Consider the following 115,343-nt stretch of genomic DNA (forward strand, 5'->3'; position numbering starts at 1 on the left):
GGTGAACGCTGCCTCCAACAAAATAAACTCCCGGCAAATCTTTTCGAACATTCGGATGACGGCGAAATGCAGCAAACAGGCTGTTCGAACTCGCACCGTAAATCGCTCCGCCAACCGACGAGGTCAGGCTCTCAATCTGCAGCGGATCGAGAACGTGCTCCGCTACAATCTGCTCGTTGACCGATGCCTTCAACATCCGCTCCAGCTTCAGGACAATTTGCTTTCTGGTTTTCGAGATCAGGTTCTGCCAGTTTTGTCCGGAATTAACCGGTGCATTCACCATCACAAACCAATTCTCCATCTCTGGCGGCGCATCATCCGGATTTTGCTTGCTGCTCACATAAACGTAAACCGTCGGGTCATCGCAAATGGTTTTGCGCCTGAACAGACATTCGAATTCGTTCGCGTAATTTTCGCTGAAAAAAATATTGTGCAGGTCAAGCTCCTGGTATTGTCGTTTCATACCCCAATAAAAAATCATAGCCGAACTGGATGGCTCCTGTTTTTTCAATTCGCGGAACCGCCCGACATCCATCAGCAGCTTGTCGTAAAAATAGCGCACATCAACGTCGCTTACTACCAAATCGAAATCATGCTGTTGACCACCAATCAACAGGGCTTTCGGCCCTTCCCCGCCCGCAAGTACTTTTTGCACCGGTGTCGTAAAATGAAATTCAACTCCTGACCGCTCTGCCTGTTTTTGAAGAGCGGTGGCAATCGCATACATGCCCCGATCCGGGAAATAGGCACCCAGATTGTGCTCCAAATGAGCAATCACCTGAAGTGTCGCCGGAGCCTCGTAGGGATTTGAGCCATTGTAAGTCGCAAACCGATCGAACAATTGCACGAGACGCGGATCGCTGAACGATGCTTTGTTCTTACGATGAAGTTTAGCGAGCGCCTGGATGCGTGGCAGCTGCAACGCTCGCCAAAGATTCGGCAGGGTGATGAGTTTACTCAGCCGGTGAAATGAACTGAAGATGAAAATCGTCGCTGTTACCCGATAAATAAAACTTGCCTTTTTCAGATATTTCAGAACCGACTCACTACTGTCTGAAGTTTTCTCGCTGACCTCTTTCGCAAATCGATGCGGATCGGCATACGCATTAATCACGCTTCCATCTTCGTAAAAATAGCGCGTAACAACATCCAGCTTTCGGTACGGTATCCGCAAATCGTCGTCGAGCAGTTCGTCGAGTAAATGCGGCAAGGTAAACAACGATGGTCCTTTGTCGAACCGAAAACCACCGGCTTGCAGCTCGTTTAATTTTCCGCCAGCCTTTTCGGCTTTTTCGTACACAACGACCTTCCACCCCATGCGGGCCAGCCGAATGGCAACTGCCAATCCGCCTATTCCGGCGCCAATAACTCCTGCATTCTTCATGCTTATTCCTTTCGGTTTTAGCTATCTAAACAGTTGTACAAAAAAAATTCTTCATCAGAATAAAACTTTTTGGATCTAATTTGTTTAACTATTTTGAATATTTCTTAAACACTATGGCAAAAAAAGCACTCATCGTCGGAACCGGATTGGCCGGACTATCAACCGCACTTCGGCTTACAAGCAAAGGCTACGAAGTTGAAATGGTTGAAAAATATCACCAGCCGGGAGGCCGACTGAACCTGCTCGAAAAGGACGGTTTCAAGTTCGACATGGCTCCGACTTTCTTCAGTATGAGCTACGAATTCAAAGAGCTGGCCGACTACTGCAACATTCCGATGCCTTTTGAATTTGTAGAGCTGGATCCGCTTTATGCCGTTCATTTTGAAGGAGACAAACGCTCCTATTTGATCTACAAGGATCTGAAAAAACTAGCAGAAGAATTCGCCGATTTGGAAGTTGACTTGGAAGAAAAGCTTCGCCGTTTCCTGAAATCTGCCGGAGAAATATTTCACGATACCGAAAATATTGTGATCAAGCAAAATTTTGACAGCCTTATTGGCTACCTGCTGAAGTTGACCCGGGTTCCGGTTAAACACGCGCCCAAAATGTTTTATTCGATGTGGAAGGAGATGGAGAAGAATTTCGATTCATTTGAGGTGAAGGTGATTTTCTCGCTGGTCGGTTTCTTTCTCGGCTCCACCCCATTTGACACACCTGCCGTGTATTCCATGTTGAATTACACCGAGCTGGTTCACGATGGCTACCACAACGTGAAAGGTGGCATGTACAAAATTGTCGAAGGTGTTGTAAAAGAACTTGAGAAGAGAAATGTTCGCATGCATTTCAATGTTGAAATTGATCAGTTTGAACAGCGAAACGGAACCCTTTCGGCCTTCACCGACAAAAGCGGAAAGCGCTGGGAAGCCGACGTCTTTGTGGTTAATGCCGACGCTGCCTCTTTTCGCGGACAAGTCCTCCAACGCCCCAAATTCAACACCGAGAAACTGGACGCTAAAAAGTGGACCTTGGCGCCACTGACCATTTACCTGGGTCTCGACACCAAGGTGAAAGGCATGTATCACCACAATTATTTCCTGAGAAGAAATTTCGAAGAATACGCCCATAAAATTTTCAAAAACAGCATCAAATTAGACAAACCGTACTATTACGTTAACATCCAGTCGATGCACAACCCGGACTACGCGCCGCCCGGAAAGGAAAGCGTGTTTATTCTATGTCCGGTACCCGACCTGCGCTACAAACCCAACTGGGACGATGCTGAATCCATCGCCGATGCAATTATACAGGACATGAGCAAGCGCACCGGGTTCGACTTTGTGGCGCACACCGAAACCCGCGTGGTTTACCACCCGCAACAGTGGGAAGGCATGTTCAACCTCTACCGTGGAAGCGGCTTGGGGCTGGCACACGACCTAAACCAGGTTGGTGGATTTCGCCCGTCGAACAAGGACGAACAGCTGGATAATCTCTATTACACCGGAGCGTCAACAGTCCCCGGAACGGGGCTGCCTATGACGGTTATTTCATCGCGCTTAGTAACTGAAAGAATTTTGAAAGACCATGGAACTTTATCGTAAAAACAACCTGGACTGCAGTCGCATAACGACTCGTAACTACAGCACGTCATTTTCGTTGGGTGTGCGCATGCTCAACCCCACTTACCGGCGAGGCATTTACAGCATTTACGGTTTTGTGAGGTATGCCGACGAAATTGTGGACACCTTTTTCGAGCAAGACCAGCAGACGATCTTCAACGAGTTTAAAGCGGAAACATGGAAAGCGCTGGAACGTCGGTTCAGCATCAACCCGATCATTGATAGCTTCCAGCAAGCCGTGCATGATTATAGCATCGACCGCCATCTGATTGAGGCTTTTCTGCACAGCATGGAAATGGACTTGTACAAAAGCGAGTACGACGAGAGCCTGTTGGAAACTTACATTTACGGATCGGCAGAAGTTGTGGGACTAATGTGCCTGCGCGTTTTTTACTTCGACGAACCCGAAAAATATGATGAGCTGGTTGAGCCAGCCCGCAAGCTGGGTGCCGCTTTCCAAAAAGTGAACTTCCTGCGTGATGCCCAGGATGATTTTGAAAACAAAGGACGCATTTACTTTAAAAATATCGACTTCAGAAATTTTGATACTGCCTCAAAAGAAGCCATTGAACAGGAAATAGAACAGGATTTCAAAGATGCATACGCCGGAATTAGAGCCTTGAAAAAGGAAGTTCGTTTCGGCGTATACCTTGCGTACATTTATTACCTTCGTCTCTTCAGAAAAATACAACATGCTCGGCCGATTGATATTTTGCGAACCCGTTTCCGGGTTTCCAACCGCAAGAAAATCTATTTGTTGGCCAACGCATACTTGAAGAACGCTTTTAATATTTTGTAAATGCAAGCAGCTCAATTTACTTATGCCGGGCTTTTACTGGCGACAATCGCCGTTCCGCTGGCACTAAGTTTCGACAAAAAAGTTCGTTTTTACACCAACTGGAAATACCTCTTCCCGGCAATTATCATCACCGCAGCTGTGTTCATTGTCTGGGATGTTCGCTTTACTGAAGTCGGGATTTGGAGCTTCAACCCGGATTATCTACTGGGATACACCTACATGGGACTCCCCCATGAGGAATGGGCCTTTTTCATCATCATCCCCTACGCGAGCCTGTTTGTTTACGAGGTACTGAAAAGCTATTTGCCCACATTCGAAAAAGCGAACCTGTTCGTCATTGTCAGCCTCTTGCTCATTGTACTTTTCGGAGCACTGGCTTATTACCAACGCAACCATTTGTACACCTTCTTCAACTTCCTTTTTCTGGCCGTTTATTTTGGCTATACTATTTTCCGAAACCGATTCAAACAACACCTCACCAAGTTTTTCCTGGCCTATCTGATTGGACTTGTTCCGTTTCTGATTGTCAACGGGATATTGACTGGTCTACCTGTTGTGGAATACAATCCCGACCAGATCATGGGATTGCGGATCATTACGATTCCGGTAGAAGATTTTGGCTACTTTTTCCTGCTGTTATTGATGAACGCAACGATTTACGAGACGCTAAAAGAAGGAAACTATTACTAACCGGAAATCAAAAAAGGTGAAACAAATCCGTTGAAGATCTGCTTCACCTCTATGATTAAAAAAAACGTCGTTATCAGACAGTAGCAATCTTAACTACCAGCTTCTTCACCGGGCTAGATTCGTCAACTTTAATGCACGGACGGTGCAGGTCGCCTGTGAAAAACAGGAAATAGGTTTCGGGAGTCGCCAGGTGCAACGGGCCGTCATTTTCGCCATAAAAAATAACATCTTTCTCAGCGTTGTATTCACCCGCATTTGCAGCGTCAGCGATTGGCATAACACCCATCTTTTCTTCACCTGAGATCACATACTGCAAATCGATAAATTTGCGGTGAGCTTCCCATTTCGCGTTTTCCGGCTCCTTAGTATTGTATTCCGAAACAATTGCAGTTACCTCGCCCTCAACCAAAGGGTATTTACCAATTTCCAAAGCGCCGAGGTCCTGTTTCATAAATTCGAAAACAGCTTTCCACAACTCCGGCTTGGCCTGGTATTGCTTGTAAAATTCGTTGACGTCTACCGAGTCATGAAGTTCAAGGCTAACTCCCTGAGCCCACTCTTTCCCGGCAAACCATTCTTTTGTCGTACTCATTTTTGGCATATTTAATTTTCCCCAAAATTAGGGATGTTCTTCCAATCCAATTGCAAGTATCCAATCTAATTTCAACTGAGTCGTAAAAATTGGTTAACAAATTCTAAAATCGAGCTCGGGCTCAATTACTTGTCGAAACTTTTTCTGACATTTGATGTTGTTGCAAAAGGATAGGAGAACAGAAGGGTATGAACGTAGCAGCCATCTTGAAAATACTTCATGTTTACTTATTGGCCACCGTCAAATATTTTTTGACTTTCCCGTATGCCATGCTGATTGGCCTGGATTTTTTGGAAACATTAATCGCCGTTACGATCGGCGGGCTGACCGGATTTTACTTTTTCTATTACACCAGCGGATACCTGATTCGCTTCTATCATCAACACCACGAAACTGTGCTGCACGCCTTGAAAAACTACGTGAAGATTGATTTGTTACACCTTATCGAGAAGAAAGTGGAGAAACCAACTATCAAAATCAATCGCCGGATGCGGACGATTGTCAAGTTGAGAAGTAAATACGGTTTCTGGGGCATCATCATCATGACACCGGCACTGCTAAGTTTGCCAATCGGTGCTTTTTTACTGAAAAAATATTACTCGCGCCAAAAGTACGCGGTAACCTACATGATGCTTTCCATTTTAGGTTGGGCGCTGATTTTCTCTTCCATTGTCATCATTTTCCCCAAAGCAATTTAAAATTGATTTTTCGTTCAATCGCAGGAGTTCCAAATCGGCTTCCTGCCAATGGGGTTTAAACAGCTCTTCCGCTTTTAACCAGCGGGCATTCTGGTGTTCCTGCAAATTCAATTCATCCGAATCAATTTCTGCAACAAACGGAAACAACTGAATTTGTTTGATGCCGTAATCGTGCTGAACAGGAAACAAGAATCCGTGCGGTACGATTTCCAAGTCCAGCTCTTCTTCAATTTCACGCCGGATGCAGGCGAGGGCCGTTTCACCCGGCTCAATCTTACCACCAGGCAATTCCCACTGATCCGGATGATCCGAATGCTTCCCACGCTGAACTGCGAGCAAACAACCGTCCCGAAAAATTAAAGCACAACAAACGTCAATCATAATCGGCTACTTTACGTCAAAAGCTTAAATTTAGACTTTCATCGATAAACTGAAACATGACGACCGAAGAAATCAAACAATTGATTACCGATTGGCCAAACCGCGAACTGATTTTTGAGCATTTCCTGAGAAATGAAGATGATTTTCCGTCGCTGCTGGAAGTTGCCTTCGACGACAGTAAAGCAATCAACTGGCGCGCAGCCTGGATTGTTGACCACCTGAACGAACAAAACAAGCCATTTGTAGCCACTTTCCTGCCCCAAATTATTGCAACAGCTTTGAAAAGCGAAAACAGCTCAAAACTGCGCCATTTCCTGAAAATTATCAGCCTGCATCCGATCCCTCCGGTTTCCGTTGGCTTACTCTTCGATCGTGCGTTCACCATTTTTACAGCGCCCCGCTACCCGGTTGCTGTTCGGGTGCACGCCCTGCAAATTCTCTACAAAATTGCCCGAACCGAAAAAGAGCTGATTCCCGAATTGGTGCAAACCATCGAAAACGAATTGGATCTCCACCCGTCTGCCGGATTGAAATCAAGAGGAAAACGAATTCTCAAAGCCTTGCGCTCCCAAACAGGCTGCTGACCGTCTTACTCGACGATTTTTTTTTCATTTTGTATTCGGCTCATTTTCAATATTCGGCTTAAAAAAACATGTTCTCCAACCTAAAATTTTTCAAAAACCATTTTGAAGATTAAATATTTTCTCTACTTTTGCATCCGTCTTTAAAGAAAAGACACACAATGATTGACCCGTGGTGTAATTGGCAACACGTCTGATTTTGGTTCAGAAGAGTCCAGGTTCGAGCCCTGGCGGGTCAACAGAAAAAGCTTGCAGTGTTCTGCAAGCTTTTGTTTTTTAAGGCAATTCCATTTTGCCATTCTGCAAACAAAAAAGGATCAATCGGAAAATCTCCCAGATTTTCCGATTGATCCTTTTTCTTACTGATATTATTGAATTCGTCTTAATGAACGTCGTTAATTTTACAAAGCAGAGATGCGATACAATCCGGCACCGTGATAGTTGATCGTAGGTGCAAACGCGGAGCCGGAGAAGGTTCCCAAATCGTTGTGTTTCCACAGGTCACGAATAACACATTCTCCCGGAAAACCTAAGGCTTTTAAATCAACAGGTATTGAAACTGCACTGTCATCGTAAGAGGTTGGATCAGTCACCGACACCATAAACTCAACGGTAGCTCCTCCAACTTGGCTGGTTCCTCCAATATCGAGTCCGGCAAATGCTTTAAACCGAATACTATTCGCTGGGATATCATATTGAATAATCGACTGAGAGTGAGTTCCAATTCCATTCTCGTAAACTGTACCTTTTACATTTAAGCTTCCTCCGGAAACACTTTTATTGACAGCAACATTTCCCCAACCGGCAAACGCGCTCTTCCAAGTCAAATCCGTTAGTTTAATCGAATCACCGTTATCCAGATAGATTGTTGGATTGATCCAGTCGGCATGGTCACAGGAATAGTCATCACCACCATCATTCACAATCAGGTATAGCTGAGTACTTCCTTCGGGTAAATCAATATCGATCTGTTCTCCATATCCATCGGTCAGGCGCGATACAGTACCGCTGCGGTAAAGCAGGTTCCTGGTATTTACAAAACCATCGCCTCCGCCGTTAAACAACGCCACAAACTTATCGCCGGTATCCGGATCGTCTGCTGTCCAGCTAATCAAGCCATTCTCGTTAAGCCATTGTTTATTATTTACTGAATGGGCGTGTACATTCAGCACTTCACTGTTGGTTAACAGTGAATTTGTAAAACTATCGTTATCCGGCAGGTTACCGCCAAACATCAACGGCGACTTAAACATCGTCCAAAGTGTCATCAACGTATATTGTTCGTCTGCAGTGAACTTGGTATACCGGTTAGTAGCTCGTTCGCCACGAATAAATTTTCCCATGGGAAGCATATCCGCATCAGGCCAGGCACCGGGTTGAATGTAGGGCGCCCATTCGGCACATTTTTCAAATGAATAGTTCAGCTGCGCCCAGTTATCCCAAAAATCATCGATGGTGCGCCACATATTGGCATTCGCTGCAGCATGTTCATGCTCTTCAACGGGAGTTGCCCCCGGCGACATACTGAATACAATCGGACGTCCAGTTTGATCAATGGCTTTGCGAATCATCTCAATTTCATCCGCATGATAAGGGCGCGACAAATCATCTACTTTGACAAAATCGAGGCCCCACGAAGCATACAAGTCGAAAATCGAGTTGTAATATTCCTGGGCACCTTCCTTGCCGGCAACAACAGTATAGTTATCCTGCAGCCAGGTACACTCCGAAACTGTAGAGTAAATATCGGCTGCTGTTTTCTCAGTTCCTTTTATTGGCATTTTATTGAAGACCGCTTCTTTCGGTACGCCTCGCATGATGTGAATCCCAAACTTTAAGCCTAAACTGTGAATATAGTCAGCCAGCGGCTTGAATCCGGCACCATTGGCAGCTGAAGGGAAACGCGTTGGCGACGGCATATACCGTCCGTATTCATCCAGAATAAAGGTTGAATTGTCGTAGGCGTTGTAATGCCCTGTCGTCTGGTTATCAACATACCAGCGGATATCCACAACAACATATTCCCAACCATAGTCTTTCAGGTTGGCAGCCATGTAATCCGCATTCGCTTTTACCTCATCTTCAACTACCGAAGGACCAAAGCAATCCCAGCTGTTCCAACCCATTGGCGGCGTTATTGCCCAATCATGGAATGAAGTTGGACTTACGTTCTCTTCCTCGGGGAGTATCTCTTCTTCTTGATTGTTTGATGGGGAATAATCAAATCCATCCTGACTTTTACATGCTTCAAAACTGAAGAAAACCAAGACTATAGCAATAATATTTTTAAATAAATACCTATTCATTTTAATTTCGTTTTTTTCAGTTTAAGTAGTTGTTCTGCATTTGATCCGCTAAACTTGCGTTCAACTGACCATTAAAACACCGCTACTACCTAACCTAATGCTTAATAATAATTTTTTTCGTTATTGTTCCTTCAATTGCTGTCAGTCGGAGCAAATAAATTCCGTTGACTAAACTCGATACATCCAGATCGGTATTAGCGCTCGACTGAATGTCGATATTCATAACCACGGCACCACTCATACTCAGCAATTGCAGATTAGAATAATCACGCTTGCTAAATTCCATAAAATTAATGTGCAGAATATCATTCGCAGGATTGGGCCATACCGAAAGATCGGAGTCTTCGAGCACCATATCATACACATCGGTTGTCAGGTCATTGTACAATTCTGTAACCTGCGTACCAGACAACTGGTAATTGTAGATTCTGAAATCATCAATTGCACCACCGAAAAACTTTTTGTTGGACGGATTAACCCCAATATAATTCATCATCGGACCGATATCTGATGGCCTAATAGTTATATCAGCTGATTGCGCCGTCAATTGGCCGTCAACATAAATTGAAGCGCCGGCATCGCCCAAGGCAACAACCACATATGCCCATTCAAGACCTAATTGTGGAGCAGTTAAAGTTTGCTCTATTCCATTATGCTTGATGGCAAATTTCATTTGACCGCTGACCGAAGGTGACAAATACATATACTCATCCTCGCCCAGATTGAAATTGAAGATGTGACGACTAACCGTGTAACTGGCCCTTTGTATCCAGGCGGCAACCGATATTTCTGAATAATTCGCTACATCTTCGGGAAGTTGAATATAATCAGCTGAACCATCAAGAGATATTGCTTGGGTACCTTGCTTGCCGGTCACAAAAGAACCTCCATTTGCAGCAGCATGGTTCAGATTAATCGAGTTATCTTTTGCATCACCGTCGAATTTGAGGTATTCAACCAAATCATTTTCACCGGTTGCAGTCGCAGAAACCTCGTCAGAATAATCCGATCGGTTTAGCGATTGGTCAACTGCACGTATTTTATAAAAGTACGGAACACCAGCCACTGTCGTATTATCAACACAGGATGTCGCATCAACATTCCGGGCGATAGTATTGTATTCCCCTCCTGATGAATTGGCGCGTAAAACATCATAACCGGTCACATCTCCATCCGAACTGGCAGTCCATTCCAATTTAACAGAGGTTGCATTTGCAGTAGCGTTCAAATTCGTCGGAGCTGCAGGTGCCGTAAAATCAACTGTAGCATCAACCTGCAAGAATCGCCATTGCTGGTTAGCACCGCCGTTTTTTTCGTTTTGCTGAATATTCGCACCGGCTGCAGTGCCGTTATCAGCAACTTCTAAACATTTTGCGCTAAACTGGTTACGAATATAAAACCAGCCATCTTCTGCATATTCGAGGTACCATACCTGGTTCAATGATTGTCTTCCATCCCACCAGGCACCCTTTTCCCACAAATGTGCGTTGGCTTCATTATCCAGCGAAGTATTGGAAATATCCAATTGTTTTCCACTTTGAACCCCTTTAATGTTGAAGTAACTGAAATCGCCGCCATTGCGCTTATTGATTGGATTTACGTACCATTGTTGGTAAGTAGCACCATTGCTCTCGTTTTGTTGAACATTTGTGCCATTAGTAGAAGCGCCATCGGCAGCTTCCATCACTTTCCCGCTATTACGGTTTACTAAAATGTATTTGCCATCTATTGCGGGTTGAATATCTTCACCCCAGGTAATATTGATAACACATTCGGCATTGGTATGCAGGTCTGTTTGGTACGTGCCAGGCAATCCAGCGGGCAGTTCAATTGCATAAGCACGCTGAGGTCCGTAACCATCGTAAAATACAGCCTTATCTTTTGAAACAAAACTGAATGTTGTTGTGACCCCCTGACGCTCAGAGACCCCACCGAAAGCTTGTATTTTCCCGTCGGGAGCACGATAAACAGATGCCGCAGTCCAGTTCGGACGATGTTCAGCATAACCGAGTCTGGTACCACCAGGTCTGCTGGCTTTGCAAAATTCTCCGCGGGTATACTCCGCTGTACCCCACCAAATACCAGTTTGCATACCATATTCAACGCCAACCATCGCTTCCATTACATTATGCAACTCGTCATTTGTAGCGTGGTCACCGTTGGCTCTTACGGCGGTATAGAAATCTGCATAATGATCAAAATCTCCTGCCAGCTGATGTGTATTTCCTTCTTCTAAACCAGCAGGGTCTATATAGTTATACCATTCCAATGCATTATCGTCATTCAACGTATTACCTCCGGAAATACGAATATTGTCAAAATTGGAATTATTACTCAGCGAATCAACTATCTCTTTAAAATCATCAATAGTCCCTTGAAGAGTTTCCTTCCAGGCCCCGTTATCATCTGGTTCATTAAAGGGAGAAACGGTAATTACAGTCCGCCCGGCTGCTACGTGCATCGCCCTGGTCACATCAAGGAGCTCTGTCCAATTTTTTGCTTGGTCCGGATTAGAAGGATCAAACATTGGATCCAATTTAGGCCAATCAGAATTCAACACAACTTGAGTCTCCGGATTAAGATATGTGTTAATAATATTTATTCGCAAGTTGGTATTGGTGAGCGCATCTCCTGTCAGTTCACCATTGACAATAGGGTCTGTTGGCATAAATGACGAGCGTATAACATCAACAACATCTTTTCCCATAAACCGGGTTCCCCGAATAATATTAACCGAATCGAGCCAAGCCAGATCCAGCCCCCAGATAATTGGTTTCTCAACTCCTACTTCCGCCAAATTATAATTAACCATACGGTCAGGGATGGGTTGCGTAACCAGAATGTCGCTTGTGCTTGCCGTCTGTGCCTCGACTGAAAAAATTCCCAATCCAAGCAAAAACAGAATTAATGATAGAAGTATAGTTTTCCTCATAAGTTTACGGTTTGTCTTTTGTTTCTATTTCTGAATTACGATGCGTAAAGTATCTTGTTTCCAAACTTGGCTTATTTGGTACGAAACCGTTTGGCACCTTGTTCTGACAAAAAAGGACCATTCAATTTCAGCAAAACAGAGTGCTGTTAAATTTTATTCGATTCGTTATCTGTTTCTACACTCCGAAGTATCCATTCAAGAGCCAAGTCTCTTCTTTGCAATCTAAAAACTTTCAGATGCTTTAACAGGTGGCTCAGTATTTCTCTAACTTTCTGTAAATATCGGCTCATCATTTTCGTGACAATTGAAATAAAAGTACTCGAGGGTAATTTGCATGTTCATCCCTCCAATTGATACCTTTTCTATCTTTAATTTAAATGCACGGGCTACAAAGAGCCCATGCATTTTTCAATTTATAAAAAGCTATTTGCGTATAGTTTTATGCTTTTATTCAAGAATCTATGGATTCATAAGACCGTAGAACTCTAGTTCTGCGACATTACAGTAGCCATCAGGAGCTGTGTAATAGTATATAAACCTATAAGCACTTGTTGTTGAAACCTCTGCAGATGTTAATACTCCCACTACCGGAGTTTCGGTAATGGTATACAACGTCTCGTAAGTTGCACTGGCCGGATCTGTTAAGATAGTTTCGTCATTCGATCCACGTATCTCAGCACCAACAACACGACCTTTCCATTGCTCGTCACGAGGGGCATATTTGAAGGACGTAAGCTGTACCTGGTTACCTGATCCAAAATCGTAACCAACAAACCCGGTAGATTTGTAGGCATCCGGTGCATCAACAAAGGTTGACAGGTTACCATCGAATGCGTCTGCAATTAATCCATTTACATTATCCCACGACCCTGGGTGACCGATGATATCACCTTCCACCAGCACTCCTGTTGAAGGTGTGGTTTCTCCGGTAATCATTTCTCCCCAGAATTCCAGTTCTGCGACATTACAGTATCCGTTTGCTGTGTAAAGGTAAATGTACCGATAGTTAGTAGCCGGTGCTACCTCAGCTTCTGTAAATTCGAGTTTTGACGGTCTTTCAGGAATGGTATAAATTACATCGTAGGTATTCAGGTAGTCCGGATCGTTTGACCCTCTGATTTCGGCTCCTACCAGGCGATCAACTCCCCAGCTTTCCTCGGTATCTCTACGCGCGAATTTCACCAGTCCGAGTTTCGCTTTATTTCCATCACCAAAATCGTAGCCTACCCATCCTTCAGGACCTGGTGCATCGACAAAAGTGTTAAAGTCACCATCAAATGCAGCATCAATCAAACCATTCACATTATCCCACGATCCGGAATGACCAATGATCGTTCCTTCAAGCAAAACAAGTTGAACAGGATCCGCCAGATTAACAGTCTTTGTTGCCACTGCTTCAGTTGTTCCTTCTTCTCCGGTAGCCGTTAATGTAACCGTATAAGTACCGGTTGCAGCGTATGTGTGCGTTGGATTTTCGTCTGTTGACGTTTCACCATCTCCAAAATCCCAAACAACTGCTGTCGTATAAGTTGTTGTACCGGCAAATGTTACAGTCTGTCCATCGACCACAAATGTGATTTTCGCAGTAGGATTAGGTGACTGTACATGAACTGATTTTTGAATGACTGCTGCTTGTGATCCACTTTCACCAGTGATTGTCAGCGTAACTAAATAATCTCCACCTGCGGCGAAAATGTGTTTTGGAGTAACCAAAGTCGATGTTTCTCCATCCCCAAAATCCCAGGCTGCAGATACCCCATTGGTTCCTGCTGGCATGAAGGACAACTCCAGTGGATTGGATGAACTTGCTTCGTAAGAAAAGTCTCCGGTTGGGTCAAGCAGATCATCTTGACAAGCGACATGAAACAATGCGAGGAACATTGCAATCGCCACTAATTTTATATTGTTATTTATAAAGTATTTCATTGCAAATGAGTTTTTGAATCGTTAGTAACCAGGATTTTGTTCCAGATTTGCGTTTTTGTCGATTTCCCATTTCGGTATTGGCATCCAATACATTGCGGGCGCATTAAATAAGCGTTGTTCAACAAGAACACCGGGTTCGTATGTCTTCGTTCCGTTAGGATGCAAAACAATTTCAACCCCAGTTGCATTTCTATTCAGTACATCTTCGGCAATTAACCAACGACGGACATCATAGTAGCGGTGTTCTTCAAAACACAGTTCTACACGGCGTTCATTAACAATGGCATCCCACAGATCATCCCCAGTAGCTGTAACATCAGGCATCTTTGCACGCGCGCGAATTACATTTAAAGCAGTCCGGGCTTCATCTTCCAATCCCTGGTTATAAAGAGCCTCAGCATAATTCAAGTATTGTTCTCCCAAACGGAACCAAATCCAGTTCTTGGGATTCGTAAAGTTCCAACTGTTGGGCACATAGGTTTCATCCATGTACTTACGCACGTTGTAGGATGATTTACTTGTATTCCAGCTATCCTGGCCGTACTTGGTATCCTTTCCACCTCCGGTTATATCACCTGCAGCATTGGCAATCAGGTAAGTCTGAACGTTTCTCTCTCTCCAGGGGTCTCCGTCAGCCAGAACTGTGGCATACAAACGAGCATCGCGATTGGCATACGGATTAGCCTTGTGAACCGGATTATCCCAATCGAACTTAGTTCCGTCAGCCATCTCAAAATCGTCCACAAATTCGGAGATTGGTGTATTTCCACCCCACAGTCCGTAACCATTCGGTCCATTGGTTTGATCCAATCCAGTCAGGTTGTCACCATCGGCACTCAAACCACCTTCACGATCGAAAAGTACTTCGCTGTTACCACCATCAAGGAACAACTGTGTGTAATTTTCTTTCACATCGTCGTATTTTTGATACAGCGCGTAACCGTTGTCCAAAGCAGCGTCAATACACGCTTTGGCAGCATCTGCTGCATTTTTCCAACGATCTGCATCCGGAGCTGAGTAGCCCACCAAAGGATTGACACCTGATTTGTTCATTAGCGGACTCGCGGCATAAAGCAACATTCTGCTTTTTAGGGCCAAGGCTGCTACGCTGGTAGCACGACCTTTGTCGGAACCATCATAACTAGCAGGCAATAGATCAGCAGCTTTATCGCATTCCGAAACAATAAAATCAACGTTGTCTTTATACGAATCACGCGCTACACTTAAATATTCTTCGCGATCGTTTAACGTATATGATTTGGTAATAAGTGGCATTCCACCCCAACGGGCAACCAGGTCAAAATACATTAGTGCACGGATAAATGTCACCTCTCCAACCAAGCGGTCCTTATAGGTTTCATCAGCAAATTCTACTTCATCAATACGTTCGAAGAAAAGATTACAGTTGGCGATATTTCCCCAAACAGTTGCCCATGATCGGTTATCCCATCCCCACCATCCGCCGTTCATACGACCTAAATCAGATGGGTTTACATAACCCTGTGTATATGGTTCACAACCACGAGACCAAGTCAAATAGGTTTCATCAACGACAGAACTTTGCCACGACTCAGTCCATCCATGCCCAACTTGATTGTAACGGGCATTTACAAATGCTTCAACCAATCCGGGATCGCTCCAAACATCCGTTTCTGAGATCTCGGTAAGCGGACTCTTATCTAATATATCTTCCTCTTGACACCCAAAGAAAAAGAGCATTAGTCCTAATAAGAAAGTGTATTTATATATCGTTTTCATTTCAATGACGGATTAAAAGGTTAAGTTCAAACCAAAGTTAAATACTCTCGACTGTGGCGTACTCCAGGCTGCAAATCCCTGACCTCCTTCAGTCGTTTCAGGATCGACGTCCTTTAGACCTGTAAAAGTCAACAAGTTCGAAGCACTCGTGTAAACACGCAAGTCTTTAAAGGGTAAGCGTTGCAACAACCGATCAGGCAACGTATACGAAAGTTCAATATTCTTTAAGCGCAGGTAAGTCGCATCTTTCAGGAAGAAGGTGTTTTTCTGTGCGGTAGAAGTCACCTCCCGATCATAAATACGTGGGTATTTTGCATTGATATTGAGGTGAGTCCAACGATTGTCGAAATAATCTTGTGTAAAGTTTCCGATACTTCCCGATTCGAAGAACAGGTATTGCCAAACATTTGTCGCACCTTGCCACAACATACTTAGCCCAAAATTTTTATAGTTGAAGCCCAGATTTAAACCGTAAACGATTTCCGGAGTTGTTGTTTTGTCTGGTCTGATTTTATCGTTACCGTCAATTACACCATCCTCGTTCACATCGCGGAAAATAAGATCTCCCAGTTTAGCATTACTCAGGTGCGGATTGTTATCCAAGTCGTCCTGAGTTCTGAAAATACCGATTGCATCGTAAAGCACCCAACCTGCACCAATCGATTTTCCAGTTTGCTTTTGCCACTCCAAAGTAGTCGCCGGTTCGTCAAAATACAGGATTTCACTTTTTGCATACGAAAAGTTTGCACTAGCATTGAAGCCTAATTTTCCAAATCGCTTATTGTATCCAAGTACAGTTTCTAAACCTTTAGTTTCACATTCACCGATATTTTCCGCAGGCAATGAAAGTCCGGTATACTGAGGGACATACGACGCTCCACTTGCCAGGATGTCTGTTCTTTTTGTCTTAAACAAATCCAAATCCAAGCTAAAATGTCTCAAAAATTTACTTTCAAAACCGATGTTGCTTGTGGTTGAAACCTCCCACCTCACGTTCGGGTTTGCCGTTCTCACTTGTCTGATACCCGCTTGTGAAACGGGGGTATCTCCGCCCAACAAAGCATTCCAATCGTAAGTATAAGTGGTCAAAAACTGGTATTTACCAATTCTATCATTACCCATCTGCCCCCAAGAAGCTTTCAACTTGAAGTAGTCGATGAAGCTCAAATTTTCCTTCCAGAAATCTTCTTCCGAAGCTCTCCATCCGATAGAAGCACCTGGGAAAAAACCAAAGCGGTGTCCCTTCGGGAAGTTTTCAGATCCATCGTAGCGGAAGTTGAACTGAGCGAGATATTTCTCTTTGTAGCTGTAGTCAACGCGACCAAAATAGTTCATACGCCCTGTTTCACTCGCACTACCGTCATTCTGTGCAGTTTCTTTGTCCCCTGCAAATAATTGTTCGATTGTAGTCGACACAAAATCCTGGCGTCTTCCATATAAATAGTCATACTTACTTTCATACTGTTCATAAGCAACAAAGGCAGACAGGTTGTGAGCATCATTAAATGTTCGGCTGTAGGATAACTTCGCGTTAAGAGTGATACCCAAATTTTGGCTCATACTTTCGTTCAATGCCGCATTGCTGGGACCATATTGTCTGGCAAAGTATTCATCTGAATTCACGTCGTAACCGTACAAGAAAAATGCTTTTTGAAAGTGTTTGTAAAAGTTGTCAGAGCGGTCAATATACATTCCACCATCAAACGCAAGACCTTCTGTTATAGAAGATAAATCCAAGCTGAAGCCCATATCCGCATTCACATATGAAGCGTTATTTTTTTGGTATCCCATTGTTCCATCAGCACAGGTCACCGGGTTAAAATCGTCCTGTGGAGCCAATACCGGCAGTCCGTTCTCCGGCCAACGAATGTTTACACGAGGGTCACCTTTTACCAGGTAGCGCCAGATTGCTTCGGATCCGTAGTGCGGAGAATTACGATCTTCCTGACGAAGAGAGATATTAACAAAAAGCTTGAGGTAATCGGTAGCCTGAACATCGATGTTTGATCTCAAGTTATATTGTTTGTAGTTACTGGCACTGTTGTGATAATAGTTATCCTGAAACTGATAACCGGCCGAGATAAAATATTTCACTTTCTCTGCACCACCGCTAATTGATAGATTGTGTTGTGTTTGAGGCGCAACATTACGAAGTGTTTCATCCATCCAGTTTATATTCGGATAGTTTGTTGGATCGGAACCATCACGAAACTTTTGAATTTGCTCGTCGTTGTAAAGCGGATTACGGCCGTAAATATCGGTTTCAATTTCATTCAAAGCGACCGCATAATCTGCTGAGTTCAACATATCAGGAAGAACGGTCGGTTGTCTCAAACCATAATTCGAACTTAATCGCACAATCGGTTTTCCGGCTTTACCGCGTTTTGTGGTAACCAGAATGACACCGTTTGCTGCCCGCGATCCGTAAATGGCTGCAGACGCATCCTTCAATACAGTGATGCTCTCGATATCGTTCGCATCAATGTTGTTAAAACCACCTGCGCGATCAGCCACCCCGTCAACAACAATCAAAGGACTGTTATCGCCTAAGGTACTTCTACCACGGATCAAAATCTCGGTGCTTTCGTATCCTGGTTCACCAGTGCGGTTATTGGTAATCAACCCCGGAAGTCGGCCAATTAGGGAGTTTGCCACGTTTGGCTCAGGTGTTTTCAATAATTCGTCACCAGCTGTAGAAACAACAGAACCGGTAACAGTAGCTCTTTTTTGGGTACCGTAACCAATCGCAACAACCTCATCAATACCTACCAATCCTTCCTGCATGGTCACGTTGATTATCGATTGGTTGCCGACCAAAACCTCTTGTGACTCCAAGCCGATGAAAGAGAATTGTAATGCTGCACTTCCCGGAACATCTGTAATGTTATAATTACCATTCATATCTGTAATTGCTCCCTGTGCTGTGCCTTTCACCACTACAGTCACCCCGGGTAAAGGTTCTCCCGACGAATCGGTTACTTTACCTGTCACTTTTCTTTTCTCTTCCTGCTGTGAATTATTCGATCCTTCTGTTGTGAGTACTATTTGCCTATCCGAAATAACGAAACTTACATTTGTTCCTTCAAACAAATCTTTCAATACAGACTCAAGTTCTTCCTGATTTGCGGAAACGGACACAATCCGGTTGACGTCTATCAGGTCTTTATTAAATAGAAAATAGTATTTCGTTGAATTTTCAATCTCATTAAGAACATTAAGTACCTTAACATTATTGAGTTGGAGAGTCAGCTGAGTTCGCTGCGAATAGGACTTACCTGCAAAGCCTTGCAGGGCAAAAACCAGTACAAGAAACACACTGAGTTTCATAATCTTCAATACTTTTAACAAGCCTCGGGTATTACCCCTAGCCATTCGATTTTTTTTCATAAATTTGAACGATTAAGTAGTTAAATTTTTTGCTGTTTTGACTGCTTTACAAATGGGAAGGTGTTGGTAGCACCTCCCATTTTTTAGTTAAAAATCACCTATCCTTCTTTCATCTGTCATTAGAATAATTTTACGGTTTGAAAATGTGCCATCGGGTTGTTTCACTCGTTCAACCTCCTGGTATTTTATTGGTGCTGTTAGTTTTATCAGACGCAGAACTTCGTCCAACGATTCGTTTTCGAAAGTGCCGTAATACCTGTAGTCTTTCAATTTTTGCCCAACGACTTCGATCTCTACATGATACCAACGACTAATTTGACTTGCGATATCTTCGAAACGCTCGTTACGGAACACCAGTTTCCCATTAATCCACGACACCAGGGCGCTGGCATCAACCTCCTTCTTAACATACCGGCTGTTCGCTATATCGAAAACTAGTTGCTGGTCGGGAGATAAAAGTGTCAAAGGCTTGAGGTTTGTATCCAACACTTTCACCTGTCCGGTTTTCAATACCACTTCCTCACTCTGCTCATCAGGATACGCAAGTACACTAAAAGTGGTTCCTAACACCTCTACATTCAGCTGACTTGTAGTAACATTAAAGGGATGCTTTTTGTCTTTTACAACCTCGAAATAGGCCTGTCCTACTAATTCCACTTTCCGGTTCGAGCTAAAATTGACAGCATATTTCAGTTTTGAATCACTGTTTAGAACACCAGATGATCCATCCGGCAAATGAAACTGGGCACGCACCCCGGGAGGGCAGATTATCTCAGCCCAGCTTTCCTCTGCCGACTGGCCAATATTCGAAGAAATATAATATAACAGGAAGCTTATTGCCAAGGGGATGAAAAGAATTGCGGCAGCGCGCTGTAACCAGACCAAATAATTCAGCTGGCGCCGTTTGCTTGCAGGGCTAAGTTCAAGACGGTAGACAAGACTGTTCCAGCTTTTCAGAAGGGGGAAGTCTTTGTCATCATCATCAATTGTTTGCCATTGCTGTTCCAACGCAGACAAGAAATTTTCGTCAGCCTTTTCTTTCTCAAATTCACGTTGAATTGAAAAATATTCTTTTCGAGTGTATTTCCCGTTAAAAAAGTTGTCCAGTATTTTCTTCAGGTCTTCCATATTGCTCAGGCTAAAAGTTAAAGGCCTACAATAAGTAATATGGACGGGAAAGAAAAACTACGTAGTCAGAAGTAATTTTTTTTACTTTTTTTTCGGATCAAGAAATAAATGATAGAATAACAGGCCAGCAACGTGGTCTTCACTTAAATCTTTCTTCAATTGTTTTAGCGCTTCGGACAGGTGTTTTTCTACAGTTCTGGGAGATATTTCCAATAGTTCAGCAATCTCTTTGGTTGGTATTCCTTGTTTTTTACTTAACAAGATTACCTCGCGTTGCCGTGGTGGTAACAGTGCAATCTTTTCTTCTACTAAATCCAACAGTGACTTGTAGTCAATGCGTTCTTCTGTTCGATTGTCGAATTCGATGGCATAATCAAGAATCTCGTGTTTATAACGATTTTCACGACTTTGTTTATTAAAATATTCACGAATACAGTTGTAGGTAATTTTGAATAGATAAGACTTAAAAGACAGCTCTGTATTAATTGATTCCCTTGCATTCCAAACCTTAACGAACACATCCTGCACAATTTCTTCGGCCTCGCTTTTGGACTTTAAATACCCTCTAGCAAATGCAAAAATTCGCTTCGAATACAGTTCAAACAAAAGCTGAAATGCCTTCTTGTCGCCCTGCTTTAATCCATCAACTAGTTCTTTTTCTTTTATTTCTCCCCGCATCTTAATCCGATTAAACAATACTGCGGATAACAGACAGTACACCGGTAAATACCGATTAGTTTGTTAAGTAAACATCAAAGTAAATAAAAAAGAATAAGCCTCCAAGCACCAAGGTCAAGCTTTCTATTTCGTTAAGTAATGAAACCCAATCATTACGACAACTATTCAAGAGTATCTAAAAAGGTCTATACTTAACCTGACAACTGAATTTTGCCTTCACCGCGAATACCAAATTTCCATTTAAGCTAAATCTGCCAAGTCAGTCCTTACCGAAAAATCTTCCAACTATCGATCAACAAATGCATTCGTCCCTTCAGCCTATTCAGCCCATTTATCGGCACTGCCAGCATCCGGGCACAAAAATATTTTTTCTCAAGCCAAGATCGTTAATGTGGTCTTTATTTAGGTTACCCAAGACACCTGTTGTCAACCGGATATAATCCGGTTCTTTAATAGCCGTTATTAGAGTCGTCCTTTGGCTTTGAACAATACATAATTCTTTTTCTAACTTACTGCAAGACGCTCACCCAAAAGATTTCTTATTGGCTAAAAATCTGGGATTTCCTCATGCCCCAAGCAATGTGGCTGTATGTTTCCTTTATTCGTTTTCCGGGCTGCAGATCATAAGCCATAATCTTTCCGTTTCTATATAGCGACCGTACCTATCTATTTGATAGAATACAATGGAATTGGGGCACTATTCGAAGAAAATAAATTTATCAGAAAGCGAAGGGTCAAGCTTGAAAACTCTAAATTTGGCGACAGTTTTAATACAAACTAAGACTTATAAAATTGACCTGTGGTGTAACTGGCAACACGTCAGATTCTGGTCCTGAAGAGTCCTGGTTCGAGCCCAGGCAGGTCAACAAAAAAAGCAGCTCAAACGGGCTGCTTTTTCGCTTCTCATGGTTTCGTGATTTCTGCTATTTTCAGACTGCTCTCAGGCCGACTCCAACTCCTTGCAGTTTTTGCAGGTTCCCTGAATCAGGACCTCAATTTCATCAGCTTCGTAACCTTCGGGAACCAACTGACTGGCTGCCAGAACAGCATCCAAACAGGTAACTCCATTACATTTCTTGCAATAAAAATGAAGGTGATTCTGGTGATGGCAATGGTGTTCATCACAATGATTCAACGCATATCTCACCTGCGTATTGTCAATAATTATCCGGTGTAGAATACCAGCTTCCAACATGGTCTGAACATTCCGGTAAAAGGTGATCCGATCGTACAATTTTCCCATTCCCTGCTTAATATCCGCCTCCGACAGCGGCGCCGTACTTTCCTGTAAAACCTCAATAATGGCCATTCGTGGCAATGTCTTCCGAATATGATGTAGTTCCAGGATATCTGAAGGTGTCATTTGGTATCATTTTCAATTTCAGAATAAAAATACGTTAAATAAATGAAACAATGTTGCATTTTATGAAATGATTTCATTTTATTTGCAACATTGTTTCATTTATTATTTCTGAAATGCCGCGAAAACGAATACCGGTAACCATCATAACAGGATTTCTTGGAGCAGGGAAAACAAGCCTGTTGAATGCACTAATCAAGCAGCATTCCGATCTTCGTTTTGCGATTATCGAAAACGAATTTGGCGAAATTGGGATAGATGGTGCCCTCATTGTCAATGCCAGCGAGAATCTCTTCGAGCTGTCAAACGGCTGCATTTGCTGCTCGCTGCAAGACGGATTCTATGCAACAATTTCAACCCTTTTATCTGCCCAAAGCCAATTTGACCATCTGCTGATTGAGACTACCGGCATTGCCGACCCCGACTCGGTCATTCAGCCCTTTCTGAACTCGACCGCCATTCAGCAAAGTTTTGAGCTGAACAGTGTCGTATGCGTAGCGGACGCACAAAACCTCGAAGACCTGATTGATGAGTATCCCGAAATCCGGAAACAACTGGCCACTGCCGATGTGGTACTCCTGAACAAATCCGACGAAGTAAATCCCGACTATGCAAATGCTGTATTTCGAAGTATCGCACTGATTAACCCGACCGCGACAACCAGGACCGTACAACATGCAAACATTCAGAATCTGGAGCTTCTGAACTCATTTTCCTATCGGTCAAAAAACGTGGAAGACAGCGTAATGAATTTCAGGGAAGTGTCGTTTTTGCGCAATACCCAACTACAAAAAACATCGGTTCTGCAAAAAAACGGCGACACAAAATCCAGACACAACATCCACTCAGAGGGCTTTATTATTCCCGGCAGTTTCAAGCAGGAAACCTTCCTTTTCTGGATAAAGAATTTCCTGTTTTTCAACCGCAACACCATCTTCCGAATCAAAGGACTCATCAGTTTCGATGGGACTAACGAGATGATGGTTTTCCAGGCGGTGCGCGACAATTTCGTGCTCGAGCCAATGACCAACCGGGAAGACGAAACACATTTTTGCAAGCTGGTATTTATCGGTAAAAACATCGATCGGGATAAACTGGAAGACAATTTATACAAACTAGTAGTAACAGAAAACACACAAACAACATGTTAAACGAATCGAAAATACCGGTGACCGTACTCAGCGGTTTTCTGGGAGCCGGAAAAACCACTGTCCTTAACCATGTTCTTAACAACCGCGAAAATTTGAAAGTAGCCGTGATTGTAAACGATATGAGTGAAGTTAATATCGACAGTCAGTTGGTTGAGAAAGAAACTGTTCTTTCGCGCACCGAGGAAAAGCTCGTTGAATTGAGCAATGGCTGCATTTGCTGCACGCTCCGCGACGACCTGGTGCAGGAAGTACACAAACTCGCACAAAACGGGAGGTTCGACTACCTGCTCATTGAGAGTACCGGAATATCGGAACCACTCCCAGTAGCACAAACCTTCAGCTATGCATTTGATGAACTGGGAATGGACCTGACGAAACTGACTCGCCTGGACACCATGGTTACCGTAGTTGATTCCGTGAATTTTGCGAAGGATTTCCTGTCACTCGATTCGATCGCCGATCGTGAAATGGAAGCCGACGGAACCAATGATGAACGAACGATTGTTGACCTATTGGTAGATCAGATTGAATTCGCGAATGTCATTTTGCTGAACAAGTCTGACCTTGTTGCTGACAAGCAAATGAACGAATTGAAAGAGATTATCCAAAAATTCAACCCTGAAGCCAAAATCATTCCAACCTACCACGGGCAAATTCCAACCAGTGAAATCCTCAACACCGGTATGTTTGACTTTGAACGAGCATCGCAAGGGGCAGGCTGGATTAAAGAATTGCAAGGAGAACACACCCCCGAGACGGAAGAATATGGTGTAAGTTCCTTTGTTTTCCGACGTCCGGAACCTTTCCATCCGGAACGTTTCTGGAAATACATCAACAATCGCTGGTCGAACACCATCCTACGCAGCAAAGGCTTCTTTTGGATCGCTTCACGCCCTGACCATGCTTTTTCATGGAGCCAGGCCGGTCTGTTGTCGACTTCCCAAAATGCGGGCGTTTGGTGGGCCTCACTACCCCTTAAAGACCGGAATATGAACCCGGCGTTTCAAGCCAACGAAGAATTCATCATGAGCCGGTGGAGCAAACGCTTCGGCGACCGGCAAAACGAGCTGGTATTGATTGGCCAGGATATGGACAAAAGCGAAATCATTGCCGAACTGGAAGAATGTTTGTGTACCGAAGCGGAAATCGCACAAATGGAGCAAAATCCGAAGCTTTTTAAAGATGAGTGGCCCCAATAACGAAACTAAAATTGAAGGTCGACGCATAGGCGAACGAATTTAAATACTAAATATCCCAACTTTTAGGGATTGTTGCGGGCCAATATTTACAATAACATTGTTAACGATAAACATGGCAATTCACAGACATAGCACCCCATTTGTAAAATATTCTGTATTACTGTTATTTCTATGGTATTACAGTGGGATAACTATGTTCTATCATGCCCACCGGATCGACGGAACAATCATCAGCCACTCGCATCCCTACTGGCCCGAGTCGTCCGCCAACGACGAACCATTCAAAAAACATAGCCACTCCAAGGGAGAACTAACCTTTGTAAAATACCTGAATCACCTGATATGGGAAAGCGGAACGTACGAGTTGTTTGTATCCGCACCTTCGGTTCAAAGTATTGAGTGCACGTCCTCAACATTCGTCGTGCATTGGGGAACCACGCCGCTGTCGCTCCCGCCGCTGCGCGCTCCTCCCGTTTAAAATCGATCTGTAAATCAGGCATTCTGCTTGCCACTTTGGCAACCAAAGCAACGATCACGTTTATTCAAACTGATCGAAAAAACGTCAATGTGATGAGATATTCCAAACGGAAATCTGCGTACTTTTTGTTGGGCATCGTGTATTCTTTGTGCACCAGTACCAGAGTTCTGTAAACTCAGAAACCATTGCAACTAGTTGAAAAAACCAAAATCACTACACCTCATGAAAAAGAAAATTCTAACCATATTTATCTTGCTGGCATTATTCTGCACCAGCAAGGCCCAAACAGGCATCAACGGCCTGTATCTCAACATCGCTGATTTCAAGGCCGGAAAAATAACCGAGCCGGTCGATTGCGCATCCGGGAAAAGCGCGATCCGGGTCAGCAACTTCTTTCTAAGTCCTTATGTTTTCATTCGGCAACAAAACGAAAAGATCAGGATTCCGATCAACCAGGTTTATGCCTTTGAAAACTGCGATGATCAAATCTATCGCATTTGGAACGAAAAAGCTTACCTGCTCCGCGACAGTTCCTACTTTAACATCTATGAATACACGAGCTGGCAAACGGTTAAAGTCTGGACATCGAGAATGACTCGCGTTCGGCAAAAACAGATGACGAATTACTTCATCAGTATCAACGACAGCTCGCCAATCATTCCGTTGTCTTTAACCAATCTGCTAAACACCGTGGGTGAAAATTCCAATGCCGGTCGACTGATTGCCGATCAATTCGCCGATGACAAATCGCTGCTTCAACGAGAGGGTGACACTTTTCACTTAAACCAAATATTGATCGAAAAATCGACGGACTAGAAAGTAAAAATCAGATTTAAAGATAAAAGATTCAGAACGCCTCAAAAACGATTTCCAGGCGCTTGGATTCTCTTTCGTTCGAACCTTTTTGGTTCCGAAACAGGGGATCTTTTGCCGAAAAAAGAAATGGCATCACACAAAAAAATCAACACAAAAACACGCTTAAAAATGAAAAAACTAATATTCTTATTTTGCATCTTCATTACAACCACCACAAGCCTTTGGGCTCAGAAAGCTAAATCGGACTCCAACATCGTCGGGCACGTCGTTTCCGACGGAGAACACTTGCCTTTTGTAACCGTTTCAATTAGCGGAACAACCATTGGTACCTCCACCGATGAAACCGGACACTACCGACTGATCAACCTGCCTGAAGGGAAGCTTATTTTGAAAGTACGCTCTGTTGGGTACCAACCGCAGGAAAAAGAAATCACGGTCACCGCAGGGCAAACCCAGGAAGTTAACTTCGATTTGCAAAAAGATATTCTGGGTATCGACGAGGTTGTTGTTACAGGAGACCGCAATGAAAAGAATCGACGCGAATCGTCAGTTATTGTGAACACGATAACGCCGAAATTATTTACCACAACAAACGCGGTCACGCTTAGCGAGGGCTTAAATTTCAGTCCCGGTCTGCGTATGGAAAACGACTGTCAAAACTGCGGTTTCAACCAGGTTCGGATGAACGGAATGGAAGGGCCGTATTCGCAAATCCTGATTAATGGCCGCGCAATTTTCAGCGGGTTGGCCGGTGTTTACGGACTGGAACTCATCCCTTCAAATATGCTGGAACGGATTGAAGTTGTCCGCGGTGGAGGTTCTGCACTATACGGCAGTAACGCCATTGCCGGCACGATCAACCTGATTCTGAAAGACCCGATTCGCAATACCTACGAGTTTGGGATCAACGGAGGAGCTTCCGGAGTTGGACTGAAAGGATCGGGCGACCCCGTGCAGGACTACACGGTGAATGCCAATGCGTCGGTCGTTTCCGACGACAACAAGTCGGGTATGGCCATTTATGGTTTTTACAGGGATCGGCAACCCTTCGACGCGAATGGCGACGGCTACTCCGAGCTGGCGAAAATGAAAAATACGACTTTCGGAACCCGCCTCTACCACCGATTTGGGATCTATAGTAAACTCTCGGCCGACTTCTTCAACATTAAAGAAAACCGCAGGGGTGGCGACCGTTTTGATTATCCCAAGCACGAAGCTAATATCGCAGAAGCCGTTGACCACGATATCACTACCGGAGCGCTCACCTGGGAACAATTTGTTCGCGGGACCGATCTGTGGTCGGTGTACTTTTCGGGTCAGCGCGTGCTGAGAGACTCGTACTACGGGGCAAACCAATCGCTGGCAGATTACGGAAACACCAAAGGTTTTACTTACAACCTCGGAACTCAATACAACGCAAGTTTTGGACGGTCGACGCTGATCGGAGGTATTGAAAACCGCGAAGAATGGCTGAAAGACAAAAAACTGGGCTACCTGGACATCGACAATGCAGAGATCGTGGACGGCGAAATTGTGTCTATTCCGCATACTGAAAACACCATTGTTGCCGATCAGAGGAGTAACATTCTCGGCATCTTTGCCCAATACGGAATTACCTGGGCCAAATTGAATGTTTCGCTGGGTGCCCGTTTCGATCATTATAAAATTGAAGATCTCGCAACTGACGGGAGTGCGAAATCGGGCAACGTGCTTAGTCCCCGTTTGACCGCGAAATATGATTTCAAACCGTTTCTTCAGGGACGTTTAAGCTACTCGCAAGGGTACCGTGCTCCCCAGGTCTTCGACGAGGATTTGCATATCGAGACATCCGGTTCACGCCAGGTGATCCACGAAAATGATCCTGATCTAAAGCAGGAAACCAGTTACAGCTACATGGCCTCACTGGATTTCAACAAGCGCTTGGGAAAAGTAGAATTTGGACTGTTGGCCGAATCATTTTATACCAAACTAAATGATGCCTTTGTCAACGAGTACGGGACACCGGACGAAGACGGAGTTGTTGTTTACACCCGTACCAACGCTGAAGGCGGCGCAACAGTTAAAGGCATCAACTTCGAACTAAACCTCGTACCGTCAGAAGTAATCACCTTTAAGTCGGGTTTTACCATTCAAAAAAGTGAATACGAGGAAGCTCAGGAGTTCGACCAGACCAAGTTCTTCCGGACACCAAACAATTATGGCTATTTCTCGCTCGATGTAAAATTACTGCATGACCTCGGACTTTCTTCATCTGCAAACTATACCGGAAAGATGCTCGTCCCTTACTTCGGAAACCAAATTGCCGATCCGGAAGCGGGCGAGCTACGCGAATCGGATGCGTTTTTTGATTTTGGGATGAAAGTTCGCTACCACATCCACTTAAACGGAAGCAAACTACAAGTATTCGGAGGAATGAAAAACATTTTCAACTCCTACCAAAAAGACTTTGACACCGGGGTTGACCGCGATCCCGGCTACATCTATGGACCCTCATTGCCACGAACAATTTACTTCGGAATAAAAATCGGAAATATACTCGATTAGTCTTCCCTCCATGATTCCCGTGCTGCCGGTTGCTCAAACTCTTGATGCGACCGGCAGCTTTTTTTTAAAAGCTCACCAACTTCACTCAAAATGATCTCTTCCGAAAATTGATTATCTTACACGAACCTTAACCATCTTAATCCACCTCTATGACTAAAAATATCACTTCTCTACTTTCGCTGATGTTAGCTGTAATATTGGTTTCTTCCTGTTCTGCTCCAAAGAAGGCAGAAAACAAGCAGCCGAATATCATCTACATCATGAGCGACGACCATGCCTACCAGGCTATAAGTTCATACGGTTACGGATTGAACGAAACACCAAACATTGACCGTCTGGCGGATGAGGGAGCTTTATTTACCCGGGCCTGTGTAACGAACTCACTTTGCGCACCGAGCAGGGCTGTCCTTTTAACCGGCAAACACAGCTTCATTAACGGCAAAGTCGACAACGTGCATGCCTTCAACTGGGATCAGGACAACTTCCCGAAATTACTTCAAGCCAATGGCTACCAAACGGCCATGATTGGTAAAATACACATGGACGGCATTCCGCAGGGATTCGATTTCTCAATGGTTCTTCCGGGACAAGGCAGCTACTACAACCCCGTTTTTCTGGTTGAAGGTGAGCGGGTGCGAAAAGAAGGATATGTGACCGACATTATCACCGAAACAGCCCTCGACTGGCTGGAAACGAAACGCGATCCGGAGAAGCCCTTTTGCTTGCTCGTCCACCAGAAAGCACCGCACCGCAATTGGTTGCCGGCACCGGAATATGTGAATTTGTACGATGACAAAACTTTCGACCTCCCCGAAACCTTTTTTGATGATTACTCGGACCGGGGATCTGCGGCCAAAGAGCAGGAGATGGAAATTAACCGCGACATGATGTGGGGACACGACTTCAAATTCATTGTCGATCCCAATGGCGACAGTACGAATTTTGTCCCTTTCCTGAAACGCATGAACCCCGAACAGCGAGCCAACTGGATGGCTGCCTACGAAAGCGAGAACCAGGAATTTCTGAACAACATGCCCGAAGGTGTGGAGCTGGCCAAATGGAAATTCAACCGTTACATCAAAGACTACCTGCGCTGCATCAAATCGGTGGACGACGGCGTTGGCGAAATTCTGGATTACGTCAAAAAATCAGGACTCGAGGACAATACCATCATCGTCTACACTTCCGACCAGGGATTTTACCTTGGTGAACACGGTTGGTTCGACAAACGATTTATGTACGAAGAATCGCTGCGAACACCTTTAATCATTCGCTATCCAAAGGAAATTAAAGCCGGTACGACAATCAAACATCTGGTTCAAAACCTCGACTTTGCACCAACCTTCCTCGATTATGCGGGCGTTGAAGTTCCGGCAGACATGCAAGGTGAGTCGTTCCGAAAATTAGTCAGTGGCGAAACAACCGAATTCAGAGATGCGATTTACTACACCTACTATGAATACCCGGCCGAACACATGGTGAAGCGACATTACGGTGTGGCAACCGACCGCTACAAACTCATGCATTTCTACTACGATGTGGACGAGTGGGAACTGTACGATTTGGAAAACGATCCGCAGGAAATGCACAACGTGTATGGCAAGCCCGAATATGCCGACATTCAGCAAATGATGCACAATCGACTAGCCGAATTACGCACCAAATACGGCGACTCGGACGAACTGGATCAGCAATATCTTAACGATTACCTGGAAACGCGTGCAAAAAGGAAGAAACAAAAGTAAAATTCAAAAAATAGAGAACAGCTCAAAACGGGATGCTTCATTTGCATTTAGCACCTGGCAAGGCACTTCAAGAAATCGTAAAATATGAGGATTCATCGGTGAATCAGGCTAAGCGTTTTTGAAAGAAATAGTATTCTTACGATCTCTCAAACTGACGCGGGAGCCTACAGCTTTTACTTCTGAAGAATTCGCAACCTATTCCACAAAAAAGAATCTGAGAAACACAATTTGATTTCATGAAGAAAAATTTTCCAATCTACCTCTTCGGATGCCTCATCATCATGGCATTGAGTTCTTGTAGTCCGAAACCATCGGCAAAAGGTGTAAAACCGGAAGTCGTCACTACCGAATTCCTGTACGATACAGCGGCATTTCCGCAATGTCACGCCTCAACTATTATTGAAACAAAAGATGGCCTGCTGGCTTCATTCTTCGGTGGCACCCACGAGCGGGCCACCGATGTTTGCATTTACACCACCCGAAAAGTTGACGGCGGACAATGGTCGGCACCCGAAAAAGTGGCTGACGGCTTTGTGAACGACACCCTGACCTACCCAACCTGGAACCCGGTTTTGTTCGAAGTTGGCGACCGTTTGTACCTGTACTACAAAATTGGCCCCAGCCCAACCGAATGGTGGGGAATGTCGACTTATTCGACTGACGAAGGAAAAACCTGGTCGCAACCGGAAAAACTTCCGGAGAACATTCTCGGACCAATTCGCAACAAACCAATCACCTTGAAGTCGGGCGTTATCCTGAGTCCTTCAAGTATTGAATACACACCGGAACTTTGGAAAGCCCACATCGAGCGTTCAACCGACAATGGACAGACCTGGACAAAAATTGATATTCCCGCGAATGATAGTATAAAAGTCATTCAACCAACACTACTGGTTCACCCCGACGGAAAAATTCAGGCTTTACTACGGAGCAACCAAAATGTGATTATGCAAAGCTGGTCGGACGATGATGGCCTCAGCTGGTCGGAAGTTAGCCCAACCAAAATCGTTCACCCGAACTCGGGCATCGATGCCGTTTCAACTACTTCGGGATGGTACTTCCTGGTGAATAACCCGATGAAAAGTGGCGAGTCGTGGGAAATGGGCCGGAACAAGCTCTACCTGTACGCCTCGAAAGACGGCATAAATTGGGAGAAAATCTACGATCTGGAAGACCAGCTCAAAGGAGAGTTCAGCTACCCGGCAATCATCCAGGCGAAGGATGGCAGCCTGCACATCACTTACACCTACAACCGGTCAAAAATCAAACACGTCCAATTACGTTTTAACGAAGAATAATTTATTGCCCGATACATAAAAGAAGAGGCTGTCCCAAAAGTCGACAAGGAGAAATTTAGACTTACAATTTGTAAGCTCTTGCTAATTCTACCCCTCCAAACCTCCCCTAAAGGGGCGGCTTTAAGTCCCCTTCAGGGGATTTAGAGGTCAGTAACTTAAATGGACTTACAATTTGATAGTTTAGGAAGAACTCTTCCGACTTTTTAGACAGCCTCTTTTTTATTCTTTAGTCAACGATTTTAAAGCATTCTTCAGTGCCGGATTCCGGTTATTTTCCTTCCAAACAGCATACAAACCGGTTCGCTGACGAAGTTTATCCAGCGGAATTTGTTTAATTTTCAAATTATAGCCTTCCTGCAACGAACTTGGCACAATCGCAACGCCAATCCCCTCTTCCACCAACTTGAAAATCGTCAAAGCATTCACCGACTTGTGCGGCACCTTGGGTTGAAAGCCGTGATCCTCAAAAATGCTCATGATCAAATCGTAGTAGTATGAACTGTATTCACTCGAAAACAGGATAAACTGCTCATCCTTCAATTGGGTCAGGCTTTCAAAATTATCGCTATTCAGCGGATGATTCTCCGGCAAAACCACGGCAAAAGATTCTTCAGAAACCTGCCGTTTTTTGATTCCTGCCGGCACATTCGGCATACGTACAAAACCCAGATCGAGCTTGTGCTTCAGCAACATTTCCAATTGCAGACTATTCGACATTTCTTCCAATACCGCCTGAATATCCGGAAACTGCTGCTTCAAATTGAGCAATAAATCCGGAATCACCTTTTGCGCCGCCGATCCGATGAAGCCAATCCGAAGCTCAGCTTCCTTCCCCATCCCGATACTCTCCAAATGGTGCTGCACCATATTCAGGTGGTTAAAAATGAAATCAACCTCCTCCTTCAAAAACCGCCCTGCAGGTGTCAGTTCTACGTTACGTTTCGTGCGCTCAAACAATTGAACACCGTACAACTCCTCCATTTGCTTTATTTGCCGTGTTAGCCCGGGCTGCGAAATATACAGGCGCTCGGCAGCTTTCCGAAAGCGCAGCTCTTCAGCCAAAACCTGGAAATAACGCAAATGCCTTAATTCAATTTGATAACTCACAGTTATTATTTATTGACAAATTTGGTATTTATAATTATCAAATATAAGCCGTAATTTTGAATTACCAACACGCTACCAACCTGTGCAAAACTAATCCCCTAACGTATAAACAATTGAAGTTGAACTAAAAGAAAAACATTACATATGTCGACAGAGGTATTTCATTACGGCGAAGATTTCATGACCGCTTCCAAAGCGCTGGCACTCAGCAGCGGCGAGCTGAAGGGAATTTTAAGTCCGGAAACAAGAGAGCGAGTCCGGAAATCACAACAGATTGTTGAAGACATCATCCAGTCGGATCAGGCAGTTTACGGCATCAATACCGGATTTGGTCCGCTTTGTACAACGCGGGTTTCTGCGGCCGACACCAAGAAGTTACAGGAAAATATTTTGAAAAGCCATGCTGTTGGAACCGGTGATCCCATTCCGACTTCCATCGCAGCCATTATGCTGGTTTTGAAAGTCCATGCGCTGGCCAAAGGATTTTCAGGCATCCAGGAGGCGACACTCGACCGCATCATCTGGCACATCGACCGCGGTGTCACTCCGGTCGTTCCCAAACAGGGATCCGTTGGCGCATCCGGCGATTTGGCTCCACTGTCTCATCTATTCCTTCCACTGATTGGACTGGGAAAAGTTGACTACAAAGGCCAACGGCGAGAAACTTCCGAGGTTTTAAAAGAACTCGGTCGGGAACCACACAAATTGAATGGCAAAGAAGGTCTGGCACTGATCAACGGTACGCAGTTCATGGCCGCACACGCGGTTGTTGCCGTCATCAAAATGCAAAACCTGATCGCCTCAGCCGACCTGATCGGCGCCATGATGATTGAAGGCTTGACCGGATCGGCTCGACCATTCCTGCCACAACTGCACGAAATTCGTCCGTTCAAAGGAAACCGACACACAGCAGAAACGGTCACCAACCTGTTGACAAATTCCGATATCGTCCATTCGCATGCCGGTTGTACCCGTGTTCAGGATCCTTATTCTTTGCGCTGTATTCCACAAGTTCACGGGGCATCGTGGAACGCCTGGCTACATTTGAAAGAAACCATCGAAGTTGAAATCAACTCGGTCACCGACAACCCGATTGTTTTTGAAGATGGCTCTACCATCAGTGGCGGGAACTTCCACGGGCAGCCCATTGCCATGCCCATGGACTACGCCTGCCTGGCCGCTTCTGAAATCGGAAACATTTCCGACCGACGCATCTATTTGTCGCTCATGGGCAACTACCCCGGAGTCCCCAAACTTCTGCTGAAAGAAACCGGGCTCAACTCAGGCTTCATGATCGTTCAATACACATCGGCTGCACTGGCCAGCGAGAACAAAAGTTTGTGCTACCCGGCCAGCGCCGACAGCATCCCGACCTCTATGGGCCAGGAAGATCATGTGAGCATGGGCTCCATCAGCGGGCGCAAACTGCTGCAGGTGATCGACAACGTGGAACGCATCCTTGGGCTGGAGCTTTTCTGCGCCGCCCAAGCGCTCGACTTCCACGCACCACTCCGCCCGACACCGATTTTGGACGGATTGCAAAAAGAGGTTCGGAAGCAGGTTCCCCACATCACCGAAGATGAATTGATCAACGATTACATGCATCACACCATCGGCATGGTTAAAAATGCCAGCCTGGTTGCCACGGCTAAGGAAATTTCCGAAGAAACGTCGGCTCCTTATCAAACATCGCTGAGCAACTTATTTGATGAATTTTAAGCCGAAAGTTGAGATGAACTATCTAATCGGACCAATACGAGAATTGCTGACCATGGATGGTCTGCCCGAACAAGGCCCCATCGCCGATGAATTACTTCAACCTGTTCCAAACGCAGGAATTCTGTTTGATGAGAACGGAATTGTGGAAACAGGAGACTTTGAATCACTCAAAGCAAAATCGACCGAGCAACCGATCAAGATCATCGAGCTGAAAGACGACTTTGTTTGTCTGCCGGGATTTGTCGACAGTCACACCCACATCTGCTTTGGGGGTTCGCGTGCCCGCGATTATGCGATGCGCACAGCCGGAAAAAGCTATCTGGAAATAGCAGCCGAAGGTGGCGGCATCTTGGATACAGTTCGCCAAACGCGCAAGGCCACACAGGAAGAACTGACTGCCGGTATTTTAAAACGAATTGTCCGTCATTTGAGCGAAGGTGTCACCACCTGCGAGGTTAAAAGCGGATACGGGCTTTCGGTAAACGAAGAACTAAAGATGTTGCGTGCCATTCAACAAGCAAACTCGAAAACTCCGGCTGACCTGATCGCTACCTGTCTCGCGGCACACAAACATCCTTTCGATTTTGAAGGAGCGAAACAGGAATATTTAGCAGAAGTAATTGAAAAACTATTCCCCGTTTTAAAAGATGAAAATCTTTGCTCGCGAATCGATGCCTTTGTGGAACAGGAAGCTTTTCAGGCTGAAGATGTGTACAACTACTTTAAAGCTGCGAAAGAACTGGACTTCGACATCACCGTTCACGCTGACCAGTTTACAGCAACCGGGAGCGCGGTCGCAGCCGAACATGGCGCGGTGAGCGCTGACCACCTGGAAACCAGCACCAACAAAGAAATTCAGTTGCTCGCAGAATCCGGCGTTGTACCAGTCGTATTACCAGGCGCATCACTCGGACTGGGCTGCAACTATGCACCCGCCCGCAAACTTCTCGATGCCGGATTGCCATTGGTCATTGCCAGCGACTGGAACCCAGGATCTGCTCCGATGGGCGATTTGCTCTGCCAGGCTGCTATTTTGGGCGCCGCCGAAAAACTGAGCGCCGCCGAAATTTTCGCAGCGATCACCTATCGCGCTGCCGCTGCCCTCAAATTAACCGATCGTGGCAAACTCGTAAAAGGACAAAAAGCGGATTTCATTCTCTTCCCGACTTCCGATTACCGGGAGATTTTATACAACCAGGGCAAATTGAAGCCTGAACAAGTTTATAAAAACGGACAAAAAATCAACTAGCACCATGACTTTCAAAGAACAAATATTACAGGGAATCCCCTGCCAATTGCCGGCTCCCAAGGCCTATGACCCAACAATCAGCCACGCGCCAAAACGGAAAGACATTCTTTCGGCAGAAGAAAAGAAGCTCGCCATCACCAATGCGCTACGCTACTTCCCGGCGGCATGGCATGCCGAGTTGGCACCCGAATTCATGCAGGAACTGCAAGATTACGGGCGCATTTACATGTACCGTTTTCGTCCGGATTACGAGATGTACGCCCGACCGATTGGTGAATACCCGGCACAATCGCATCACGCTGCAGCAATGATGCTGATGATTCAGAACAACCTGGATCCGGCAGTTGCACAGCACCCGCACGAGCTGATCACTTATGGCGGCAATGGTGCCGTATTTCAAAACTGGGCACAGTACCTGCTCACCATGAAATACCTGGCCGAAATGACTGACGAGCAAACACTACACATGTACAGCGGCCATCCCATGGGGCTGTTTCCGTCCTTCAAATCGTCGCCTCGTGTCATCATCAGCAACGGCATGATGATTCCGAATTACTCGAAACCCGACGACTGGGAGAAATACAATGCGCTGGGCGTTACGCAATACGGACAAATGACAGCCGGTTCGTGGATGTACATCGGCCCACAGGGAATCATTCACGGGACAACCATCACTGTAATGAATGCTTTCCGCAAAAAATTAGCGATGAATGAAAGTCCGAAAGGTAAAATCTTCCTGACCGCGGGACTGGGTGGCATGAGTGGCGCCCAACCGAAAGCCGGGAATATTGTCGGTTGTATTTCGGTGTGTGCCGAAGTGAATATACAAGCGATCAAGAAGCGCCATTCTCAAGGTTGGGTTGATGAAATTATCGATAATCTCGACGAATTGGTAACGCGCGTTTCCCTGGCCAAAGAGAAAAAAGAAACCGTATCGATTGCCTATTGGGGCAACATTGTTGATGTATGGGAATATTTCGACAAAGTGGGTTTGCATGTTGAAATTGGTTCCGACCAGACTTCGCTGCACAACCCTTATTCCGGCGGATATTATCCGGTCAGTTTGAGTTTTGAAGAAGCACAAAAAATGATTTCTGAAAACCCCGAACAGTTTAAAGTAGAAGTACAGGCCTCGTTGCGCCGACATGCGGCAGCCGTGAATCGCCATGCTGCAAAAGGAACTTACTTCTTCGATTACGGCAACGCGTTCCTGCTTGAGTGCAGCAAAGCGAATGCCGATGTGATGACTGAAGATGGCAGCAAATTCCGTTATCCATCGTACGTCCAGGATATTTTAGGCCCCATGTATTTCGACTATGGCTTTGGTCCCTTCCGCTGGGTTTGCAGTTCCGGAGATCCAAAAGACCTGGAATATTCCGACCAAATTGCACTTGACGTGTTACGCGAAATGCATAAAAAAGCACCAGCAGAAACGAAAATGCAACTTGCCGACAACATTCACTGGATGGAAGAGGCCGGTAACAATAACATGGTGGTTGGCTCGCAAGCCCGAATTCTTTACGCGAACTCGAACGCCCGCATTGAAATCGCTTTTCGCTTCAACGAAGCCATTCGGAGTAAGGAAATTTCGGCGCCAATTGTACTTGGCCGGGACCATCACGACGTGAGTGGAACGGATTCACCTTTTCGCGAAACCAGCAATATCTACGATGGCAGTAGCTTTACGGCCGATATGGCCGTGCAAAACGTCATTGGTGACGCCAGTCGCGGTGCGACCTGGGTATCGCTGCACAATGGAGGTGGTGTTGGCTGGGGCGAAGTGACCAACGGTGGATTTGGCATGGTACTCGACGGCTCTCAGGAAGCCGATGAAAAGCTGAAAATGATGCTTCTCTACGACGTGAACAACGGCATTGCCCGCCGCTCGTGGGCACGGAACAAAGAGGCCATGTTTGCCATTGCCGAAGAAATGAAGCACACACCGGGACTGAAAGTGACCTTACCCAACCTGGTGGATAGAGAGATCTTAAATAATCTATAGTCACAAGTAAAAAGCTACAAGCTTCAAGCAAAATCCCGTCTTGAGGCCTGTAGCTTGAAGCTTAATGCACGATTTAATGAACAACAACGATAACCTTTTTACCATCACACGACCAGCGGAAATCCTCTCGCCGATCGTGTTGAGCATACCTCATAGCGGAACCGATATCCCAACCGAACTGCTATCGGAGTTCAAATCCGATATGTTACCAGCCGACGATACCGATTGGTTTGTGGAAGATATTTATGCATTTGCCCGGGAACTAGGCATGCTAACCATTAAAGCCAATTACAGCCGACTGCTGATTGACTTAAACCGGAATCCAGACGGCGTGCCCCTTTACAGCGATGGACGGGTAATTACTTCCGTTTGTCCGTCAACAGATTTTAATGGCAACCGAATTTACACAGACGAGCGCAAAGTCGTTTCCAAAGAAGAAATTACACGAAGGAAAGAGATGTACTTTGAGCCGTATTACGCCGCTGTTCAATCGTTATTGGACGAAGTTCAGCAAAAGTTTGGCGTTGCCCTGCTGTGGGATTGCCATTCCATTCGGCGTTTTGTTCCCGGAGTTCGCACTGAGAAGTTTCCGGATTTGATCTTAGGCACAGCCGACAGCGCTTCGGTTCCTGTTCATCTCGAACTATTGGTCAGCAGAAAACTGGCTTCAGGCAACTATCAACTGAGCTTAAATACGCCTTTCAAAGGCGGGAACATCACCCGAAACTTTGGGAAACCGGCACAGAGACAGTACGCCATTCAGCTTGAAATGTCGAAAGATATTTACATGAACGACAGCGAAACCGAATATCATCCGGCGCGAGCTTCGAAATTGCAACAACTGCTTCGCGAAACACTTCTTGAGCTGAACAAAGAGCTGCTTCGCTAATAATCAATCATCGAATTTCAATCCCAAACGAAATATGAAACTCTTTCAATTTACTGCACTCTTCACCGAAGAGGGATGGATCAGTCCGGCTTACGTTGGTGTGAATTCAACCGGACAGATCACCTACATCAACAAGACTAAACCTGATGAACCATTCGCCGACTTTGAAAAGATTGACGGCTATGTGCTCCCCGGGTTCCAGAATGCGCACTCGCACGCTTTCCAATATGGGATGGCCGGAATGGCCGAAACACACCAAGCCGGAACCGATGACGACTTCTGGAGCTGGCGCGAGGCGATGTATCGTTGCGCCTTGTCCTTTTCGCCGGATGATCTGAAAAAAGTCGCGCTGAATTTATACCGACGGATGCTGAAAAACGGCTACACGCAGGTTGCCGAATTTCATTACCTGCATCACGACAAGGACGGAAAACCTTACGCCAACCCGGCCGAAACAGGAACAGCCTTGATCGAGGCAGCCTCCGAAGCCGGAATTAAAATGACACTCGTGCCGGTTTTTTACCAGAAAGGAAATTTCGGAACCCAATTCTATCCGCAACAGCGTCGTTTCATTTCGAAGACCTTCGATGACTATTTCAAACTTCTGGAGAGCAGCCGAAAAGCAGTTGACTATTACGAAAATGCGCAGCTGGGTTTTGGCGTGCATTCCATGCGGGCTGTCGATGCCTGCGATATTATCGCCACGGTTGCGCAAGGCCCCAAAAATTTACCTTTTCACATTCACGCGGCTGAACAACTGAAAGAATTGGAAGACTGTAAAAATCATTTGGGCACGACGCCGGTCGACTGGCTACTGGATAAAATTGGCTTGAATGAACGTTTTCATTTGGTTCACTGCACGCACTTGACCGATGAAGAGCTGGATGGGCTGGCCAAATCGAAAGCCAACGTGGTGCTTTGCCCCGGAACCGAGGGAAACCTGGGCGACGGAATTTTCCGGTTGTGTGATTTTCATGCTGCAGGTGGCAATTGGTCAATCGGTACTGACAGTCACATCTGCCTCAACCCGCTCGAAGATTTCCGCTGGATGGATTATGCGCAACGACTGGTGAGCCACAAACGCAACACCTTCTCCGACGGCGGAAAAACCTTGCTGCACCAAGCCCTCATGAACGGGCGAAAAGCAATGGGAACAAACAACGAAAAGTATTTCAGCATTGGTGCCGCCTTCGATGCTGTTATTTACCGGGCCGACAACCCGGTTTTGCAACAAGTGAGTTTGGAGCATTTGCTGCCAGCCATCATCTACAACTCGGATTCGTCGGATGTTCGGGGAACAATTGTAGATGGCCAATGGGTTGTTGAGAATGCCGAATATTGCCCAAGCTGCAAGCAAACATCTGCAAATTACTGATTTGAAAATACAAAAAGTAGAGAGGGAATTCCAACACGAGTTCCCTCTCTATTTTTTGTGCTCCTTGAAATACAAACAAACGGAATTCACCGGGCATTCGGGGCATAATGGGTTTGTTGGCCGGCATATCTCCCTCCCCAAAAATGAAATAGCCATTCCAGCCTCGTTCCATTTTTCGGGCGGCAATTCGGTCATCATTTGCTTCTCAACTTTTTCCGGTTTTGGTTTGGGATCTTCCTCGGCGATCCCCAAACGCGGAGCAACACGCAAAACGTGCAAATCCACAATAATGCCTTCTGCCGGATCTCCCGATTCGCGGATAATAACATTTGCCGATTTCCTCCCCAAGCCGGGAAGCTTGGTCAGCTCGGCCATCGTCCGGGGAATATTTTCATCCGAACCAACTTCCCTTGCGATCTGCACCAACCAATTCGATTTGTTTCTGAAACTTCGAACCTTCGCGATGTATTCGTACAGATCCTCAGGTTCTGCCGTTGCCAACGTCTGCATATCCGGGTAAACGGCAAAAAAATTCGGAGCCAACTCGTTAATCATCTGGTCTGTTGTCTGCGCCGACAACACCACCATCACCACCAACTGGTACCGGCTTTTATAGTCCAGCGGATGCTGCCGTTTTCCGTATTGTTCAAATATCGGCTGAAGCTGTTCTGTCCAATTTATTTCCATTGTTTCGGTTTTTTTAATCTCGTTTTTTCAATAAAATCAAGATACTGAAAATACCAACATTTAGCGATTGCATAGTTTTGAAAACATTTGTTATTTTGAATCGTTTTAAATAGAAAAACAAAACATGATCGAAGGAAGAGGCGAATTGATTATCAATCAGACCATAAACGGTCGTATCTACAAGTGTTCCGAATGCAATAAAATTCATGTGGACTATAAAAACCTGAATTTCAGCTTCAACCAAAAGGAATACAACAATTTCCAGACCTACATCCAAAACCTGGACGGTAAATACTGGGTCAAAAAAAATGAAGACCATTCCGGCGAACGTAAAATTCTCATCCCGATCAATCATCCGAACCTGATTATGAGTTTCAGTTTGGAAGAGCTTTATGAGCTGAAAGAACTGTTGGTTGCCAATTTATTTCCACCTCAAAAACTAAGATTGATCAAACCAAGAACAGTAGAACTCCACATTTCAAAAAACTAGAAGGCAAAACAGGTGATTCGCTGTGATTTCACGCAATCATCTTCTAACATAAAAACTAAGAATTATGAAATCGACATACCCATTTAAAGTAGGCCGATGGAACGAAGCTATCGATGTACGCGACTTCGTTTCGAAGAACATCACCACTTACACAGGCGATTATAAATTCCTGTGCGGCCCAACCGAGAACACAAAAGCCCTTTGGGACATCTGTAAACAAGCACTGAAAGAAGAGCGCGCCAAGAATGGTTTACGCAATGTGGACACGAAAATTGTATCCACCATCAAATCATTTCCGGCAGGATACATTGACAAGGACAAGGAAGTGATTGTTGGTTTGCAGACCGACGAGTTACTGAAACGTGCTATGAAGCCTTACGGCGGTTTCAAAGTTGTGAGCCGCGCGCTGGCAGAACACGGTTACCAACCCGATGCTAACGTTGCAGAAACTTTCGAAAAATACGCCAAAACCCACAACGATGGCGTGTTTGACACCTACACCAACGAAATCCGCACGTTCCGTTCGCTCGGGTTCCTTACCGGCTTGCCCGACAACTACGCCCGTGGCCGTATCATTGGCGACTACCGCCGTGTCGCACTGTACGGAATCAACCGATTGATTGAAGGTAAAAAAGAAGACCTCGACAATATTACCGGCCCGATGAGCGACGCCACCATTCGTTTGCGTGAAGAAGTGGCCGAGCAGATCAAAGCGTTGTACGACATGATTGAGATGGGCAAAGCCTATGAACTCGATCTTTCCCGTCCGGCAGAAACTGCCCGCGAAGCCGTACAATGGACCTACATGGCTTACCTGGCTGCGGTAAAAGAGCAAGACGGAGCTGCCATGTCACTGGGAAGTGTGTCGTCGTTCCTTGATATTTTCATCGATCGTGACCTGGAAGCCGGGTTGATTACAGAAGAACAGGCGCAGGAATACATCGACCAGTTTGTAATGAAGCTGCGCATGGTTCGTCACCTGCGTATGGAAGCTTACGAACAAATTTTTGCGGGCGACCCGACCTGGGTAACCGAATCAATCGGCGGTATGCTGATGGACGGACGCAGCAAAGTAACCAAAACAGCGTTCCGCTTCCTCAACACCCTTTACAATCTGGGACCGTCACCGGAGCCGAACATCACGATTTTGTGGTCGCAACAATTGCCACTGCACTTTAAAGAGTTCTGTGCCAAGGTTTCGATCGACACCTCGTCTATTCAATATGAAAACGACGACTTGATGCGGACTACCAGCTGCTCGGACGACTACGGTATTGCCTGTTGTGTGTCATTCCAGGAATTGGGAAAACACATCCAGTTCTTCGGAGCACGTACCAATTTGGCGAAAACCTTACTGTTGGCCCTCAATCAGGGACGCTGCGAAAACACCGGAACGCAAGTGGTAAATGGTATTCCTGCAGTTAAAAGCGATTACCTGAACTACGATGAAGTGATTGCCAACTTCAAAATTGCCATGAAAGAAGTAGCACGCGTGTACAACGAATCGATGAACATCATTCACTACATGCACGACAAATATTACTACGAAAAGGCCCAGATGTCGTTAATCGATACAAATCCACGTATCAACCTCGCGTACGGTATTGCCGGTTTGTCGATTGTTGCCGACTCACTTTCGGCTATCAAGCATGCCAAGGTGAAGCCTGTTCGGAACGAAGATGGCTTAACAATTGATTTTGCGATTGAAGGCGATTTCCCGAAATACGGAAACGACGACGACCGTGTTGACCTGATCGCCCGCGATGTGGTGGCGCATTTCAGCAACGAGCTGAAACAACTACCGGTTTACAAGAATGCTAATCCAACCATGTCGGTACTGACGATTACCTCGAACGTAGTTTACGGTAAAAAGACCGGTGCAACACCTGACGGTCGTGGCAAAGGTGTGCCATTTGCTCCGGGGGCAAACCCGATGCACGGACGCGACACTCATGGTGCCATTGCCTCGTTGAATTCGGTGGCCAAGATCGACTATAAAGATTCGCAGGACGGTATTTCAAACACCTTCTCGATTGTTCCGAAGTCACTGGGACGTAACGAGGAAGAACGTGTTGCCAACTTAGTTGCCACTTTGGACGGCTACTTCGGGAAAAATGCACAGCACCTAAACGTCAACGTGCTTGACCGAGAGCTGCTGGAAGATGCCATGGCTCACCCGGAAGAATATCCACAGCTGACCATCCGGGTGTCAGGTTATGCAGTGAATTTTGTTCGCCTTTCGCGCGAACAGCAAATGGAAGTGCTCACCCGCTCCTTCCACGAAACCATGTAATTTTAACGAAAACAAATAAATCACCCGTACTTGGCAATCGAGTACGGGTATTTTTCACTAATACCCAGGGTATCTCCATGACTGAAACCTCGCCACAGTTGAAAGTTCATTCCATTGAATCGTTCGGAACGCACGACGGACCGGGAATTCGGCTGGTTGTGTTTTTGCAGGGCTGTAATTTGAAATGTCTTTACTGCCAAAATGCCGACACCATCAAGCACGAAGGCGGTCAGCTGATTGAACTAGATGAAATTGTGCGGCGCGCAGTCAACATGAAAACCTACTTTGGACAAAAAGGAGGCGTGACCGTTTCGGGGGGAGAACCTTTGCTGCAGAGCAAAACACTAGTTCCACTGTTTCAGAAACTAAAAGCTGAAGGCATTCACACCAACATCGACACCAATGCTACCGTGGCGAATGTGTACGCAAAGGAATTGATTAGCGAGCTTTCCGACCTCGTGATGTTCGACATCAAACACACCACCGAAGCCGGTTTTGAAAACCTGACCGGACGCAATGGATTGCAAACGGCCATTGAACTGATCTCCTTGCGCGAGAAAAGTCGAAAGCCCTACTGGCTGCGATATGTACTCATTCCGGGCTACACCAACAAGCCGGAGTACCTGCAGTGGCTGATCGATCAGTTTTCGGGAAACGAATACCTGGAACGAGTGGAAATTCTTCCCTACCACAAATTAGGACAATACAAATGGGAAGCCTTGGGCGAGAAGTACCAGTTGGAAGATGTGCGGGAAAATACTCCGGAGGAAGTTGAACAAGCCCGGACAATGCTTGACGGGCATTTTAAAGAAGTCATCAGTAAATAACGACGGGAACAAACAGACTTCACTACAAAACCAGGCGAATGACTATTGATAAATTACCATTTACGATTGTCTAACCATCATTTTTCTAAAATCTAATTTCTAAACGCATGAGCTTAAATACACCACCACGCATACTCGAAATCGCCGGCGAAACGGCAATCGTGAAAGACAATTACAAGGTCAAAAAAATATTGGTACTGAGTTTCCTGGCCGGCGCGTACATCTCGTTCGGCGGATTGCTTTCGATCATTGTCGGCGGTGGTATTCCCGAATTGGCAGCAAGCAATCCCGGTATTGCCAAGTTTATTTTCGGAGCCACTTTCCCTGTTGGCCTGATGATGGTTGTGATGGCCGGTGCTGAATTGTTTACCGGCAATAATGCCTATTTCATGCCCAACGTATTAAGTGGGCAACAAAGCTGGACCGCCCCTCTTCGTAATTGGGCATTGGTGTATTTTGGTAACTTTATCGGTTCGCTGGTCGTGGCTTATTTCCTGGTTCACCTCACCGATTTGGTCAGCCATGATCCCTGGCACCAAACTGTACTGAATATTGCGGAAAGCAAAACGTCGAATCCCTTCTACAAAACTTTTTTGAAAGGCATTGGTGCCAACTGGCTGGTGTGTTTAGCCATGTGGATGGGCATGTCGGCGCAGCATACAACCGGCAAAATCCTCGGCATTTGGTGGCCGGTGATGACTTTCGTTGCCTTGGGTTACGAACACTCCATTGCCAACATGTTCTTCATTCCGCTGGCTATTTTTGAAGGTTCAAGCGTAACGTGGTCCGACTTTGTGTTCCATAACCTGATTGCGGCAACACTGGGCAACATTGTAGGCGGGGCCTTCTTTGTTGGTACACTCTATTGGTATGCTTACGGAAAAAGGAAGACTGATCAGTGATCAGTCACAGTTTTCAGTAACCAAATTCAACATCTGAGGTACTTGGGGCTTGTGGCCTGAGACTAATTACCCATTTCAGCAATTAACTTCAGGATACATTTCCGGCACAGGCAACGGTCAAAAGTCGCACCGATATAATCCTGCACGTGTTCCGGAATTTTCAGGTCGGCGCACTCACAGTTCAAATCGCCGTAACAATGCAGATCGGCACCGCAGTTATCGCAGGTTTGTGCTTCGTAATTATTCATTCTTTGTCACTATTTCGCTATCCAAAACACCCGTCCGGAGATAGAGTTCAACAAAAGACATAAAAAAACCCACTGCGGTCAACAGTGGGCTCTCATTAGTTTACGAAGTTTTTATTCCTCGAAATGATTGCTGCTGTAGTAAGCCATATCCCGGGTAATTTTGCCCTCCTTATCGAAAGAGATCGACAGCATGATGGGTGCGGCAATTTTTTTCCCGCTTTCCTTCATCGTGGTACGCAAAATCCACCAGCTGTAAACATTGTACTCGTCATTTTTGGCGTAGTAAATGCAGTCGGGGTAGCCGACCTGTTCTAAATAAATATCTTCAGTTTTATCCCAGAAACCTTGCCAGCCTGCCAGAACTTCATCCAAACCAATACTTTCACGCCATTTCATGGTTGAATTACTGAAACGCGCACCTTCGGCATAAAACGTTTTTAAAGTCGCCGCATCTTTGGCCGCATAGGCATTCACGGCTTTGCGAACCGTAATAATGTAAGGATGCTGAATGTAGACTTCCCCATTTTCAATCGTTCCACCACTTGTGTTAATGGCTTCGAAGATGTCATTGTTAAAATATTGATGAAGAGAAGCGATCTTCCCGTCTTCGTTGAAACTATATAAATTATGAAGGCGCAGATCCATGTTGATGCCTGATTTCGTGTGGGTAGCTTTTATCCGCAGCCAATCCTGCACCCACAAACCTCCTTCATCATAAAGAATCGCGTCGGCATAAGCAGGTGTATCCGTAACTACCTTTAGATTTTCAAACTCTTTCGCCCACCAGTCGAGACCTTTAGCCATGTTTTCCTTGGGCGATCGCCAAAAGTTGCCATTTCGCACAATGGCTACAGTGTCAGCCAAAAACGAAGTGTAGGCATCTTTATCACCGGCAACAAAGGCTTGCCAAAATTGATTTACTTTCTGCAGAGCAGGATGTTCGATGTAAACTTTTCCGTTTTCTTTCTCCTGTGCGAAACCTGTTACAGCCAGGAAAAGCACAACGAGCAAAAGTGATAGCTTTTTCATACATGTAGAAATTTAGGTAAGTACTTAGAGAGATTATTTATACTGTATCTAAATAAATTTACGAAAAAAGAAATACAAAGACAACACAGATCCCTGACTGTCAGCATAATAAATAAAACATGCAGAAAAATTATCAACAACAGATCAGATTCGCAAAAACAAGAGAATCTAGAAATATCTTAACAAAAGGCTTGTCACTAGCAGGATTTTGAGACACGACTCAATTGCATATAAATAATTATAAAATGATAGTTATGATGATAATAAAGGATAAATTTATCTTATTTATTTTTTGAACTCATCATATTGATGTTCATCGATTTGAAATGTCGCTGATTTAAAACCCACCTTTGAAAAGAATTAAAAATATTGATAATCTAAATTAAGCAGTACAGTTGAGCTACTTTAAAACACGAGGTGCTTGCAGGAAATCCTGCAAGCACCTCGGTTGCCCAACAAATAAAATTGAGCTTTATATAGTCGGTAGAGCCTTTTTAGAGCTATTTAATCCGCTTTTTCATTTGCTCTGCTTTGTCTTCTTTAAACTGCTTTTTGTAGAGCTTGTATAGCGAAGTAATCACCAATTGGTCGTTTGGATATTCGGTTAACGACTCTTCGAGAATCACCCGTGCATCTTCGTAACCGGCATTAATATCGTCGAGGCGCTTTTTGGTACCGATGTAGTCTTCCAACTTCGCTTGGTTGGCTTTTTTGGCAGCTTCATAGCGTGCCACCTCGGCTTCGTTCTGAGCGTCGGTTTTCTCAAACATGGTTACACCCAGCATCTTTTTCGAGCGTTTGTCGCCGGGAAACTGTTCCTGCATACTTTGAAAAACACCAATGGCTTCGTCGTATTTCTGAATACGCTCCAGGCTGAACCCATACAAATACATGTAGTTTTTCTTGCCGGGATCACCTTCGTTCACTGCTTTGAAAGTTTCTGCCGATTGTTCGTATTTACCGGTGTTGAAATAAAGGTAAGCCAGTTTCTTATCGAAATCGAGCGACTCTTCCGGACTGGCCTCTTTTCCTTTCACCAGGATTTCTTCTGCTTTGTCATTTTGCTTCAAGCCCACATAGGCATCAGCCAGCAAACGGGAAGTACGTCCGGGATTGTAATTCAGCGCCATAGTTTCTTCCAGCAAAGGGATTGCCTTATCAAACTGGTCGATTTTCACATAATTCATACCGGCGCGGTATACGCAAGCGGTATCAACCACGTTGGCAGCTTTGTAAGCGGCATGCGCCTCTTCGAACAATCTCGCTGCATCGGCGTATTGCTCCTGCGATTCGGCACTAATCGCGTCACTCTTTAAAACATCGGCATTTTGCGCAGCCCCGAAAAAGACAAAAGCGCATACAATGAGGAGGGTAAAAAATATTCTTTTCATGTTTAAATTTTAAAATAGTAGCGTTAGTAATAATAGTGGGCGAAAGATACTCGAATTTTAGCAGTTATTGAAATACGCATAGATGAAATCATTCCGAAACATCGGCAAAAGCCTTCTTCAAAAAAAGATGTAACCATAACGTAACAGCTTTCAAATTGAAGCGCTAACTTCCATTTGTATTTTCGAACTTTACAAAAACAGAAAACGATGTTGAGATATTTATTCCTGACTGCCCTGTTTCTGGCTGTACAAAGCAGCCTTTGGGCACGCGAAATTCACGGACTTGTCAAATCGGGCAATCAAATCCTGCCCGGCATCATAGTAACCGACGGAACCAACTTCACACAAACCGGCTCCGATGGTACTTTTCAGCTGAACGCCGCCGATGCAGCCGACTTCATTTATATTTTCACACCCTCAGGATACTCGGCACCATTTGCAAGCGGCACTCCCCTGTTTTATCAAAACCTGAAAGCCGAAGCAACCGATTTTACATTTGAGCTCGAAAAACTTCCTTTCGACGACGACAAATATGCCTTGCTGGCAACTGCCGATCCCCAAACGCAAACACTTGAACAGTTTGAACGTTTCGAGCGAGAATCGGTGACTGACTTAAAGGCAAGTGTTGGTGCGTACGAAGCGAAAAAGACAAATACAATCGGCATTGCTTTGGGCGATATTGCCTGGGATGAGCTGGACCTTTTCAGCAATTACAAGCAAGCCATGGCAGGACTGGGAATACCATTCTACCCCGTAATCGGCAACCACGACCACGACTTGAATTTCAGCGACGATTACGCCAGTGCCGAAATTTACCGCCAGCAATTTGGGCCAACCTATTACGGTTTCAACCTGGGTTTACAGCATTACATTGTGCTGGATGACATTATTTACAAAGGCGACAAAAAATACGACGAAGCACTGACGACCGACCAACTGGATTGGGTCAGAAACTACCTCCAATTTATCCCGAAAGGCTCAGAATTGGTTTTCGCCATGCACGCCCCTTTCAGGAACGTTCAGAATGGACATGTCATTTCGAACGGGCAACAGCTGCTGGATATTTGCAAAGATTACCGGGTGAGTTTTATCTCGGGTCACACGCACCTCAACTCGAATATGGAAGTTGCTCCCGGTATCATTGAACACAACATCGGCGCAATTTGCGGAACCTGGTGGACCGCCGAGACCTGTCGCGACGGAACACCCAACGGCTACCAGGTATTTGAAGGAACACCAGAAAAACTGAGCTGGTACTATAAATCGGTAGGGCACGACCGGGATTACCAGTTAGTGGTTTTCGACAAAGGTGTTGTTGCCAATCAGGCGAATGCGGTGGTCGCAAAAGTCTGGAACTGGGATCAGGAATGGAAAATCGAATGGTTTGAAGACGGGAAAGCAATGGGCGCCATGAAACAGGTTTCGAACTACGATCCCCAGTACCTGCACTACCTGGCTGAACAAGTGAAAGACGGAGAAAAACGAGTGCCCGGCTACAAACAAAGCCAAAAGAGCTTTTTCTATTTTGCAGCCACTCCTTCGCTGAGTGCAAAGAAAATAAACGTCGTAGCGACTGATCGATTTGGGCAGCAATATGAAAAGGACATTGAATTGAACTCGACAGATGTGGAAGCGCACCGAGGTGGTGCCGGTCTGATGCCCGAAAATACGATTCAGTCGATGCTGAACGGTGTGAAATTAGGAGCCAATACACTGGAACTGGATTTACACATCACCAAAGACGGAAAAGTGATTGTTGTACACGATGCCTATTTAAACCCCGACCATACCACCAAACCAGATGGCAGCGAACTGACAGAAAAAGAGGCCCAAAACTTTTCATTTTACCAATTAACGTACGAGGAAATCAAAAAATACGACACCGGAAGCAAGCCGTACAAAAAATTTCCGGAGCAAGAGAAAGTGGCAACCTATATTCCTTTGGTCTCCGCACTAATCGACTCGGTCGAGCAATTTACCAGCCAAAACAACTTCAGCCCGATACACTACAACATTGAAATTAAATCGGACGAAGATTTAGAAAAAAAGGGTTTAATTCCGGACTACAAAGACTTTACCGACAAAGCCATGGCTGTGCTATTAAGTAAAAAACTGGCAGACCGCCTATTGGTGCAAAGTTTTGACACACGCACCCTCAACTACCTGCACGACAAATACCCGGAAACCCGATTGGCTTTCCTTGTCGCCAATGTTTTGGGATTTAACGCGAATATGAAAAAGCTGAATTTTACACCGGAAGTCTACAGCCCCTATTATCCACTCGTAAACCGCAGCTTGATGGAAAATTGCCGGGAGGCTGGTGTTAAAGTCATTCCATGGACAGTTGATGATGAAGAAAACATCAAAAAGATACTCGGCATGCAGGTCGACGGAATTATCAGCAATTATCCAGACCGCGTGCTGCGCGTAACAAGAGGCTACTGATCTTTTTCCATAAATTTTTGAAAAGGCTGCACTCTCAGAGGCAGCCTTTTCTTTCATATTATATCGACTGAAAAGTTTGGAGTTAAAACCGGTAAGCAAAGCTGGCCGACAAGGTTCGCGGACGCTGTGGATTAATGGTACTCCAACCACTGTAATATTCCACATCGCTCAAGTTATCAAGCTTCAGTGCTAAACGGAATTTATCCATTTCATAGAAAACGGATGCGTTGAGAATTGTGTAAGCGGGAAGTGTAAACGTCCCAGTTGCGGCATAATTAATGATATTGTTTTCGCCGATATAGTTCAGGCCGAATCCAGCACCCAAACCGTCCAAACTCCCACTCTGCAATCGGTAGCTGGCCCAAAAGTTAAAGGTGTTTTCCGGTCCGGCCTCCAACGGACGGGTACCCACGACACCATCAGCACCCGACACAACTTCGCTATCGTTGAAACTGTATCCCAAAACAGCATTGAAACCTGAGAAAGGGTTTGCAATGACACTCAACTCAACCCCTTTACTTTCTACTTCTCCATCCTGCAGGTAATCACGAGGATTATCCGGGTCTGTCATCACCTTGTTACGCACTTTAATGTCGTAGTAGCTGAGGCTCGCACTCAGTCGATCTTCCCAAAGGCTGGTTTTCACGCCGATTTCCGCCTGGTTCGCATGTTCCGGATCGAAGGACTTTGTTCGCTGGTTACTGCCATCAGCATCCGATACGGTTTGTGATGCCACATTGCTAAAACCATCCATGTAGTTGGCAAAAACGGTCAGCTTATCCAGAATCGGTTGATAGGTTATTCCGAACTTTGGAGAGAACGCTGTTTGATCATCCTCATCGCTTTCCGGATCACCCTCAAACCGATCGACACGCAAACTGGCCATGACCGACAAAGCCTTGGATACATTTACGACATCGGATACATAAGCACCGAACACCTTTTCTTTGGTAATTGAGTTACTAACTGAAACGCCTTCCAACAAAGCATCCATCGCTTGTTTGGATAGTACTCCACTGTCGAAATTGGAGACCGTTTCACCGCCATAAACAACATCATATACGGTCTGTGCATCATCACTCCCAATGTACACCAATCCGTTCGTTGTGTAACCAGTGCTATTGTTAATGTAGTTGCGTTGCATAAAATCGAATCCGACCACCATTCGATTACGAAGACCGCCGACTTTGAAATCGCCGATAAAGTTCTGCTGAATATCCGTAACGTCTGTGGTAGCATTCTGATCACTCACGTAACGGGCAAACACCGCACCGTTGGGCAAATAAGTTACCGTGTTTGTATTGATTGATTCGTACAGATAGGAGTAGTATCCTAACGCTTTGGTCAGACTTCTGCTTACGGCCGTTTGCGAGGTCCAAGCTGAAGACAATTTGTAATTCATTTGTGCCTGCAAACTATAGGCGGGATTTTTCACCGGCAAATTGTTTGATGTATAAGAACGTTTGGGATCGTAAGGCATCTCGTCAATATTAGCGAATGTCAATGCATTACTGCGGTTCAGGAACAACATCGTTTGGTTGGTTTGCTCGTTTTGCATCAGCTCGGCGACAACCAGAAACGACAAACGTTCTGAGGCCTGATAAGAGAGCGTCGGTGCAACAAAAAACGACTTCCGGTATCCGGCGTCCTGCCAACTGTTTTGATAATGATAAGCCGTATTAAGCCGGAAAAGAACTTTTCCTTCCTCGTCCAATGGTAAATTCACATCAGCGGTCAAACGGTTCAAACCGTAACTACCTGTCAGGTATGTGAATTCGCCGCCAAAGCTTTCGTAAGGTTTTTTAGTCACAATATTGATCAGTCCACCATACGAAATCAGACTCGATCCGTAGAGTGTTCCGGAAGGTCCCTTCATGACCTCGATTGCCTCGATATTGGCCGGATCGGGGCTTCCGTGTGTTAACGCAGGCAAACCGTTCATCAGGGTAGGCTGAATGCTGAAACCCCTCATTGAATAGTATCCCGCACCGTCGTTTCCTCGCCCGGTAGATTCCCACAATTTCTGCATTCCGGGCACATTCTTCAAAGCATCGTCGAAATTTACAACCAGCTGTTCCTCCAGGAGCTCCGCATTCACCACATTATACACTTGCGGGTTTTCCAGATTCTTTAGAGGCATTTTTGCTACGTATTCACTCTGCTTTTCAGTAAAGCGATTGGTTCGCTCCTTGGCAACAACCACTTCATCCAAATTCTCGTTCGATTCCTGCAACACCACGACTCCCAAATCAACGTTTTGCTGCAACAGATCGACCTTTTGTACCAGTGTCCGAAATCCAACAAATGAGAAACGAAGATTCAACTTCGAAGAAGAGAGGTTTTCAAGTACGAATGCACCCGACTCGTTGGTTTGAGTACCTTTTGTACTGCTTGAGACAGTTATGTTGACACCAACCAGGGGGTGTTGGTTGGCGTCAACCACCCGACCGGTTACCCGATAAGTTTGCGCTATTGAAAATTCAAAAAGCAAACAAACTAAACAAAATAATAAACCTAGTTTTTTCATGAATTTTAATTGAATTAATGGAGTTAAATGAAAAAACACGACCGAAAAAAAAGACATAGCGAGTGCCTTCCAGCGGCCCAAAAGCCACCAGTCATGTTTATCGAATATCTATAGATTCCTACTGAATCACTGAGATTCAATCAATTGATTCCGCAATGATCTCTTACTTTTCTTTTTGCGTCGTTTCAGCCAAAACCAAAAGCCGGTTACCGGTAAACTGGCTGAAAGCAAACTCATAATTGCGGCGAGAAGCTTTCCTGCGAAACCGCCGATGGCACCGGTATGCACTTCATAGTTTACCCGACGAATCAATTCCGGTGGACCGGCATCTGCGAAGCGACCGTAAATGTGCGGAGACGGAATTTCGTTTAAACTATACTGATCGTAGAATAAATAGTTCATACGCCAATAACCCGGTTTTTCCTGCACTTCGACTAATATTGACTTTTCAGGAGAATCGACGCCGTGCAACTCAACTTGTGCCGTTTCACCAAACTCAGCCCGAACTAGACGATATACGCTGTCGAGGGGATTCGTCGTTAAGACAGTACCAATCAAGGTTGTATCTGAAGGAGGGATACTGAATTTAGCCTCTTTTTGCCCGCCTGTTGCCCGGTACATCCACTGACCGAAATCCTGAAATAACCAGACAGAACCGGTAAGCAAAAACAAAACAATAAAAACGGTTGCATAAAGGCCCAGTACCTGGTGCCACTCTCTCAGTTGTGCAGTTTTATTTTGGGTTTTCGAGAACCAAAAAGCGCCTTTTGTCCTTCGTGACTTGGGCCACCAAATCACAAAACCGGTAATCAACAACACAAAATAGCTGATCACCATAAATTTCATCAGTATACCACCAATCGCAGGTGGTAACCATAAATAGCGATGCCCGATCAATACCAATCCCCAAAAACTTTTCAGGAAATTGGTTTCGTGCAACAGTTCTCCGGTATAAGGATTGAGATATGCAGCCCCGTAATAGAGCGGTGATCCCTGGTAATAAATCACCTCGATTGCCTTCTCCCTGCCATTGAAAACAACACTGTGAATCTTTGTATTTGGGCGCACAGTCTGAGCTTTTTCAAAGGCAAAGGACGGCGAAATCAAAGGGGTGTCCTGCGCTTGAACAAATCGATACTCATCGAATTGTTCGAACTCATCCTTAAAGGCATAGAGCACTCCGGTGATTGAAACAATAAAGACAACCAAACCGGAAATCAAACCTCCGTAGAGGTGTACTTTAGAAAATAAATTTTTTATTCGCATCAATGGGGGTGTTTGCGCGGAGCTCCTGATTTGAAGCCGAAGTTTATTGTGGTCACCTAAACTTCAAATCAAAAAGCGATTACAAGTCCTGTTTACAATTACAAAAGTATTTGCCAGTACTACGCGCTACAATCCCAATATCTTGGTATATTCCTTTCGTGATTGTCTTTTAGGCAGAACTCCTATTTAACATTGGATGGTATTAGAAATAGAAGGCTGCGCGTTTCAGGCGCATCTCGTGGTAGGGTCCTTTACGAATGACTTTAATAATTGATCGCCGGTTGACGGCATGTTCTTCTTCCGAACATTTCACCCCGTCGTAACAAATATTCAGCAAGCGACTTTCACCAAACCCTTTGTAGCGAATTCGTTCGGGGCGGATATAACGGGATATAAAGTAGTTGTCGATAACTTTAGCACGCTTGTCTGACAAAATATTATTCGACTCGCGACGTCCGCGGCTGTCGGCATGCGATTCAATCCGCACTTCCAAATCGGGGTTTTCAGCCAGTACGTCAATAATTGGGTTTAAAATATCGTAGGCGTCGTCGCGAATGGTCCACTTAGCCAAATCATAATGCACGGCATAAACCTCCAGAACCTGGATCGGTTCGCCGTCTTCCATATCCATGTAGAGCGGACGAACTCCGTCGCCTTCGGCCTGCAAATCAGCTTGCATATCGATTTCAACCTGATCCGCTTTTTCACAGACCAAATCCATACGAGATTCAAAATAGCTTCTGCGTGAAACACGCAGGGAATACGCTTCTCCCCGATTCAATGTCAACGTAGCAGATCCGTCAACACCCGTGAGGCTGGTTGCAATCGTATCTCCGTTTACATCGACCGCGATAACCTGCGCCAATTTAACCTTCTCCTTGCTGTCGCTATCCTGAACGATAACGCGAACCGGTAAGGGGACAATATTTCGTTCGAAATAATAAAGATCGTCATTGCGCTTTCCGCCCCGATTGGAGGCAAAATAGCCTTCTTCATCATACACCGTGAATGCCATGCTGAAATCGTCATAGGAACTGTTGATCGGAGCTCCAAGATTCTTGACCCGCACCACTTTCCCATCCTTCAAATCAGCCCGGAACAAATCCAAACCGCCCAGCCCTTCCAAGCCACTGGATGAAAAATAGAGTGTACTGTCATTGGCTAAGTACGGAAACAACTCGCTTTCCGAGGTATTTACCAAGGGGCCCAGGTTTCTCGGAGTTGTCCAGTTACCGCGATCAAAATAACTGATATAAAGGTCTGTCAAACCATAACCACCATCCTGATTTGAGGCAAAAACCAAAATCCGACCATCTGCATTCACTGCCGGATGAGCCACTGAATATTTTTTGCTGTTGAACGGAAACTCCGCTGATGGCTTCCAATCTCCATCCTGAAGCGAGGCCTGTTGAATTTTTAGCTGAACAATTTTATTCGGATCTAAGTGAACGCCTCGAAACTTCTGGTTTTGGGTAACAAACATTTTACCGGCCTCGCTGGCGATCGCAAGCGGACCATCATGCGCCTTTGTTCTCAAATTAGGTGCATAAACTTCGGGAGTGCCCAACTGACCATCGGGAAGAATCTGGGATGCAAATATTTTGAGGTAAGGTTCTTCTTCTCCGTATGATTTTCGTTTGGTGCCCGAGCGCCGGCCGGCAGAACAGAAAATGAGTTTGTCTCCGTACACCACCGGACCAAGCTCAGATAAATGGGTGTTGACATTTGACGGCCGAATGGTATAATTAACCGAATCTTGCAGCAACTGCTCAATATGAGCCAACTGGTCTTCGAAGTTTTGCCCCAATGAGTCGTTTTGCAAATCCCGATACTCCATCAACCAATAAGCTGCTTCTTCGTAATTAGCATCTTTTCGCAGGGCTTTGGCATAGCCAAGTAAATCGGCGGGTTCGGCTTTATCTCGTTGTATTAAGCGTTTATAATAGCGGAGAGCAAGATCATTCTCGCCCGCTTTGTAGGCCGCATCGGCCATACGTCGTAAAGCTTCGTTGTTATTTCTATCTTTTTTGAAGACGTCTTCGTAAAGCCGCAAAGCTTTGTAATAGGACTCATCCTGATAGTACAAATCAGCCCTTTTCATCTTTCCGGTTTGTGCAAAAGAAGCAACAGACAAGCAAATCAAGATGCAAGTCAATATTCCCAATTTCCCCAAAACGAATCTTATCCCCATAAATTTACATTGCAAAAACTGCAATTTTCAAAGCCGTTTTTTTTCTTCTAAGTTTTTCGGGTTGAATGATTCAAAAGTGACCAAACAGCAACATCCTGTTCGCATCAACTTTTAATCGACAACCTCTTGCAATTCTAGAAATAGCGAGGGGACATATACCTACGGCGACCGGTGTTAACCACAAAATTGAGTAGAATTTCGTGGGTTCCTTTATTGAACGAATTGAGATCCGTTGCCGTCACATCATAAGCATAGCCAACCTTCAACTGTTTGGTTACAAACATCTGTGCCATCGCGCCAACTGCATCTCCAATTCGCCAGTTAGCGCCAACCCAGAGTCGTTCGTAAAATAGAAGATGTGCCGACAAATCAACTGATATCGGTGAGTTCGGTACGCATTTAACCATCGTGTAGGGTTTGAACTTTACATCCCGGTTAATGTCGAAAACATATCCTCCAATTGCAAAGAAATGCATTTCTTCTTTACTTGCCAACTGTGAGGAATACCCCGTCTCGTGAATTTGATTTTCCATTAACTTCGGAACTGAAATACCTGCAAAAAGGCGTTCGTTGTAAAAGAACACTCCAATACCAAAATTCGGAAGAATCTTCCTGGTCACGTCGTCAGCCAAGAGAGGATCTCCCTGATCGTTGACTTCTAAAATCGAATAATCTGTGTTGTAATAATTGACACCAGCTTTCAACCCAAACGACAGGTAAGTTCGATAATCCATACGAACCTTAAAAGAATAATCGACGTACGCCCCAGTTTGTCTGACAGGTCCAATTTTATCCGTGATAAATGACAATCCAACGCCTGTATGAAGATTATTAAGGGGCATCATTCCGGATAGCGATTGAGTCACCGGAGCACCCTCTATGCCTACCCACTGATTCCGACTCAGTAAATTCAATTCAATTGTTGATCCAACGCTTGCATAAGCCGGGTTGATCGAGAGGATGTTGTTCATGTACTGCGTAAACATCGGGTCCTGCTGTGCCCAAACGGGGCCTCGGCCAAGCAGAATTATCAGCAGAAGCAGCAAGCACCTCAACACTGCACTCCGTCTAAGCAGCCATTCTGGTTTGATATGTAATACATTTCTTTCCATTTATCGCTCGATGTATACGAACCCACTTAATTTTTCCTGTCCTTCACCCAAACTCAAACTGTAGAAGTAGGTTCCTGACGCAACCGGTCCATTTCCAATCCGAACGCCCACGTTGGCAACACCATCCCAATAGCCGTTTTCGCCATAGTGAGTCGATTGATAAACCAGGTTCCCCCAGCGGTTAAAGATCTTGAGGTTCACATTATCATATTTGCGTAATCCTTTTATCTCGAAATAGTCGTTGTAACCATCGCCATTCGGGGTGAACGCATTTGGAATAAACAAGGCTTCTTCGTTGACCACCACCAGCACAGTTGCCTCGTCGCACTTATTCAGATAAGTACACACCTGGTAAACGAAATTATCCTGTCCTACAAACTCCTGATCAGGCGTATAGACAATCGTTGAGTCCGTGCGCACTTCAACCATACCGTTGGACGGCGGGCTGATAATTGACACTGAAGCCGGATTCAGGTCGCCCTGAGGCACATCGTTTCGCAACACGTTAATGCTGACATAGTTGTTCACCAAGGCCTGAGCCTCATCGTCAACAGCCTGTATCCAGATACCGACAATCACTGAATCCTGATCCATACATCCATATTCGTCAGTAATGTTCACGTAGTATTTACCAACCCCCTTCACTTCCGGGGTCGCACTATCCTGTCCCGACACAATTACACCGCTGCTCGCCGATGTCCAGCTATAGGTGAGGTTACTACCAATACTAGCACTCGCATCAAGCAGTATCGATTCTGTCGAATTTTCAACAAAAACATAGGCTTCCGCAACAACATCCGGCGCAGGCGCAACAACAACATTCACCGTTCTTGTATTTGTATTCCCCAAAGCGTCCGTTACAGTAAGGGTGTATGTTGAACTCTCGCCCGGGTAGAAGATCGGCGCAGAGCTTGAAGCATCAGATAAATAGTCTCCGGGAGACCAGCTGTAGGTGAGCGGTGCTAACCCGGTACTTTTCGAAGCATCCAGTACTGCCGAGACGCAAGCACCAGTCTCAAACTCACTTTTGACAATAGCCACCGGCTCTTCAATGTATGAACTAATATATGCAGTTGCATACGACTCTCCTGCCAGAGTGCTGATTTCATAAACGAACTGATCTGTAAAGTAACCAATCTGACCAGCCGAAGGCGTGTAGGTAAATGTGCCATCATCGTTAAGCAACACAGTGCCATGTTGCGGACTTCCATTTGTCGCGATAGCATAAGTATAGTCGGCAGCACCGTCTGTCCGTTTGTTTGCCGGGAGGCTAGTCGTCAGAATTCCTGAATTATAAAAAGCAGCATCTCCCGCCAATAAATCTTCCAGTGCAAATTCATCGCCCAAAACATAAATCGTGACGGTTGCCCAATCGCAGCTGCTGCTACAAGCCTTGTAACTAAACGTTTCAGCTCCGGTGAAACCATCAGCTGGCGCATAGGTGAAAGAACCATTTCCCTGATAGCTGAAATTGCCACCCAAATCAGAGAAGTTCAAATCAGAAACCTGGATCACGCCACCATTCAGATCAAAATCTCCGGTAAGGAAATTACCTGAAAGTGTGCTGCCAGCTGCAACAGCAAAATATTTATCGACAGCTGAAGGTATTGCACTTGTAAAGTCAGTTTCTAAGATCTGAATATCAACAAAGGCGTTGGAACAGCTTTGAGTCCCATCTGTAGCCGTTTCGCACAACTGGTATTCAAATTGCAGATCGCCGGTGTAATCCGCCGCCGGCTCAAAGGTGTAAGCACCTGTTTTCGTATTGAAAGCTGTCAGTTTCCCGGCATCTGAATCGGGAATGGAAATCACTTTCACCTGCAGCGTACCGGTATCATGAAAATCGTTTGTCAACACATTGCCATAAAGCAGTTCGTTTTTCCAGCCCTGGTTAATATCGTCGATAGCTAAAATTGGTGTGGCTTCGGCATCCGGATCAGGTTCGTCCTCGTCGGCCACAACGCTAATCGAAAGCTGTTGCCATTCGCTGTAACACGAATTCGCAGCTTTGGCCCGAACCTGCACCAGGTAAACGCCTACTTGATCGAAAAGCGCTTCATCTGAAGTTTCTGACTTCGAAGAAAGCACCAGCTCACTGCCATCGGGCAGAACGAGCTTCCACTCGTAAGTAAAACTACCGCTGCTGTTTACGCTAAAGGCTTGTTGGTCGCCTTGTACCAGCTCAAAGGTGGATTTTGCAAACGAAAACTGTGGTTGAGCCAATAGAGTCAGCTCAAAAGTATCTTGTCCCTCCTGGGGTTGAATGGTCTGATTTTGGGCATCGGCTGCTCCTGTTAGTGTAATTTCGTAAGTCCGATCAACGGAGCCGCTTCCGCTAATGTTGGAATCGTCGATGATTAAGGATTGATCGGCAAAATTGATTTGTTGCGATGTTTGAGCCACACCGTCAACTGTAAAGGCTAAAGTTATCGGGAAAGCACTCTCGTCAAGCGCATCACCTCCCGAACCGGTCAACGAAACCGGAATTGAAATCCCATCCTCCAGCTCGCTAAAACAAAGCGTATTCGAAAGGGAAGGGTAAGAAACATAGAAACTGGAGGCGTTGACCTCCAAAGCTAAAGCTTTTTTATTGGTACAACCGGAAAAATCGGTTTCTGTTACGACCAGTAAATAGCTACCGGCCGACAACCACTGTATCGTTAACTGGCTTCCGGCAGCACCTGCTGTAATCTGATAATCTGAGCTATTGGCAGAAGTATAAGGACTTGTTGCCGTGAGTACTTCCCAAACAAAAGTGCTTCCCACGTGATCCTCTACCAAGTAAGTGTAATCCTTGCCTAAAATAGGAGAAATAGCATCCTGAGCGGCCACATTCGTGGCCGCCAGAACTATCAATAATAATATCAGGATGCTATTTTTCAAGAGACTCGCGCTTATCCAATGAATTACGGTTCAGTTGTCACAATAACGCCAGAGTTAGGTCTTGCGCTAACAACTTGTTTGCGATTACCGTTGTTGACATCCGTAACATCGTTACCATTTTCATCTTCACTGGTATTAGCTGCATCCAACAATGTAACAGTAATGTCTTGAGCTGTCAAGCCTTCCATCGCCGTTCCATTATCAATGGTAACTTTCACCCAAATAGACGCATTACCGGAAGCAACATCAATATCATTAGCTACACCGTCTGTAGTCAAAGCTCCCGAACCACCAGTACCAGCACTTGTTGTACCCCATGTTGCAGTTACTGTTGCTCCTGTTGTATTCGTTGTTGCAATTGTGAATTGAGGACTCCAACCAGTGTTAGTTGTATTGATACCTGAAGCTGTTATTTTATAATACAAATCAACTGTTCCATAATCATATACAAAGTTTTGTGCATCAGTCAAAGTGCCATCTCCCGAACCTGCATAACTATCAACTACCACAGCAGGAGCACATTGTGCAGCATCTTGAGCTAAATCACCGTTAGATGAGTCAACGTTAACGATTTCAAGTTCAAATCCATTGACAGGAGATACAGCAATAGCTTTGTGATTTGAACATCCTGATAAAGTCTCTGTTACATGAACGTAATATGTCGTTCCTGCAGCTGGGTTATGCCAAGTAATTGAAACTTCTTCTGTTCCCGCCCCAGCAGTAACTTCTGCAATTGTAGAAGCCACTGCACTACTTCCAGCCACATCAGTTGTGATTGTCCAAGCAAATGTTGCAGAAGCGTTCGCTGTTACAGAATAAGTGTGGGTTGAACCAACAAAAGGAGTGATACCGCTATCAGTACTTTGACCAAAAACATTAGAAGTAATGGCTACGAAAGCCAACATACACAAAGACAAAAGTAATTTTTTCATTTTTCTCGATTTTTGAAGTTTAACTTTTTGATTTATTAATTAATTTATTTTCAATCTGTTTGTATTTCTGATGTATTCGGAACTCCACTGCTGGTAAGCTCCTCCGAGTTCTCGCCGACAGTTTGTTCGCTGATTTCGTGTACCGAGTAGGTATCACTTGCTGCTATTGAAATATTGATTTTGAAATTGGTTGCGGTGACACTTTGAATCGTATATTTCAACTGCACTTTATAACTCGAATTATCCGTTTTTAAAACTTGCATGAAGGGCATGGTAGACGTGTCGGAACAACCTGACGTAAGTGTCAGATCCGCGGTCAGTGCAGTTTGCGTTATTCCGGAAACAGAACCGGAGCAAGCGGTTATTGATGTCCCCCCGTCGTCCATCAAATCAACCGTGTAGTCAAAATTGTAAGGTGCTGTACCGTTTCCGCTGAAAGTTACTTCCCAAGTCATCGTCGTCGGCGTGTCTGTTTCACCAGCCTGGCAATGGTCGCCAAAATCAGCCAAAACTGCGTTGTACGAATTCTCGATGACCAGAATTGGCAATTCTGCTGTAGCAGAACAACCGGAGCTTTTTGTTACAACCAGCACGTATGAACCGCTAGCCAATGTGCTAAATTCAATCGCAGTTTGCGCATCATTATCCGGATCAAATGAAAGTCCGGAGTTTATTGGAGATGAATAATTATCGACAAGTCCATCTTCATTCGCATCTGCAAATAATTGCCAACTGTAACTATATCCTGCTTCAGCGCTTCCCCCATCAACCTCGTAAGTATGAGTTGAAGTTTGAACGGGTTGAATACCGGATCCTGCACCGGTTGCAGAAGAATTATCGTCGTAAGTAATTGGCGTAATAGAGATGGGACTGGAAACCATAACTTTTTGAGTAGCCTCTTCAGAAGTATTGCCACACATATCTTCGACAGTCCAATAGATTATAGTTTCACCAACCGGGAATTCATCTGATATGCTGGCACTGTTACCGGTTTTTTCAACTCCGTTAATTGTGTAGCGATATGCGGGATCTGCAAATACTAAATTTCCATCATCAGTTACCGCGTCAAAATCAAAATTAATTGTCGCATTAGCCGTACAATTTATCGTGTTAACAGTCGCGTTTTCATCTACTAAATCTCCAATCACTGGTGCGACATTATCTTGACCAACTTCAATCGTATATACAGACCATAATCCATCAGTACAACCATCCTCGCTGGTTTGGCGAACAGCAACATACGCCCCATCAAAGTCAGTTTCGGTCCAATCTACGGTTATTGTATAGGTGCTTGTTCCACCCACCCCACTTACCCCTAAATAACTCGCAGTATGTCCTTCGTATGTAGTGCTGTTACTGGTAACTTCAGCTCCGTTGAACGACGCTATTGTCCCGCCGTAAACCGCCCACTCGAAAAGATTGTTCTCTAGGTTTCCAGCATTTGTGGTTACTGCTTCAACTTTAAATGTCGTTGATGAACAAACTTTTGTCATCCCTTCGGTATTTCCAGCATTGGATAAATGATCATCCCAAAAAGTCGATGTCGTATTTATATAAGCCTCTCCCGGGCTCCCCTGAGCTTCCCATGCAGCTTGGTCGCCAATATTACTACAATTGCCCGAGGTACAATTATCAGAACCAAAAACAAAAAAATGATTGGTGCTAACATAGGTCGCTGCTCCACTAATTACCTGATAATCTCCCCCTACAACTAGAATTCCGTCGGCCCCTAATTGTCCCGAAACGGTTAGGTTTTCATCAATAACTACAATTCCGCTATTTACATAAATATAGTGCGTACTTACACTCCCATCAACATCGACCACTGCACTGACATCACCCGTTGAAAGCTGATGGGAAATAGTCGCGTCACCTCCAACCCACAAAACACCATATATGTATGAATTATTAACCGTGTAGCTACCTGTTATACTTGCTGTCGTCCCTGAAGACATGCTATGATCCCCGGACACCGTCAAAGAGCCTCCGACTGTCAACTCGCCGCTACTCTGCCCTAAATCACCCGAAATACTTACATTCCCAGTTACGGTCAATGTGCCATTGATACTTAAACTTCGATTAGTTATCAGGTTGCCATTCACAATTAGCGTACCTCCGTTCTTTATATAAAGACTTACATTTGATAAGTCCAAATCTCCGTTGATGATCAAAGTCCCACCATCAACTTCAATTTGCCCACCTGTCCAGCTTAGTACTCCCTCATAAGTAACCGTTGTTCCCGATTCAACAACAACTCCATCACCGCTATTAGGATAAGATGTTTTACTCCAAGTTGCTCCTGCAGTCCAAACCCCTGACTGTGAACTATGATACCAAGCAGCAAATGAAATGGATGGGATGATCAGCAAGCCAAATACAACCAGCAGTAATTTGATATGTCTTTTCAAATACTGCATCATTGGATACTAATTTTATTCGTTTGGAAAGTCATTACCTCCGCAGTTGCCGAATACCAAATCTCGCCGACTTTGTATACTGCTTTATATTCGCCTGCTTGGTCGGTAACCCAAGTTGCTTGGTTAGTGTTTTTCACCAATGCCGCGCCATCCAAATACCAAGAAACTTTCGTAATAGCGTCTGTATAGCTTTTCAATTCTAATGTCACACCTAAACAAAATGCGCCAGTATTTGCAAAATCATCTGTTTGTGTCGATGAAGACACAATCGACTCATATATTCCATCCGGTAATTCTTCCGGATCCACATTATCGAGAAAATCTGGAAATCCACCTGCTTCACATTGATCACTGTCTTCTGTACTGCCGGTATAACTACCCTCACATTTCTCAAACGTAGTTCCAAAACCATCCACATCACCAAAAACATATATCTTTGCATCATCCGTTTCCAGTGTTCCTTGGTTTGATGATCCTCCTTTATCCAAGCTTCCCAAAACGATAAAATAACTGGAAAGATCTAACCGAACCTGGTTTCCCAAATCAGCATCACCATATACAATCACAACACCACCGGTATTTAGATTTAAGACTCCATTATTACCCATAGTAAGGTCTCCGTTAATAATCAGAGTACCGTTAATTGTGAGCGTTCCATTAATCGTAACATTGTCATATGTTTCTGTTCCCGTTACCGTATATGAACTATTATTGGCAACAGTCAAATCAGCTGCATACCCTCCTAAACTTGCTGTAATGAATAAAATCAAGATTAGCAGAATCCGGCTGGCAAAGTGATATTTAGGGGTGGTTTGGTTCATATTTTTCAGGGGTGCGCAATAGCGAATGTGAATTGCAATAGCAACCCGGGTGAGACAATTATACTGTTGTGCTTATTTTGTCTTTTTGAACCAATGGTATTGGCACATGAATATTCCCGCATGTATAAGTTTACAAATGACATATTAAATATCTTTCTGCAGGAATTTGTAGACTGAACCGACTTGGATATCGCGCTAAACTGTGCTTGGAAGAAGACAATAAAAAACCACGCTGTCAGCTTTTCAACTGCAACTCTTAAATCAGAACTCCCGTTACCGGTAAGATTCCAAACGTCTCCTTGTAATCGCTTAAAAGCAGAAATGATGCGACAAGATGCATCCCTTACAACAAAACATATCCGTTTCAAGCCAACAGCTAGTCGACTCAGGACAACTAAAAAAATTTGTAGGATTTGAAATCCCCACTCTAAACGACACAAGAGACTAAAAAAACTTTTATGACAAAGTTTAGTCTCCATTCACTCCACAAAATCCCGTTTGTACTCTTAAAATTTATCAACCGGGATCGAAAATATGTAATATGCCCAGCTTTAAAAACTACAAAAGATCAAGAAGGCACATCTATCGACAAAAAGGCTATTTCTGTCGATAGTTCAATATGTCTAGAGTTTATTGTGGAGAAGCAGGTCCAAAAGCTCGTCTTTAAACTTTGGTGAGACTTTTAATTGCGATTTGTCGGTCATTTCGACCATTCCCCCGTCAGTTTTGACGTAGCGATTAATGCAGGTAAGGTTAACCAGGTGCGAACGATGAATCCGGAAAAAACCATGCGGCACCAACAACTGGTCGAATTCCAACAGCGTTCGGCTTATCAGAACCGAGGTACCATCTTTATAGAAAACACGGGTATAATTACGTTCGCCTTCGCAGCGCAGAATATTTTTCACCTTAATAATGGCGAAACCATTCATTTCAGGCAAAGCAATGGTCACATCGTTCGGATCTTCGGTACGCTCAATCTGGCTTCGCAGGTTGGTATATTCGATTTTCGGCTTGATACCCGATGACTTGAGAATCCGTGTAATCGTGGATTTAACGTTCTCCGGAAGAACCGGCTTCAGTATGTAATCGAATGCTGAATATTTGAATGCAGTAATGGCGTAATCGTTGTAAGAGGTCACAAACACAAGCCGAAAATCGACCTCTGTCAGTTGGTCAATCAAGTCAAAACCAGTTCCATCCGGCATCTCAATATCCAGAAATACCAAGTCAGGATCTGCTTCATTGATCAACTTCAATCCCTCACTTACCGAGCCTGCTTCGCCTACTATTTCTAATTCTTCAAAATTTTGATTAATAATCCGATATAGAATTTTGCGCGCAAGCTGATCATCGTCTATAATTACCGTTCTGACCATATACTTTTTATTCAGAATACTAAACTATGAAAAATTTCACTTCCGATAGTTACATTATGCTACATTATTTTGACAACATAATCTAGAAAAAACATTTTCGCTAAAATCATCTGAATATGCTTATTTTTGCAGCGTAAAAACAAATAACATGGCATATTTTTTATTGATAGAATCGTCAACATCGGTGTGTAGCGTTGCGTTGGCGAAGGACGGAGAACTGGTAGATCTGCAGGAAAGCAGCGAGGGGCAAAATCACGCCAAGTTATTGGCCGAGTTTGTGAACGAAGTCTTGAAACGTCAAAATATAACGAGCGACCAACTAAGTGCCGTTGCAATAAGCGAAGGTCCAGGATCTTACACAGGACTGCGAATTGGTGTTTCGTTGGCAAAAGGCATTTGTTACGCCAACCAAATCCCGTTAATCCCGGTTAGTCCGTTGCAATCGATGTGCGAACAGGTGATCGTTCGTCAAGCCGAACTCGGGATTGAAAGCCTGGAAAATACACTACTCATCCCAATGATGGACGCACGCCGCATGGAAGTGTATACGGCAAGCTACGATTCAGGAAATCATCTCATCAAGCCTGTTTCCGCTGAAATCATCGACGAACAGTCGTTTTTAGCTGATTTAGAAAAGCAGAAGGTCCTATTTTTCGGTAATGGTGCCGACAAATGTAAAGATGTGATCAAACATGCGAACGCGGCCTTTGTATCGGACATTCATACTTCGGCACAATTTATGTGTAAGCTGGCATGGAAAGCTTTTCAAAAAGAACAATTTGCAGACCTGGCATATTTTGAACCTTTCTACCTGAAAGACTTCATTGCCGGAAAGCCGAAAAAGAACATGTTAAACATTTAGCAGAAGACTGCAGTTCGCCGATTTTGTAGGCCGGGGTATTTCCTAAATCCATAAATTTATAGGAGAATTAAGCCATGGACTGAACATCCTGCTGAAAACAGAAAAAGAACGATGAGAATTAGCCTAGTCATATTTTTCAGCTTGCTCCTGCTGGGAGCGTCAGCTCAGCCGACCGAAAAACTGGAATACAACCTGAGATACAGTTTTATCAAAGGTGGCGAAGCGATCATCCTGATCAGCGACACTACCTACAACGGTAAAAAAGCGGAACACTACTACCTTCGGGGGAAAACGGTAGGATTTGCCGAAGCTTTGTACAATGTCGATGATGTTTACGAAACGATTCTCGATCCAAAAACAGTTCAGCCCTACAAACACATCCGGAACATTAAAGAACGCAAGTACCGTTACTACAACGAAACCCTCTTTTATCCTGAAAACGACTCCATTTTTACGACGAAGTCGGGAGGACGGAAAGTTCCGTCAGACATACTCGACATTTTAAGTGTGTTTGCATACCTGCGCCAGAATGAACTGCTGGAATCGCTGAAGGTCGACGATACGTTTACTTTCCCGGTATACCATGCCAATAAGTATTTCATGCTCGAATCCAAATTCCTGGGATTCGAAAAGGTAAAAACCAAGTTCGGCGAAAAGGAATGCTACGTAATCTCTCCCTGGATTGACGAAGGCAAACTACTGAAACGCTCAGATGGTCTGAAATTTTACATTTCAAAAGATGAAGATAAGCTGCCTTTAATTCTCGAATTCGACCTCAACGTTGGATCGGTGCGGGCCGAGCTGGTATCCTACAAAAAGCTGAAATAACGCCACCCAATCTTACTTTTTGTTTCTGCAGGCGATCACAAAACAGGATAAGCCGGATAAGCAACTAGCTAAAAGACATTTAATTTTGAATTTCAAGAAGCGGTTTTTGTCATTATTTTTTTACTTTTGCAGCAAAATTTGAAATTTATATAATTCATTCAAAATATGGCAACTACAGCTGATTTCAAGAACGGACTGACGATTGAGTACAACGGCCAGCTCTTTACAATCATTCAGTTCCAACACGTAAAACCGGGAAAGGGTGCTGCTTTTGTTCGTACCAAGCTTAAAAATGTTAAGACCGGAAAAGTAATCGAAAATACCTTCAACTCGGGTGTTAAAGTAAACACTGTTCGCGTTGAACGTCGTCCGTACCAATACCTGTACAAAGACGATATGGGTTACAACTTCATGCACACCGAGACTTTTGAACAAGTTTCGATTGACCCGGAATTGATTGAAAATGCCGACTTGATGAAAGAAGGTCAAATCATTGAAATCAACTTCCAAGCGGAGAGTGAAACAGCGTTGACTGCAGAACTTCCTCAATACGTTGAATTGGAAGTAACTGAAACCATCGCAGGTGAAAAAGGCAACACAGCCAGCTCAACAGCACTGAAACCAGCTACAATGGAAACAGGTGCCGAAGTAATGGTTCCAATGTTCATCAATGCAGGCGAAGTTCTGAAAATCGATACTCGTGACCGTTCATACAGCGAACGTGTAAAAAGATAATTATTCAACCGAATAATCAATCAAGGCTTTCCATCGCGGAGAGCCTTTTTTGTTTGAAAGCACCCACACGCAGAGACGCAAAATTCCGAAGCAAAAAGTGGTTCGAAAAAAGCTTGGTGATAACCAAACAACAAAGACAACCAGGACAACTATCGGCTTTCCCTCCAACTGCTGATTCCCCCAATTGCAGCCTATTTCATTTTTAGTCAAGTTCGATTTTCTCCGGAAAGGAAGGATCTTTCAACTTTAGATCGAGAACAACCAGCACGGCTACAAAAAACCAAACTGGAATCGCTGCTTTATCGGTATCCAAAAAGTTATTCAGAAAACCATGTGTAAAGTAACTCACCAAGGCCATCAAAACCGATAAGGTTAGCACTTTATCCTCTTTGCTTTTCGCACGGCCATAAACGCGGAAGCCTGTTCGGAATATTGCCAAAACAACCAGCAAGAAGCTGATAGTTCCCAGGATTCCAGACTCGGCCAGTGGCCCCAAATATTCGGAATGCGCATTCCCGCCGTCAGCCGAGTTGGTGCTGATAATCGTACGCAAATCCGTCTTCTGAAAAGGTGCGTACTGAAACATGTATGTCCCCGGCCCCCATCCGAACAATGGTTTCTCCAAGAACATAGCCCAGGCACTGTTCCATCGGTTTAAGCGTTCCACATTAGACGCATCAGTCGACACATTTGAAATGGAATTGAGGTGTCCCGACAACTCTGCCGACGACTGTTGCTTGTTCTTTTCGAGCATCGCCACCAATTGGTTTTGAAAAGCAAAAAGCCCTCCGACCACAATCACAACCGAAATAAGAACAACTTTAAACCGGATTTTTAGCAACAGAACGCCAAGTAGGCCCAACGCGACGAATAAACTCAACCAGGCAGCGCGCGTGTACGAAAAAATTAAGGCGATTATTAACAAGCCAAACAGCGAACCCGCCAAAAATCTCAGGCTCTTTTTTAAATTAGGCTTTAGCGAAACTGCAGCCAATGGTGGCATGAAAAACACCAACATTGCACCGTAAGAAGTATGATCTTTGAAAAAAGGATTCATCACAAAATTGGCCGCATGGTTATCGAAAAAGCCATAACCGGACTGTCGCCACCAGGCGTAGGCGATAACCGGCACAAAACCCAATGCATACAAAAGGGAGAAGCGGTAAAAGTTCCTGGGATTCTTCAACAACCAGACACCCAACAGGTAGAACGCCACGACAAACCATACTTTTGAAAGCCAATATTTCAACGAAACAACGAGCATGGTGCTCGTGAGGCTCGTAAGCAACATCCACGCCAGATAGAACCCAACAGCGATCGTCACCGGATGTTTCAGCAAGTTTTGGTCAATCCGGGGACGGGTTGCCAGCTTGAGCACGACATAGAACAATACCCCGACAACCAGCGGCTCCGTCGGCAAATTCATGTCGAATGACAAACCGGGAATTAACTCTTTCAACGGCAAACTCAATGGGGTAAAAAAGACTATCAGCAAAAGCAGGTAGTCCAGACGATAAAAAGCAAGGATCACCAATCCAAAAACGACCGGCAAAACCGCTAACCACAAGCTATCGCGGGATACAACCAAGTAGAAGTTCAGCGCCAGAAAAATGATTGACACCACATAAAACGCTGCTATTTTTATCCTTGCGGCAGGCAATTTTCAGGATTTGGATGTTTCTTTCGGATCGAAAAGCAAGATAAACAGCACAGCCAAAAACTCAACAGAGATCAGACTGGCCAGCAGAATAATCCAACGCGTCGGATACGACTTTTTATCAGCAGGGAAAGGCTCTTCCACCACCAGGGCAAAATTCTCTTCCCGATTGATCAGGCTCTGTACTTCTTCCAGGTTGGTACCGATTTCCTCCCGCTGTTTTTCCAAATCCCGCATTTTTGTTTGCATCTGAAGGAATTCACCCCCTTTATCACCCAGCAGAGCCAAACGTTTTTGCAAATCGTCAACAGAGCTGCGCGACGCACCACGAGCCAACACTTCAGCATAACCCAGCGTTAATTGAAGTGTCTGACTATTGTAGTCCAAAATCCCGTATTCCTTGCGGAAAACTTCCATCTGTTTGTTCAGGCTGTCGATCTCCGCTTGCTTTCGTCTCTGGTCGTTCTGATAGCCCAACAGTTCGTCGGCATATTTCGCTATGCGCATTTCCAACATCTTGGCGTTGTAAAAAGCGATCAACGAATCGACCATCGCACAGGCAACCTCCGGATCCGAATCCATCACCTGCAGTTCAATCGTTTCGTAGCGCGTTTTCGAGCTCGACACATATTCATCGTATTTCCGCAACACATGTGTCTGCGCGGCGCGATCATCTGGCTTAATATCGTAGCGTTCCTTCAGATTGAAAACCTCAACCATTTTGCGTTTGATATCGGTTGACGAAACAACTTCCAGCATCTGCTCACTTTCCGATTCTTCGGAAAAAGCCTTGATGTTGATCGGGTAAACCCGGGCTTGCGACTTAAAAAGCGGCGTGATAAAAAGCGGTGAGGAAAATAGGATGGCCAGCGCAACAGTAATGATTCCAATTACAATCAGGTGAAATTTCCAGCGCAGAATCTGCCGGATGATGGTCTGGCTTTCCAATAGTTGTTTCATAGAGCAGGTTTCAATGTTGAAGTCGTACCATAAAACGAAAAGATCCCTTGTTTAGTACAAGAGATCCTTTCAAATTCGTTTATTCAGCGATGAGCAGGAAGTAATTCTTTTTGCCCTTCTGAACGAGTATGTATTTTCCGCCGATCAGGTAATCTTCGTTGATCATCGCATCCTGATCCGAGAATTTATCTTTGTTGATACTCAATCCGTTCCCTTTCATCGTCCGGCGCAATTCCCCTTTCGATGGGAAAACAGCGGCATGGTCGGCCAACAGATCAACAACATTCACACCAGCCGACAAGTCAGCTTTTGAAACAGTGAATTGAGGCACGCCTTCGAAAACCGACAGGAAAGTCGATTCGTTCAAACGACGCAAAGATTCAGCCGTTCCACGACCAAACAGGATTTGCGATGCCTCAACAGCCATCTCCAAATCTTCTTGCGAGTGAACCAAGACGGTAATTTCTTCCGCCAGGCGACGCTGCAAATTACGTTCGTGTGGTGCTTCGCGATGAGCCGCAATCAACGCATCAATTTCAGCCTTATCCAGCAAAGTGAAAATCTTGATGTAGCTTTCAGCGTCTTCATCCGACGTGTTCAACCAAAACTGGTAGAATTTGTAAGGCGAAGTCATATTCGGATCCAACCAAACGTTTCCGCTTTCGGTTTTACCGAATTTAGTGCCGTCAGCTTTTTTAATCAACGGAATCGTCAGCGCAAATGCTTCACCATCCGACTTCCGGCGAATCAATTCAGTACCGGTTGTGATATTTCCCCACTGGTCTGAACCGCCCATCTGCAGTTTGCAGTTCATGTTTTGGTTCAACCAATAGAAGTCAAAACCTTGTACCAGCTGGTAAGTAAATTCAGTGAACGACATGCCCACTTTCGACTCGCTACTGAAACGTTTTTTTACCGAATCCTTCGCCATCATATAATTTACGGTGATGTGCTTACCGACGTCGCGAATAAACTCCAGGAACGAGATATCCTTCATCCAGTCGTAGTTGTTCACCATAACGGCTTTGTTTTCCGCGTCGCTGTCGAAATCCAGGAATTTCTCCAACTGTTTGCGAATACCGGCCAGGTTGCGTTCCAATGTTTCTTCGTTCAATAAGTTCCGCTCCTGCGATTTTCCGGAAGGGTCACCAATCATACCTGTAGCACCACCAACAAGTGCAACGGGTTTGTGACCTGCCAATTGGAAACGTTTCAGCAACATGATTGGCGCCAGGCTACCAATGTGCAACGACTCAGCAGTCGGGTCGAACCCAACGTATGCGGTTGTCATTTCTTTCTTCAATTGCTCCTCGGTTCCGGGCATCATATCGTGCAACATGCCCCTCCAGCTTAATTCTTCAACAAAATTCATTGTATTGGTCTGTATTTTTTGTGTCTGTAATTCAATTTTCAACTTTGAGATTGCAGCAAATACTGCACAACCCGAAATCCGGGCAAAGATATAAAAATGAACCGGTAAGGCGGTCATGCTTCCGGGATTTAATCACCATCTTCAGAAGCATTGGAAATTACACGGAGACAAAGGCATTGTAGATCACGTAAGCCGTTGCCAACGAGATGCACATCGTGTAAATTCCGCCCAAAAGGATGAACTTGAAAAAGGTTTTCAGGTAGCCCTGACGGTAAAAACGGTGCAAGGCCATGTAAATGTAAACTTGAATGATGACAAACGCCCAGAACAAAGCCCAACCCGAAAAGTGCCAGAACAGCGCAAACGAAACCACAAAAATATTCAGCAGAAAAGCAAAGGAATGAATGTGGACCGAAAAAACCAGGTGCCGGATAAAATGCATCTTCCGACGCACATAAAGCAGCGCCAAAAAGACGGCGAACACCGGCAACATCACAAAAAAGGCCCAGGAAAGGTATTTCAAAATGGTGCTGGTGATTGCCCGGGGCGACTCAACAACGTGCTTCATCTGGATCAAATCCTCGCGTTTCTCCGGATCTGTTTCGGTTTTCAACTGCTCGTCGAGTTCCTTGGAAAATACCGCCAATTTTTCTTCGAGCGTGCTCTTTGTCAGCACATCTTCCAACCCAATCTTTACTTTTGTTTCCAGCGAATCCGTCTCATCCATCGCCAACCTCAATTCCGGATCGTTCATTGCTGTACTAATCGAGTCGATCACGGTTGAAACAGCTTTCTCTTCCGGATTAAAGCCAATTGGTTTCTTCAACGCGGCGTCCGTCAAAACCTGGAGCAAGAGAAATAACAAAAAGCTAAGGAAAATAAAGATCCGAAACGGCGGGGCATAGCGTTGCCTCCTTCCCTCCAAAAACTCGTTTGTCAGGAAGCCCGGTTTAAACAACAAATATTTGAATGTTAAGAAAAAGCGCGAGTCGAACGCGAAAAAGTCGCCCATGAAGTTGTAAATCACAAAGCCAAAAGGACGATCAAACTCGGTGTCCGACTGGCCGCAATTGGGGCAGTAATAACCTTTGAACTCGGTCCCGCAGTTGGGACAATCGTGCGGCTCCAACTGGTCAAAAGGAACCTTTTTTTCCTTAAACCATCTTGTCCACTTTTTTGCCATTTGTTTTCGATTTTTGGAGGTCTTCCGTTTCATCCCAGAAATTCAAAAATGGCAAAAGCGTCGGAACCAAATTCTTCAAAGGCTCATAAACCTGCGATTCTTCTTTGGTTTCCTGCGAGATCAGGTGCGCATCTTCATCGATCCGATCAAAAAACAGCAAAATAATACTTAAAATCAGTGCTGTTTTCAACACACCAAAGAACAAGCCGGCCAGGTGATTCAAAAATCCCAAAGCCAAAGCTTCCACCAATTTTGTGAGAATATTCCCCAAAATATGCACCACCACAAGTATGATCAAAAAAGTGATGATAAAGGCAACCAGGCCCACGTGTTCACTCTCCCAATGGAAAGTATCGACCAGGAAACCTGCAGTGAAATGCGAGAAATGAATGGCACCCCAAATACCTAAAATGAGGGCTACCAGCGAGGCAAGTTCCACAATGAAACCTTTAATAAATCCGCGCACAGCGGCAATAACAAGCAAAATACCAAGAATGATATCAATGTAATTCATACGATAGAGAAAGGGATTATTCTGAAGTAAAAATAAAAAATATTTGTTGTTCCTGCAGAAGTGCGCCCACATCAGCTAACTTTTGTTTACAAAAATTACCAGTTAGTTTAAGTCCTTTCGCACGGAAAACCTTATTTTCGTTGGGAACGTAACGACAGTACCTATATGGCTATAATCAACTCCATTGTCAATTGGCTTAACTATAAACGGATATACGAAATTGACTTATTTAAGAAGCACCCAATTGACACGCAAAGGGAGGTTTTGTTTGAACTATTGGATCATGCCCGGGACACCGAGTTTGGGCAGAAATACGACTTCAGGAGCATCGCAACTGAAAACGACTTCAAAAACCGCATTCCCATCCGTACATACGAAGACTACTCGCCTTTTATCGACCGATTGCTGAAAGGTGAAAAAAATGTCGTTTGGCCGGGTGAGACCAAATGGTTCGCCAAATCGTCGGGAACAACTAACGACAAAAGCAAGTTTATCCCGGTGAGCAAACACTCGCTCGAAGATGTGCATTACCGCGGCTTCAAAGATGTGCTGGCGCTGTACCTGAAAAACAATCCTGAGTCAGGGGTGCTATTGGGTAAATCGCTCACCCTCGGCGGAAGTCACCGGGTCAACAGTTTCAACAACAACTCGTACTATGGCGACTTGTCGGCGATCCTGATTGAAAACACACCATTTTGGTCCGACTTCATTCGGATACCGCCAGCAGAAGTAGCGTTGATCGAGGAGTTTGAAGAGAAGGTCGTGAAAATCATCGAGCAATCGCGCGACGAAAATGTGACTTCGTTAGCCGGAGTACCGTCCTGGAACCTGGTTTTGTTGAAACGCGTGCTTGAAGCAACCGGCAAAAACAACATTTTAGATGTTTGGCCCAACCTGGAAGTCTTCATTCACGGAGGTATCAAGTTCGATCCGTACCGCGAACAGTACCGCCAGATTATTCCTTCGGATAAGATGAAATACATGGAGACCTACAATGCCTCCGAAGGATTCTTTGCGATTCAGGATAATCCGGAAAGTACCGACATGCTCCTGATGCTCGATTATGGCATCTACTACGAGTTCATCCCGATGGATCAGTTTCACCAGGAAAATCCGCCGGCGGTGAGCCTGCAGGATATCGAGCTGGAGAAGAACTACGCGATGGTAATCAGTACAAACGGAGGCTTGTGGCGCTACCTGATTGGCGACACGGTGAAGTTCACCCGGCGCAATCCGTACAAAATCAAAATTACCGGACGAACCAAACACTACATCAATGCATTCGGCGAGGAATTAATCATCGACAACGCGGAAGAAGCCTTGCAGGTAGCTTGCAGCCGGACAAATTCAACCATTCGCGAATACACGGCAGGTCCTGTCTTTATGAGCGGAGACGAGAAAGGCAAACACCAGTGGTTAATCGAGTTCGAAAACAAACCGGACGACCTGGAACATTTCATCTCGGTTTTGGATGGGACTTTAAAAACGCTAAACTCCGACTACGAAGCGAAACGCCATAAAAGTATCACGCTGGAACGCCCGCAAGTGGACGTTGCTCCGGACGGACTGTTCTACGAATGGATGAAACAGCGGGGCAAAATTGGTGGTCAAAATAAAATTCCGCGACTGGCGAACGATCGGGTTTACCTCGATCAACTGCTGGAGTTGCAGCGAAATAAATTTGAAAAATAAGCGTTCTGCCCACAAGGCATTTTATAAATTTGTAATCTACAATCAGAAAAAAATATATCAAACATGCATATTGCAGTTGCAGGGAATATTGGTGCGGGGAAAACGACCCTGACCGAAATGTTGGCTAAACACTACGGATGGAAACCTCATTATGAAGATGTTGACGAAAATCCCTATTTGAATGATTTTTACGAAGACATGCAGCGTTGGTCATTCAACCTTCAGATTTACTTTTTGAACAGTCGTTTTAACCAGGTGCTCGACATTCAGAATTCGGGACAAACCGTCATTCAGGACAGAACCATTTTTGAAGACGCCGAAATATTTGCACCGAACCTGCACTCCATGGGACTGATGTCGACCCGCGACTTCCAAAACTACACCAGCCTGTTTCAGTTGATGAGTAAATTGGTGAAAGCTCCGGATTTGATGATTTACCTGCGTGCAAGTGTGCCAACACTTGTGAACCAGATTCAGTTGCGCGGACGCGATTACGAAAACTCTATCCGGATTGACTACCTGAAGCAGTTGAACGAACGCTACGAAGCCTGGATCAACCGCTACAAAGACGGCAAATTACTAATCGTCAATGTCGACAAGATCGACATCACACACAACCCGGAAGATTTAAGTAGTATTATTGATAAAATCGACGCTCAGATCCACGGCTTATTTTAAGCCTTCGAGCGCTTTAAATATTTGGGGCCAGGATTCATCTGGGATTTTGGCCCCAAGTACCTGAATCACCTCTGCAGCCAGAATCCCTCCCAACTTTCCGCAAGATTCAAGTGTCAAGCCGTTGGCCAATCCATATAAAAATCCGGATGCATAAACATCGCCTGCACCGGTTGTATCAATTGCTTTTACAGGCGTAGCCGCAATGCGCGCATACAGATCACCGGATTTCACCAGCGAACCTTCTTTGCCGATTTTCACGATGGCAACCGAACACTGTTGGGCAATTTCTTCCAACGCTTCTTGCGGCTCTTTGCCGGTGTAAGCTTTGGCTTCTTCCTCGTTGGCAAAAACAATGTCAACATAGTCGTTCACCAAACGCGTCAAAAATCCGCGATCCGCTTCAACCACATTGTAGCTCGCCATATCCAGCGAAATCGTCAAGCCGTTTTTCTTGGCAATTTTCAGGATACCCTCAATCAGCTCGTGGTTGAAAACCAAATATCCTTCGATGTGTAAATAGTCGTAATCTGCAAATAACTTATCCGACAGGTCGGCTACCGAAAGTTCACTCGCGGCACCAAGGTAAGTTCCAAAGGTTCGTTCCGAATCCGGAGAAATCAATGTTGCGGCTACTCCTGAAGGAATGCTGCCGTTGAACAAATGCGGTTCAATTTGAAGATCTTCGAATGATTTTTTGAAAAACTGCCCCATTGTATCGTCGTGCACTTTGCCGATGAAACCGCTTTTTCCGCGCAACTGAGCAATACCCCTGATGGTGTTGGCAGCAGACCCCCCGGTTTCCATTCCCGATTCCAACTCGGCACTCGCATCCAGAATACGTTTCGACAAATCAGCGTCAACCAGCGTCATACTACCTTTCGGCAAACCAAACTGATTCAACAGTTGATCATCTTTTAACTGAACGAGCACGTCGACCAGCGCGCTACCGATTCCGACGATTGATTTTTGAGTTTTTGCGTTTTCCATGCGGCAAAAATAGTAAAAAAGGCGGTTTTAAAATTAAGTCAACTCAATCAGCGTGATCTCAGGCAAAATTCCCAGCCGCCCCTGGTAACCGATAAATCCATATCCGCGGTTCACGTAAAGATACTGATCCTGTTCGCGGTACAATCCTGCCCATCGTTTGTAAACGTATTGAACAGGGCTCCATTTCAACCCGGGAATTTCGATCCCAAACTGCATGCCGTGCGTGTGACCCGCCAAAGTCAAGTCAATATCTGTGTATTCTTTTCTAACCTCAGCATCCCAGTGCGACGGATCATGACTCATAAGGATTTTAGCTGACACCCCTTTTTCATCCAGCCCGGCTACTGCCTTTTTCATATCGCCGTATTTGGTAAAGCCTCTTGCCCCCCAATTTTCAATCCCGATCAAAGCGATTTGCTTGTCCTCCCGCTCAAGCAAAACATGCTCGTTCACTAACAATCGCCAGCCCATGTCGGCATGATGCTGTTTCAACTGGTCGAGATTCTCCCTCTTCTCTTCCTCGGAAGTCCACGACACATAATCGCCGTAATCGTGATTGCCCAACACCGAATAAACACCAAGCGGTGCATTCAGGCGGTTGAACACTTCTTTGTACGGAACTATCTCACCCGCGCGATCGTTAACAAGGTCGCCGGTAAACAGAATCAAATCAGGTTTCTCACGCAAAATGGCTTCTACTCCTTCTGCCACCGCTTCCGGGTTGTCGAAACTTCCGGAATGAACATCCGAGATTTGAGCGATCCGCATTCCTTTAAACTCTTCCGGCAAATTTTTCAGTTTCACTTTCGTCCGCTTCACCTGGTAGCGGTAACGGTTCGTCATGCCATAAACCAAGCCTCCCGTAAGCGCCGCGCCCAGCAACAAAGCTGTTTGAGAGATGAATGTGAAACGGCTGATAAAACGGGATCCTTCCGGCGGGTTTCCGACCGGGTGATCTTTGAAGGAAAGTAAAAAGCTGATGGCATTCGGAATAATCATCACCAGATCGGCCAGCAATAAAATGGCTGCAATCAGAAATTTACCGAGGAACACACCAACCAAAGTATTTACCGAATACTTTAAAGCGACAGACGGCCAGCCACTTCTCCCAAAATGGGGAAAGGCATAAAAACTGAAAAAAACGCTCAAACTAAGTAGGATGTATAGTGTCCAAAGAACCCATGACCAGCTCGGGTTTACATCACGCAAAACTGATCGCACGGCCACATAGGAGTAATACTCGACAACCAGGACGAAGAGTACAAAAATAGCTAATCTCATTTTTCTGCTTTCTGTTGTTTATTTGAATTCAAACTGCAATTTCATGGCTTTTCTGCAGCTAATTTACTTAAACAACACAAAAAACAGATGGTTTTCGGAAGATCAGAATAACAAAAAAAGCCGGCTCAACAGATGAACCGACATCCTCCTTTTGCCGATCCTCCAACCGACACAATATGCTTGAATGTATGGCTAGGCTCGATAATCATCGCTACTAAAAAACGATGACTCCATGCACCAATTATTTCCCACTATCGGACGCTTAGTGAAATTGCTGACAACATTTGGAAACACTTCTCCAGATCATTGCGATTCCGACTAAAGCAAACAGCACAAGCAATGGAATGTAAAAAGCTTGCGACCATCCGGCGCAGCAAAACAGCGCACCTAAAATAATTGTGACCAGAAAGCCTAAGATGCCCCAAACTCCTGCATAAAAACACGTCAATGTAAACAACTTGTTCATGAGTTCCTCTTTTTAGCAAATTTAGCTCACGTTTGAAACATTTGTTCATTATATTGCGTGATATAAATCACAGGGGTGTGTGACATTCGCAAAAACGGAAGAAACAGAAAATGGACCTGACAAACTACAGTTGCCGCAATTGCCGGATTAAATCGAGAGCAGTATCGGTTTTAGAGCACGACCAATTAGCGATCCTCGAACAAGGTTGTTCTCAGACTGATTTCAGCAAGGGAGAATTAATACTGAAGGAAAACGCGCCAGCGCAATTCGTCACGTACATCCGCCAGGGATTTGTAAAACTTTACAAGAAAGGTATCAGTGCCAAAGAATATATTCTCAGTATTTCCGGAGAGGGAGCTTTTCTCGGGCTGCAGAACCTCGATGAAAAACGCAAGACCAACTACTTTTCAGCGGTTGCCATAACAGATACCAAAGTTTGTTACCTCGACATTCATTACTTCGACCAGCTGCTAAAAATGAACGGTGCTTTCGCGTCAGAGGTCATCAGCTATATTTTTCACGACGAGATGAATTACTTCGAACGGCTCATCAACAATGTGCAACAGCAGCTCCCCGGCCGACTGGCGACGGCACTTCTCTACTTCTACCGGCAAGTGTACAAGAAGAACCCTTTCGAATTGAACCTTACCAAAGCCGAGTTAGCGTCGCTGATCGGTACTTCCCGCGAAAGCGTCACTCGTCAACTTAAAAGCTTTCATGATGATGGCATCATCGAACTTCAGAAAAGCCAAATCGTCATTCGGGATGAAAACAAGCTTGAAGAAATCAAACAGAAAGGTTAAGCTTCCATCGGAAAGTCAATTAGCAAAAGTCAGAGAAAAGCCGACCAACTTGGCCGGCTTTTCTGCTATCAAAATGACCTCCTCCAACCATGTTGAAATCAAATTTTCAACCTAAAAACGGCCATTTTATCTTTGGGGAACAAGTTCTAACCTACAAACAATTCAGGTTCAGCTTCTAATTTTTATACTTCCCGTATCCGGGCCCCCAAGGACTATTATATTCATCGTAGAAAAAAGGAGGAATTTCTCCTTCGTTAACAACCTGAATAACGATCAACTCCGGCCAGTACATCGATTCAAAACCAATCTCTTTACCCTCTGAATTATACCAAATTCCACCCGACAAGGTATCGGACGACCGGCTTGAAACCAGCTTTCTCATATGAGACCAGTATTGCCCATCCACCTCTCCGGAGTACTTAAATACAATCCAACCGTTCGAGTTGACCCAAGTCTCCGGATAAACTCCGTCTTTACGAATCAACCCAGAATTCCAATGCGCATTCAGCCTTGTATCCAGCAGCTCAGGCGGCATCATATAAATCCAATAGTCATAATTGGCTACCAGCATATTCCAAAACTCGCTACCCTCACCGTTATAAACATGCTGCTTGTAATGTGGCCAGCCCTCAAAATAGCTGTCCCCCAACATCATGTTTATCAGGTAGCCATTAAACTGCTGTGCATTCCAGTTAAAACCCCAATCATCAAACCCAGTTAGCTTGACGTTCGCTTTTTTTAGCTCTTCCTGAGTCACATTCTCATCCAAAGCTGTTTCCTGGCAGGCACTCAACACCAGCACCAAAGCCAGAAAAATTCCAAAAACACAAGTTAATTTTTTCATGATAGCAGACTTAAAGATTACAACCCAAAGTTCGGGTTATCATCACCTTATAACTTAGCAGCCTGCGAGCACAAACTATCAATCCTGAAGCAGCCCTTTCAAAATTGACGCATCAGGCAGTATTTAAAAATGCAACGGGAAATTCAACGGGGAAGCACAACTCCTAGTTTGTCGACAAGCTTTCGGAAGGCGGGATCAGAATGCAACGGATAAAAATCAGGATAAGTCACCATCACCGGAAGATCTTCGTTTTTATAGTCGAGGGCAATTTGAAGATACTTCATCGCATCTTCCTTTAGATTCAGCATCATGTAAATCGATGCAATAATTACCGGGTTCGAACAGTAGCGAGCTTCGTTCTGTGTAGCTCCCGTCAGCCAAAAGTACAGGCAGTTTTCAAAGGTGTCGGTGTTATAACAATCAATCATAGCTTCATTTCCCATGATATGTTGCAACTGCAACCACGCTTTCAACGCTTTCTCCTTTTCACCCGACTGGTAGTACGCAAAACCAATTCCATTCCAGGCAAAGCCATAATTCGGGTTAAGCTCGATCACCTGCAAGTATTTCCGAACCGACTCCCGATATTGCCCGGCAATGTAGTACCGCTCGGCAACCACGCAACCTGTTGCCGGATTTACAGGATCCAGGTCTTCTGCATTCAATGCTTCTTCAATCGCCTGAGTATACTGACCATTCACCACATAATAGTCTGATAGTATGAGATGCGCGCGTGCATTGCTAGGCTCCGCTGCCAGGCCTTTTTCCACCATCCTTTTCATCTCATCCCAATTCCAATCGAGCTTACCTAGAACAAGCCCTCCGACTATATCAGCTTCCGCCAAATCCGGGTCTATTACTCTTGCTTGACCAATAGCTAGCCGCGCATTTTCACGGTTCGTATTCTTTTCCAGGTTATCGCCAATGAGTGTATTCACCGCCAGGTAACTTTCTGCCAAAGCAACGTAGGCCGGCGCAAAATCGGGCGCCAACACAATCGATTCTTTCAAATAGCCGATTCCTTTCACCAGCGAGTTATATCGAATTTTTTGTGTATTTACCAGGTAACGACCCCGCAGGTACAAATCATAGGCCTCGGCGGGCACTTCAGGTTCTTCCACCTTTTCCAGCGTCTTTCCGGTTATTTTCGAAATCTCACCGGCTATTTCATTTGAAACATGACTAATCAATGGCAAAACATCGCCGGAGTCCTGATCGTAAGTTCCCGCCCAAACATGATCCTCTTCAGGCAAAGGGTCTATCAACTGCACGACTACGCGCAAGCTGTCTTCATCATAAATGACCGATCCTTCCAACAAAAGGTCGACACCCAGATCCCGCGCTATTTCGGGGTAAAGCTGTTGCTTATTTTTATAAACCATTGCCGAACCTCGGGAAATCACCCGGATTCCGGCGTTCTTGTACAATTCAAAAGTGAGCGCTTCGGTTATTCCGTCAGCCAGGTATTCTTTGTCCTGATTTTCGGATAAAAACTGAAAAGGCAGAACCGCAATGGCCATTTTTTCGCTCACCTGTTCGTCTTCAGGAATCACAATCGACAAATAGCCCATCAAAACAAGCATCATCACAAGCAGCGAAACAACAATAGGCTTCTTCCGCCACCAACGAACTTTGCCGACTTGCCCGGACAGTACTGCCGTTCCTCCTTCTTCCAATTGCTTTTTATACTCTCCGGGTGTTAATCGGTAAAAATCCAAAAAGCACTTATTGAAATAAGATGGACTGCTAAACCCAACTTTATAAGCGATTTCAGAAGCTGTGAGATCCTTTTCTTCCAAAAGTTTGCGCGCCTCATCAAGCCGAATTTCACGAATAAGCTGATTGACAGATTTCCCTGTCCCAAGCTTCACTTTCCGGAGAATCTGCGAACGGCTCAAACCAACAGCTTTGGCCAAATCAGAAACACCGAACTTTTCGTCCTCCAAATTTTGAAGAATAATTTCTTTAACCTTATTGACGAAGTGCTCCTGCATTCGGATTTGCCGGGATTGTTTTAAACCAGTACTGAGCTATACGAAATGATGTTTATTGAGGTTTTCCAGTCCAGCAGAAGGCGATCGTTTTTGCACAAATGAAAAGGAGCTGCCCTATACCGGACAACTCCTTCGTAAATCTATTTGCTAAATTGAATCGCTACTCGAGCATGTTCAACATGTCGTCTTTTTGAAAAACTTTTGCCTGTGCTTCTTTCAACGAGTAATCGTAAGTCAGCACCAAGTTGTATTGATATTCTCCTTCCTTATCCAAAGCCCGCAGGTAAATATCGACGGATGTCTGTCCATCAACCTGAAGCTCCGAAATATCGAAAGAAGCAATACCCCACTGCAGGTAATTGTATGGATCTCCGTTCTTGTTATGCTTCAGTTCCAGAATAATCTCACCGTCACCAGTCTCCAAATCGTCCGTGTCTTTAACCAAATTGATGAAATGAGTGAATCCCAATCCACCTCCGTATTCAAACTGAACATTCAGGTAATCGTCCGTAAACCAGGTATCCGTTATGGTTACCGCATCATTTCCTATCGAGTCTCTCACCTCCTCCGTTGTCTCGGCCGTAAAATTGAAAATCGGCTTGGTCAGAATCTCCGACATAGAATTAATTTTCACATAGTAATCGTATCCCGAACTTTCCTCAGCATCGTCCAGAATCGTGTAGTTCACAAACACCCGCATGCCGTCTTCCAAATGTTCCGGGTCGACATTTGTAGCCGAGGGCCACAATTTGTCGCCGCCATCGGTCGTAACCGAGAAATAATCAGATGATTTTACGACAGTGCCGGTCGTTATCCAATACTTGCCCAACGAGTAATCGTCGTCGTCATCGTTGCAACTCACCAGGAATACGCTGATGAGCAAAAAGAAAAATCCATTTTTTAATAGTTTCATTGTTCTGTTCTGTTTAAAAATTCCCAAAAGCTTATACCCAATAGATGGAGAGTTTTGAAAATGGTTGCTTTGAAAAGCACCTTTCCGTTTATCGATTCGCCTTCAACAATTTACAAAAATCGAACTTTCAAAAAAAGGACTTTCTGTTGTTTTGTAATCCCCGATTCCTTGCAAATACAACAGTTTTTACCTTCCAGCGGCAGAAATTACAACGGCTATTTGTGCTGCAATTTCAGGTCGAACTGATTCTATCCGTTCCAGATCCAAATTCAGGCCGAGCGGCCCGTACACTTTGGCAAAATATTCATAAATCCCTTTCACAACTTCAAAAGGAACCTGCATGGACTCTAATGCATTCGAACCCGATTTATTCCGAACACCGGTATCTGCTCCGTGTTCCAGCAGATCGCTCACTATCGCTGTCCTGCAAAAGAAAGCAGCAGTATGCAACGGAGTCGATCCGTCGTTGTTCTGAAAATTCAAATTAGCTCCACGCTCAATCAGGTACCCAGCAATCTCCGTCTGCCCAAACATGGCCGCTAAAATCAGAGGACTCGAACCACCTTCCGGATCAGCTTTGTCAATATCCTCGCCTTGATCCAGCAATTGTTTTACGGACTGCAAATCACCACCAATCACCGCGGCATGAATACTTTGTACCGACATCGGCTGCTCAACAATTGCAGACCTCTCTTCGGCAGAAGCAGCAACGGGTTTTCCGCTAAAAGCCAGAAGCATCATTAAACCAACAAGCACAAAAGCCGGTGTGGTTTTCAACATTGTTTGCTTTTGCATTCCCATTCGCCACGCATAAACCAGGTAAGTTGAAGTGGCGTAAGTTGAAATCGTTAAAACGATAAACTTCAACGACGAAGGCAGCCCCGATTTTAAAAGAATGAGCGCAAAAATGCCCAACACTACGGTGTGAATAATGTAAACCGAATAGGAAGAAGCGGCCAACTGCGCAAGCAAGTTGTTGGTACGGTTTAGCTGAAACCGGAAGGCATATAACAACACATACAGAAAACTGAACATGGAAAGGATCGCCGTAAATTGATACACCAGGCGGTCAACCAATTCGGAAACAAAATAGAAATCACGCCCCGGCGTAATCAGATTGAAAAAGAGATTCAGGGCAACCGCGGTAAAAATGCACAATACAACTGTCAAAAGCACATTCCCCCAAATATACTGCCTGACGTTTTTTTGCCAATTGTCGAAAACATTCAGCTTATTAACAAGTGAACCTAGCAGAAACGCCGACATGTAAACACCGAGTCGTTCGTTTTGAAAATCGAAAAGAAAACTGTGCGTCCATCCGCTCAGGTTGAAAAACGAAATCGCCGACGAATAAGCAAAACTTACACCGAAAGCCAGCAGGATTCCCGTCTTCAACCCAATTCGAAAAGACAACAAATTCATTTTATACAAAGCAAGATAAAGTAGCTGAAAGGCGAACAGCACAGGTAAAAACCACAGCCAATTCTGCGTCGGATTATTTGCAAAGAATGTCAAATCACTTCCGGTACGCTCGAAAAAGTGGAAGTAGGTCATCCAATTCTCTTGCGGTAAACCACGACTGTACAGAAAGATAAATTTATAAGCCGGGATAAGTGTCAAAACTGCGACTGCCCAAGGCAGCGTGATCCGTCGCAGCTTGGACCGCACAAAGCGGCAAGCCTCTTTGCCCTGCACCGAAATGCGCACAAAGTAACCGGAGATAAAAAAGATACTGAACATGACGAACAAGTCGAGGTACATCCGAATGATCCCGATCCAGTTGCTTTTTTCCGGATCGACAACAATCCATGAATTGGCCAGTACAAACTCATAAACCAGGCCCGAATGCAGCAGCACAACTAAGAAGATCAGAAAGGTGCGGAGGTTGTCTAAAAAATAAACGCGTGTTTTCATTTCAACAGATTTTTTTGGTGTTTCAAATAACTACTCCAAAGTTCCTCCGAATCGTGACGCAGGAATAATCATCTAAAATCCAAGCTGCATGAAGTTTCACTCAGGCATATCAACTATGCGCCATGCGTATAAACTATGATGCAAAAACGCTGAAACACCCCATTTTTTATCTCCTAACACAAGCGCATCAGCACAAAAATTCCAGCTGCATTTTTTGCGAAACAGAAATGCAAAAACCAATCCGATAGAATAGTCTTCCAATATTTGTATCTTTAAAATTCGAGAAGCAAACCAACAAAAACCAAATGCCTGAACTTGCGCCATCGGAAAAAGCATTTCTGGAAAATCTGAAAGCAATTATCGAGCGAAACTGTTCGAACGAACAATTCGGCGTTTCTGAATTGGGCCAGGAAATTGGCATGAGTCGTTCCAACCTGTTGCGAAAAGTGAAAAAGATGACCGGGTCATCCGTCGCCCAGTTTATCCGCCAAATCCGGCTGATTGAATCCCGAAAACTGTTGCTGGACACCGAGGCAACTGTTTCGGAAATTGCATACCAAGTTGGCTTTAGCAGTCCCTCCTACTTCATTAAATGCTTCCGCGAATATTACGGATACCCACCGGGCGAAGCGAAAGACCGCGCCCCGCATCATTGGCACCAACCGGAGCACCACTTGTGCAAGGAAGATGCCAAACCTTTATTTAAAATCGTCCTTGCAATTGCGCTGGTGATCGTAAGCGGCCTGACGGTAACTCTGCTGATCCGCCATTTCCACTCGGTACCCAGCAAGCAGGGAAAGGTGATTGCGGTGTTGCCATTCAACAACGAAAGCGATGACTCGAGCAACGTCTACCTGATCAACGGACTGATGGAAGCTGTGCTCACAAAGCTGCAGCAAATCAACAACCTCGAAGTCATCAGTCGGACTTCGGTGGAAAAATACCGGGGGAGCAAGAAATCGGCGACAGAAATTGCCCGCGAGCTGGGAGTTGACTACCTGATTGAAGGAAGTGGCCAAAAGGATGGCTACGAAGTTTTGCTACACATCCAATTAATTGACGCGCTGAAAGACAACCAGCTGTGGGCCGAGGATTACCGGCGACAAACCGACGCGATTTTCGACCTTCAACAGGAAATAGCCCAAAACATTACCAGTAATATTGAAGTGATTATTACACCCGATGAGGCAACGCAGATCGCAAAAAAGCCAACCCAAAACCTGAAAGCCTACGACTATTTCCTGAAGGGAATGGACCAGTTTTACATGGGAACAGAGGCCGGATTACGGAATGCGATCCCGCAGTTCAAACAAGCCATTGAGGAAGATCCGACTTTTGCGCGGGCATTTGCCGATATTGCCATTTCGTATTATCTGCTCGACCTTGGCCAAACCGACAAGCAGTACACTGACCTCATCAACCAATATGCCGACAAGGCCATGTTTTACGACGACGAACTGGCGCAAAGTCTTTTGGCAAAATCGTTCTTCTACCTGCAGGCCGGTGAATATGAGTTGGCCGAACCATACCTGGTAAAAGCTTACAATTACAATCCGAACTCGGCCGTTGTCATCAACACGCTTTCCGAATACTATGTCAGCTACAAGCCCAACACAGCCAAATATTTGGAATATGCATTGAAAGGAGCTCGAATCGACATAGCAGCCAACGACTCAACCAGCGCGAGCTACATCTTCCTCCACCTGAGCAACGCTTTTATCCAAAATGGTTTTGTGGAAGAATCGCTGAAATATATCGACAAGTCGCTTTCGTACTGGCCCGGAAATCTCTATTCCCAGTATGTAAAAGCCTACATTGAATATGCGGAAGACGAAGACCTCAACATACTTAAGCAAAAACTGATTCAGACATTCCAACAAGATTCGAGCAGGCTGGACATTATGCAGGAAATCGGAAAAGTCTGTTATTTCCAGCGCGATCACAAGGAATCCTATCACTATTACAACTGGTTTGTCAACATCCGCCAAAGTCTGCAACTGGACATCTACCGGTTTGAAAATGCCAAAATCGCACGGGTATTTTACGAGATGGGTGAAACTGCACGAGCTGATGAATTGATGGAAGAATATCACCAGTACATTGAGGAAGATCATTCGATTTACCGCGAACTTAGTTTGTCCGTTTATTCGCTGAATACCGGCAACAAAACCGATGCACTTGAACACCTGGAACAGTTTGCCAAACAGGATAACTTTCACTACTGGGTCATCCTTTTTCTGGATATCGATCCGTTGTTCGACTCACTCACCAACGACAAATCCTTCCAAAATATCGTCCAAAAAATCAAACGAAGATTCGAAAAACAACACGACCGGCTTGAAAAACAGCTGGAAGCAAAAGACTTGATTGAATAAAAAACAGGCTGATCCTTACGAATCAGCCTGCACTATCTTTTTGTAATCAAATCTATTCAACCGGATTACCGTCCGGATCAATCAATTTAATCTCATCGAAACCAAGCTCTTTCAACCCTGGCTCTACTTTTTCTCGGTCGCCCACCACAATCCAAACCATTTGATTCGGATACAGAACTTTGTTCTCTGCAACGGTAATATCATTCAGGTTCAGATTTTTGATTTTACCGGCATAAGTCAGGTAGTAATCCTGCGGCAATCCGTATTCTTCCATGTTTACAATCGAACGGCTCACAGCACCGGCAGTCTCCCACGAACCGGGCAAACTCAGAATTTCGTTCTTTTGCACTTTGTCCAGTTCGGTCGCAGTAGCCGGATTATCAGATTTGATACCGACCAATTCTTTCTTGATTTCCTGGATTGACTCTTTTGTCTTGTCGGTTTGCACCGGTGCGTAAGCGACAAACAAACGTTGCCCTTTGGCATCAAGCAAAACACTGCCTGCTCCGTACGACCAATGCTTATCCTCACGGAGATTCATATTCAGGCGAGAAGTGAATGTGCCTCCCAAAATCGAATTCATCATGGTCATGGCAATATCATCCGGATCAGATTTCGGCGGAGCAACATTGCCCGACAGAATTACAGACTGCTGCGCACCGGGTTTGTCCATCAAATAAACAACCGAGTGCTCGGGCAATTCAACCTTGCCGATGTTTTTAACCGGTACTTCGCCGGATTTCCAATTGGCAAACAGCTTTTCCAATTTCGGAACCACTTCGTCCATGGTAATATCGCCCACGACAATCAAAGTGGCGTTGTTCGGTTTAAACCAATCATTGTGAAACTTCACCAAATCGTCAACAGTCATCTCGGTTACCGAAGCCTCAGTTCCCGAACCCGTGAACGAATTCCCGTAGGCGTGATTTGCGCCGTAGAGATATCCCGGGAAAAGTCGTAATGCCATCGAGAAAGGTGAGGATTTCTCCTGTTGTATTCTTGCCAACTGTTGCTTCTGGAGTCTTGCGTATTCTTTTTCGGGGAAAGCCGGGTTCAGAATAATGTCTGCATAAATATCCAGCGATGCATCCAAATTCATTTTCATTGATGAAAGCGATACAAAGGAATTATCGAGATCGGAACCACTACTAAGCTGAGCACCAAGCATCGCCAATTCATCATTAATTTGGAGAACGTCACGTTTCTTGGTTCCTTCATCCAACATATTCATCGCCAAACTGGCTGTTCCGGGCAGGCCAAACTGATCGGCTGCATAACCGGCATCAACCATCAGGTTGAAGTTAACAACCGGAATAGAATGGCGCTCGGCTAAAACAACTTTCAGACCATTAGACAGGGTTTTCCGCTGAATTTCGGGGAACACGGCATCCGGTGCTTCTCCGGTAGCCGGCAATTTTGAACGATCAACCGTTGTCTCGTCCGTTTTATAGGTCGGGAACGGGTGAACTTCGAGGACGTAAACTCCGTCCGAAAGCCATTTTTGGGCAGTCGCCAACAAACTTCCGGGGGTGGCTGCTTCAATTTCCTTGAGGTTGTTTTTGTAGTAGTCCGGACTGCCGCCATAAACCTGGCTGCTGGCTAAAATATCCGATTTACCTCCAAAACCACCGATGCGTTCAATGCCGCGAATGTAGCCTGACATGTATTGCGCTTTCACCCGCTTCAATTCAGTCTCAGTCGGACCGTCTTTCAAAAAACGGGCAAGCTCCTCGTCTATCGCCTGTTCCACCTTCGCCAAATCCTCACCTGGTTTCGCAGTGGCAAAAATTTGAAAAAGACCTGCGATTTCGCGGGCATCAATGTACGAAGCAACATCCGTGGCAATTTGATCATCAATCACCAAGCGCTTATAAAGGCGCGAAGTTTTCCCTTTCGCCAAAATGTCGCTGATCAGATCCAAATCGTTCGCTTCCTGAGAACCCCAGGCCGGAACATTCCATGTTTTATAAATACGGGCCTGCGGAACACGATCCTCTACCGACGCACGAATTGTTCCCGAGCGCTTTGCGATATTTTTCTTTGGCGTTGCAACAGGAGGTCCCGATGGAATATCGCCGAAGTAGTTTTTCACTTTCTCGTAAGCCGCTTCCGCATCAATATCGCCGGCAATGACAACCACCGCGTTGGCGGCGCCATAGTAGCTTTTGAACCATTCGTGAACATCATCCAGCGACGCTGCGTCCAAATCATCCATCGAGCCGATCACCGTCCACGAGTACGGGTGCCCCGCGGGGAAACAATTATCCGCCATCAACTGGCGAACAACGGCATAAGGTTGATTCTCGCCCTGGCGTTTTTCATTCTGAACGACGCCTCTCTGTTCATTAAGCTTGGCAGTATCAATTGCCGCAACGAGGTGCCCCATGCGATCCGACTCCATCCACAGCGCCATATCCAGTGCTGAAACCGGAACATTTTCAAAGTAGTTGGTTCGGTCGTAATTTGTAGTACCGTTCATATCGGTAGCGCCAACTTCCTCAAACGGTTTAAAATAATCATCATTATAGTTTTCAGATCCGTTAAACATTAAATGTTCAAACAAGTGGGCAAAACCGGTTTTCCCTGGTTTTTCGTTTTTGGATCCTACATGATACCAAATATTGACGGCCACAATCGGGGCCTTGTGATCTTCGTGCACGATCAAGGTCAAGCCATTGTCCAATACATATTTCGTGTAAGGGATGTCAATCCCTGACTCCGCCCCATCTTGCGCCACAACTAACTGACTAAAACACAAAAAGAACGCAAAACAAGCCGTATAAAGCCGAAATTTCCAATAAGATCTTTGTTTCATAAGATTCTGAATATTGATTCTGGTTGTTGATAAGTAGTACTTAAAATCTTAAGTTAGAAGAGGATAATTTGAGTGTTTCTCTTTTTCCTGATTATTAAAGAGAATTCATTGTTCTCTTCTGTAGTCGCCGAAAAAGAAGCAAGAAGTTACGAAATACTTATCAAAATTTCAACCATTTTAAATAATGATTGAAGCCCCTGGAAACCTGAGGAAAAAGAGGAATCAGAAATTGGGTGTTTTTAGCAAATCCCCCAGCAGACGCACTTAGATCTCCTTCAAATTTCAGACTAAAAAAATTGGGGACAAATCATTTTGCAAGAGACCTACTAAATACTTCCTAATAACCAACACCTTACAAAGTTCGACTGCAGAATAAAAGCAATTTTTGCCCACAGCCCATTCCGCATTAAAATACTTATTTGCAGCTATATAGCACCAACGAAAAAGTAACTGTAAAAAGCGAAAAACGTTTATCTATTTAGCTGATCTTTCTCCCGCAAAATGTGTTTAACCGAACAACATCAAAAAAAACCAAAGATCTGACGCTTGAGATCCATGCGTTCGTTTCAGCATGAAAACTAATCTCAAATGCGACACTCATTATCAATTCTACGACTAAGAACTAGCCTTAAAATTGAATGCCGAAGTTTAATTATGAACGCATTTAATTTCAGCCAAATGAAAACATTTACTCAAGTTTCGAAATTCATTATTATTCTTTTTATTGCTCTGTTCGTTTATGGTTGTCCGGTATTTAAATCAATAAAATACCCTGCAACTGCTCTTCTGGGTGATAGTCTGACCGTACACGTTAACTTCGACTTAATGGGTACGACAGGCCCCCAAAACGCACTGCTTGAAATCGTTCTTCCCTCAGGTTGGGAATTTACCAACAAAGTGATTGAGTTCGATGGACTCAATAATGCTATTGCTACTTTAAGCCCTAACTCCGAGAATGGTGACGGCTATTGGAGTGCTTCAGTTTCGGGCCAGGTTACAGCGGACAACGTACTGTTTGATCTGGAATTATTGAATACGAAATCAACTGCTTCAATCGACACTTTTCAAATTAGTATTAGCGGAGACATCAGCTTCTATTGTGAGCAAAAATTCGCAATCAGATCGATAACTGATGAAACAGTTCCGACTCAGTTTACCTATCACGATGATACGCTTGAATGGAATATGCCGAAAAACAATTCGGATACAAAAGGCTATCGGATTACCGACAATACCAACTCCTGGTTTACGACCAATACCAAAGTACCGGTAGATCCTGGGTCAGAACTGCACCGATATGCCATATCAGCAGTAGATAACAATGATCAGGAATATGCTTTGAGCGATACCATTTTCATTTTCCATGGCGATTCGCTTTTTGTGTCCGAATCGGGAGACGACGGTAATACCGGAACTGAAATCAGCCCTCTAAAATCGTTGCCCTTCGCCCTGAATATTATTGATGAAGACTACGCTCTAAGTAAGGACAAAAGCATCCGTTTATTGGATGGCACTTATTTACTTGAGTGTGGTGTCCAACTGCGCGATCGTGTTTCCTTGATCGGAAACGGCCCTCAAAATTCGATCATTTCTTGTACAAGCAATGGGATCGCTATTAACTCTGAGAATTTGAATACAGGAATGTCGATAGCAAACCTAAGTATCAATGCTCAGCAAAACGAGGCCATCTTCAGCTTCAGCACTTCTTTTTGGGATGTGCCGGAAATAACACTCAGCCATGTGCAGCTGTACAATACAGATCAAACTGCGGATGGGTTGAGAACATTAAATGCAAAGCTATTTCTTGACCACATCGTTGTGGCAGGCATGGACAGCACGGGTGTAGTGGGTTTGAATATACAAATCAATAACTCAGTATTTACGGGGAATCATATTGCACTGTATACGTTTATGTCTGACATAGCCTGGGGGACTGTCAGAATAGTCAACAGTATTTTTTTCGACAATCAAAAATCCATTTCCTCTCTTTTTTCGCCATCAGAGGTTGTAAACTACATCACCATAAATAATTCTATTATTGACACAGAATGGCTAAGCAACGGGGAGGGGAACTTTTACAGCGATCCGCTATTTATCGACGACCCGAATTACCCCTATCTTCTTGATCCAATCAGTCCCGCGGTTGACGCTGCTATTGACTCGTTAAAATACAATGACCCAGCCTTAACGGAAAACTCACAATTGGCTAAATTTCCGGCGCGTGGTACCGTTCGGGGAGACCTGGGGATTTATGGCGGCGGAGGAACAGATCCCGTTTCTGGTGTTTTCTCCTATCGTGTCTATCAAGATTTGGAGATTTACCCTAATCCGACTGACGGTATCCTGACGGTAAGGTGGCCAAACAACAAGGAGCCTGTCAACCTTTGGCTTACCAATGTGAACGGAACAAAACTAAAACTACTGGATCGAAACAACCAAATTGATCTAAGTAGTTACAAACCGGGCTTCTATTTTCTAACAGCTGAAATAGACGGGGTCTATTATCTCTCGAAAATAATTGTCAAATAAATAGATATTTCAAGTGAATAGTTGAAAACCAATACAAGGACTTTTTCTGAATGATTCCTGAATAAAGACGGATGAGAATTACGGGAATAAAAAAAGACCGGTCATTTCTGATCGGTCTTTCGAGCTCCCCAGGTAGGACTTGAACCTACGACCTACGGATTAACAGTCCGCCGCTCTAACCAACTGAGCTACTAGGGAATATTCTCCTGTTTTTACAGGCGCTTTGTGTTTCAAAAGCGATGCAAAAATAGGAGCATTTTTGAAAACAAAAAACTTTTTCGAAAAAAAAATGCACAAAAAATGAATAATTCTTCAGCCACGTCAGAAAGCTCAAACGCCCAATCCACGCTATCCTTCAGACAACGAGAAGATTAAACCGATGTTCTAAAAATGCCGCGTTAAAGCCGATCTCCACCACAAATAATACTTGCCTTCCAAATCACTGATCGACGGGAACGGATAGAACAGGTAATTGTGCTGATCGCCGACATAAAAACCGGTTTTGATCGTCCGGTAAGATATGTCGCCCTTCAAATAACGGAGCACAGTCTTGGTTTGTCGCCCGGGCGATTCTTTCAACCGGATGAGGCAATCGCGCAAATGATCCGGGTTCGGATACGGCAGATTGTGAATCGGTGCGTACGGATCTTTGACCAGCTCATTCAACAACAAATCGCACATAAACACCTTGGGCGCCGATACCGGCTGGTTCGGATCAGTCAGCATCCGAATAAAATCTATCGGGCCCAACTTACTCGCAACCCGCGTTGTGATGGGCACCAGCTGCTGGTACAGATGCACCGGATCCGGTTTGTTCTCGACATAATCGTGCGGTTCAATCTCCAAAACGCGTCCGTCGTCAGTTACCAGGTACAAACTGCGGAGCGCTTTCAATGGTGTCTTTTCAAACACACGATAAATAGACAAGTAAACCGAACGCTTCGGCTCGCCGTCTTCGTAGGGTTTCATCTTTAAATTGATGTAGTCCTGATGCAAAGTCGTTTTATCCGGATCAATCTCCAGAAAGATAGCTTGTCCCCGGGTCTGCTTTTTTGTCCCTACCGACAGGTAATTCCCAAAATCCACCGGAGCTAGATGTGATACGATCAAGGATTCTGGTGTGGCAACAAGATAATAGTACTTTTTCATGGCCATCTTGACTTTTGGTTGTACTAAAAAATACGATTCGAACAACCAAAAAGTTAAATTCAATCGCGCAAACTTCCTGACCAACCGGGACAACGAAAAGGCTTCCGACCTGAAAATTGAGAGATATTAAGATCTGATATACATTCAATTTAAGCTATGCTAAATTAGGTGAAAGAATAAAAAAGCATCCTTCGGCATGCTTTCGTTTCCAAATATTAATGACTACTTTCGCACTTCACTTTTTTGAAGAATTTCATTATGTGGGTTTGGCTCTCAAGAATTATCCTAAGAAATAGAATCGCCGTACTTGTTATACTTGCCTTGATTACCATTTTCATGGCTTTCCAAGCGAAGCAAGTAGAAATGTCGTACGAGTATTCACAACTCCTTCCTAAAAAAGACAGCGCATACGTAGATTATCAGCGGTTTCGCGACCTTTTTGGCGAAGAAGGAAATCTAATCGTAGTCGGTGTTGAAGATCCCGATTTTTTCAAAATCAGCCACTTTCGCGACTGGCAGGATCTGAACCGGGATTTAAAAGCAATTGATGGAGTAGACGATATCATCTCGGCCTCAAGTGCTTACAACCTTGAAAAAGACACCAAGGACAAGAAGTTCGTGGTTTCACCGATATTCCCGAAAGAAATCACGTCACAGGTTGAACTCGACAGTTTAGCTCAGAATTTCCATTCGCTGCCTTTTTATAAAGGACTGCTCTACAATCCGAAAACCGGCGCATACATATTGGGGATCACTGTCAATAAAGACAAGATGCACTCGAAGGCCCGAGAACAGCTCGTTTTAGCAATTAAGGAACGATGCGACCAGTTCTCGGAAAAAACAGGACTTGTTACCCACTATTCGGGACTGCCTTACATCCGGGTAATCAACTCGATCCGGATCAAAAAGGAAATCTACCTTTTCAGCGCGCTGGCAATGGGACTTTGTATCATCACACTGTTCCTGTTCTTCAGATCATTTAAAGCGGTACTTTTTCCGGTCGTCATTGTGCTCACAGGCGTTATTTGGGCGATGGGGACCATGAGTCTTTTAGGCTACAAAATCACCCTGCTTACCGGAATGATCCCATCATTGCTGATCGTTATCGGGATACCGAACAGCATCTACATGCTCAACAAGTATCACTACGAATTCCGATCGCACGGAAACAAGATCAAGTCGCTTCAGCGGGTTATCATCAAAATCGGGAATGCTACATTCCTGACCAACCTGACAACTGCTTCCGGTTTTGCAACGTTCATCATCACCAACAGTGATATTCTCCGCCAGTTCGGCTTGGTGGCGTCGTTAAATATTATGGGATTGTTCCTGCTTTCTATTTTAATGATCCCGACTATTTTCAGCTTCCTGGCGCCTCCGAAAGAAAGACATATCCAACACCTGGACAACAAAACCATCCGTCGGATCATCGACAAGCTGGTTGAAGTTACCTACCATCATATTAAATGGGTTTACGCTTCAGCATTTGTTGTGCTACTTCTGGGAATCTACGGTATCACCATGATTAAAAGCTCTGGCTACATGGTTGATGACATTCCCGAAAGCGACGTGATTTATCAGGACTTGAAATTCTTCGAGAACCACATTGATGGGATTATGCCTTTGGAAATCATCATTGATTCGAAGAAACCGAATGGCGCCATGAGCTTACAAACCTTCAAACTGGTCGATCGTTTGGAGAAACGCCTGGAAGAATACCCGGAATTATCATCATCATTATCGCTGCTGAACATTCTGAAATTTGCCAAACAGGCCTTCTACAACGGCAACGAAAAATATTACAGTGTTCCGGGCAACCAGGAAAAGAACTTCATTATGGCCTATGCGAAAAACTCGGCCGGCGAAGGCAACCAGGGAATCGGTGCACTGCATTCATTCATCGACAGTACCCAGCAAATTACGCGTGTCAGCATCCGGATGAAGGACGTTGGTACGAAACGCATGGAGCACCTTTACAACGACTTTCAAATGGAAGTCGATTCGATTTTCCCGGCCGACAGTTATAAGGTTACAGTTACCGGCTCGAGTATTACCTTCTTCAAAGGAACAAAATACCTGGTCGAAAACTTATTTTCAAGTTTGGCACTTGCTGTCTTCCTGATTTCAGCTTTCATGGCCGTCATGTTCTACTCGTGGCGCATGGTTGTAATGTCGCTCTTGCCAAACATCCTCCCGCTGATTTTCACAGCCGCAATCATGGGCTTCACCGGCATCCCGATCAAGGCCTCTACGATCCTCGTGTTCAGTATCGCTTTCGGTATTTCGGTGGACAACACGATACACTTCCTCGCCAAATACCGGCAGGAACTGTCGCTCACCGGCTGGGACATTCAGAAGTCGGTGCGGATTGCACTGAGCGAAACCGGCGTTTCCATGATGTACACCTTCGTAGTGTTGTTCTTCGGCTTTGGCGTTTACAGTATCTCGCAATTCGGCGGAACGGCTGCACTGGGCGTTTTGGTATCGCTGACGCTTTTGGTTGCCATTACTTCAAACCTCATTTTACTACCGAGTTTGTTGATTGGATTAGAAAGACTGACAACAACTCGTTCATTCCGCGAGCCAATGTTGCAAATTTATAACGAAGAAGAAGACATTGAACTGGAAGAGCTGGAAATTGAGCATCACGATTCGGAAGAAGAAAAAGGAGAAGAAGAAAATAAAACACAAAACTAATAAGGCGACATTACGATGAACGAAACAACGGATCGTCTAAAAGCACTTCAAACACAATTAATCGACCATCTTTCAACCGAAGCCAAGAACATTGGTGAAACAGGTCCGGTTAATTTATACCAACCCATTGAATATACGTTGAACATGGGCGGCAAGCGCCTTCGCCCTGTTATGGTTTTGCTGGCAAACGAGCTGTTTGGCGGAAACCCGGAAGATGCCATGAACGCTGCACTGGCGGTGGAGATTTTTCACAACTTCACGCTCCTGCACGACGACATCATGGACAATGCCGACATGCGCCGCAACAAGCCTTCAGTTCATAAAAAATACAGTGAGAACATCGCCATCCTATCCGGAGACGCCATGTCGATAATGGCCTACCGTTACCTGCTAAAAACAAAAGCAGCAAGACTGAACGAGATCATCAGCCTGTTTACCGAAACAGCCATCGAGGTATGTGAAGGGCAGCAGTATGATATGGATTTCGAGAATCGTCTGGATGTTACGGTTGAAGAATACCTGGAAATGATCCGACTGAAAACAGCAGTATTATTGGCCTGCAGTTTCAAAATGGGAGCCCTCTCTGCGAACGCCAGCAATTCAGATGCTGAGAACATCTACCAATTTGGCATCAATTTAGGACTGGCCTTCCAACTGCAGGATGATTTGCTGGATTGCTATGCCGATCAGGACAAATTCGGCAAACGGATTGGCGGCGACATCGTTGCCAATAAAAAGACATTCCTGCTGATCAACGCCATGGAACTGGCAAGCGAAAAACTGAAGCCGAAATTGACCGATTGGCTGCAACAGGACTCCTTCGACGAACAGGAGAAAATAGCAGCTGTGAAGGCAATTTATCAAGAAACCGGGGTGAAGGAAATTTGCGAAAAAGCCATAAACGATTATTACAATAAAGCCTTGATCTCGCTGGAACAAATCGGGATCGACGAAAACAAGAAAACAATTCTTCAACTACTGGCAAAATCCATCATGGAACGTGAACATTAAAAATACTTGTTCGTTAGTTGTGAAGAATTAGAATACAAACATTTAAACCGATAATAAACTTGTCCATTTAAGGTGGTTTTTGTAATTTCCGCCGACACAGGAATAAACTAAATAACATGAGTCAAAATACTGGAAAAATCGTTCAGGTAATTGGGCCTGTGGTCGATATCAGTTTCGACCGGGAGGGCACAGAGCTCCCAAACATTTATGATGCGCTTGAGATTGTCCGTCCGGGCACAACCAATCTGGTGGTAGAATGTCAGCAACATATCGGCGAAAACACGGTACGTGCAATTTCGATGGACTCGACAGATGGATTGAAACGCGGAATGGAAGTAATTTCATCCGGAAGACCAATCACCATGCCGCAGGGGGAAAAAGCACTGGGACGTTTGCTCAATGTTACCGGCGATGCCGTTGATGGCTTGAAACAACTGCCGAAAGACGGTTTGCACATCCACAACAAACCACCAAAATACGAAGACTTAACAACTGAAACAGAAGTACTGTACACCGGGATTAAAGTAATTGACTTGATTGAGCCTTATGCAAAAGGGGGTAAAATCGGTCTGTTCGGTGGTGCCGGTGTAGGAAAAACAGTATTGATTCAGGAATTGATTAACAATATTGCATTAGCACACAGCGGACTTTCTGTATTCGCCGGTGTTGGAGAACGTACCCGTGAAGGAAACGACTTGCTTCGCGAGATGATCGAAGCCGACATTGTCGACTACGGTAAAGAGTTCAAGGAATCGATGGAAAAAGGCAGCTGGGACCTGGACAAGGTGAGCGAAGAAAGCCTGAAAAAATCGAAACTGGCCCTGGTATTCGGACAGATGAACGAACCTCCCGGCGCACGTGCTCGTGTAGCCCTTTCGGGTTTGACTATTGCCGAATCATTGCGTGACGGCGACGGAACTCCGGGCTCTGGAAAAGACATCCTGTTCTTCGTTGACAACGTATTTCGTTTCACCCAGGCTGGTTCCGAGGTGTCGGCACTTTTGGGCCGTATGCCATCAGCCGTAGGTTACCAACCAACGCTGGCTACCGAAATGGGGGTAATGCAGGAACGCATTACGTCAACTAAAAACGGATCAATTACATCAGTGCAGGCAGTTTACGTACCTGCGGATGACTTGACTGACCCGGCTCCGGCAACAACCTTTGCCCACCTGGATGCCACAACCGTATTGAGCCGTAAAATTTCCGAGTTGGGTATCTACCCTGCGGTTGACCCGCTGGATTCAACTTCTCGTATTTTGAGCGAAGAAGTTGTCGGAAAAGAGCACTACGAGTGTGCACAAAACGTAAAAGAGATTCTGCAACGCTATAAAGAATTACAGGACATTATCGCCATCCTGGGTATGGACGAATTGTCGGAAGAGGACAAATTGGTTGTTCACCGCGCTCGTCGTGTGCAACGCTTCTTGTCTCAGCCATTCTTCGTTGCCGAGCAATTCACCGGACTGGAAGGAAAACTGGTATCGATTGAAGACACCATCAAAGGTTTCAACATGATTATGAATGGTGAAGTAGACCAATATCCGGAGTCAGCCTTCAACCTGGTCGGTACTATTGAAGAAGCAATTGCGAAAGGTGAAAAAATGCTGGCTGAAGCAGCCGTTTAATCCTAAAAACTGCATCTATGTTTCTCGAAATAATCACTCCGGAAAAGAAAATATTCAGCGGCGAAGTCAAGTTGGTGAAAGCACCCGGCGCAAAAGGGAGCTTTGAAATCCTGACAAGACACGCCCCGATTATTTCAATTCTGGAAAAAGGGCAGATTAAGATTATCGACACCAGCGGCCAAACAACATTTGTTGAAGTTGGTGGTGGCGTACTCGAATCGAAAGACGACAAAATAGTTGTACTGGCAGAACCTGTAGCCTGATACGACTCGAACAATAAAAAAACCCGGAAGAGCAATCTACCGGGTTTTCTTTTAGTATATAATATATAAAGGTGTCTAACTTTTCAGCACATTAACGATTCGCAGCAAAGCTTCTTCCAGCATTGCCCGGGTACATCCCAGATTGATCCGCATATAACCGCTTCCGTTTTTTCCGAACTGCACGCCTTTATTCAGCCCAACACCAGCTTCGAGCATGGTTTTATTCAACTCTTCGTCAGTCAAACCGAAAGCCGAAAAGTCAATCCAGGCCAAATAAGTTGCCTCCAGCTTCATTGGTTTCACTTCAGGCAAATGCTCCTCAAAATAATCCACCATAAAATTGAAGTTAGCTTCGAGGTAATTCACCAGCTGTTTGCGCCAGTCCTCCCCTTTCGTAAAAGCGGCTTCGAGCGCAATGGTTCCGAATATATTTCCCATATGCAGGTGGGGCAAGTTCAAGGTACGTTCGTAGCGCGCCAACAGGCGCTTATTCGGGATAATGAGGAACGAAGTTGTTAAGCCTGCCACGTTAAAGGTTTTACTGGGCGCCATGCACACCACACAATTGTATGCTACTTCCTCCGAAATTGTTGGAAGTGGTGTATGCTTGTAACCCTCAAAAACCAAATCCGAGTGAATTTCATCCGAAACAATCAGTATGTCATGCTCCATGCAGATGTCAGTCAGCGCAACCAACTCTTCCCTGGTCCAGACCATTCCTCCCGGGTTTTGGGGATTACACAGAAGCAGCATCTTTGTCTTTTCCGTGATCTTAGTCTTCAGATCTTCCAAATCGAATGTATAGCGGCCGTCAACCAACTTCAACGGGTTATCAACAATAACACGGCCGGAACCTTTTACAGAGTCGTAGAACGGGAAATAAACCGGCGATTGCACAACAACCTCGTCACCCTTTTTTGAATAAGACTCAATGGCCAATGTCAATCCTGCTACAACACCCGGGCTAAACGACACCCATTCGCGTTGAATATCCCAGTTATGCCGTTGTTTCATCCACCCCACTATCGCCTCAAAATAACTATCCGGGCGAAACGTGTATCCCAGCACCTCGTGTTCCAAACGTTTCTTGATGGCATCTAAAATAAAATCGGGTGTTTTAAAATCCATATCGGCTACCCAGAGTGGAAGTACATCAGCCTTCCCAAACACACGTTCCCGTGCATCATACTTCAGACTATTGGTACCTTCCCGCAACACCTCTTCATCGAAATTATATTTCTTCATGAATGCTTCTGCTTATATATTATTATATATCTCCGTTTTCAACACACTCTCTTTATAAAATCAGAAACCGGAAACAGCCGATAAAACTAACCAATCATTTGCGGATAACAGATAAAATGCCAGTTTAATTTCCCGGGCTGGGCAAATTGGGAGATTGAATCCCCTATTTGAAGAAATTCGATAAAACGCACCTCCGAAGAACTGACAATATGGTACGACGCTCGCTTTTCAGGGAAAAATTTGTATTCTCTGTAACGCACACGACTGACAAAAGTCATGCTTTTTACAGTAAGAGACCTTTTTGTGTTAATTACATGTTAACAGATACGATTTTATTTTGGAAACACAAAATTTTAACATGAAATAGTTTGAGGAAAAAAGCCCCCTACCAATCACACCTTAAGCTCTCTATTTCAATTCATTAGTTGATTTGTGAATTTCTGAGGGGCGCAAACACCTGCTGAATAGCATCTTTTTTAACTTAGCCTTAACGTGTGTTTTGCAGCAGGTTTTAAAACGTGATCTATATTTGTACTGTGGTTAATGTCTAACAATTTAAAATTAGAACAATGAAAACAATTAGAACTTTTATCGCAGTTTTTGCCTTAGTAATCTCGGCAAACATCGCAATGGCTGGTGGCAACCTTCGCGTTGACATTTTACCTTTAACATCAGAACGTGCTGTAGTAGCAGTATCAAGCCAAGTACAAAACCAATACGAAATTAGTATTGAAAACGCTTACGGCGAAGTTATCTACTACAAAGAAACTGAAGGAAACATTACTGACTACCGCAAAGTATTCGATTTCTCTAAATTGGAAAACGGTGAGTACAAAGTAATCGCTACTATCGACGGAGCAACAAGCGAACGCACTTTCGCAGTAGGTTCAAAAACAATTTCTGTTGGTGACCTGAAATATGTTGCTGATCCAGTTTTCTCTTTCAACAACGACGTATTGCGTGTAGCTTACCTGAACTACCCAGGAGAAAAAGTTGACCTGAAAATCTACGACGGAAACGACTTGATTTACTCAAAACAACTTGACTCTGAATTTGCAGTAAACGAAGGTTTGAGCTTGGCTAAACTGAAAAGCGGAAACTACCAAGTTGTATTGGCTAGCGGAAACGAAGTGTTCGATTACACAATACGCAAGTAATCCGAACGGAACCCAAAGCTCTGAACATTTAGAGCAAATCTCTAAAATTACTTTTCCAAATTTTCTAGTTGAAACGATTTAGATACAGAAGGATATGAAGACAACAATGAAAATTTTCAGCCTGTTAGTAGTCCTGATCATGTCAGGAAAACTAACATCGGCTGCTGAAAACCCGAAAGTAGATATGAAAGCAATGGCCGGAAAGAATGCTATGCTTCAAATCGAAAATGATGCTAATACACACCTTGAAATTTTGATTCAAAACAAAGCTGGTGAGGTTGTGTATTACAAAGAAACTGAAGGCGATTCTGCCAAATACCTGCATGTTTATGATTTTTCTGAATACAAACCAGGTGTTTATGATCTGATTGTAACGGCTAACAACATGGTAACTGAACACCAGTTTACTATTGAAGATGAGCAAGTTGATGTTGGCGAAAAACAAATGACACAAAAACCGTTTTTTGCATTTAACACTGAGGACCACATTGTGCGCGTGGCTTATTTAAATTATCCGGGTGAAAAAGTGAAGCTTAAAGTTTACGAGGGGAATGAGCTTATTTACAACAAAGCATTGGATAATTCATTCTCAGTGAACGAAGGACTAAACTTATCAAAGCTCGAAGCCGGAAGATACCAGGTAGTGCTTGCTGCCGGATCAAAGCAATTTGAATATCCGGTAGACATCAGATAAAAAGACTTAAACAAATGAAATCCAATGCGGTATTCGAAAGAAACCGCATTTTTTTTTGTGCTCTATAGCGGCGTAAATTTCAACTTTTGAATTTTATCACGAACCGATCCCCGTTCGGTAAAGCGGACAATCGCCAAAATTAGAGCAGCAATAAGTCCGGGCTTCGTCACTACTTTGACGATTTCGCTGATCCGTTGGTCGCGCTGCAGCAAAAAAGCAGCTTTCCCGCTTTCCTCCACACGGAAATACTCGCCTGCAAACTTCCAGGCACCATCGCGAGCTAGTTTCATACTAAAGTCAACCAGGTAATCATCCACCTTGCCGGTTAATTTCAATAAATATTTGAGCATCGGCCATACCGACGACAAGTTATCCTGAACTTCATGCACCAGCTCTGATAGAATGCTGTTGATCCGGTTAAAATCCTCGCGCAAATCCTCCATCTCCTTCCCTTTCGAGATCTCGGCTGCCACAATTCCTAAATCGTAGTTGATATGCGCGTTCATTCCAACCAACAGATGCTGCAACACAATGGGCCAATAGCGGGGTGACTGCTCAAATGCCTTTTTCCAGGAGCCAGACATCTGATCACACAACTTGTAGGCCTTCCACGCATCGAGGTAACGCTGCGCAAACAAAACGTCCAGCTGCTCCATGCGCGGTCCGTCATCGAAATAACCGTTAGCAATACCCTCTTTCACTTTAATCGTTACTTTCTGGTACAGGGCTGCAAAGTAGCCTGCAGGATCATTATGCGTCTCCGCATCCTGAATAATTAGGTCTAATTTTCTGATGACTTCGTCGATCGTGTTCATTGGGTGGTTTTTGAAGTACAAACAGCGCTCATTGAAGATGAGTACGATCCAAGGTAATTAATCTTCACGAAACAACAACCAAATCGCACGGGCTACTTTTCTCCCAAATACGACTATTTGCTGACGATCCAGGCAGTCAACCGTGCCAAAACCTTTCATCCGGATCATAATTATTGGTTTCAATATTATTAATAAGACTTCACAACTTGCCTTTCTTGATCCAAACACCAAAATTAGATTATCATAACGAATCACTAAATTGACTAACAACTACGCTCAAGAAAATGGTTGCCGAAAACGTATCAACCCACCCCAATCTGACCAGTCGCCTGCCCAAAGAGGATGATCCTCACAAAAAATCTCTGAAAAAAATGGACTGAAGGTTACGGAAGAAACCATGAACGAAGCCCCGTTAGTAGAAGTAAAGAAAGAAGAAGACTACAGCCGCTTTATGCTACAGTAAATTCGACTAAACAAAAAAATTATGATTGAGGGTTTCACTTAAAGTGACCCCCTCAATAAATCTCAGAAATTCTGTAAATACAACGAAGTACCACCATGGTCATCCTTCGAAACAAAAAAGCCACCCCCGAAACGGAGATGGCCTTTTGATATGGTGAGTTGATTTACTCGTTACTCAAAACTCAAGTCTTGCGACTAAGGTTCTATTCTTCGTGCGCAGCAATCAAAACCTCAAGGATTTTCTTACCGGCAGCAGCAACGCTGGTACCAGGTCCGAAGATCGCTACAACGCCTGCATCGTACAGGTATTTGTAGTCCTGAGCAGGAATTACACCACCGGCTATAACCATGATGTCTTCACGACCCAGTTTCTTCAGTTCTTCGATAACAGCAGGAACCAATGTTTTGTGACCTGCAGCCAAGGAAGAAACACCCATTACGTGAACATCGTTTTCAACCGCTTGTTTGGCAGCTTCTTCCGGAGTTTGGAACAATGGTCCCATATCAACGTCGAAACCAAGGTCGGCATAACCGGTTGCTACTACTTTAGCACCACGGTCGTGTCCGTCCTGACCCATTTTAGCGATCATGATACGAGGTTGACGGCCTTCCAACTCAGCGAATTTCTTCGCCAAATCCTGAGCTTCCTGGAAGGTAGCATCGTTTTTGCTTTCTGATGAATACACGCCTGAAATAGTTCTGATTACAGCTTTATAACGTCCGCAAACTTTTTCGCAGGCGTCAGAAATCTCACCTAATGAAGCACGTTTTTGTGCAGCTTTTACAGAGAGGTCAAGCAGGTTGCCTTCGCCGGTTTCGGCACATTTTGTAATGGCAGCCAATGCTTGTTGTACTTCTTCTTCGTTACGCTCAGCACGCAATTTTTTCAAACGCTCGATCTGAGACAAACGAACAGCTGTGTTGTCGATTTCCAAAATGTCGATCGGATCTTCTTTTTCCAAGCGATATTTGTTAACACCCACAATTGTTTGAGCTCCACTGTCGATACGTCCCTGAGTACGTGCGGCAGCTTCTTCAATACGCATTTTAGGTACACCTGTTTCGATCGCTTTAGCCATACCGCCCAGTTTTTCAACTTCTTCGATCAAGGCCCAAGCTTTCGTATAAAGATCTTTTGTCAACGCCTCAACATAGTATGAACCAGCCCATGGGTCTACGCCACGGCAGATTTCAGTTTCTTGTTGAATATACAGCTGTGTGTTACGTGCAATACGAGCAGAGAAGTCGGTTGGCAATGCAATCGCTTCATCCAACGCATTGGTGTGCAATGATTGCGTATGACCCAAAGCTGCAGCCATCGCTTCGATTGCTGTACGACCAACGTTGTTGAACGGATCTTGCTCGGTCAACGACCAACCTGACGTTTGCGAGTGCGTACGCAAAGCCATTGATTTTGGGTTTTTCGGGTTGAACTGTTTCACCAATTTCGCCCAGATCATACGTGCGGCACGCATTTTGGCGATTTCCATGAAGTGGTTCATACCAATAGCCCAGAAGAATGACAAACGAGGTGCGAAAGCGTCGATGTCGATTCCGGCGTTGATACCTGTACGGATATAATCCAAACCGTCAGCCAGGGTGTAAGCCATTTCAATGTCGGCAGTTGCACCGGCTTCCTGCATGTGGTAACCCGAGATAGAAATTGAGTTGAACTTCGGCATATGCTGAGAAGTGAACTCGAAGATATCAGCGATGATTTTCATTGAGAATTCAGGTGGATAAATGTAGGTGTTACGCACCATGAACTCTTTCAAAATATCGTTTTGGATGGTACCGGCCAACTGATCCAAAGTAGCGCCTTGTTCCAAAGCAGTAACGATGTAGAACGCCATTACCGGCAATACACCACCGTTCATTGTCATCGAAACTGACATTTTATCCAATGGAATCTGGTCGAACAGGATTTTCATATCCAGGATTGAGTCGATTGCCACACCGGCTTTACCAACATCACCCACTACACGAGGGTGGTCTGAGTCGTAACCACGGTGAGTTGCCAAGTCGAAAGCGACAGAAAGACCTTTCTGACCGGCAGCCAGGTTACGGCGGTAGAATGCGTTTGACTCTTCAGCAGTTGAGAACCCTGCGTACTGACGGATGGTCCAGGGACGCAAAGGATACATGGCTGAATAAGGTCCGCGAAGGAATGGTGGCAAACCTGAAGCATAATTCAAATGCTCCATGCCTTCCAAATCTTCTTTGGTGTAAACCGGTTTCACCGGGATTTGCTCCGGAGTGACCCAGTTTTTTTCAATTTTGTGTTCAGCAGCCCACTCGCTGGCCTTTTTCTGCGCAGTAGTAGACTTTATATCTATATTCTTGAAATTCGGTTTCATTATATCTGATTTTGAATTAAAGTGAATTGGTCGTCTAATAACTCAATACTCGTTACTCACGACTCATTACTTGATGCCTAACTTTGCATTGTACGCTTTCAAGTCTTCAAGCACATTGCTCTTCACGTGAATGAAGTTTTCAATGCCTTTTGCTTTTAAATCATCCATGCAAGCAGGAGCACCAGCTACAACGAAAATTCCTTCGCCTTTCATAGCATCGGAAGCAGCAGGAGCCAAGTCAGCATATTCTTCATCAGAGCTACAGATTACAACAATCTCAGCACCTGCAGCTTTAGCAGCAGCAACGCCTTCTTCAACTGTTGCGAAACCGTTATTATCTTTCACTTCGTAACCGGCAACAGCAAAGAAGTTACATGCAAACTGTGCACGGGCCTTGCGGAAAGCCAGGTTACCAATCGTCAACATGAACGCCAACGGACGTTTGCCAGCTTTAGCAAATTTGTCGGTTGCTACACGCAATTTTTCGAAAGCCATTGCACCACGATAAGGTTTCAAGGTTTCGATTTCAGCGTCTTCAGCAGTCAAGTCGGTTGCACCGAAAACGGATTCGTCCAGGTCTTTTTCCAATTTCTCAGTGAAGTTCGGGAACTGGTTTGTACCCAAAACATTTTCGCGACGAGTTGCAATATTCATCTCGCGCTTTTGAGCCATTGCTTTAATTTCAGCTTGAATGAAGCCTTCTTTAGCAGCAGCCAGGAAACCGCCTTTTTCCTGAACAGTCAGGAATAATTTCCAGGACTCTTCAGCGATTGAAGCAGTCAACTCTTCAATATAGTATGAACCGGCACCCGGGTCAACAATTTTATCGAAGTGTGATTCTTCCTTCAGCAGCAACTGTTGGTTGCGGGCAATACGATCAGAGAACACAGTTGTGTCTTCGTAAATCGCATTGAAAGGAAGAACTGCGATTGAGTCAACACCACCCAAAGCAGCACTCATGGCTTCAGTTTGGGTACGCAGCATGTTCACGTATGGATCGTAAACTGTTTTGTTCCATGTTCCGGTTTCAGCATAAGCATTCATTTTGCAGCAACCGTTGCATGATACCCCGTAAGCTTTTACGATTTGAGCCCACAACATACGTGCAGCACGGAACTTGGCGATTTCCATGAAGTAGTTGGCGCTAACGCTGAAGTTGAACTTCACGTTTTTCGAAACTTGTTTGGTTTCGAGGCCAGCTTCAGTTAAAGCTGTCAGGTATCCAGCACCCTGAGCTAAAGCAAAAGCCAATTCCTGAACAGCCGATGCACCTGCAGCAGCGAAGTTTTTCGCGTTAACTGCAATTACCCGGTATTTTGGTAACTCCGCTGATTTTTCAATCAGGTGTTTTACTTGCTCTACCGAACCGTCAACGCCGTTTTTCATGCGTCCGTAAACCAGGTAGTTTCCGAATGGGTCACAAGCAACTGAAGCTACAACTTCTTTCGGATCCCATTTGCCAGCCAAAACATAGTCGGCGAAAGCTTCAGCGATTTTTGCAGTGTAGCACTTCGCAACAAAGTTCACTTCGATCGATTCCAAACAGATGTCTTTCAACAACACTGCCATGTCGTCTTTCGTAACATTGTTGCACTCATTAAACACAAAGCCCAACGAAGTCACACCTTTCATCAAAACGTCAAGTGCTTTCTTGTTGGCCTCTGCAAAATCTTTTACGACGATGTTCTGACGAACATACCAATCGTTGTCATTGGTCTTGTTACCACGAACAAATGGAAATTCACCCGGAAGGGTGTCCAGGTAGTCGACGGTAGCCAAGTCTTCCTGACGGTAATACGGTTGAACGGAGAAACCTTCGTTTGTCCTCCAGACCAATTTGCGGTCAAAATCAGCGCCTTTCAGGTCAGCAACAATCTTTGCTTTCCAATCTTCGCTACTGACAGGAGGAAATTCTTCAAAAAGTTTGTTATATTTTTCTGCCATAATGTAACTGTTAAGAAAATCAGTTGCCAAAATTAGTGGTTTTTAAGTACACATGCCACCTCGTTTGGAAGTTTTTAACAGCTTACTAACAAAAGTCAGCGTTTGATTTTTAAGCATTTACATATCAAACTTTCTGCATACTTATTTTGCACAACTCACCCCCAACACCCCTTAACCAACCGACTGATTAGCATTTATTTAGAAAACATAATTTAAGACAAAAAGGCCTTTTTTTGCGACATTTCGGGCGCTTTTTTAATATTAACCATTTGTTAAAACTGCACAGAACTGCCCTATTTAACCGATCTCCATCCCCTTATTGTGACCGCACACATGCTAAGCCCATTTTTAACGAAGTGTCCTTTTCAATATTTCAGGAAGCAGCCGAACGATGAATGCTTTTTTCTTTTTGGCTTAACCGCATCAATCAATTGAATTTTCCGGGAACATCTTAAACTTTCACCAAGCAAGTTGCTGATTTGGTGCCGATCGACTATTTTTATAACCCACAAGTAAAACCGCGCCAACATCAAACTATGAGGCTGACTCTTCAAATAGTATCCATTCTTTTAATGAGCATTTCAATAAATGCTTGTCAAAAGATTGAGGGGCCGGCGGGCGATGTCTTCAAAACATGGGAAGTGAAAGACTTTGTTTCCATAGAAAATTCAAGCTACGCGCGCGACGAAAACAGTCCGATTTACATCTCCATAAACGACGACCAAACCTACAACCTGCAACTGGAACAAAACACCTGCCAGGGCGAAATCCTCGGCATAACCGAACTCACAATTATTATGGAGCAGCCGGGATGCACCAAGATGTGCTGCGAAAGTTCATTTTCCCGTCGTTTCGAGGAGCTGATTCCGTCCATTTCCATGTACAAAGTGACGGGGACAACACTGCGCCTTTACATTAAGAATTGGGGCTTTATCGAGTGCGAACTGTCACAATAAAACACACTGTTGAATTATACCCGATTTCTAAAGAAATTCTAAACTCCGGCAAATTTCTTCGCACAGACTGATTCACACATTCTACTTTATTATAGATTTGTCATACATCTTACGTATTTTCACAATCTGCGTAAGAACAGAATAGTCAACTGAAAAAGAGCCATTAATCTTTAGCAATAAACCCAAATGATCACATTAGAGAGCGGCACCGGTAATTACACGACAATTGATCATACATCTTTTAACTATTTCGCAGGTAACAATTACCTCGGATTAACCAATAAGCCAGAACTGATCAACAAGGCGATTGCCGCCCTGATCAGCTATGGAACAAACTTCGCCGCTTCACGTCAGACTACCGGCACAGCAGATATCCACCTTGGGTTGGAAGAACAGCTGGCACAGTTCAAGGGAAAAGAAGCAGCCATGGTTTTTGCATCCGGTTACCTGGGCAACAAACTGATCATGGAATACCTGAGAGATCAGTATTCGGTGGTGCTTTTGGACAGCATGGCGCACTCGAGCATCATCGACGGAATTCCGCGCGCTGTTGAAACCATCGACACCTATGCCCATCTAGACATGAATCAGCTGGAGGAACTACTGAAAAAATACGCCGGTAAACGAGCCTTGATTGCCAGCGATGGCTTGTTTGCCCTGACCGGTGAAATTACACCACTCGACGAAATACACCGACTGGCAGAAAAATACGACGCCCTCATTTTAGTTGACGACGCTCATGCAACCGGCGTTTTAGGAGAAAACGGACGTGGAACACAGGAATATTATCATTTGGAAAACTCACCACGTATCTTCCAGTCCGAAACCATGAGTAAAGCTTTGGGTGCCTACGGAGGCTTCGTTGCTGGATCGGAAGAGATGATTAGCGCTATCCGCAAGAAGTCGGCTTTCTACGGAGCTTCTACCTCATTGCCTCCCGCTTTGGTAGCAACCGGGGCGGCTGCACTAAGCTACCTCGCCGAGCATGTCGACCTGAAGAGCAAGCTCGTATCCAACATCCGCTATGTGAAAATCGGCATGAAGCAAATCGGACTGGAAACTTCAGATGCAGAAACACCCATTTGCCCGGTCTTTTGCAGCAGCCAAGCCGAAGCAAAGCGTTTGTCCGATTTTTTGATGGAAAACCAAATTATAGCGCCGGCAGTGGACTACCCGGTTAAAACCGGGAAGTTTATCGTGCGTATCACAGTCTCGGCTGCACACACCGCAGAGCAACTAAGCCACTTGATCAACACCTTAAAAATATGGAACGATGGAAGGAACTAAAATAATTGATGTCACCATTTCTCCGCTCAACATTGCACTGGACGCACCCTTCACCATTGCAACAGGCGCAAAGTACCAGATTGAAAATGTACTGATCACCCTGAAGCTTGAAAATGGCATCGAGGGTTTCGGCGAAGCAGCACCACTGGAACCCGTAAACGGTGAAAACCAGGGAACCGCATTAGCGACGCTGGAAAGCTGCAAAGAATACTTGAAAGGCAAAGATGCCGCCGATTACCGCCAGATCTCTAAGCACCTGAAAAGTGTATTTTGGGCGCAAGTTACTGCACGCTGCGCCATTGAAATGGCGCTGATCGACGCGTTCACCAAAACCTTGAATATTCCGCTTTACCGTTTCCTGGGTGGAGCCGAAAACAAAATAGAAACAGATTACACCATTGATATTGTCTCGCCGAAGACAGCAAGAAAGAATGCTACTTTTCTGGCCGCAAAAGGGTACAGAACACTCAAAACCAAAGTCGGCAAAAGCTTAAAAGATGATGTTGCCCGAGTTGTGGCGATTAAAGAGGGCGCTCCTGATTGCAAAATTATGCTGGATGCCAACCAGGGCTACAAACCGGCTGATGCCATTCATTTCCTCGAGTTGTTGGAGGAAAACGGCGTTCGCCCGGAACTGTTTGAACAACCGGTCGTGAAATACGACTTAAAAGGAATGAAACGGGTAAAGGATAGCACATCGGTGCCCATTGCTGCCGACGAAAGCGTCTTTACGGCCGCGGACGCCATGGCGGTTGCCGAAGCTAATTGCGCCGATTTCATCAACATCAAACTCATGAAATCCGGAATTGTGGAAGCACTCGATATCGCAGCCATTGCCCGCAGTGCCAACATGGGGCTCATGATTGGCTGCATGCTGGAAAGCAAATTGGGACTCGGCACCTCTGTACATTTTGCCGCTGGTTTGGGCGGCTTCAGTTTTATTGATTTAGATCCGCACATCGACCCGACCAGAGAACCATTTAACGGTGGCCCCGATTTCGCCGATCCGTTTTACACGCTTACCTCAGCACCCGGAATTGGTGTAACAAAGAAACTATCTTGATTTTGTAAGAGAACAAACAACTTCAACCTGAGAGCCGGACTTCACAAGCCCGGCTTTTCTTTTCCGCTGCAAAAGTCAACTCTGCATTCGCGAAGCATCATCCGGAATATCTAATTTTAAACTGAATGTTTATCTTTGAATCGTTAGCAAAAACGAAACATATGCGCATTCATTTTATTGCCATTGGTGGAAGTGCGATGCACAACCTCGCCATCGCCCTGCATAAAAAAGGGTTTGAAGTTACCGGAAGTGATGATGAAATTTTTGAGCCGTCAAAAGGCAGACTGCAACAATACGGCCTGCTGCCAGCAGAGTTTGGCTGGTACCCCGAGAAACTGACTCAGGAAATTGATGCGATCATTTTAGGGATGCACGCCCGAGCGGACAACCCTGAATTGTTACGAGCACAGGAAATGGGCCTCAAAATTTATTCGTATCCGGAATACCTGTACGAGCAAACAAAAGATAAAATCCGAGTAGTGATTGGTGGCTCGCATGGTAAAACATCGATCACCTCCATGATTATGCATGTTTTGAAAACCAACCGGGTTGAATTCGACTACATGGTTGGCGCAAAACTGGAAGGATTTGACACCATGGTTTCGTTGAGCCACGAGAGCAATATCGCCGTTTTCGAAGGAGACGAATACCTATCATCACCGATCGATCGTCGGCCCAAGTTTCACTTGTACCACCCGAACATTGCCCTGTTGAGCGGCATTGCCTGGGACCACATCAACGTATTCCCGACATTCGAGAACTACGTAGACCAGTTTCGTCAATTCGTGGATCTGATTGAAAAAGACGGTTCGCTGTTCTATTTTGAAGGTGATGAAAATTTGCAGGATATAGCCATGCGCATCCGCACCGACGTTACTGCACAGGAATACCGGGAACACTCGTCGGTTGTTGAAAATGGGGTAACTTACCTCACACACGGTGACCACAAAACCAAATTACAGGTATTTGGCGACCACAACCTGCAAAACATTGCCGGAGCAAAATTGGTCTGCAATAAACTAGGAATCAGCGACGACAAATTCTACATGGCGATGGGCTCGTTTAAAGGCGCCGCACGCCGACTGGAAATCCTCGCCGAAAATGATAGTTGTACCGTATTTTACGATTTTGCGCACTCGCCCTCGAAACTGAAAGCAACCACCGGAGCGGTTAAAAAGCAGTTCGACGACCGCAAGCTTGTTGCCGTGATGGAGCTTCACACCTTCAGCTCGTTGAAAAAAGAGTTTTTGCCACACTACGAGAATTGCATGGAAGCTGCCGACGAAGCATTTGTCTACTTCGACCCGCATACAATCGAACACAAACGGCTGGAGCCGATTAGCGCCGAACAAGTTGCCGAAGCTTTCGCCACAGAAGGTTTGCAGGTATTTACCGATTCCGACAAGTTGTTTCAAGAATTGCGCTCGAAAAGCTGGGAGCAAAGCAATCTGCTGATCATGACATCCGGGAACTTCTCGGGGAAAAATGTGACAGAGATTGCCAGCGAAATCTGCAACCACTCAGTTCAACTGTCCAACGATAGATAGTCCGGACTAAAAACGGAAGAAAAATATAAAAGATGGATTCTTGGCCTCAAGTGGCTTTGAATCCATCTTTCTTTTATCAGGAATTCATGAAATGTGTCTATGAATTATTCTTCCAGGCTAAAGCGCATCTTCATGCTGATTTCTTTCTTAGCATAGTCGAGCGATTTTTGAGATTCGTTTCCGGAAGATTTCTGGCTACCGCCCATACCACCGGGGCCACCACCTGACCTTCCCATGCCGCCGCCTCCGGGAGGCATTCCGCCAGGGCCACCACCGGGACCACCGCCACCGGGGCCGCCGCCAAATCCACCAGACATTCCGCCCGATGGAGGACCGTCAGGCCGATCGCCTTGCCCGCCACCGCTTTGCGAACCCGGTTTTTCCAGGGCGCTAAGCAGGATTTGGAAATTAACAGGCTTGAGTGTATCAGCTGCAGTGATGGCATCTTTGTAAAATGCGCTCAAAGGAATCCGCCCTTCAACAAAAAGAGTACTGTCTTTCAGTTCCATCGAAAACGCAATTCCGTATGGATTGTGGACATCCAGAACCGAGTCGGCCACTTGTGGCAAAAATCCTTTTACGTAAATTTTCTGATTCGCACCGGGTTTGCCGCCCGGACGCCCAGGTCCTTTGGAGTCAGATCCTTTTTCTCCACTAGGTTTTGAGGATGCCTGGTCAGATCCCTGATCAACCTTGAAATCAGGCTTTTCCTTCGTGGAACCGCTTTCATTTTGCTGATCACCTTTTTGGCGCACCTCTGCATAAGGGAAAGTCACCTGGATTGGAAAATCTTTTCCTGCTTTCAGGTCAATTCCCAAAGTCAGACCTTTCTGCATAATTTTCTGTTGGCTCGATTCGTCGCGCGTCGATACCGCAAAATACAAGTTCTGATCGTCGTTATCGAGCTCATAGAACAACTTGCTGCTCTTGTCGTAGTATCGCAGGAACTCGTTCCAGTCATCCTGATGACCGTCGATCGCAACAGGCTTTTCCTTCCAGATCAATGCCTGGTAAGTCTTTCCGGAACAAGAGCTCAAAAGCAGAGCCAGTCCGAAAAGTTGAATAAATTGCTTCTTCATATCCTTGTTTAATGATTTCAACTCAAGGATAGCGGAAACAACTTCAATACTCAAAAGGAATCGATGGATAGACTAATAACACCGATCGTTCGGCGAGCTTTACCGACGGAAAAATTCCACAGAACAAGTCTCCGGTTGCCAGGAGTGCAGACTGTTATTTCTTAAAAAATGGTAAGACCAGGAAGGTGTAAATCGTACAACCGGCACAAAATGCAATGGCAAATTCCAGACTGGCGAAAACAACCAGAATACCGGCCACAATTTTTGACGCTGTTTGCATATCGGACGCAAATAGAACCGACAAAATCGCCACCATCAGAAATCCCATTCGGGCAGCAAAAATCTTTGGTGCTTTATCAATTTGTTTCGCAGGTAATTTCAATGCCAGTGTAATCCAGTAGGCCACGCAGCTTAAAGCACTAAAACGCATTTTGGTGAAAGCGCGAATTGCAAAATCAGCCGCTAGAAAAGCAAATACAAGCAACGACTGCAGCGAAAAACCAATAATTACCAATACGACCACCAGTAAAGAGGTAACACGCGGTACCTGCTCATTAATCCGTTCGGTGGAAATAGGACAAAAAATATTCTTCATTCTTCTAAAAATTTAGCCGACAACGAATCACTCTTCATCCAGATGTGATTTTTGTCAGTATATTTTAACCCGCGAAGCCGAAATAGGTTTATGTTGGCGAAAAATTTGTTACTTCATCTTCGCAATCTTAACAGGACAAAAAAACCGACAAATGAAATCTGCACCCCTTATCTTGTCCCTGCTTTTGCTGCTCATCCTGGCAAACCGGATAGCGGCTCAGGATCTGCTACAATTCATGCAGCAGAGGCCGGAGATCAAACAAATTGAAGAGATTTCAGGAAACCACAGTTTCAAACACACCTACGAAATCAAAGTCAGGCAACCGCTGAACTACGCTGACACAACAGCTGGATTTTTTCTTCAG

The 115,343-nt window shown here is 44.8% G+C and carries 86 protein-coding genes and 3 tRNA genes (2 of these 89 running past the window's edge); 43 read left to right on the plus strand and 46 right to left on the minus strand.

Annotated elements, in window-relative coordinates; genetic code table 11:
• Positions 1-1,384, minus strand: the 5' portion of a protein-coding gene (crtD, locus tag BC643_RS10695) for a 1-hydroxycarotenoid 3,4-desaturase CrtD (protein WP_120273078.1). The gene continues 83 nt to the left of window position 1, outside the view; only the first 1,384 of its 1,467 coding nucleotides appear in the window; it begins with the start codon at positions 1,382-1,384; its stop codon lies beyond the left edge, outside the window.
• Positions 1,385-1,497: 113 nt separating this feature from the next.
• Here crtD and BC643_RS10700 point away from each other — a divergent pair, with 113 nt between their 5' ends.
• The 3 genes from BC643_RS10700 to BC643_RS10710 are packed head-to-tail and all read left to right on the plus strand — an operon-like array spanning position 1,498 to position 4,489.
• Positions 1,498-2,982 carry a phytoene desaturase family protein gene (locus BC643_RS10700; protein WP_120273079.1) on the plus strand — a complete coding sequence of 495 codons (1,485 nt, stop codon included), beginning with the start codon at positions 1,498-1,500 and terminating at the stop codon, positions 2,980-2,982.
• Positions 2,966-3,799 (plus strand): phytoene/squalene synthase family protein, encoded by an 834-nt coding sequence (locus BC643_RS10705; RefSeq protein ID WP_120273080.1) that lies wholly within the window; start codon positions 2,966-2,968, stop codon positions 3,797-3,799. Before BC643_RS10700 ends, BC643_RS10705 begins: the two co-directional genes overlap by 17 nt.
• Positions 3,800-4,489, plus strand: a complete 690-nt coding sequence (locus BC643_RS10710; RefSeq protein WP_120273081.1) for a lycopene cyclase domain-containing protein — start codon at positions 3,800-3,802, stop codon at positions 4,487-4,489.
• A gap of 73 nt (positions 4,490-4,562) precedes the next feature.
• On the opposite strand, the gene BC643_RS10715 is transcribed toward BC643_RS10710, so the two are convergent.
• On the minus strand, positions 4,563-5,081 hold the full coding sequence (locus BC643_RS10715) for a YhcH/YjgK/YiaL family protein (RefSeq protein WP_170154524.1): 519 nt from the start codon (positions 5,079-5,081) through the stop codon (positions 4,563-4,565).
• A gap of 188 nt (positions 5,082-5,269) precedes the next feature.
• On the opposite strand from BC643_RS10715, the gene BC643_RS10720 reads away from it, so the two are divergent.
• Positions 5,270-5,779: a hypothetical protein gene (locus tag BC643_RS10720; protein WP_120273083.1), complete on the plus strand. Its 510-nt coding sequence runs from the start codon at positions 5,270-5,272 to the stop codon at positions 5,777-5,779.
• Here the strand turns inward: BC643_RS10720 and BC643_RS10725 are convergent.
• A complete protein-coding gene (locus BC643_RS10725) occupies positions 5,723-6,160 on the minus strand; it encodes an NUDIX domain-containing protein (protein WP_120273084.1) in 438 nt (145 codons plus the stop codon). The genes BC643_RS10720 and BC643_RS10725 overlap by 57 nt on opposite strands.
• 56 nt (positions 6,161-6,216) lie before the next feature.
• Here BC643_RS10725 and BC643_RS10730 point away from each other — a divergent pair, with 56 nt between their 5' ends.
• Entirely contained in the window at positions 6,217-6,744 is a 528-nt protein-coding gene (locus tag BC643_RS10730; RefSeq protein WP_120273085.1) for a hypothetical protein, read from the plus strand.
• A 163-nt stretch (positions 6,745-6,907) separates the two neighbouring features.
• A tRNA-Gln gene (locus tag BC643_RS10735) sits at positions 6,908-6,980 on the plus strand.
• A gap of 162 nt (positions 6,981-7,142) precedes the next feature.
• Here BC643_RS10735 and BC643_RS10740 read toward each other — a convergent pair.
• The 7 genes from BC643_RS10740 to BC643_RS10775 all read right to left on the minus strand — a co-directional run bounded on the left by BC643_RS10740 (position 7,143) and on the right by BC643_RS10775 (position 20,856).
• The gene (locus tag BC643_RS10740) at positions 7,143-9,047 is read right to left on the minus strand and encodes an NPCBM/NEW2 domain-containing protein (RefSeq protein WP_120273086.1); all 1,905 of its coding nucleotides are present in this window, start codon (positions 9,045-9,047) and stop codon (positions 7,143-7,145) included.
• A gap of 94 nt (positions 9,048-9,141) precedes the next feature.
• Entirely contained in the window at positions 9,142-11,979 is a 2,838-nt protein-coding gene (locus BC643_RS10745) for an RICIN domain-containing protein (RefSeq protein WP_120273087.1), read from the minus strand.
• 459 nt (positions 11,980-12,438) lie between these two features.
• A complete protein-coding gene (locus BC643_RS10755) occupies positions 12,439-13,905 on the minus strand; it encodes a PKD domain-containing protein (RefSeq protein ID WP_120273089.1) in 1,467 nt (488 codons plus the stop codon).
• Positions 13,906-13,926: 21 nt separating this feature from the next.
• Complete coding sequence (locus BC643_RS10760; protein ID WP_120273090.1) at positions 13,927-15,663, minus strand: RagB/SusD family nutrient uptake outer membrane protein; 1,737 nt, start codon at positions 15,661-15,663, stop codon at positions 13,927-13,929.
• Between the two features lie 12 nt (positions 15,664-15,675).
• Positions 15,676-19,050 carry a TonB-dependent receptor gene (locus BC643_RS10765; protein ID WP_120273091.1) on the minus strand — a complete coding sequence of 1,125 codons (3,375 nt, stop codon included), beginning with the start codon at positions 19,048-19,050 and terminating at the stop codon, positions 15,676-15,678.
• Between the two features lie 87 nt (positions 19,051-19,137).
• Positions 19,138-20,178, minus strand: coding sequence for a FecR family protein (locus BC643_RS10770; protein ID WP_120273092.1), 1,041 nt, complete (start codon positions 20,176-20,178; stop codon positions 19,138-19,140).
• Positions 20,179-20,259: 81 nt separating this feature from the next.
• Positions 20,260-20,856 carry an RNA polymerase sigma factor gene (locus tag BC643_RS10775; protein WP_120273093.1) on the minus strand — a complete coding sequence of 199 codons (597 nt, stop codon included), beginning with the start codon at positions 20,854-20,856 and terminating at the stop codon, positions 20,260-20,262.
• Positions 20,857-21,649: 793 nt separating this feature from the next.
• Between BC643_RS10775 and BC643_RS10780 the strand changes: the two genes are divergently transcribed.
• Positions 21,650-21,722 (plus strand) — tRNA-Gln (locus BC643_RS10780).
• 74 nt (positions 21,723-21,796) lie between these two features.
• Here BC643_RS10780 and BC643_RS10785 read toward each other — a convergent pair.
• A complete protein-coding gene (locus BC643_RS10785; protein ID WP_120273094.1) occupies positions 21,797-22,219 on the minus strand; it encodes a Fur family transcriptional regulator in 423 nt (140 codons plus the stop codon).
• A gap of 113 nt (positions 22,220-22,332) precedes the next feature.
• Between BC643_RS10785 and BC643_RS10790 the strand changes: the two genes are divergently transcribed.
• From BC643_RS10790 to BC643_RS10820, 7 genes are all read left to right on the plus strand, one after another.
• Positions 22,333-23,367: a CobW family GTP-binding protein gene (locus tag BC643_RS10790; protein ID WP_120273095.1), complete on the plus strand. Its 1,035-nt coding sequence runs from the start codon at positions 22,333-22,335 to the stop codon at positions 23,365-23,367.
• A complete protein-coding gene (locus tag BC643_RS10795; protein WP_120273096.1) occupies positions 23,361-24,566 on the plus strand; it encodes a GTP-binding protein in 1,206 nt (401 codons plus the stop codon). The genes BC643_RS10790 and BC643_RS10795 overlap by 7 nt, the downstream gene beginning before the upstream one ends.
• Positions 24,567-24,759: 193 nt before the next feature.
• The gene (locus BC643_RS10800; protein ID WP_120273097.1) at positions 24,760-25,044 is read left to right on the plus strand and encodes a hypothetical protein; all 285 of its coding nucleotides are present in this window, start codon (positions 24,760-24,762) and stop codon (positions 25,042-25,044) included.
• A gap of 222 nt (positions 25,045-25,266) precedes the next feature.
• Complete coding sequence (locus BC643_RS10805) at positions 25,267-25,860, plus strand: hypothetical protein (RefSeq protein WP_120273098.1); 594 nt, start codon at positions 25,267-25,269, stop codon at positions 25,858-25,860.
• 168 nt (positions 25,861-26,028) lie between these two features.
• A complete protein-coding gene (locus BC643_RS10810) occupies positions 26,029-28,404 on the plus strand; it encodes a TonB-dependent receptor (RefSeq protein ID WP_120274239.1) in 2,376 nt (791 codons plus the stop codon).
• Positions 28,405-28,553: 149 nt separating this feature from the next.
• On the plus strand, positions 28,554-30,149 hold the full coding sequence (locus tag BC643_RS10815; protein ID WP_120273099.1) for a sulfatase family protein: 1,596 nt from the start codon (positions 28,554-28,556) through the stop codon (positions 30,147-30,149).
• Positions 30,150-30,385: 236 nt separating this feature from the next.
• On the plus strand, positions 30,386-31,447 hold the full coding sequence (locus tag BC643_RS10820; RefSeq protein ID WP_211338037.1) for a sialidase family protein: 1,062 nt from the start codon (positions 30,386-30,388) through the stop codon (positions 31,445-31,447).
• Between the two features lie 219 nt (positions 31,448-31,666).
• On the opposite strand, the gene BC643_RS10825 is transcribed toward BC643_RS10820, so the two are convergent.
• Positions 31,667-32,554 (minus strand): LysR family transcriptional regulator, encoded by an 888-nt coding sequence (locus tag BC643_RS10825; RefSeq protein WP_120273100.1) that lies wholly within the window; start codon positions 32,552-32,554, stop codon positions 31,667-31,669.
• 144 nt (positions 32,555-32,698) lie between these two features.
• On the opposite strand from BC643_RS10825, the gene hutH reads away from it, so the two are divergent.
• The 5 genes from hutH to hutF all read left to right on the plus strand — a co-directional run bounded on the left by hutH (position 32,699) and on the right by hutF (position 39,788).
• Positions 32,699-34,273: a histidine ammonia-lyase gene (gene hutH / locus BC643_RS10830; RefSeq protein ID WP_120273101.1), complete on the plus strand. Its 1,575-nt coding sequence runs from the start codon at positions 32,699-32,701 to the stop codon at positions 34,271-34,273.
• A gap of 13 nt (positions 34,274-34,286) precedes the next feature.
• Complete coding sequence (gene hutI / locus BC643_RS10835) at positions 34,287-35,522, plus strand: imidazolonepropionase (protein ID WP_120274241.1); 1,236 nt, start codon at positions 34,287-34,289, stop codon at positions 35,520-35,522.
• Positions 35,523-35,526: 4 nt separating this feature from the next.
• Positions 35,527-37,524 carry a urocanate hydratase gene (locus tag BC643_RS10840; protein WP_120273102.1) on the plus strand — a complete coding sequence of 666 codons (1,998 nt, stop codon included), beginning with the start codon at positions 35,527-35,529 and terminating at the stop codon, positions 37,522-37,524.
• Positions 37,525-37,600: 76 nt separating this feature from the next.
• Positions 37,601-38,413, plus strand: a complete 813-nt coding sequence (locus tag BC643_RS10845) for an N-formylglutamate amidohydrolase (protein ID WP_170154525.1) — start codon at positions 37,601-37,603, stop codon at positions 38,411-38,413.
• 34 nt (positions 38,414-38,447) lie between these two features.
• A complete protein-coding gene (gene hutF, locus BC643_RS10850; protein ID WP_120273104.1) occupies positions 38,448-39,788 on the plus strand; it encodes a formimidoylglutamate deiminase in 1,341 nt (446 codons plus the stop codon).
• Between the two features lie 48 nt (positions 39,789-39,836).
• Here the strand turns inward: hutF and BC643_RS10855 are convergent, their stop codons facing one another.
• Positions 39,837-40,475: an endonuclease III domain-containing protein gene (locus tag BC643_RS10855; protein WP_120273105.1), complete on the minus strand. Its 639-nt coding sequence runs from the start codon at positions 40,473-40,475 to the stop codon at positions 39,837-39,839.
• A gap of 124 nt (positions 40,476-40,599) precedes the next feature.
• Between BC643_RS10855 and BC643_RS10860 the strand changes: the two genes are divergently transcribed.
• The 4 genes from BC643_RS10860 (at position 40,600) to BC643_RS10875 (ending at position 44,987) form a co-directional block, all read left to right on the plus strand.
• The gene (locus BC643_RS10860) at positions 40,600-40,965 is read left to right on the plus strand and encodes a DUF6686 family protein (RefSeq protein ID WP_120273106.1); all 366 of its coding nucleotides are present in this window, start codon (positions 40,600-40,602) and stop codon (positions 40,963-40,965) included.
• Between the two features lie 64 nt (positions 40,966-41,029).
• On the plus strand, positions 41,030-43,258 hold the full coding sequence (gene pflB, locus BC643_RS10865; protein WP_120273107.1) for a formate C-acetyltransferase: 2,229 nt from the start codon (positions 41,030-41,032) through the stop codon (positions 43,256-43,258).
• A 77-nt stretch (positions 43,259-43,335) separates the two neighbouring features.
• The gene (gene pflA, locus BC643_RS10870) at positions 43,336-44,085 is read left to right on the plus strand and encodes a pyruvate formate-lyase-activating protein (protein WP_120273108.1); all 750 of its coding nucleotides are present in this window, start codon (positions 43,336-43,338) and stop codon (positions 44,083-44,085) included.
• 107 nt (positions 44,086-44,192) lie between these two features.
• Complete coding sequence (locus BC643_RS10875) at positions 44,193-44,987, plus strand: formate/nitrite transporter family protein (RefSeq protein WP_120273109.1); 795 nt, start codon at positions 44,193-44,195, stop codon at positions 44,985-44,987.
• Between the two features lie 62 nt (positions 44,988-45,049).
• Here BC643_RS10875 and BC643_RS10880 read toward each other — a convergent pair whose 3' ends face one another.
• The 3 genes from BC643_RS10880 to BC643_RS10890 all read right to left on the minus strand — a co-directional run bounded on the left by BC643_RS10880 (position 45,050) and on the right by BC643_RS10890 (position 47,655).
• Positions 45,050-45,235, minus strand: coding sequence for a cysteine-rich CWC family protein (locus BC643_RS10880; protein WP_120273110.1), 186 nt, complete (start codon positions 45,233-45,235; stop codon positions 45,050-45,052).
• A gap of 111 nt (positions 45,236-45,346) precedes the next feature.
• A complete protein-coding gene (locus BC643_RS10885; RefSeq protein ID WP_120273111.1) occupies positions 45,347-46,264 on the minus strand; it encodes a nuclear transport factor 2 family protein in 918 nt (305 codons plus the stop codon).
• Positions 46,265-46,764: 500 nt separating this feature from the next.
• Positions 46,765-47,655 (minus strand): tetratricopeptide repeat protein, encoded by an 891-nt coding sequence (locus BC643_RS10890; RefSeq protein ID WP_120273112.1) that lies wholly within the window; start codon positions 47,653-47,655, stop codon positions 46,765-46,767.
• A 207-nt stretch (positions 47,656-47,862) separates the two neighbouring features.
• Between BC643_RS10890 and BC643_RS10895 the strand changes: the two genes are divergently transcribed.
• A complete protein-coding gene (locus BC643_RS10895; RefSeq protein ID WP_120273113.1) occupies positions 47,863-50,100 on the plus strand; it encodes a calcineurin-like phosphoesterase C-terminal domain-containing protein in 2,238 nt (745 codons plus the stop codon).
• A gap of 82 nt (positions 50,101-50,182) precedes the next feature.
• Here BC643_RS10895 and BC643_RS10900 read toward each other — a convergent pair whose 3' ends face one another.
• From BC643_RS10900 to BC643_RS10945, 9 genes are all read right to left on the minus strand, one after another.
• Positions 50,183-52,627: a TonB-dependent receptor gene (locus BC643_RS10900; protein ID WP_120274242.1), complete on the minus strand. Its 2,445-nt coding sequence runs from the start codon at positions 52,625-52,627 to the stop codon at positions 50,183-50,185.
• Positions 52,628-52,753: 126 nt separating this feature from the next.
• Entirely contained in the window at positions 52,754-53,893 is a 1,140-nt protein-coding gene (locus BC643_RS10905; RefSeq protein ID WP_120273114.1) for a PepSY-associated TM helix domain-containing protein, read from the minus strand.
• 202 nt (positions 53,894-54,095) lie between these two features.
• Positions 54,096-55,994 carry an OmpA family protein gene (locus tag BC643_RS10910; protein ID WP_170154526.1) on the minus strand — a complete coding sequence of 633 codons (1,899 nt, stop codon included), beginning with the start codon at positions 55,992-55,994 and terminating at the stop codon, positions 54,096-54,098.
• 224 nt (positions 55,995-56,218) lie between these two features.
• Positions 56,219-57,196 (minus strand): PorP/SprF family type IX secretion system membrane protein, encoded by a 978-nt coding sequence (locus BC643_RS10915; RefSeq protein WP_120273116.1) that lies wholly within the window; start codon positions 57,194-57,196, stop codon positions 56,219-56,221.
• A complete protein-coding gene (locus BC643_RS10920) occupies positions 57,197-60,079 on the minus strand; it encodes an Ig-like domain-containing protein (RefSeq protein ID WP_120273117.1) in 2,883 nt (960 codons plus the stop codon).
• A 23-nt stretch (positions 60,080-60,102) separates the two neighbouring features.
• The gene (locus BC643_RS10925) at positions 60,103-61,011 is read right to left on the minus strand and encodes a hypothetical protein (RefSeq protein WP_147377198.1); all 909 of its coding nucleotides are present in this window, start codon (positions 61,009-61,011) and stop codon (positions 60,103-60,105) included.
• 50 nt (positions 61,012-61,061) lie between these two features.
• Positions 61,062-63,431 carry a G8 domain-containing protein gene (locus tag BC643_RS10930; protein ID WP_120273119.1) on the minus strand — a complete coding sequence of 790 codons (2,370 nt, stop codon included), beginning with the start codon at positions 63,429-63,431 and terminating at the stop codon, positions 61,062-61,064.
• Positions 63,428-64,249: a hypothetical protein gene (locus BC643_RS10935; protein WP_120273120.1), complete on the minus strand. Its 822-nt coding sequence runs from the start codon at positions 64,247-64,249 to the stop codon at positions 63,428-63,430. Before BC643_RS10935 ends, BC643_RS10930 begins: the two co-directional genes overlap by 4 nt.
• A 623-nt stretch (positions 64,250-64,872) precedes the next feature.
• Positions 64,873-65,628 carry a LytR/AlgR family response regulator transcription factor gene (locus tag BC643_RS10945; RefSeq protein ID WP_120273122.1) on the minus strand — a complete coding sequence of 252 codons (756 nt, stop codon included), beginning with the start codon at positions 65,626-65,628 and terminating at the stop codon, positions 64,873-64,875.
• A gap of 148 nt (positions 65,629-65,776) precedes the next feature.
• Here BC643_RS10945 and tsaB point away from each other — a divergent pair, with 148 nt between their 5' ends.
• From tsaB to efp, 3 genes are all read left to right on the plus strand, one after another.
• The gene (gene tsaB, locus BC643_RS10950; RefSeq protein ID WP_120273123.1) at positions 65,777-66,490 is read left to right on the plus strand and encodes a tRNA (adenosine(37)-N6)-threonylcarbamoyltransferase complex dimerization subunit type 1 TsaB; all 714 of its coding nucleotides are present in this window, start codon (positions 65,777-65,779) and stop codon (positions 66,488-66,490) included.
• Between the two features lie 111 nt (positions 66,491-66,601).
• The gene (locus tag BC643_RS10955; protein WP_120273124.1) at positions 66,602-67,318 is read left to right on the plus strand and encodes a DUF3108 domain-containing protein; all 717 of its coding nucleotides are present in this window, start codon (positions 66,602-66,604) and stop codon (positions 67,316-67,318) included.
• Positions 67,319-67,483: 165 nt separating this feature from the next.
• Entirely contained in the window at positions 67,484-68,053 is a 570-nt protein-coding gene (gene efp, locus BC643_RS10960) for an elongation factor P (protein ID WP_120273125.1), read from the plus strand.
• Positions 68,054-68,255: 202 nt separating this feature from the next.
• Here efp and BC643_RS10970 read toward each other — a convergent pair whose 3' ends face one another.
• From BC643_RS10970 to BC643_RS10990, 5 genes are all read right to left on the minus strand, one after another.
• Positions 68,256-69,713: an O-antigen ligase family protein gene (locus BC643_RS10970; RefSeq protein WP_147377199.1), complete on the minus strand. Its 1,458-nt coding sequence runs from the start codon at positions 69,711-69,713 to the stop codon at positions 68,256-68,258.
• 3 nt (positions 69,714-69,716) lie between these two features.
• Entirely contained in the window at positions 69,717-70,670 is a 954-nt protein-coding gene (locus BC643_RS10975) for a GumC domain-containing protein (protein WP_120273128.1), read from the minus strand.
• Positions 70,671-70,749: 79 nt separating this feature from the next.
• A complete protein-coding gene (gene tyrS / locus BC643_RS10980) occupies positions 70,750-72,042 on the minus strand; it encodes a tyrosine--tRNA ligase (protein ID WP_120274243.1) in 1,293 nt (430 codons plus the stop codon).
• A gap of 157 nt (positions 72,043-72,199) precedes the next feature.
• The gene (locus BC643_RS10985; RefSeq protein WP_170154527.1) at positions 72,200-73,225 is read right to left on the minus strand and encodes a DUF3667 domain-containing protein; all 1,026 of its coding nucleotides are present in this window, start codon (positions 73,223-73,225) and stop codon (positions 72,200-72,202) included.
• A complete protein-coding gene (locus BC643_RS10990) occupies positions 73,197-73,739 on the minus strand; it encodes a CvpA family protein (RefSeq protein ID WP_120273130.1) in 543 nt (180 codons plus the stop codon). The genes BC643_RS10985 and BC643_RS10990 overlap by 29 nt, the downstream gene beginning before the upstream one ends.
• A 165-nt stretch (positions 73,740-73,904) precedes the next feature.
• On the opposite strand from BC643_RS10990, the gene BC643_RS10995 reads away from it, so the two are divergent.
• Positions 73,905-75,431, plus strand: a complete 1,527-nt coding sequence (locus tag BC643_RS10995; RefSeq protein ID WP_120273131.1) for a GH3 auxin-responsive promoter family protein — start codon at positions 73,905-73,907, stop codon at positions 75,429-75,431.
• A gap of 63 nt (positions 75,432-75,494) precedes the next feature.
• A complete protein-coding gene (locus BC643_RS11000; protein ID WP_120273132.1) occupies positions 75,495-76,109 on the plus strand; it encodes a deoxynucleoside kinase in 615 nt (204 codons plus the stop codon).
• Here BC643_RS11000 and BC643_RS11005 read toward each other — a convergent pair.
• Positions 76,101-77,096: an adenosine kinase gene (locus BC643_RS11005; RefSeq protein ID WP_120273133.1), complete on the minus strand. Its 996-nt coding sequence runs from the start codon at positions 77,094-77,096 to the stop codon at positions 76,101-76,103. The two genes, BC643_RS11000 and BC643_RS11005, sit on opposite strands and share 9 nt — an antisense overlap.
• Before the next feature lie 33 nt (positions 77,097-77,129).
• A complete protein-coding gene (locus tag BC643_RS11010) occupies positions 77,130-78,377 on the minus strand; it encodes a metallophosphoesterase (protein ID WP_120273134.1) in 1,248 nt (415 codons plus the stop codon).
• Between the two features lie 576 nt (positions 78,378-78,953).
• Here BC643_RS11010 and BC643_RS11015 point away from each other — a divergent pair.
• Positions 78,954-79,646 (plus strand): Crp/Fnr family transcriptional regulator, encoded by a 693-nt coding sequence (locus BC643_RS11015; RefSeq protein WP_120273135.1) that lies wholly within the window; start codon positions 78,954-78,956, stop codon positions 79,644-79,646.
• Positions 79,647-79,821: 175 nt separating this feature from the next.
• Here BC643_RS11015 and BC643_RS11020 read toward each other — a convergent pair whose 3' ends face one another.
• The 5 genes from BC643_RS11020 to BC643_RS11040 form a co-directional block, all read right to left on the minus strand.
• Entirely contained in the window at positions 79,822-80,490 is a 669-nt protein-coding gene (locus tag BC643_RS11020) for a hypothetical protein (RefSeq protein ID WP_120273136.1), read from the minus strand.
• 143 nt (positions 80,491-80,633) lie between these two features.
• On the minus strand, positions 80,634-82,484 hold the full coding sequence (locus BC643_RS11025; RefSeq protein ID WP_120273137.1) for a helix-turn-helix domain-containing protein: 1,851 nt from the start codon (positions 82,482-82,484) through the stop codon (positions 80,634-80,636).
• A gap of 160 nt (positions 82,485-82,644) precedes the next feature.
• The gene (locus BC643_RS11030; protein WP_120273138.1) at positions 82,645-83,397 is read right to left on the minus strand and encodes a NigD1/NigD2 family lipoprotein; all 753 of its coding nucleotides are present in this window, start codon (positions 83,395-83,397) and stop codon (positions 82,645-82,647) included.
• A gap of 186 nt (positions 83,398-83,583) precedes the next feature.
• Positions 83,584-85,311: an acyltransferase family protein gene (locus tag BC643_RS11035; RefSeq protein ID WP_120273139.1), complete on the minus strand. Its 1,728-nt coding sequence runs from the start codon at positions 85,309-85,311 to the stop codon at positions 83,584-83,586.
• A 96-nt stretch (positions 85,312-85,407) separates the two neighbouring features.
• Positions 85,408-85,635: a hypothetical protein gene (locus tag BC643_RS11040; RefSeq protein ID WP_120273140.1), complete on the minus strand. Its 228-nt coding sequence runs from the start codon at positions 85,633-85,635 to the stop codon at positions 85,408-85,410.
• Between BC643_RS11040 and BC643_RS11045 the strand changes: the two genes are divergently transcribed.
• The gene (locus BC643_RS11045) at positions 85,617-87,686 is read left to right on the plus strand and encodes a helix-turn-helix domain-containing protein (protein ID WP_120273141.1); all 2,070 of its coding nucleotides are present in this window, start codon (positions 85,617-85,619) and stop codon (positions 87,684-87,686) included. The two genes, BC643_RS11040 and BC643_RS11045, sit on opposite strands and share 19 nt — an antisense overlap.
• A 52-nt stretch (positions 87,687-87,738) precedes the next feature.
• Here BC643_RS11045 and BC643_RS11050 read toward each other — a convergent pair whose 3' ends face one another.
• Positions 87,739-90,501 (minus strand): M16 family metallopeptidase, encoded by a 2,763-nt coding sequence (locus BC643_RS11050; protein WP_120273142.1) that lies wholly within the window; start codon positions 90,499-90,501, stop codon positions 87,739-87,741.
• A gap of 678 nt (positions 90,502-91,179) precedes the next feature.
• Here BC643_RS11050 and BC643_RS11055 point away from each other — a divergent pair.
• Positions 91,180-93,030, plus strand: a complete 1,851-nt coding sequence (locus BC643_RS11055) for a T9SS type A sorting domain-containing protein (protein ID WP_170154528.1) — start codon at positions 91,180-91,182, stop codon at positions 93,028-93,030.
• Positions 93,031-93,154: 124 nt separating this feature from the next.
• On the opposite strand, the gene BC643_RS11060 is transcribed toward BC643_RS11055, so the two are convergent.
• Positions 93,155-93,228, minus strand: a tRNA-Asn gene (locus BC643_RS11060).
• A 186-nt stretch (positions 93,229-93,414) separates the two neighbouring features.
• Entirely contained in the window at positions 93,415-94,179 is a 765-nt protein-coding gene (locus tag BC643_RS11065; RefSeq protein WP_120273144.1) for a hypothetical protein, read from the minus strand.
• Between the two features lie 336 nt (positions 94,180-94,515).
• Between BC643_RS11065 and BC643_RS11070 the strand changes: the two genes are divergently transcribed.
• The 4 genes from BC643_RS11070 to atpC all read left to right on the plus strand — a co-directional run bounded on the left by BC643_RS11070 (position 94,516) and on the right by atpC (position 99,778).
• A complete protein-coding gene (locus BC643_RS11070) occupies positions 94,516-96,876 on the plus strand; it encodes an efflux RND transporter permease subunit (RefSeq protein ID WP_245994919.1) in 2,361 nt (786 codons plus the stop codon).
• Positions 96,877-96,891: 15 nt separating this feature from the next.
• Positions 96,892-97,887, plus strand: coding sequence for a polyprenyl synthetase family protein (locus BC643_RS11075; protein WP_120273146.1), 996 nt, complete (start codon positions 96,892-96,894; stop codon positions 97,885-97,887).
• Positions 97,888-98,003: 116 nt separating this feature from the next.
• Positions 98,004-99,515 (plus strand): F0F1 ATP synthase subunit beta, encoded by a 1,512-nt coding sequence (gene atpD, locus BC643_RS11080; RefSeq protein ID WP_120273147.1) that lies wholly within the window; start codon positions 98,004-98,006, stop codon positions 99,513-99,515.
• A gap of 17 nt (positions 99,516-99,532) precedes the next feature.
• Entirely contained in the window at positions 99,533-99,778 is a 246-nt protein-coding gene (gene atpC / locus BC643_RS11085) for an ATP synthase F1 subunit epsilon (protein WP_120273148.1), read from the plus strand.
• Between the two features lie 75 nt (positions 99,779-99,853).
• On the opposite strand, the gene BC643_RS11090 is transcribed toward atpC, so the two are convergent.
• Complete coding sequence (locus tag BC643_RS11090) at positions 99,854-101,023, minus strand: MalY/PatB family protein (protein ID WP_120273149.1); 1,170 nt, start codon at positions 101,021-101,023, stop codon at positions 99,854-99,856.
• 569 nt (positions 101,024-101,592) lie between these two features.
• Between BC643_RS11090 and BC643_RS11095 the strand changes: the two genes are divergently transcribed.
• Together BC643_RS11095 and BC643_RS11100 are read left to right on the plus strand one after the other, a co-directional pair.
• The gene (locus BC643_RS11095; protein WP_120273150.1) at positions 101,593-102,180 is read left to right on the plus strand and encodes a hypothetical protein; all 588 of its coding nucleotides are present in this window, start codon (positions 101,593-101,595) and stop codon (positions 102,178-102,180) included.
• 94 nt (positions 102,181-102,274) lie between these two features.
• A complete protein-coding gene (locus tag BC643_RS11100) occupies positions 102,275-102,874 on the plus strand; it encodes a hypothetical protein (protein WP_120273151.1) in 600 nt (199 codons plus the stop codon).
• Positions 102,875-102,936: 62 nt separating this feature from the next.
• Here the strand turns inward: BC643_RS11100 and BC643_RS11105 are convergent, their stop codons facing one another.
• The 3 genes from BC643_RS11105 to mutA all read right to left on the minus strand — a co-directional run bounded on the left by BC643_RS11105 (position 102,937) and on the right by mutA (position 108,452).
• Entirely contained in the window at positions 102,937-103,689 is a 753-nt protein-coding gene (locus BC643_RS11105) for a DUF5995 family protein (RefSeq protein ID WP_120273152.1), read from the minus strand.
• Positions 103,690-104,354: 665 nt separating this feature from the next.
• On the minus strand, positions 104,355-106,508 hold the full coding sequence (gene scpA, locus BC643_RS11110; protein ID WP_120273153.1) for a methylmalonyl-CoA mutase: 2,154 nt from the start codon (positions 106,506-106,508) through the stop codon (positions 104,355-104,357).
• Between the two features lie 66 nt (positions 106,509-106,574).
• Positions 106,575-108,452: a methylmalonyl-CoA mutase small subunit gene (gene mutA / locus BC643_RS11115; RefSeq protein WP_120273154.1), complete on the minus strand. Its 1,878-nt coding sequence runs from the start codon at positions 108,450-108,452 to the stop codon at positions 106,575-106,577.
• Positions 108,453-109,024: 572 nt separating this feature from the next.
• Here mutA and BC643_RS11120 point away from each other — a divergent pair.
• The 4 genes from BC643_RS11120 (at position 109,025) to BC643_RS11135 (ending at position 113,305) form a co-directional block, all read left to right on the plus strand.
• A complete protein-coding gene (locus BC643_RS11120) occupies positions 109,025-109,408 on the plus strand; it encodes an META domain-containing protein (protein ID WP_120273155.1) in 384 nt (127 codons plus the stop codon).
• 186 nt (positions 109,409-109,594) lie between these two features.
• Positions 109,595-110,695: an aminotransferase class I/II-fold pyridoxal phosphate-dependent enzyme gene (locus tag BC643_RS11125; RefSeq protein ID WP_120273156.1), complete on the plus strand. Its 1,101-nt coding sequence runs from the start codon at positions 109,595-109,597 to the stop codon at positions 110,693-110,695.
• On the plus strand, positions 110,682-111,758 hold the full coding sequence (locus BC643_RS11130) for a dipeptide epimerase (RefSeq protein ID WP_120273157.1): 1,077 nt from the start codon (positions 110,682-110,684) through the stop codon (positions 111,756-111,758). The genes BC643_RS11125 and BC643_RS11130 overlap by 14 nt, the downstream gene beginning before the upstream one ends.
• Before the next feature lie 161 nt (positions 111,759-111,919).
• The gene (locus BC643_RS11135) at positions 111,920-113,305 is read left to right on the plus strand and encodes a UDP-N-acetylmuramate--L-alanine ligase (protein WP_120274244.1); all 1,386 of its coding nucleotides are present in this window, start codon (positions 111,920-111,922) and stop codon (positions 113,303-113,305) included.
• Between the two features lie 104 nt (positions 113,306-113,409).
• On the opposite strand, the gene BC643_RS23520 is transcribed toward BC643_RS11135, so the two are convergent.
• Complete coding sequence (locus BC643_RS23520) at positions 113,410-114,384, minus strand: hypothetical protein (RefSeq protein WP_211338038.1); 975 nt, start codon at positions 114,382-114,384, stop codon at positions 113,410-113,412.
• Between the two features lie 154 nt (positions 114,385-114,538).
• Positions 114,539-114,979, minus strand: coding sequence for a DUF4395 domain-containing protein (locus tag BC643_RS11155; protein ID WP_120273160.1), 441 nt, complete (start codon positions 114,977-114,979; stop codon positions 114,539-114,541).
• A gap of 151 nt (positions 114,980-115,130) precedes the next feature.
• Between BC643_RS11155 and BC643_RS11160 the strand changes: the two genes are divergently transcribed.
• Positions 115,131-115,343 carry the 5' end (the start) of a S28 family serine protease gene (locus tag BC643_RS11160; protein ID WP_120273161.1) on the plus strand. Its footprint extends 1,077 nt past the window's final position, so 213 of the gene's 1,290 nt are visible here — the first part of the coding sequence; the start codon lies at positions 115,131-115,133; the stop codon falls past the right edge of the window.

It is taken from the genome of Mangrovibacterium diazotrophicum, assembly GCF_003610535.1.
Lineage (GTDB): Bacteria > Bacteroidota > Bacteroidia > Bacteroidales > Prolixibacteraceae > Mangrovibacterium > Mangrovibacterium diazotrophicum.

Bases quoted from the DNA above. Each gene is read 5' to 3' on its own strand.
- BC643_RS10700 (WP_120273079.1), top strand. From the start codon at position 1,498: ATGGCAAAAAAAGCACTCATCGTCGGAACCGGATTGGCCGGACTATCA.
- BC643_RS10705 (WP_120273080.1), top strand. From the start codon at position 2,966: ATGGAACTTTATCGTAAAAACAACCTGGACTGCAGTCGCATAACGACT.
- BC643_RS10710 (WP_120273081.1), top strand. From the start codon at position 3,800: ATGCAAGCAGCTCAATTTACTTATGCCGGGCTTTTACTGGCGACAATC.
- BC643_RS10715 (WP_170154524.1), bottom strand. From the start codon at position 5,081: ATGAGTACGACAAAAGAATGGTTTGCCGGGAAAGAGTGGGCTCAGGGA.
- BC643_RS10720 (WP_120273083.1), top strand. From the start codon at position 5,270: ATGAACGTAGCAGCCATCTTGAAAATACTTCATGTTTACTTATTGGCC.
- BC643_RS10725 (WP_120273084.1), bottom strand. From the start codon at position 6,160: ATGATTGACGTTTGTTGTGCTTTAATTTTTCGGGACGGTTGTTTGCTC.
- BC643_RS10730 (WP_120273085.1), top strand. From the start codon at position 6,217: ATGACGACCGAAGAAATCAAACAATTGATTACCGATTGGCCAAACCGC.
- BC643_RS10740 (WP_120273086.1), bottom strand. From the start codon at position 9,047: ATGAATAGGTATTTATTTAAAAATATTATTGCTATAGTCTTGGTTTTC.
- BC643_RS10745 (WP_120273087.1), bottom strand. From the start codon at position 11,979: ATGAGGAAAACTATACTTCTATCATTAATTCTGTTTTTGCTTGGATTG.
- BC643_RS10755 (WP_120273089.1), bottom strand. From the start codon at position 13,905: ATGAAATACTTTATAAATAACAATATAAAATTAGTGGCGATTGCAATG.
- BC643_RS10760 (WP_120273090.1), bottom strand. From the start codon at position 15,663: ATGAAAACGATATATAAATACACTTTCTTATTAGGACTAATGCTCTTT.
- BC643_RS10765 (WP_120273091.1), bottom strand. From the start codon at position 19,050: ATGAAAAAAAATCGAATGGCTAGGGGTAATACCCGAGGCTTGTTAAAA.
- BC643_RS10770 (WP_120273092.1), bottom strand. From the start codon at position 20,178: ATGGAAGACCTGAAGAAAATACTGGACAACTTTTTTAACGGGAAATAC.
- BC643_RS10775 (WP_120273093.1), bottom strand. From the start codon at position 20,856: ATGCGGGGAGAAATAAAAGAAAAAGAACTAGTTGATGGATTAAAGCAG.
- BC643_RS10785 (WP_120273094.1), bottom strand. From the start codon at position 22,219: ATGACACCTTCAGATATCCTGGAACTACATCATATTCGGAAGACATTG.
- BC643_RS10790 (WP_120273095.1), top strand. From the start codon at position 22,333: ATGCCGCGAAAACGAATACCGGTAACCATCATAACAGGATTTCTTGGA.
- BC643_RS10795 (WP_120273096.1), top strand. From the start codon at position 23,361: ATGTTAAACGAATCGAAAATACCGGTGACCGTACTCAGCGGTTTTCTG.
- BC643_RS10800 (WP_120273097.1), top strand. From the start codon at position 24,760: ATGTTCTATCATGCCCACCGGATCGACGGAACAATCATCAGCCACTCG.
- BC643_RS10805 (WP_120273098.1), top strand. From the start codon at position 25,267: ATGAAAAAGAAAATTCTAACCATATTTATCTTGCTGGCATTATTCTGC.
- BC643_RS10810 (WP_120274239.1), top strand. From the start codon at position 26,029: ATGAAAAAACTAATATTCTTATTTTGCATCTTCATTACAACCACCACA.
- BC643_RS10815 (WP_120273099.1), top strand. From the start codon at position 28,554: ATGACTAAAAATATCACTTCTCTACTTTCGCTGATGTTAGCTGTAATA.
- BC643_RS10820 (WP_211338037.1), top strand. From the start codon at position 30,386: ATGAAGAAAAATTTTCCAATCTACCTCTTCGGATGCCTCATCATCATG.
- hutH (WP_120273101.1), top strand. From the start codon at position 32,699: ATGTCGACAGAGGTATTTCATTACGGCGAAGATTTCATGACCGCTTCC.
- hutI (WP_120274241.1), top strand. From the start codon at position 34,287: ATGAACTATCTAATCGGACCAATACGAGAATTGCTGACCATGGATGGT.
- BC643_RS10840 (WP_120273102.1), top strand. From the start codon at position 35,527: ATGACTTTCAAAGAACAAATATTACAGGGAATCCCCTGCCAATTGCCG.
- BC643_RS10845 (WP_170154525.1), top strand. From the start codon at position 37,601: ATGAACAACAACGATAACCTTTTTACCATCACACGACCAGCGGAAATC.
- hutF (WP_120273104.1), top strand. From the start codon at position 38,448: ATGAAACTCTTTCAATTTACTGCACTCTTCACCGAAGAGGGATGGATC.
- BC643_RS10855 (WP_120273105.1), bottom strand. From the start codon at position 40,475: ATGGAAATAAATTGGACAGAACAGCTTCAGCCGATATTTGAACAATAC.
- BC643_RS10860 (WP_120273106.1), top strand. From the start codon at position 40,600: ATGATCGAAGGAAGAGGCGAATTGATTATCAATCAGACCATAAACGGT.
- pflB (WP_120273107.1), top strand. From the start codon at position 41,030: ATGAAATCGACATACCCATTTAAAGTAGGCCGATGGAACGAAGCTATC.
- pflA (WP_120273108.1), top strand. From the start codon at position 43,336: ATGACTGAAACCTCGCCACAGTTGAAAGTTCATTCCATTGAATCGTTC.
- BC643_RS10875 (WP_120273109.1), top strand. From the start codon at position 44,193: ATGAGCTTAAATACACCACCACGCATACTCGAAATCGCCGGCGAAACG.
- BC643_RS10880 (WP_120273110.1), bottom strand. From the start codon at position 45,235: ATGAATAATTACGAAGCACAAACCTGCGATAACTGCGGTGCCGATCTG.
- BC643_RS10885 (WP_120273111.1), bottom strand. From the start codon at position 46,264: ATGAAAAAGCTATCACTTTTGCTCGTTGTGCTTTTCCTGGCTGTAACA.
- BC643_RS10890 (WP_120273112.1), bottom strand. From the start codon at position 47,655: ATGAAAAGAATATTTTTTACCCTCCTCATTGTATGCGCTTTTGTCTTT.
- BC643_RS10895 (WP_120273113.1), top strand. From the start codon at position 47,863: ATGTTGAGATATTTATTCCTGACTGCCCTGTTTCTGGCTGTACAAAGC.
- BC643_RS10900 (WP_120274242.1), bottom strand. From the start codon at position 52,627: ATGAAAAAACTAGGTTTATTATTTTGTTTAGTTTGTTTGCTTTTTGAA.
- BC643_RS10905 (WP_120273114.1), bottom strand. From the start codon at position 53,893: ATGCGAATAAAAAATTTATTTTCTAAAGTACACCTCTACGGAGGTTTG.
- BC643_RS10910 (WP_170154526.1), bottom strand. From the start codon at position 55,994: ATGAAAAGGGCTGATTTGTACTATCAGGATGAGTCCTATTACAAAGCT.
- BC643_RS10915 (WP_120273116.1), bottom strand. From the start codon at position 57,196: ATGGAAAGAAATGTATTACATATCAAACCAGAATGGCTGCTTAGACGG.
- BC643_RS10925 (WP_147377198.1), bottom strand. From the start codon at position 61,011: ATGAAAAAATTACTTTTGTCTTTGTGTATGTTGGCTTTCGTAGCCATT.
- BC643_RS10930 (WP_120273119.1), bottom strand. From the start codon at position 63,431: ATGATGCAGTATTTGAAAAGACATATCAAATTACTGCTGGTTGTATTT.
- BC643_RS10935 (WP_120273120.1), bottom strand. From the start codon at position 64,249: ATGAACCAAACCACCCCTAAATATCACTTTGCCAGCCGGATTCTGCTA.
- BC643_RS10945 (WP_120273122.1), bottom strand. From the start codon at position 65,628: ATGGTCAGAACGGTAATTATAGACGATGATCAGCTTGCGCGCAAAATT.
- tsaB (WP_120273123.1), top strand. From the start codon at position 65,777: ATGGCATATTTTTTATTGATAGAATCGTCAACATCGGTGTGTAGCGTT.
- BC643_RS10955 (WP_120273124.1), top strand. From the start codon at position 66,602: ATGAGAATTAGCCTAGTCATATTTTTCAGCTTGCTCCTGCTGGGAGCG.
- efp (WP_120273125.1), top strand. From the start codon at position 67,484: ATGGCAACTACAGCTGATTTCAAGAACGGACTGACGATTGAGTACAAC.
- BC643_RS10975 (WP_120273128.1), bottom strand. From the start codon at position 70,670: ATGAAACAACTATTGGAAAGCCAGACCATCATCCGGCAGATTCTGCGC.
- tyrS (WP_120274243.1), bottom strand. From the start codon at position 72,042: ATGAATTTTGTTGAAGAATTAAGCTGGAGGGGCATGTTGCACGATATG.
- BC643_RS10985 (WP_170154527.1), bottom strand. From the start codon at position 73,225: ATGGCAAAAAAGTGGACAAGATGGTTTAAGGAAAAAAAGGTTCCTTTT.
- BC643_RS10990 (WP_120273130.1), bottom strand. From the start codon at position 73,739: ATGAATTACATTGATATCATTCTTGGTATTTTGCTTGTTATTGCCGCT.
- BC643_RS10995 (WP_120273131.1), top strand. From the start codon at position 73,905: ATGGCTATAATCAACTCCATTGTCAATTGGCTTAACTATAAACGGATA.
- BC643_RS11000 (WP_120273132.1), top strand. From the start codon at position 75,495: ATGCATATTGCAGTTGCAGGGAATATTGGTGCGGGGAAAACGACCCTG.
- BC643_RS11005 (WP_120273133.1), bottom strand. From the start codon at position 77,096: ATGGAAAACGCAAAAACTCAAAAATCAATCGTCGGAATCGGTAGCGCG.
- BC643_RS11010 (WP_120273134.1), bottom strand. From the start codon at position 78,377: ATGAGATTAGCTATTTTTGTACTCTTCGTCCTGGTTGTCGAGTATTAC.
- BC643_RS11015 (WP_120273135.1), top strand. From the start codon at position 78,954: ATGGACCTGACAAACTACAGTTGCCGCAATTGCCGGATTAAATCGAGA.
- BC643_RS11020 (WP_120273136.1), bottom strand. From the start codon at position 80,490: ATGAAAAAATTAACTTGTGTTTTTGGAATTTTTCTGGCTTTGGTGCTG.
- BC643_RS11025 (WP_120273137.1), bottom strand. From the start codon at position 82,484: ATGCAGGAGCACTTCGTCAATAAGGTTAAAGAAATTATTCTTCAAAAT.
- BC643_RS11030 (WP_120273138.1), bottom strand. From the start codon at position 83,397: ATGAAACTATTAAAAAATGGATTTTTCTTTTTGCTCATCAGCGTATTC.
- BC643_RS11035 (WP_120273139.1), bottom strand. From the start codon at position 85,311: ATGAAAACACGCGTTTATTTTTTAGACAACCTCCGCACCTTTCTGATC.
- BC643_RS11045 (WP_120273141.1), top strand. From the start codon at position 85,617: ATGCCTGAACTTGCGCCATCGGAAAAAGCATTTCTGGAAAATCTGAAA.
- BC643_RS11040 (WP_120273140.1), bottom strand. From the start codon at position 85,635: ATGGCGCAAGTTCAGGCATTTGGTTTTTGTTGGTTTGCTTCTCGAATT.
- BC643_RS11050 (WP_120273142.1), bottom strand. From the start codon at position 90,501: ATGAAACAAAGATCTTATTGGAAATTTCGGCTTTATACGGCTTGTTTT.
- BC643_RS11055 (WP_170154528.1), top strand. From the start codon at position 91,180: ATGAAAACATTTACTCAAGTTTCGAAATTCATTATTATTCTTTTTATT.
- BC643_RS11065 (WP_120273144.1), bottom strand. From the start codon at position 94,179: ATGAAAAAGTACTATTATCTTGTTGCCACACCAGAATCCTTGATCGTA.
- BC643_RS11070 (WP_245994919.1), top strand. From the start codon at position 94,516: ATGGCTTTCCAAGCGAAGCAAGTAGAAATGTCGTACGAGTATTCACAA.
- BC643_RS11075 (WP_120273146.1), top strand. From the start codon at position 96,892: ATGAACGAAACAACGGATCGTCTAAAAGCACTTCAAACACAATTAATC.
- atpD (WP_120273147.1), top strand. From the start codon at position 98,004: ATGAGTCAAAATACTGGAAAAATCGTTCAGGTAATTGGGCCTGTGGTC.
- atpC (WP_120273148.1), top strand. From the start codon at position 99,533: ATGTTTCTCGAAATAATCACTCCGGAAAAGAAAATATTCAGCGGCGAA.
- BC643_RS11090 (WP_120273149.1), bottom strand. From the start codon at position 101,023: ATGAAGAAATATAATTTCGATGAAGAGGTGTTGCGGGAAGGTACCAAT.
- BC643_RS11095 (WP_120273150.1), top strand. From the start codon at position 101,593: ATGAAAACAATTAGAACTTTTATCGCAGTTTTTGCCTTAGTAATCTCG.
- BC643_RS11100 (WP_120273151.1), top strand. From the start codon at position 102,275: ATGAAGACAACAATGAAAATTTTCAGCCTGTTAGTAGTCCTGATCATG.
- BC643_RS11105 (WP_120273152.1), bottom strand. From the start codon at position 103,689: ATGAACACGATCGACGAAGTCATCAGAAAATTAGACCTAATTATTCAG.
- scpA (WP_120273153.1), bottom strand. From the start codon at position 106,508: ATGAAACCGAATTTCAAGAATATAGATATAAAGTCTACTACTGCGCAG.
- mutA (WP_120273154.1), bottom strand. From the start codon at position 108,452: ATGGCAGAAAAATATAACAAACTTTTTGAAGAATTTCCTCCTGTCAGT.
- BC643_RS11120 (WP_120273155.1), top strand. From the start codon at position 109,025: ATGAGCATTTCAATAAATGCTTGTCAAAAGATTGAGGGGCCGGCGGGC.
- BC643_RS11125 (WP_120273156.1), top strand. From the start codon at position 109,595: ATGATCACATTAGAGAGCGGCACCGGTAATTACACGACAATTGATCAT.
- BC643_RS11130 (WP_120273157.1), top strand. From the start codon at position 110,682: ATGGAAGGAACTAAAATAATTGATGTCACCATTTCTCCGCTCAACATT.
- BC643_RS11135 (WP_120274244.1), top strand. From the start codon at position 111,920: ATGCGCATTCATTTTATTGCCATTGGTGGAAGTGCGATGCACAACCTC.
- BC643_RS23520 (WP_211338038.1), bottom strand. From the start codon at position 114,384: ATGAAGAAGCAATTTATTCAACTTTTCGGACTGGCTCTGCTTTTGAGC.
- BC643_RS11155 (WP_120273160.1), bottom strand. From the start codon at position 114,979: ATGAAGAATATTTTTTGTCCTATTTCCACCGAACGGATTAATGAGCAG.